This window comes from Streptomyces sp. AM8-1-1 (genome assembly GCF_032229325.1).
GTDB lineage: Bacteria > Actinomycetota > Actinomycetes > Streptomycetales > Streptomycetaceae > Streptomyces > Streptomyces achmelvichensis.
Genome location: NZ_CP135086.1, coordinates 4617825 through 4732039, shown reverse-complemented (window position 1 = coordinate 4732039; position 114215 = coordinate 4617825). Strand labels below are relative to the sequence as shown.

Below are 114215 nucleotides of genomic sequence, written 5' to 3'. Positions count from 1 at the left end.
CCGACTGTTCCGGTGAGACCGCCGACGTGTCCTCGAGGAGGTCGCCGAACTGCGTCTCGCCCGCGTCGTCCACCGCCATGTTGAGGCTGACCGGGTCGCGTGCCCAGTCGAGTACGTCGGAGACGCGCTCGGGCGTGGAGTCGAGCTCCTTCGCGATCTCCGTGGCCTCCGGCTCGCGGCCGTTCTCCCTGTTGAATTCGCGCTGCACCCTGCGGATGCGGCCGAGCTCCTCCACGAGGTGGACGGGGAGACGGATCGTGCGGGACTGGTCGGCTATGGAGCGGGTGATGGCCTGGCGGATCCACCACGTCGCGTACGTGGAGAACTTGAAGCCCTTCGCGTAGTCGAACTTCTCGACCGCGCGCACCAGGCCGGCGTTCCCCTCCTGGATCAGGTCGAGCAGGGGCAGTCCGCTGCGGGGGTAGCGACGGGCGACAGCCACGACGAGCCTGAGGTTGGAGCGGATGAAGACGTCCTTGGCGCGCTCGCCCTCGGCCACCAGTGCCTCGAGCTCCTCGCGCGTGGCTCCGTCGGCTTCGCTCTCCACCTCTTTCGCGAGGATCTGCTGGGCGTACACACCCGCCTCGATGGTCTGGGACAGCTCGACCTCCTTGGCGGCGTCGAGCAACGGCGTACGCGCGATCTCGTCGAGGTACATGCCGACCAGGTCGCGGTCGGCGATCTCCCCGCCTGCGCGAACGCTGCTTGCCCGGTCGGTCCCACTGGTCTCGGACTGACGGCGGGCGACGGCACGGGTTGCCATGCGAGCTCCCTTACTGAGTAGGTCGCGACACCCTCTCGGGTGCCCTGCATCCGAAGGAAACAACGACTGGAATCCGGACAGAATTCCCCGGGGCTGCGTCGATTTTGGTGATCTTGCAGTACCCTGTCCGGCCACCACCGGAGGACGAATGCCGCAGGGACGTACAGAAGTGCAGGTCAGGCCCGGGAGTGAGGCCGATCTCGTGGCCCTCACCGAGCTGTACAACCACTACATCCGTGAGACGGCCGTCACATTCGACACGGCCACGTTCACCCCCGAGCAGCGCCGCCCCTGGTTGCGCTCCCACCCTGAAGACGGCCCGCACCGTCTTCTGGTTGCTCGCGATGCCCCGAATGCGGGGACGTCACCCGGGGGAAGCCTGCTCGGTTACGCCACCAGTAGTCCCCTGCGCCCCAAGCCCGCGTACTCCACGTCGGTCGAGGTGAGCGTCTACTGCGCGCCCGAAGCCGCGGGCCGCGGCATCGGCACCCTGCTCTACACGGCCCTCTTCGAGGCGCTCGCCGGTGAGGATCTGCACCGGGCGTACGCCGGGATCGCCCTGCCGAACGAGGCCTCGGTCCGGCTGCACGACCGTTTCGGCTTCCGTCATCTCGGAACGTACGAGGAGGTGGGCCGGAAGTTCGACCGGTACTGGGATGTCGCCTGGTACGAGAAGAGGCTGGGGCCTGAGGACTAGGTCGCCGGACCGTTACGCCGCCGGAGCGCCGACCCTAGGGTCCCGTTCATGGACACCACGGGCGACACCACCGGCACCCCCGGAGACACCACCGGCACCCTCGACGAAGCACTGGAGCGGCTCCACTCGTCCGGCCCCGAGCGCGACGGCTGGCTGAGCAATCACGGTCCGATGGCCGTCGAGGCGCTGGTGCGGCACGGCAGATCGTCGTCCGTGCACCGCTGGCTCGACCACTACGGCAGCAAGCTGGAGGACATGCCGGAGCCGAGCACCCCGGTGACGGCGTCCGACTGGCGGGAGGCTCTCGGCGATCCGCGCCGCATCGCCGACTGGGCCGTGCACTTCGAGCGCGAGACCGCCGAACGCCCCTGGCGGGACGTACTCGCCGAGTGGTGGCCGCGGTTGCTGCCCGGCATCGCGGGCGGGGCCACGCATCCGGCGATCCGGGTGGGCCACGCCGTGCGCACCCTGCTCACCGGAGAGGAGACCGGTCCGCGGGTGACCGAGCTGGCACACGCGCTCGGCTACTGGGCCGCCCGGCATCTGCCGCTGCCCGAGCTGCGCACCCTGCCTCCGGAGGTGACCGCGGCGGCCGCGCTCGACGCCGTCCCGGCCGTGTCCGATCAAAGCGGCGGCATCCTGGACCGGCTCGGCCGGCTGACCGCTTTTCCCGCCTGGCCCGGCGCCACGGCCGACCCGGAAGCGGCCCGCGCGCAGCTTGTCGAGCTCGTCACCGCCGCCACCCATCGCTACGCGAGTCACGGGCACGGCGAGCCGGTCATGCTGGTGCACGCGGCGACCGCGCCCAATGCCGTGCTGCGCACCCTGCCGGCGCTCCCCCGCGAGCTGTGGGTGCCGAGTCTCGGGGCCGCGTGGGCCGCGAGTGCCGCGGTCACGGCCGCGTACACACCCGCCGAGGCCGCTCCGTACCGGCCCACGACGGCGAGCCCGGAGGAGATCTTCGAGCGGGCCGCCGCGCACGGCGACGATCACACGATCAAGTTCACCGACACCGCCCTGGACATCGGTGACCCGATCGCCCTGGCCGCGGCCGTCCGTTCGATCGAGCTCAACGAGCCCTTCCTCTGAGCGGCCCTCCGGGTGCCCGGCCTGCCGGTCAGCCGAACTGCACGGACCGCTTCGCCAGGCCCATCCAGAAGCCGTCGATCACGCTCTTCCCCGTCGCGAGATCGCCCTCGGACGCTCCGAGAGTGACGAAGAGCGGGGCGAAGTGCTCGGTGCGCGGATGGGCGAGCTTCCCGGCCGGGGACTTGTGCTCGAAGTCCAGCAGCGCGTCCACATCGGCGGCCGCCAGCGCCCGCTGGCCCCAGTCGTCGAACTCCGCCGACCAGCCAGGGATGCCGCCCTGCCGCAGCGCCGCCAGGTTGTGTGTGAAGAACCCGCTGCCGACGATCAGTACGCCCTCGTCCCGCAGCGGCGCCAGCCTGCGTCCGATCTCCATCAGCTTCTGGGGGTCGAGGGTGGGCATGGAGATCTGGAGAACGGGGATGTCGGCACCCGGGAACATCTCCACCAGCGGCACGTACGCGCCATGGTCGAGCCCGCGGTCCGGGATGTCCTGCACGGGCATCCCGGCGGTGCGGAGCATCTTGCGTACGGAGTCGGCGAGCGCGGGAGCGCCCGGCGCGTCGTACCGCACCCGGTAGTAGTGCTCGGGGAAGCCCCAGAAGTCGTACACCAGGGGCACGGACTCGGTCGCGCCCAGCGCGAGCGGGGCCTCCTCCCAGTGGGCGGAGACCATCAGGATCGCGCGCGGGCGCGGCAGACCGGCGGACCATGCGGCGAGCTCGCCGGGCCACACGGGGTCGTCGGCGAGCGGCGGAGCGCCGTGCGAGAGATAGAGGGCGGGCATCCGCTCCGTGACAGACGTGGCGTTCATGAGGCGACTCCCGATCTGCTTGAAGTTTCAAGCTACACCACAGCTTAGATCCACATTGTTCAAGTTTCAAGAACTGAGTCGTAGAGTGGAATAGTGGAATACATGAACACGGCATCCACCGGTGACGGCGAGAGCGGACCGCGCTGGCTCAGCGACGACGAACAGCGCGTCTGGCGCGCCTACTTGCACGCCACCATGCTGTTCGAGGACCACCTCGACCGCCAGTTGCAGCGGGACGCCGGCATGCCGCACGTCTACTACGGCCTGCTCGTCCAGCTCTCCCAGTCCCCGCACCGTCGCAAGCGGATGACGGAGCTGGCCATCGACGCCAAGATCACGCGCTCCCGGCTCTCGCACGCGATCGCGCGGCTGGAGAAGAACGGCTGGGTGCGCCGCGAGGACTGCCCCTCCGACAAGCGCGGCCAGAACGCCGTCCTGACGGAGGCCGGCTTCGACGTGCTGAAGGCAGCCGCACCCGCCCATGTCGAGGCGGTGCGCCAAGCCCTGTTCGACCGGCTCACCCCCGAACAGGTGGGCCAGCTGGGCGAGATCATGCGGATCATGTCCGACGCGCTCCAGCCGCAGGAGTCCGGCGCGGACCTCCCCTGGCTGCGCTGATCCGCGTACACATGGGGCTGCGCTGATCCGCGTACACGTGGGCGAAGGGCCCTGCCCGGGTTCACCCCGGGCAGGGCCCTTGTCGTACGACTTCTTCGCGTGGGTCAGTGCGCGACCACGGGGATCCTGACCTCGTCCTCGACACCGTCACCCGAGGCGGCGGTGAGCGAACCGGCGTCCGGACGCCCGGTGTTGATCAGCGTGAAGGCGATGGCCGCGGCCGCCACCAGGATGCCGACCGCCCACCAGATCGCGGACGAGAAGCCGTGCACCAGGCCCTGCATCTCCAGGAGCTTCGGGTTGGTCGCACCCGCCGCGTGCGAGGCGATGTACGAGCTGGTGGCCGAGGCGGCGATGGTGTTCAGCAGCGCCGTACCGATCGCGCCGCCGACCTGCTGCGAGGTGTTGACCATCGCGGAGGCGACACCGGCGTCGGCCGGGTTCACACCGTGCGTGGCCAGGGACATGGCCGGCATGAACGCCGTACCCATACCGAGGCCCAGCATCAGCTGCGCCGGCAGGATCAGACCGGCGTACGAGCTGTCGATCTCCAGCTGCGTCAGCAGCAGCATGCCGAGCGCGGCGAGGACGAAGCCGGGGCCCATCAGCAGCCGCGGAGCCACCCGGGTCATCAAACGGGCGCCGATCTGCGTCGAGCCCGCGATCATGCCCGCGATCATCGGCAGGAAAGCGAAGCCGGTCATGACCGGCGAGTAGCCCTTCACGACCTGGAGGTAGAAGGTCAGGAAGAGGAACAGGCCGAACATCGCGATGATGGCGAGACCGAGCGACAGATAGACACCGCCGCGGTTGCGCTCCGTCAGGACGCGCAGCGGCAGCAGCGGGGCCTTGACCTTGGCCTCGGTGACGACGAACGCGGCGAGCAGCACCGCGGAGGCCACGAACATGCCCACGGTCAGACCGTCGGACCAGCCGGCGGACTCGGCGCGGGTGAAGCCGTACACCAGGGCCACGAGGCCCAGCGTGGACAGGACGACACCGGGGATGTCGAGCGAGGAACGGTTGCGGGAGCCCGCGGGCTCACGGATCACGAAGTACGCGCCGACAGCGGCGACGATCGCGAACGGGATGTTGACGAAGAAGGTCCAGCGCCAGTTCAGGTACTCGGTGAGGAAGCCGCCGAGAATCAGGCCGACGGCACCGCCACCACCGGCGATCGCGCCGTAGATGCCGAACGCCTTGGCGCGCTCCTTGGCGTCGGTGAACATCACCGCCAGCAGGGAGAGCGCGGCCGGCGCGAGCAGTGCGCCGAAGGCACCCTGCAGTGCGCGGGAGCCGAGCAGCATCGCCTCGCCGGTGGCGGCGCCACCGAGCGCGGAGGCCGCGGCGAAACCGAGCAGGCCGACGACGAAGGTGCGCTTACGGCCCCACAGGTCGGCTATACGGCCGCCGAAGAGCAGCAGTCCGCCGAAAGCCAGGGCGTAGGCCGTGATGACCCACTGGCGGTTTCCGTCGGAGATTCCCAGGTCCTGCTGGGCGGTGGGCAGCGCGATGTTCACGATCGTCGCGTCGAGCACCACCATCAGCTGGGCGAGGGCGATGAAGACCAGAGCTTTCCAGCGCTTCGGGTCGGCAAGGGATATGTCGGGTGTTTTTGGCATGGGAAGGGCCACCTATGGGTGCGAAGAAGTCATAACGGACGTGGTCGATGCCCCCGTGCACGAGCCGTCGTGTACGAGTCGAAGCCGTCGTGTGTGTCAGTCGAAAGCCGGTCGGAGTCGTCGCGTGATCGTCTGATCGTCTTGGTCGTCCGTGAGACGTGAGGCGGGCAGGCGATTCATCGGTCTCGGGCGCCGGCTCGGACGCGGTCCGGGCGGTCTCCCCCGGCGCCGGACCCGACCTCGCTGTCGTGCCCCGCGTCCCTACTGCCTCACGAACTCCGGTGTGTCATTGCGTCATTGCGTCATTGCGTGGTTCGCAGGTCCTCCATGGTCGCCGCCTTGCCGGGCAGTTCGGAGCGAGCGGGTGCTTCGAGTCCGTCCAGAAAGAGCTGCAGATGGCGGTGGACGTAGCGGTCGATGCCCAGGCATCCGATGCCCGGCAGTGGCCGCGTGAGCTGGGAGAGGGCCACCATCAGATCGCCGACGGCGACATCGGTACGCATCCGGCCCGCCGACTGCGCCCGCTCGATGAGCCCCAGTACGGAGTCCTCGAGGCGTTCGCGACCGGCGCGCAGATCCGGGTGGTCCTGGTCGAACCCGCCGGCGAGCATCGGGCACAGGGCCCCGATGCGCTCGTCGGCTGCCGCGTGGACGAACCGGCGCACGGCGGCGAAGGGATCCTCCTCCTCCGCAACGGCCTGGTCGACGCGGTCGCACGTACGGGACATGACGGAGATGACGACCTCTCGGACGAGTCCGGAGCGGTCGGGGAAGTGTCGGTAGAGGGTGGCGTTGCCGACTCCCGCGCGGCGGGCGATGTCGTCGAGCGGGACATCGGCCCCGAACTCCACGAACATCTCGCGCGCTGCCGAGACGATCCGCTCCCGGTTCCGCAGGGCGTCCGCCCTCGGCCGGGGGGTGCGGCGCGTTTCGGTTTCCACGGCGGGGGTCACAACTCCACCTCTCAGGCGTCTGTCTCGTATCGAGCTCGGGTCCACCGGTCGTATCCGCCTCACAGCACTGCGTAAGCGGGGACCGCTTCCCCGTTTCGCGGGGACAGACATGCAAACGGGGAAACGATCCCCGCTTATTTCCCGACCTGGATGTGACCTGCGTCACTTCCGAGCAAAGGCTTCGGACGTCCCACGATCGGCTCACCCGGCGAGCGGGTGCGCACCGGCCGTCACAGGCTGATCGCACAGAGCGCAGCCAGGGCCCGGCCTGCTGCCGTGGGCCCGAAGGCGATTTGCATGCAGCACACGCGCCACCGGATACGCAGGACCGGCCGATCCCGCCGCCTCGGCGGACTCGCCGCCCTCGGGGCCCTCGCGCTCGCCGCCCTGACCACGGCCAGCGCCACGCTTCCCGCCCCCACCAAGGCGTCGGCGGGACCGGTGGCGACAGCCGACGAGACCGGGCTCGGACCGTGCCGCATCCCCACGACGCTCGGCATCCAGATGTCGGAGGGCATACCGACTCCGCCCGGCTACTCCCCCTCCACCGGCGAGATCCGCGCCCTCAATCTGATGATCGACTTCTCGGACGCCGTCGGTGAGGGGCGGGCCGTCGACCGGCTCGCCGAGTTCTTCCCGCAGACCTCCGACTGGTTCAGGACCAGCTCGTACGGCCGCCTCAGCTACACCCCGCACGCGCCGTTGGCCGAGTGGCTGCGGATGCCGATGCCGTTCGCCGCGTACGGGATAGAGCGCGGCTCGCCCTACGAGCCGGGCTATCGCAACCTCGTCGAGGACATCGTCTCGGTGGCCGACCCGAAGGTGGACTTCAGCGCATACGACCTGGTCAACATACTGGTCACGCCCAACGCCGGGCCCTCGGCACTGGACACCGTGCTCTCCGTGACCTTCTCCGGGAACCACGACGCTCCGGTCGCCGACGGCGTGCCGCTCGCCAACACGTCCTTCGTCTACAGCCGGCAGGACGACGGCTCCGGCTCGTACGCCGAGACCGGCTACCGGGTGCTCCCCCACGAGAACGGCCATGTCTTCGGGCTGCCCGACCTCTACACCTCCGAGGGCGGGGGCTCCGTCGGCCACTGGGACATCATGAGCGAGGACTGGGGGGCCAACAACGACCTGCTCGGCTGGCACAAATGGAAGCTGGGCTGGCTGGACCCGCACCAGATCGGGTGCGCCTCCACCCCGGGCACGACCGAGTACTCACTGACCCCGCTGGCCACCGCCGGCGGCGCGAAGATGGCGATCGTGCCGATCACCGAGGACGAGGGCTACGCCGTCGAGGTCCGTACGCGGGCCGGCAATGACGAGGCCGTGTGCGCACCGGGTGTACTGATCTACCGCGTGCACACCGGCGTGGACACCGGGCAGGGTCCGGTCACGGTCTCGGACAGCAGCCGGGACAGCGGGGGCTGCACCCGGCGCCCCAATGTGCACTCGGAGCTCTCCGACGCTCCGTACCAGCCCGGGGAGTCCTTCGTGGACAAGAAGAACGGCATCAGGATCTCGGTGATCCGCGCGGACAGCGGCGGTGTGCACAAGGTGCGCGTCACCCGCTCCTGAACCTGCCGCACGCCCCGAACCTGCCGCACGCCCCGAACCTGCCGCACGTCCCGAACCTGCCGCACGCCCCGGGCAGCTCAGGTGCCCCCGCGCACGTACTCCTCCACCGGACCGCGCAGTTCCCGCTTGAGGATCTTGCCCGTCGGATTGCGCGGGACTGGCTCCTCACGCAGCAGCACATGCGCCGGCACCTTGAACGCGGACAGCTCCTTGCCGACATGCTCCTTCAGCTCGTCGACGGTGACCGTCGCCCCGGGGCTCAGCTGGACGACAGCGGCGACCTCCTCACCGAGCACCGGATGCGGAACACCCAGGACGGCGGCGTCGGCGACACCCGGATGGGAGTGCAGGACCGCCTCCACCTCGACGCAGTACACGTTCTCGCCGCCGCGGATCACCATGTCCTTGATGCGGTCGACGATGCTGACCCGCCCGTCCCGCACGGTCGCGAGGTCCCCCGTCCGGAACCAGCCGTCGCGGAAGGCGGCGGCGGTCGCCTGCTCGTCGCGCCAGTACCCGCGCACGAGGGACTGGCCGCGAAGCCACAGTTCGCCGACCTCTCCATCGGGCAGCGCCTCACCGGCCGGCCCGGCGATCCGCACCTCGGTGGCGGGCGAGGGCCGGCCCACACTGCCCGGGTGCTCGCGGTAGGCGTCACCGAAGTTGGCGAGCACACCGCCGCTGGTCTCGGTCAGGCCGTAGCCGCTGCGCGGTTCGACGCGCCGCCCGTGGCGGGCGGTCAGCTGCGTGAGAAGATCGGGCGGCGCGGCGGCCCCGCCGGTGCTGAGATGGGCGAGTGTCTCCAGCGCCGCGCCCGTCCGCTCGGCGGCCTCCAGCAGCTGAAGTGCCGTGGTCGGCACGCCGGAATAGTGGGTGACCCGGTGCTCCTCGATGAGCGCGAGCGCCCGCTCGGCATCCCACTTCCGCATCAGCACGAGCGTGCCGCCGACGCCCATCGTGGAGTACAGCGTGGTGAACGCGGCGACATGGAAGAACGGAAAGGTCATCAGCGTGACCGGAGCCGGCGCCTGCCCGGGCATGGCGCCGCGCGCGAGGGCGGCGGCACTGGCATGAAACCGCGGATGCAGCGCGGCCCCGGCCTGCGCGAGCTGCGTGGCCACGGCACCCTTGGGCCGCCCGGTGGTCCCGGAGGTGTAGATGATGGTGGCGTCGTCCTCGGCCCGCACCTCGACGGCGGGCGGCGCGGTGAGAGGGTCGGGCGTCCCGAAGTCCTCGTACCGCTCGACACCTTGGGGCACCGGGTCCCCGTCACGGAACCCGCCGTGGAAGACGACGACACGCGCCCCGGCCCGCTCGCGCCAGGCATCCACACGGGGCAGCCGCTCACCGTCGACGAGGAGCACGCGCGGGGTGCAGTCGTCGAGCGCGTACGCCAACTCCTCCTCGGTCCACCAGGCGTTGAGGGGCACGGCGACGAGCCCGGCCAACTGCGTTGCCCAGAAGGCTATCTGCCACTCGGGGTGATTCCGCATGGCCACGGCGGCACGATCCCCGGGCCGCAGCCCGTACTCGCCGACGAACCGCCCGGCGAGGGCGGAGGCGCGGGCGAAGAACTCGCGGTAGGTATAGACGGCCCGCTCCCCGACGAGGAAGGGCCGATCCCCGTACGCCCAGGTCGCCTCGACGACCTCCCGCAGACTCCGCGGCCCATCGGCGTACAGCAGCCCGCCGTCCTCCCCCCGCACGACGGCAAAGGGCGCGCCGGGGGCGCTGAGGGTCTCTTCGGGCTGCGGCACGGTCGCACCTCTCTAAGCGCTCGCTCAGTACGAGCGCGACGCTATGCGCAGCGGGGAGGCAGGTCAAGACAACTGGGTGTACACCACACACAACACCGCATCAACCGCCTCGGCCGGGGATCAACCACCCGCTACACTGTCCCGCAGCGCCTTCGTAGCTCAGGGGATAGAGCACCGCTCTCCTAAAGCGGGTGTCGCAGGTTCGAATCCTGCCGGGGGCACCAGCCAAAAGGCCCCGGACCGACCATGGTCCGGGGCCTTTGACATCAGCATCTGACATCAACGGGGGCAGTCACTCGCGGCCGCCGCCTCTTGAGCAGCCGGTCCATGTGACTGATCGCCTCCCGCTGCGCGTCCTCTTACCTCCGCTTGCCTCCGCCCCGCTCCGGGCCCGGCTACGCCGGCCGCGCGGCTGTAGCGAGCACACCCGAGCGGTGGACGGTAGCCCGCGGTGGCTGGGCCCGGTCGGGCCCGTGTGCGATCGTCAGGCCTCCCAGGTACGTTGAGCCGTCAGCCGAGGGGGAATGCTCGCGAGGGAGCGCCCCGCAACGCGTGGCTGCGGGGCGCCCATCCACTTTCACAACGGGCCCTAGTGGGGTTTAGTCGACCGTCTGCCCGTTGTGCGCACCGCCTCTGCAGGTCGGGAGCGGGGCCGTCGACCTGTCGATCGTTCCGCCGCCGTCCGTGCACTCACCCGGCGTGACGCTGGCCGGGATGACGCTGACGGCGGTGGCGCTCGCGGCGGTCGCGGTGGCGGCGCCTGTGAAGCCGAGTCCGGCGAGGGCTGCCGTGGCGAAGACTGTGGCGAGTATTCGTCGAATGCGCATGTGGTTCGCCTTTCACAGATTGCCTCGGTTGGGGCACTAACCAGCCTGATCTTCACCCAAATGGGTGGCACGTCATGTTGGGCCATTCGGGTGACAGTGCTGTCGGGTGCGGGGTCGCTGACGCGACCTGTCAGAGCGGATGGAAGCCCGTGCCAGATCCGTGCCAGAAAGAGCGGATCCCAGCGGTCAAGAGCAGTCAAGCGCGACGCCTCGGTGACTGCGACTGTCCGCGAGTGGGACGACGAAGAAGGGTGGGGTGTTCTGGACTCACCCAGAGACCCCCGGCGGCTGCTTCGGCCACTACGCCGACATCCAGGCGACCGGTTTCCGCGACCTGTCGGCCGGCCAGCAGGTCGAACTCACACAGAAGTTCCTGGCTTCGCGCAGGACGGGTACGACTACCGCGCGGTGAGCATCGTGCCTCGGACAGCTTGACATTCCACAGCTGACCTCAACGACGGCGTACGTCGCCGGTCCCCAGCAGTCCGCAACGCCACCGCACGCTTCACCGCGACATGCAGTAGCTCCCGGTTGATCGAACACCTCAAAGCGGGTGTCGCAGGTTCGAATCCTGCCGGGGGCACCAGCGCAAAGAGCACCTACTGAATTCAGTAGGTGCTCTTTGTCAGCCAGGTCCGACATCAACAGCGACGGCCATTCACGGCCGAACCGCCTCGTCGAGGCCGATCGGGCCACCCCCGGTGCATGATCGGACCGGACCGCAACGGTCGGGTACCGCAGGGGCTCCGCCAGGCAGGGTTGACCTCGAAAGGAGGTCTCGTGATCTCGGCACTCAACCAGCTTGTCGATCTCGTCGAGGAGCACCTCGGCGATGAGTTCGACGTCCACGGACTGGCCGTGCGGCTCGGCACGACCGAATACCACCTGCGACGGATGTTCTCGTCGTTGGCCGGCATGCCGCTGTCGGAGTACGTGCGCCGACGCCGTATGACCCTCGCCGCCGCCGATGTCGTCCAGGGCGAAGGCGACTTGCTGAGCATCGCCGTCCGGTACGGGTACGGCTCGGCCGAGGCGTTCGGGCGTGCCTTCCGTGCCGTCCACGGCGTCGGCCCCGGTGACGTGCGCCGCGACGGAGGCCCCCTGCGCACACAACCACAGCTCAGGTTCCGCCTGACCGTCGAAGGGAGCACCCCCATGGACACCCGCCTCGTCGAACGCCCCGCGTTCCGCCTGGTCGGACACGCGGCCCGGGTCCCGCTCATCCACCAGGGCATCAACCCGCACATCCAGCAGCACATCACCGCACTGCCGCAGGAGGAGCACCTCCGGCTGAAGGCGCTCAGCGACACCGACCCGGGCGGCCTGCTTCAGGTCTGCGACGACCTCGACCCCGACAGCACGGAGGGGAGCGAACTGACCTACCTGCACGGGGTCGCCGTCTCACGGGACACGCCGGCCCCCGGCGACCTCGACGCCATCGAGGTACCGGCCGGCAAGTGGGCGGTCTTCCGTACCGCCGGACCGCATCCCCAGGCCCTGCAGACAACGTGGGCCGCGACCGCGACCGAGTGGTTCCCCTCCAACCCGTGGCGTCTCCGGCCGGGTCCCTCGCTCGTTGCGATCCTCGAGCGCGCGGACGACTTCAGCTCCGCGACCTGCGAACTGTGGCTGCCCGTGGAACCCGCGTGAGGTGACGCTCGCGAACTCCTCGCAGCGGGTGCCGCAGGTTCGGATCCTGCCGGCGGCGCACCGGTCAAAAGGGCCCCGGACCGATCATGGTCCGGGGCCTTTGACATCCACAGATGCCATCGGCGCGGGCGGCATCGAGCGAACGTCGAGGGCGATTCGCAGACGAGGTGACCAAGGGCGGGCCAACGCGAATCCACGGCGAGACGGCCACCTTGTGCCCGGCGAAGGAGAGGCGGCCGCCTCTGGGACCGGGAGAACAGCGCGTTGCCCAGAGCCACCTGGGCCGCGCCCTACTCAGAACGGTAGAGGAGTGGCATCCTGCTTGATCCTGCAACAGAAGGGACAGTGAGTGGCAAAGCGACCGGATCCCAAAGCCAAGGCCTTTGCTCGTTATGTGAGCAGCAGCGCGACCAGGGCGGGCTACGCCGTGAACTCCTCGTCTGGAGACGGCAAGGCCAAGCTCGCCCAAGCGGCACAGATGCCGGAGGCCGACATATCCAGAATCCTCGCGGGAGAGTACGAGGTCCCGATCGACCTGCTCAAACCCTTGGCGGCGGCCCTGGACATCCCGCAAAAGGATCTACTCCGGGCGGCCGGGATACTGGAGGACACACCCGCGCTAGCGAACCGCCCTCTGACCGTGCAGCTTGCCGCGCAGCGGCTCGGCATCAAGTCCCCGAAGAACGCGGCGGCCTTCGAGGTTCTCGTCACGGCTCTGGTGGAAGCGGAGAAGCGACACCGTTGACCTGGTGAGATCTCTGCCGCACCTGAAGTGCCCGACTCCTCGGGGTCGGGCGCTTCTTGACATGGCCGGTCGCGTGGCGAGGTGAGCCCGGCCGTCAGCCGGCCGCGGAGCCCGACGCAGTGCCGGAAGGCGTCGCCGAGTCGTCGTCCAGGAACTCCCGGATCGCGAAGCCCACCAGCACGATCACCGTCGTCCACACCACCACCATCGTGGTCGGGTAGCTCCAGGTGAACAGGACGATCACGGCGACCAGCAGGATCGCGGCCCCGATCCACCGCTTGAAGCGGTGCACGAACCTGCCGACCGCGCCCAGGCGCAGTCCCGCCGATGCCGCAACACCCCGGAGAGCACCGATGCTTCGGGTGCATCCCGCACGGATGAGGACGGCGATCCGGGACGGACCGCAGAGGAAGGCGCCCACGGCGGTGATGAGGGCGACGGCGCCCAGCGCCCGTACACCGGCGCGCAGGAACTTGATCAGAGCGTCGTACACCGTGCCGGCGGCAGCCTGGGACACCTCCGGGGGCAGATGGTCGAGGTACACATCGCGGAAGACGGTGAGCGCGATGCCGAGCAACAACATGGCCGCGAACACCGCCAGCCCGGCGCCGATCAGGGCGTGGCGCCGTTTGGTGGCGGTGTACACCCCCGCGGCGGCGACCAGCAGGGCGATGAAGGGCAACCAGGTGCCCATGATCTGCAGCACCCTCAGGTAGGTCTTCACCTTGCCGAGGTTGTCCGACTGGAACACCACGAAGTCGGTCTGGACGTCCGGGATCTTCGCGGCCACCCCGAGACCTGCGTCGATCAGTCGCTGCTTGACCTTCGCCACCAGCGGCCCCACGTCGATGGCCACCTGGTTGCCCTTCAGGGAGACCGCGCTGTCGCTGCTGCCCGTCAGAGCTTTGTCCAGAGCGCTGTGGACCGAGCGGTTCGCGTCGACCCAGAAGGTCTCGAAGGCGCTGCTGCTGACGACCCTCTCCGTGGTGCGGCTGACCAGTTGCTCCAGACCGTTCTTGATCGGCTTCTCCAGATTCCCGACCAGCTCGGCCGCCCTCGGCGGGACACCCCGCTCCGACACGGCGGTCTGGAGTTCCTTGACCAGCGCGTCCACGTTGATCCGTGCCAGCACCTCGTTGGTGACCCGGTTGGTGACCGCCTGCTGCACATCCGGATCGGAGGCCAGCGGCCCCACCGTGGCGACATAGCGGTTCGTGTCCCGCACGATGCTGTTCGCCCAGACCGCGACGACGGCGAGCACCGACAGCAGGGCCGCGAAGAGGATCAGCAGGACCGAGCCCGTGGTCCGCCACGGGTGCCCCGCCGTATGCGGGCGCGCACCACCCTCCAGGGCTCCCACCCGGTGCCGGAGCTCGTCGATGTCACTGCTTTCCCGGTTCGAGCCCGGCTCACCGCCTGGGTTGGTCATGGTTCCAGAAGATCCGCGCGGTGCCCGGCGCGCGACCCGGGTGGTCCCGACGGGTGAGTCGCGCGCTGGTGGGAAACGCAGCCGTCCGAGGCTGCAATGCGATGAGGGACGGGACTAAGCCCGGGGGTGACGCCGCGAATGACGAATTCAGAGAGAACGATGCATCAGGCGCAAGGGGCTCGCACGGACGTGAACCGAAAGGCCGGCATCAGCGGACACGGGGTGCACGAAAGTCAGAGGGCCATTCCCGGCTCGGCGGAGGAGCCGCCTTCCGGACGCGCCCCGTCACCAGCACCCCGTCACCAGCATCCATGATCGTGGTGATGCCCGTCCCGGTCGCGGTCCCTCCCGTCCCGGCAGTCGTCGTCGTCCCGCCAGTCGTCGTCGTCCCGCCACGTGTACTCCGGCCACGGCTGGATCGACACCCCCGACGTCGGGGTGCTGCTCACTGTCGGCTTCGGGGTCGTCGACTTCGTCGGGGTCGGGCGGGGCTCGCGGCGGCGTTCGGTCGCGGGGACCACCTCACGGGTGCGGTCCGGGGACGGGGCCCGGGAGGTGGCGCTCGGGGACGGGTCAGGCGGCGGGGCCGCCGGGGTGATGAGGTTCGGGCGGCCGCCCAGGTCGTTGTCCAGCGGGGTGTACTCGGGGTTGCCCTCGCCTCCGCCCGCCAGCGCCACGCTCGACACCAACGCGCCGAGGACCAGCGCGATGCCCGTCCCGAGCATCGCCGTTCTGACGCGCGTCAGAACGGTCGTCCGGGCGTGCGCGGGGCCTTCGGGAGTCCACTGCCCGTTCCAGTCGTACCGTGAGTCCGCCGGCGGCAGCGCCGCGGCATCGACGGCACAGTTGTCCGCCCACATTCCCGGGAGCGCACCCCTGTGATTGCGCCCACATCCCCTGCACGTCATGGCGACACTATGCAGCAAGGTCATTCCGGTGGGTAGGCGTTGCGAAACAACATTGCGAAATCCCCCAGGGTTACCGGGAGTTCGCTGTTCAGAGGGGTCCCGAAAGGAGGGAAATGCCGGGTGAAGGGCCCGTTCCGCCCGGTCGGCGGACCGGCCCCGCGGGCTCCGGAACCGCTTTGCGCCGCCGACCGAGAAGGCGAAAATTTGGTGCGCATACGGGGTTCCGAAAACGGGGTTCCGTCCTAAGGTCTGCGCATGAGTCAGTACGCCACGGCGATACAGGCCGCCGCGCAGGATCACGAACACTTCGGCCCGAGCGGTCATGACATCCGCCGGCCGGTCCGCGTGCACGCCGTCCAGTGGCCCGACCCCGACGGTGCGGAGTGGGTCGAGGCGCGGACGATGTGCGGGCAGCCGGCGTCGGACATGGAGCAGACCGCGCACACGGCGCCGGACCCCGCCACGTGGCATGCGCCGCGGTGGAGCGGTCTGACGTGCGACGGCTGCGACGAGGCCGTCCGTTCGGCGACAACCGGAGCCGCCTCGGCAACGGGCTGACGGCAGGAGCCCCTTCCGGCCGCTCGCAACGCGCCGCCGCATACGCTCGGTCGACCCGCCAACGCCTCCCCGCGCGGCGCGTGTCGACCGAGCAGTACCAGGGCCCTGCCGGGTCAGGTCGTGCAGTCCGCCCGCATCTGCGCCGCCGCGTGGTGGGCCCCCTCGCGGCCGGCGCCGAAGTCCACTCCCCTGTCCACGAGCCGGACCGTCAGCTGCTGGTCGCGGACCGGGATCTTCTGGATGATCGCGCCCTTGTCGCGCAGCGCCACTTGGTCGACCTGGAACGTCTTGATCAGGCTGTCGGGATCGGCCGGGTCCGCCAGCACCTTGTAGACCGTGGGGTCGCCCGCCACGTCCTCGTCCCGGCCGCCCTTCGGGACCACCACGGCCACCGAGCAGGTCGTGTAGCCGCTGCCCACGTACCAGGACCAGGTCGCCGTGCCGTCGGTGTCCTTCGTGGCGCTGCCCGACATGGGGATGGAGGTGAACCGGCCGTCGCAGCCGTCGCCCGTGTGGCCGCCGACGTTCACCGTGTACCAGCCCGCGAAGCCGTCGCGGAAGCGGCCGTCTTCCTCGTACCGGCCGCCGCCGTCGCAACCCGGTCCGGCCCAGGCGGAGTACGCGGGACGCTTGCCGCTCTGCGGTGGTTTCGGGGACTTCCGGCCGTCCTCCCCCTCTCCGGGTGACGGCTGGTCCGATGCCGAGCGGGACGGCTCGACCGAGGGCTCGATCCGCTGCGGGGCCCCGCCGACGGCGCCGGGGTCGAAGCGGGACCCGGAGTCGTCGGACGCGTCCGACGGTGAGTCACCCCCGTACATCGCGGCCGCCGAGACCGCCAGGGCCAGCGCTGTCAGCCCGACTCCGCCGATCAGCAGAATCCTTCCTCCACGGGAGAGGCGAGGCACCCGTCCCGTGACTGCCGTGCGTGCCATCCAGTCCCCGCCCCCGGCGTGCCCGTACGGCCCGCCTGTTCCGGTGTCGCCGCACTGCGGGCAGCGCCGACCCGACAGCGCGCCACCGCCGTTGCCGTCGCATCGTTCGCACGCCATGTCACACCCGCACCACTAGACCAACTGCTCGGTATGGAAAACGTGTCCACTATGCATCAGCAGGCCAGGGCCCTGTAGGTGTTAACGCGGGTAAGGGGGCTACCGAAGTTCATCCGGGCACGCGGTGCCCCGCGGAAGCCCGTACGGAGCCGCCAGCCGGTAGACGCCGGGACGGGGCGCGAGCAGTTCGGTCCACTCGTCGCCCTCCGTGTCCTGCTCCACCTTGATGAGGCAGCCGTTCGGATTGGTGAAGCTCTTCGGCCCGTCCTCGCGCAGCTTCGAGGCCTCCGTCTCCTGGGGGCCCTCCACCTTCTTGCCGTCCTCGTCGACGAGACTCAGCCAGGGCGAGTACGGCACCCGGATCAGCACCCGTCCCGCCGCCTTCACCTGGATGGTGAGGTCCCCCGCGCCGGCGTGGTCCACCGTGGCCGGCGGGTCGGCCAGCGGCATCGGATCCTTGACGGCGAACAGTTGCCAGTTGCCGTCGCCCCAGATGCGCGTGAGGTAGGGCTGCCCCTCGCGGACCAGCTCCGCCTCCTGACGGGCGCCGCTCTCGTCGGGCGACCCCTTGGGCAGGACGACGTAGTGCACCGCCCACCGGTCCAGCCAGGCCCGGTAGCCGGCGGAGGTGAGGGTCTTGTCGTCGTCGTAGAAGAGCGGGTTGCGCTTCATGTCGGCCTGGCGATTCCAGCCGCGGGCCAGATTGACGTACGGCGCGAGGGCGGACGCCTCGCGGTGGCTGCTTGCCGGGACCACCTCGACCCGGCCGCGTTCGGCGTTCACCTGCTGGAGCCGGTTGACGAGCGGGGCGAGCTCACGGTTCCAGGACGCCGTCGGCGCGGTGCGGACCATGTCGTCCACGGCCTTGAAGCCGATCCAGAAGTTCAGGCCTGCGAAGACGATGACGAGCGCGTACCACTTCCGCGAGCGCGGCCGGGTGAACGGGAGCGCCGCCAGCAGCACCACGCCCGCGAACAGCATCGGCAGCCGGGAGACGTTCGAGCCGATCTGGGAGTCGATCAGCCAGGTCAGCAGCGTGCCCAGCGCGTAGACGGCCGCCGCGGTGCGGACCGTTCGCCAGTCCTTCGGTACGAGGACGAGAACGAACACCCCGTACAGGAAGGGGAGGGACGTCGACCAGAACGACATCGGCTGGGTGCCGGAGAAGGGGAACAGCCAGGCGGACAGCGCGACGACGACGACCGGGGCGAGGCCCAGGGCGTACGCCCCCGGCCGGCGACCGTTCAGGAACAGCGCGGCCGCGATGACGCCGAGGAAGAGACCGGCGACCGGGCTGGCCGCGGTGGCGAGACCGGCGAGCGGGGCGGCCACGGACGCCTTGGCCCAGCGGTTCATCCGCCAGCGGTGCGGCCAGCAGAAGACCGCGGCGACGGCTCCGAGCGCGAACATCATGCCGAGGCCGAAGGTGACCCGCCCGGACAGGGCGTTGCACAGGAAGGCGAAGACCCCGGCGAGCGAGCAGGCCAGCGGATTGCGGACGGCACGGACGCGCACGAGGATCAGCGCGGTCAGCGCGGCCGAGACCGTGCCGGCGACCATCATCGTCGAGCGGACGCCGATCAGCGACATCAGATAGGGCGAGACGACGCTGTACGAGACCGGGTGCATCCCGCCGTACCAGGCGAGGTTGTACGCGGAGTCGGGATGGCGGCCGACGAACTCCGCCCAGGCGTCCTGGGCCGCGATGTCACCGCCGCTGTTGGCGAAGAAGAAGAACCAGATGAGGTGCACCAGCGCCGCGAGGGCGGTGGCGACGAGCACGGGGCGGCGGGAGAGGCGGTCCCGGAGTTCGGCGAGGGGTCCGCGGTCGGCCCCCGAGGATCCGCCCGGGGGTCCGTCCGAACCGTCGGAGGACCCGTCGGCGGGACCGCCGCCGAGGGCTTCGGAGTCGTTCCGGTCGCGGTCGGAGCCGGTCAGGGGCCCGCGTATTCGCGGCCCCGCGCCGGTGCTGCTGCCGTCCGCCTGGGCCGGCTCGGCAGTGGTCACTGCGGCTCTCCCCGTCTTCCCCGTCCGTGTGCCGTTGTCGTCGGGCCCGCCGTGCGCCGCGGGCCGTTGTCGTCCGGCCCGCCGTGCGCGGCGCGCGCCGTCGCCGGCGATTCCATCCTCAAGGACGCTGTCCCGGCGTCCTTGAGTTGCCCCGCGAGTTGCCCGGGACGCTAGCACGCGGGCGCCCCGGTACCGGGGCGCCCGCGTGGCAGGTGCGGGACCTCCGGTCCGGAGGTCCCGCACCTGCCGTACGACTCGGGGCCGTCCTGACCGACGCACGTCGGCCGTACGGCTCGGGCCGTCCTAGCCGATGCGCGTCAGCTTGTCGCCGAACCCAGGTTCCGCCAGGTCCTTCTGGAGCGCGACCGGTGCCGTCACCTTGCCGGTGCCGGAGCCGACGGAGACCTGGCCCACGATGTCGCCCGCCGAGGCGGTGTGCGGCAGGCTCTTGCCCGCGTCGTTGATCGCGATCTTGATCTCCAGACCGCCCCAGCCGACGGCCTTGAGGTCCTTGGTGGCGACCACGGCCGTGCGGCCGCCGAACCCGTCGTCCACGTACCCCACGACGGCGCCCTTCTTCACGACGGTCGCGGAGGTGACGCCGCTCTGGGCCGCCTCGATCACCTTGATGCTGTGGTCGATGGCCAGCTCGAGCTTGGAGTTGAGGATCTGCGCGTTCTGGACGCCCATGGTGATGCCGACGATGCGGCGGATCTTGCCGTCGACCCTGGTGTTGGCTGCCCAGAGCAGATTGCCGCCGGCGGGGGTGGACGAGCCGGTCTTGATGCCGCCGACACCGTCCTTCAGCAGGGCCTTGTCGTTGTTGTTCCTGATGGAGCCCTGGATGCCGGGGATGGTCGTCATGGGCGTGTCGACGATCTCGCGGAAGATGTCGTTCTGCATGACCGCCTTGGCCAGCTTCAGCTGGTCCAGCGGCGTGGACACGGTGGTGGCCTTGAGGCCGCTCGGGTCCGTGTAGGTGCTGTTGGTCATGCCGAGTTCCTTGGCGGCGTCGTTCATCTTCTTGACGAACTCGGCCTCGGTCTTGGCATCCCAGCGGGCGAGCAGACGCGCCGCGTTGTTCCCGGAGGGGATCATCAGCAGCTGGAGCATCTGACGCTCGGTGAACTGCTGCCCCTGCGTGACCTTCGCCGTCGACTCGTCCTCGTTGCGGCCCTCGTCCTCGGCCTGCTGGTCGACCGTGATCGTCGGCCCCACCTCCTCGCCGGTGATGGGGTGGTTCTTGAGGATCACGTACGCCGTCATCGTCTTGGCGACGCTCGCGATCGGCGCGGGCTTCTGCGCGCCGTACGTACCGATGGTCCCGACGCCCTCGACCTCGACGGCGCCCTGGCCCTCACCCGGGAACGGCAGGCTGAGCTTGCCGCCCTGGAAGGTGTAGGTGGGGTCGACGGAGAGCGCGAGCTCCGGCTCGGGGAGCGGACGCACAGCCTGTGCGATGGCGAAGACGATCAGGAGCAGGACGACGAGAGGCGTCCAGATCTTGAACCGCCTGAAGACCGTGCGCACGGCTGTCTGCGGCGGGGGCGGCGTGTTCGTCAGCTCGGCGAGCAGATCGAGCGGGGGCAGCGGCGGCATGGGCTGCTGCCGGGTGCGCTCGGCCTCGGTGAGCGATTCGGGTGCGGCGGCGGACGCGGGTGCGGCGGCCGCCGGCTTCGCGGGCGCCGCGGGCTTGTCCGGCGCGGCCGGGGACTTCGCGGGCGCGGCCGGGGCAATGGCCTCGGCCCTCTTGGCGGTCGGCGTCCGCACGCCGTCGTCGACACGCAGCGGCACGAAGGTGCTGGTCCGCTCGGCGGGCGCGGGGGCGGCCTCGGGCCGGGGCGCGGGCGGCATCTTGAGCGCGGTGGTGGGGTTGTCGACGGGAGGCTTCCGGGGCGCCTTGAAGACGGCGGTGGGCTGGTCGACGGCAGGCTCGGCGGGGGCGGCGTCTTCCTTTGCGGGGGCGGCGTCTTCCTTTGCAGGAGTGACGTCCGCCTTTGCGGCGGAGGATCCGTCGGATGCCGTGGAGCCGGCGGGGTCCTTGCCGGTGTCGGTGCCCTTGTCGGCCTCGGCGTCCTTGCCGGTGTCGCCATCGGTCCTGTCGGCGGGGGGCTCGGGTGTGGACGTTTCTGCAGCGGCGTCGGCCACTGCCGCACCGGACGAGCGAGGCTCGTCGGCGTCGGCGTCGGCGTCGGCGTCCGCATCGGCCTCGTCAACGGCATCCGCGTCAGCCTCGGCAACGCTGTCATCGGCCGTGGCCGGCTCGGCGTCCTGCGACGTCTCCGCCTCGGTCGGGTCCTCGACCGGGACCGCGTCCTCGGCAACCACCGCGTCGGGCGTGTCGGCCGGTTCGGGCTGGTCGGCCGGTTCAGGCTGGTCGGCGTCGGACGCGGGCTTCTCGTCCCGGGCAGCGGGCTCAGCCGCCTCCTCGGACCGGTCGTCCTCGGCCGTGTCCGGCTCGCTCGCGGCCGCGGGCGCGTCCTCGGGCTCCTCGTCCGCGGCGGGCCCCTCCGGCTCCACCTCGTCCGGCGTCACGGGGAGTTCCGCCGTCGCCGCCGGCTCGGGCAGTTCCGACGTCTGCGCCACCGACTCCGGCTCGTTATCCGACTCCGCCTCGGCGTCCGCCGAGGAGCCCGAAGCCGAGTCCCCACCGGATCCCGAGTCCGACTCCGCATCGGACTGCGCGCCGGACTTCGCCGGCTCCTCGTCCGTCGACGCCACCCACGCCGCCACCGCGGCCCGCAGCCTCGCGTCGTTCTCCGCCGAGCCCGACTCCGTGCCCGGTTCGGCGCGGACCGTCTCGGCGTGGACCGGATCGGGGCTCACCGGATCCGGCTCGGAAGCCTCCGGCATCTTGAAGACCGCCGTCGGCTGGTCCACGGCCGGAGCCGGGGCCGATGCCTGGCGGAACACGGCGAGCCGCGGGTCACGTTCACCCGAAGTCGTCTCCCCCGACGACTTCCGCTGCTCCGACTTGTCGGGGGACTCGCCCGCCACCGTGCCTCCTCCATGAGTCATGCGTCATCTGCCGTACGTACGCGCTGGGGCGCCGCCGCAGACGACAGCCCGTGTTGTCCGAACCATCTACCAGTGTCCTGTGTGAGAGTGCGCCCCTTGCGCCTAGACGAGAACGACATACGTGTCGGTTCCAGTACGAAGCACCCACGCGCTCTCGACAGACCAATGTGAGAGGGGTCACCCTGTCATTCATCCACGCGGGGAGGCATGGATGGGCAGGAGCCGCAGAACACTTCCGGAAGAGCTTCTGCTGCTCGCTCTGGACCCGACCACGGGTACCACAGCGCAGCCGCAGTCGCTCGACCTCGGCCTGGCCGGAGCTCAGCTAGTGGAGCTGGCTCTGGCAGGACGGATAGCCCCGGACGGGGATCGTATCGCCGTGGTGATGCCACGGCCGACAGGAGATCCGACACTGGACTCCGCACTGGAGCTGTTGCGCAGACGCGGCAGCCCGGTTCGCGCAGTTCACTGGATTGGCGGGCCCCGGCTGGGGCTCCGCCAGATTTACCTCTCCCATCTGGAGCGGTGCGGCATGGTGCATGCCGTGGCGGGCCAGATGTGCGGGGTGCTGCCGACGACTCGCTACCAGGCGACGGAGACGGCGATCAGCCGGGACATCAGAGCCCGGCTGGACAGTGCGATCCGCACCGGCGTACCGCCGGACCCGCGGACCGCGGCGCTCGCCGCGCTGGCCCACGCGGTCGGACTCGGCAAGCATCTGTACCCAGGGAATGAGGGGCGTTCCTCGCGATCCCGTCTGCGGGATCTCATCAGGCACGACCCCATGGGCGGTCTCGTGGCGCACGCCGTGATGGACGTCCAGAACGGTGTGGCCGCTCAGCCTCGCCGCAATCCCGCCGCAGCGACCGGCAGCCGTCAGGTGGCCGCCGCGTCGATGCAGCCGCACCGCGGGACCATGGCCCGCATCCCGGCGCACTGAGTTCAGCAGCACGATCCGCACCGAGAGCACGACAGCACCACCCGCACCACCGGTTTTTCGCCGCACCGACGTCCCCATGACCCGGTTCGGGAGCCGCACATGACGCGCGGGGCAGCCTCACGGCCGCCCCGCGCGTCCGCGCGTGTCCCACGCGCCCTCGCGTCGGGTGCCGCACGCCGTTCCGCCTGTGCTCCCGTTGTGACCACATGGTGGTGGACTCCGTACGGTGCGTGCCGCGCGTGTGGCTATTTCTCAGCGCGGCCATGACCATTGGTGGCAGTCTGCTGAGCGGTAGATACGCTCAGCAACGCAGCCGGAGGTGCAGTTTCCGTGGCGTCCAGTGTCAATCCCACCGTCAGGCGACGCCGATTGGGCCAGGAGCTGCGCCGGCTCCGTGAGCTGAAGGGCATGACGGCCGAAGAGGTCGCGGAGCGCCTCCTGGTGTCGCAGTCCAAGATCAGCCGCCTCGAGAACGGCCGCCGTTCCATCAGCCAGCGCGATGTCCGCGACCTGTGCGGCGTGTACGAGGTCGAGGACCACCGGATCGTCGACTCCCTGATGCAGATGGCCAAGGACTCCCGCCAGCAGGGCTGGTGGCACGCCTTCGGCGACATCCCGTACAGCGTCTACATCGGCCTGGAGACGGACGCGGCGAGTCTGCGGGTGTACGAACCGCAGGTCGTGCCCGGTCTGCTGCAGACCCGGCAGTACGCGGAGGCCCTCATCGCGGGCGCGTTGCCGGAGACCGGCACCACCGACATCGACAAGCGGGTCAGCGTCCGGCTGCGCCGCCAGGACCGGATCAAGGACTCCGACCATCCGCTGCGGCTGTGGGTCGTGATCGACGAGGCCGCCCTGCGCCGGCTCGTCGGCGGCAAGAACCTGATGCGCGAGCAGCTGGAGCATCTGGTGGAGCTGTCCCAGCTGCCGCATGTCACCGTGCAGGTGCTGCCCTTCGACATGGGCGCGCACCCGGGGATCAACGGCCAGTACGCGATCCTGGAGTTCCCGGACGCTTCGGACTCGAGCGTGGTCTACATCGAGGGCGTCACGAGCGACCTGTATCTGGAGAAGGCCAACGACGTCCAGAAGTACAGCGTCATGTACGAGCATCTGCGCGCCCAGGCGTTGAACGTGGACCAGACGCGGGCCTTCATCGCGGACATCGCAAAGGACTACGCGCGCTGAGGAGTTGGCCGAAAGGCCGTCAGGAACGCGTTCGCAACGATGAAAACCGTAAGGTACACCCCCGCCAGGTGCGGCGGAGGTGTCATCTGGAATATGCCATCCGGTCGAGTGAACGGCTGCCTCACCGGCCGATGGCGGCGAGTAGCGTCGATCACGCCAGCACAGACGTTGGCGCATCACATCACTCGCACAAGCGGAGCGAACATGGCAATCATTCAGGGCGCCACGGAGACCTGGACCAAGTCCTCGTACTCCACGGGCAACGGTGCTTGCGTAGAGGTCAAGTCCCCCGTCGAACAAGCCATCGCCGTCCGGGACTCCAAGGTCCCCGCGGGCCCGTCGATCAGCTTCGTCCCCGAATCGTGGAACGCGTTCGTGAACGAGGTCGGGCAGGGAGCCTTCGATCTCGGCTGAGCCGTACGCCGAGTACCGAAGAGCACCTGTTGTCCACGCACCACCTGACAGAGCCCTCTCGACTGGTCCGCCGTCCCGGCCGAGGGGGCTCGGCCACCTGCGGGGCCGGATCCGTCAGCGCAACCGGTCCACGTAGCGGTCCGTCCCCGGCACCGTCGGGATGAACGGCGCCACCAGCTCCACCCGCCCGAGACCCGACGCGGCGACCTCCCCGTCCAGACCCGCGAAGTCGGCGTCCCACCGCTCCCGCGGGTCCTGCTCCAGGAACCAGAGCAGTGTGAGGCGCGTGTCGACGCCCTCCACCTGCTTGACGTACGTCATCCGGTCGCCCGGCAGGGGCGTCGGCAGGAAGACGGTCACCATGGCCGTACCGGAGCCCGCGAGGCGCTTCGGGAGGTGGCGGGTGCGCAGCCAGTCCAGCAGTTCGGCCCGCTGCTCGGGGCCGTCCGTGTCGATGACCTCGACGACCATGCCGGCGTAGGGATGGTCGAGCGCGTGATGGTCACGCGGGCCCGCGGCTCCGTCGCGGTAGACCGTCGCCTCGTGGTCCTGGAAGGCCGTGAAGACATGCGTACGGTCCTGGTAGACGCGGCCGTCGCGGTTCAGGCGTTTGTTGATGCCGACCGTCCACTTCATGTGGTCGGCGTAGCGGCCGTCGGTGATCCAGTACGTGGAGATGTAGCAGCCCGCGGTGACCGGCTGGGCCACCGCCGACTTCTCCGGGTAGCGCAGCAGTTGGAGGTCCCTGGTGGCGACCCAGCGGCGGCCGGCGTAGATCCAGGGCATGGCCATCGCGCCGGCGTAGTAGTGGTCGTCCTCGTACCAGCGGTTGTACGCGTACTCGTGGCCCGGGTGCGGTTCGACCATCGTGATCAGGGCGTGGCCGGGGCGCACTCCGTACGGGCCCACACCGGCCAGTTCGGCGTACACCTCGCTGCGTGTGTCGCTCGTCGTACGGTCGCTCATTCCACCGTCTCCCTTCCCTCCGTCCGCGGACGCACCTACTCTGACGGGCCGTCAGATGTTTCGCCAGAGCCGGGAGCCGTCGAGATGCTGCTGCAGGGGAAGACCGTCATCGTGTCCGGCGTCGGCGCCGGGCTCGGCCATCAGATCGCCGCGACCGTCGTACGTGACGGGGGCCGCGCCGTCCTCGGGGCGCGCACCGAGGAGAACCTCGCGAAGTCGGCGGGCGAGATCGATCCGGAGGGCACCCGGACCGCCTTCCGGCCCACCGACATCACCGACGAGGCGCAGTGCGAGGCCCTGTCGGCGCTCGCCGTGGAGCGTTTCGGAGGGATCGACGCGGTCGTCCATGTCGCCGCCTGGGACAGCTACTTCGGCGGGCTCGCGGACGCCGACTTCGCGACCTGGCAGCAGGTCATCGATGTGAACCTGCTGGGCACCCTGCGGATGACCCGGGCCTGCCTGCCCGCCCTGAAGGAGCGCGGCGGCTCGGTCGTCATCATCGGCACGCAGTCGGCGGTCGCCGCGCCCTCACAGGTGTGGCAGGCGGCGTACGCGGCGTCCAAGGGGGCGCTGACCTCGGCGATGTACTCGCTGGCCCGGGAGCTGGGCCCGGACCGCATCCGGGTGAACACGGTGCTGCCGGGCTGGATGTGGGGCCCGCCGGTCCAGGCGTACGTCCAGTTCACCGCGCACACCGAGGGGGTGTCCGAGACCGAGGTGCTCGGCCGGCTCACCGAGCGGATGGCGCTGCCCGAGCTGGCGACGGACGGAGATGTCGCGGAGGCTGCCGTGTTCCTCGCCTCCGACCGGGCCCGGGCGATCACGGGTCAGTCGCTGCTGGTCAACGCCGGCGAGTTGATGCGGTAGCCGCCGTCGCGCGAACCGGCTTGTTCATGGGGCAGTTGGCCTCACCTTTCCTCGGCCGCACGGGACCCGCATCCCGTGCGGTCTTTCTCTGTGGCCGGAGCCTGACGAAGTGCCTGCTCATGGTGTGGCCGCCGTCACGTTCACGACAACGCCCCCGAAGGTCAAGAACAAGCAAAATCGTTCTGCTTTCTGATCTGCGTTCACATTCATGACCACGGAAGGCCTTGACCCGCCGCCCGAACAGGCGGTTCAATCCCGGAAGTCCCCGATCCCGCACGGGGGCGCCGCTGATCGGACGTACTGACGAAGTGCCATGGACGTTCACAAGGCGGACCCCAGGAGGGGGCACATGAACAGTCTCGACTGGACCGTGCTCATCGGATACTTCGGTGTGATGGTCGCGATCGGACTCTGGTCGCACAAGCGCGTGGACAACGTCAGCGACTTCTTCACCGCCGGCGGCAAGATGCCGTGGTGGCTGTCGGGCATCTCGCACCACATGTCCGGCTACAGCGCGGTGATGTTCACCGGCTACGCGGGCATCGCGTACACCTACGGCGTCACGTCCTTCGTGACGTGGTCCCTCCCGATCGCCATCGGCATCTTCATCGGCGCCAAGCTCTTCGCACCCCGGCTGAACCGGCTGCGCTCCAAGCTGCACGTCGCGTCCCCGCTGGAGTATCTGAAGACCCGCTACAACCTCAAGACCCAGCAGGCACTCGCCTGGTCGGGCCTGCTGCTGAAGATCGTGGACGTGGGCGCCAAGTGGGCCGCCATCGCCACCCTGCTCTCCGTGTTCACCGGCATCTCGCTCAACCAGGGCATCCTCATCACCGGTGTCATCACCGGTATCTACTGCACCATCGGCGGTCTGTGGGCCGACGCCCTCACCGAGCTGGGGCAGTTCATCATCCAGCTGTTCGCCGGCCTGGCGATGCTGTTCGCCGTCATGAGCGAACTCGACGGGTTCAGCACGCTGTGGACTGTGTGGGACGAGCCGAAGATGCAGGGCCACGCGGACGCGACCGCCGGCCCCTACACGGTGACCTTCCTGCTGGCGTTCCTCTTCATCAAGACCTTCGAGTACAACGGCGGCATGTGGAACCAGGCGCAGCGCTACATGGCGACCGCCAACGCCCGCGAGGCGACGCGCTCGGCGCGCCTCTCCGCGATCCTGTGGTTCGTCTGGCCGCTGGTGCTCTTCTTCCCGATGTGGTGCGCGCCGCTGCTGATCGAGGCGAAGAAGCCGGACGCCTCCGACTCGTACGCGCTGATGACCGAACAGCTGCTGCCGCACGGCCTCCTCGGCCTGGTCATCGTGGGCTTCTTCTCGCACACCATGGCCATGTGCTCGTCCGACGCCAACGCCATCGCCGCCGTCTTCACCCGGGACATCGCACCCGTGCTGTCGAAGAAGGCCCGGGGCTGGAGCGAGCGGTCGGGGCTCATCGCCGCCCGTCTGTCGACGATCGCCTTCCTCGCGCTGTCGATGGCGATCGCGACGCAGGTCAACTCGCCCACGTTCAAGGACATCATCACCGTCGTGATCAAGTGGGTGGCGGGACTGATGGGACCGATCGCGATCCCGTTCATGCTCGGCCTGCTGCGTCCGTTCCGCAGGTCCGGACCGACGGCGGCGCTCACGAGCTGGGCGGCCGGTCTCATCGCGTTCTTCTTCCTCAACTACGAGATCGACGGCACCGCCAGGACCGATGTGGCTCTGCAGTACCAGGTGTCCGTACCGCTCGCGATCTCGCTGGTGCTCTACATCGTGATCGGCTTCCTCAAGCCGGAGGACACTCCCGAACGCGACGCGGTCATCGCCCGGATCAACTCGGACGACGACGGCCCGGAGGCGGGTGCCGCGGCGGCCGCCGTGCCGGGACAGACGGCGCCCGCCGGGGAGAAGGTCCTCGGCCGCGAAGGGGCCGACGGCTGACGGCGCGCTGACGACACACCCTGACGCACCGGGGCCCGGCTTCCTGAGGATGGAGCCGGGCCCCGGCGCAGGTCCGTGCCGGTGCCGAAAGCGCGACCGGCCCCTTCAGCTGCGGGGGTAACGGGCCAGCCAGCCGGGGGAGTTGATCGTCGGTCCGTGCAGAGCCGGCCCCTGGGTCATCTCCATCGCGAAGTCGTCGGCGAGCTCCAGGATCGTGGGACGGCCCTCGATCTCGGACAGCCAGGCGGGCGGCAGCGCCGTCTCGCCGTGCAGCGCCCCGAGCAGCGAGCCGGTCACGATGCCCGTGGTCTCCGAGGGGCCGTCGTGGTTCACCGCGAGCCGCAGGCCGTGCCGGATGTCCTCGCCGACGAGCGCGCAGTAGACGGCGATGGCGAGCGCGTCCTCGGCGTGATGGCCCTCGCCGAGGGACGCGATGCGCGCCGGGCTCGGAATGCCCTGGCGTACGGCGCCCAGCGCGTGCTTGAGGGCGTCCGTGACGGGCTGGTGCCCCGGGCGGGCGGCCAGCAGGGCGAGCGCGCGCTGCACGGAGCCGTCGAGCGTCTCCCCGCGGGCCAGTCCGTGCACGATGACCGCGAAGGCACCCGCCGAGAGATACGCGGTCGGGTGCCCGTGCGTCTGGGCCGCGCACTCCACCGCCAGCTGGCACACCAGTTGCGGCTCCCAGCCGACGAGCAGCCCGAACGGGGCGGACCGGGCGAGCGCGCCGGCATCGCGCGCCGTCGGGTTCTTGGGCGCCTCCAGGGTGCCCATCGACTCGTCGCCGAGGCCGACCAGGGTCGACCGGGAGGGGTCGCGCCGGGTGTAGAGCCACTCCTCACGGGCGAGCCAGCCGTTGTCCTTGCGGCGCTCGTCGGGTCCCCAGTCGCGCTGGGTGGCGGCCCATCTGAGATACGCGCGGTGCACATCGGTGGGCGGATGCCAGGCACCGGTGTCGCGGCGGACCTGGGCGCGTATGAGCCCGTCGACGGTGAACAGGGTGAGCTGGGTGGCCGCGGTCACGGCGCCGCGGCGGCCGTGGGCGGGTACGAGATCGCCGATGCCGTCCTGCCCGTGTGTGGCGCGTATCTCGTCCAGGGTGAGGGACGCGACCCCGGCGCCCAGCGCGTCGCCGATGGCGCCGCCGAGCAGGGCGCCGCGCACCCGGGCACGGAAGTCCTGCTGCTCCGCACGCCCCCAGACGGCTGTGGCTGCTGCGCTCACCCCGCGTCCCTCCCTGGACGTCGAACGAATGCACCTGGCGGAGCACTTTAATCGACCGCGCGAGATCGGTTCAGGGCTGTAAGGGGGCGGATGCAGTATGTGATGGGTCGCACGTCGGGCCGGATTTGAGCGAGTCGCGCATCAGGGGCCCCAGGGACCCCAGCCTCAACCGGCTCCCCACCCCGCCGCGAGCCGGCCGCCCGCGCCCGCCGCCGCGCACCGGCCGTCCGTCGCCCGGCGCCCGTGGCTCACATCGTCGCCGTCACCCGCAGCACCGCCTTGCCCCGCACCGTGCGCCGGCGCAGGGCGTGGGCCGCGTCCGCGAACCTCTTCCACGGACCCTGCCAGCCGATCTCCACCGCGAGGCGGCCGTCAGCGGCGTAACCGACCAGGAGAGCGAGGTCGACGGCCGGCGCGGACAGGTCGTTGAGGAACGACGTGAGCGACTTGGCCGGCCCGATCGTCGAGTACGGCGGGAAGACGGCCGGCTCCCCCGACGTCCAGCCGACGCTCTGCAGGCTGCCGCCCGGCGCCAGTAGATCCCAGGCCGCGACCATCTGCGGGCCGCCGACGCTGTCGATGATCACGTCGACCGGCCGGTCCACACCCTCCAGGCCCACCACCACCTCGTCCGCGCCCGCCTTGACCAGGCCCTCGCGCCGGGCGGCCGAGCCCACCGAGGCGATCACATGGGCGTCCGCGGCCGCGGCGAGTTGCAGCGCGAACCGTCCGACCCCGCCCGATGCGCCGGTGACCAGTACCCGCTTGCCCGCGGCGATGCCCCCGGCCCGCAGGGACCGCAGCGCGGCGATCCCCGCGACCGGCAGCGCCGCCGCCTCCGCCAGGGAGACCCCCTCCGGGATCTCGGCCAGGGCGTCCGCGTCCACCGCGATCCGCTCCGCGAAGGCGCCGGCCGAGAGGGCGACGACCCGGGTGCCCACCGCGGGCCCCGCGCCCTCGGACCGCACCACCACCCCGGCGGCGTCCGAGCCCAGCACGGCCCCCTCGGGTACGCGTCCCGACCGGGCGTCGTTGAGGTCGCCATGGTTGAGCGAGACGTGGTGGACGTCCACGAGCACCTGTCCGGGCCCTGGTACGGGCTCACACACTTCGGTCAGACGAACGGCGTCGGTCGCGGACGGGTCCACGACGAGGGCTCTGACGGACATGTCGGCTCCTTGGTGACGGTGGTCGGTCCGCACGGCGTGCCGGATCGGTGCTGTGCGTGGTGCTGAACACGGTGCTGATCGCTGCATGCGTGGGGCGGCGGGCGTTCACGGCACCTGCCGTGCCGACCTTGCCGCTGTCGACGGCCCCTGCCACGGACGCTCGCCGAGATGTCGGCGGCCCGCGTCACGGGCCGCGTCACCCCGGCGCGGCTCCGTCCCGCAGCCGATCCCGCTGCGTCAGGGCCCACGCGTAGTCCGGGTCGAGCGCCAGGGCCCGCTCCAGGTCCGCCAGCGCCCTCTCGGGCCGCCCCAGCGCCGCGTACGCCATCGCCCGGCTGCCGAGCGCCCACGTGTACACCGGATTGAGCGCCAGAGCCCGGTCGAACTGCTCGACCGCCTCCTCGTTGCGGCCCATGAAGCGGTACACCTCACCGCGCTCCCCCACCGTCGCCGCGGTGTCCGGCGCCAGCCGGTCCGCCCGGTCGAGATCCTCCAGCGCACCCTCGAAGTCGTGCAGCCGCAGCCGTACATGCGCACGCCTCACCAGCGCCCACACATACGCGTCCCCCAGCTCCACCGCCCGGTCCAGATCCGTCAGCGCCTCCCGCAGACGGCCCTGCTGGTACCGGGTCTGACCCCGGCTGCCGTGCGCCAGCCAGTCCCCCGGCTCCAGCGCCAGTGCCCGGCCGAGCTCCGCGTCCGCCTCCGCGAGCCGTCCCGCCCGCCGGTAGGTCTCGCCGCGTTCGCGCACGGTCTCCGGCGAACCGGGCAGCAGCTCCTCGGCCTTGTCCAGATCCTCCAGCGCCTCGTCGAACCCACCCGCCGCCCGGTGCACCACCGCGCGCCCCCGGTACACCGACGGGTCGTCCGGTGCCAGCGCGATGCCCTGCCCGTAGTCGGCGAGCGCCTCCTCGTACGCGTCCAGGCGGAAGAACTGCCGCCCGCGGGCCGCGTACGCGAGCGCCCGTACGCCGTCGTCCGCATCGGAGCGGCCGATGAGCAGGCCCAGCACCCGTACCGCGCCCAGCCGTTCGTCCTCCAGCGCGGCGAGGCACTCCCGGCCCCAGCTGCCCAGCTCCTGCGCCCCGCCGTCCTCCCCGGCCTCGGCGACGGCCCGTGCCCAGCCGCGCGCGACGGCGATCCCCTCGCCGCAGGCGGCCACGCCGTCCTGGAGGACTGCCGGGAGCGCTGTCCGGGGCCGGGCGCACAGCAGGTGGTACACCTCCTCGACACGCGCCGCCCGCCAGGATTCGTCCGCCCACAGCGGGGCGGTGCCGCCGGCCTCGGCACACCGGGCCGCGTACACCGCAGCGAGCCGGCCGTGGCTCTCGCTCCACCGCTGCGGAGACCCGGTACGCCGCAGCCGCAGCATGGGGGCGCGGACGACATCGTGATAGCGGGCCCGGCCGCCGTGTTCACTGACGAACGGCAGCGAGCGCAACCAGCCGTACAGTCCCTCCTCCCGTCCCGCGCCGTCGCCCGCGACCGCGTGGAACAGGTCCTCGTCGAGGTGGCGGGGCAGCGCGCCTTCGAGCGCGGCGGCGCGGCGCACCGGCTCCGTCTCCCACTTCAGGAAACGCTCGACGGCCGTGGCGCTCGGGTCGCCGACGTCTCCCGGGTTCTCGGCGAGCGTGGAGACCAGCACCGGCAGCCGGCCGGAGAGATGGAGCACGTCCCGTACGACCGTCTCGTCCAGCACCCCTTTGGCGGCGAGGAGTTGGCGCGCCTCGGCGTCGGTGAACGGCCGGAGCGGGAGCTCGGTGACGAGGCCGACGCAGTCCCCCCAGCGGACCGGGTCGAGGGGGCGCTGCCCGGCGGTGGTGACGACGATGTTCGCGGGCAGAGCGCCGTACCGCTCGGTCGTCAGCAGGTCCCGCAGCCAGTCGTCGAGGAACGGCCCGGTGCGCTCGTACGTGTCGAAGAACAGCGCGATCCAGGGCGCCCGTTCGGCGACCCGCTCCAGTTCGGCGGCGAGCACGGGGGTCAGGGTGCGCAGGGGGTCCAGGACCAGCTGGACGTCGTCGTGGTTGCGGAAGCGGGCCGCGAGCGCGGCCCGCAGCTTCTCCGTTCCCTGGGCGAGCTGCGCAGGGTCGACCATCGCCGTGAACGGGCCGACCCCGGGGAGGAGTCCGAGCCCGGCGAGCCCCGCGCGGGTGACGGCCACGGATGCGCCGTTCGGCTCCTGCGCCTCGCGACCCGGTCCCGTGGCGCCCGGTCCCTCGGGGCCGGCCGGCTCGGGGGCGAGCGCCTCGGCCTCGTACCGCCGCTGCCGGTAGGTCGCCAGCATCCGGTCGAGCGCCTTCAGCGGGTGGCCCTGCCGCTCGAAGTGGCCGCACAGCGCGGTCATGGCCTCCGGAACGCTGTTGACGCTCTCGTCGACGTACGCCGTCAGAGCACCGCGCTCGCGGGCCGCGTCCTCGAGCCGGCGGACGAGAGCGCTCTTGCCCACGCCCGCGCTGCCGTGGACATGGAAGATAAAGCAGTGCCGCTCGTCCTCGGGCGGGATGTCGAAGTTCCCCCGGAACCGGGCCAGTTCCTCCCGTCGCCCGACGAAGTGCTGACGGCTCTTCAGGATCTGCTGCATCGACGGTCTCGACCCGGCCATGGTCCAAGTGTCCCCCAGACCCGGCCGCGGGCGAGGTCCCGGCGCGTGACCGTACGGCGTGGGTCAGTAGCCGCGCCGGATCGCGGCCCGGGCGGCGGCGCGGCGCATGCGGTCAGTCCACCAGGGGCAGCAGCTCCGGAAGATGTCCGTCGGACGCGGCGGCGGCCTGCTGCCGCTCCTCGGACACCTCGCCGTACAGCGTCGTCCGCGGCTTCGCCGGCCGGCCCGCCGCCTCGGCGATCGCGACCAGATCCTTCACCGAGCGGTACGAGCCGTAACTGGAGCCCGCCATACGGGAGATGGTCTCCTCCATCAGGGTGCCGCCGAGGTCGTTGGCGCCCGAGCGCAGCATCTCGGCCGCGCCCTCCGTGCCCAGTTTCACCCAGCTGGTCTGGATGTTGGTGATGTGCGGGTGCAGCAGAAGGCGGGCCATCGCCATCACGGCGCGGTTCTCGCGGGTGGTCGGCCCCGGCCGGGCGATACCGGCGAGATAGACGGGCGCGTTGGTGTGGATGAAGGGCAGGGTCACGAACTCCGTGAACCCGCCGGTCTCCTGCTGGATCCGCGCCAGCGTCCGGAAGTGGCCGAGCCAGTGCCGGGGCTGGTCCACATGCCCGTACATCATGGTCGAGCTGGACCGGATGCCGAGTTCGTGCGCCGTGGTGACGACCTCGATCCAGGTCGCGGTGGGCAGTTTGCCCTTCGTCAGCACCCAGCGGACCTCGTCGTCGAGGATCTCGGCCGCGGTGCCCGGGATCGAGTCGAGCCCGGCCTCCTTCGCGGCGGTCAGCCACTCGCGGATCGACAGACCGGTCCGGGAGGCGCCGTTGACGACCTCCATCGGGGAGAACGCGTGCACATGCATCCCCGGGACGCGCTCCTTCACCGCGCGCGCGATGTCGAAGTACGCCGTGCCCGGCAGGTCGGGGTGGATACCGCCCTGCATGCACACCTCCACCGCACCGACGTCCCACGCCTGCGCCGCCCGGTCGGCGACCTGGTCGAGGGAGAGGGTGTACGCGTCGGCGTCGGTGCGCCGCTGCGCGAAGGCGCAGAAACGGCAGCCGGTGTAACAGACGTTGGTGAAGTTGATGTTGCGCGTGACGATGTAGGTGACGTCGTCGCCCACGACATCGCGGCGCAGCTCGTCCGCGATCCTCGTCAGGGCGTCGAGGGCCGGCCCGTCGGCGTGCAGCAGGGCGAGTGCCTCGTCGTCGGTGAGCCGGGTGGGATCGTCGGCCGCGGTCTTCAGCGCACCGCGCACATCCGTGTCGATGCGCTGCGGCACCATCCCGGGCGCCGCGGCCTCGCGCAGCGACTCCCAGTCGCCGTACACCTCGTCGAAGTCGTCGCGGCGGTCGTGGGTGCGGCCGTCGGTGTCGATGGTGCGGTGCAGATCGGTGCGTCCGACGGCGGTGAAGCCCTCGTCGGGCTCCTGCCACGGGTGGCCCTGGACGGGGGCGTCGGGGTTGGCGAGCCCGGTCTCCGGATCGGCCAGTGCCCGTACGTGCGGCATGAGCCGCGGATCGAGCCACGGCTCACCGCGCCGGACGAACTCCGGGTACACACAGAGCCGTTCCTCCAGCCGGAAGCCCGCGGCGGCCGACTGCTCGGTGAGGACGTCGATCTGCGGCCAGGGCCGCTCCGGGTTCACATGGTCGATGGTCAGCGGCGAGACCCCGCCCCAGTCGTCGATGCCGGCGCCGATGAGCCGTCCGTACTCGCTGTCCACGAGGTTCGGCGGTGCCTGAAGACAGGCGGACGGGCCCATGATGTGCCGGGCGACGGCGACGGTGGCCACCAGCTCGTCCAGCTCGGCGTCCGGCATACCGCGCATCGCCGTGTCCGGCTTGGCGCGGAAGTTCTGCAGGATCAGTTCCTGGATGCCGTGGTACGCCCGGGAGATCCGGCGCAGCGCGAACAGCGAGTCCGCGCGCTCCTCGTACGTCTCCCCGATCCCGATCAGCAGCCCACTGGTGAACGGCACGGAGCTGCGCCCCGCGTCCTCCAGCACGCGCAGCCGCACGGCGGGTTCCTTGTCGGGCGACCCGTGGTGCGGCCCGCCGGGCTCGCTCCACAGCCGGGTCGCGGTGGTCTCCAGCATCATCCCCATGGACGGCGCCACGGGCTTGAGCCGCTGGAAGTCGGTCCAGGTCATGACCCCGGGGTTGAGGTGCGGCAGCAGCCCGGTCTCCTCCAGGATCCGGATTGCCATGGCCCGTACGTACGCGATGGTGTCGTCGTACCCCTCGGCCTCCAGCCACTCCCGCGCCTCGGGCCACCGGTCCTCGGGCTTGTCGCCGAGCGTGATGAGGGCTTCCTTGCACCCCATCTCGGCCCCGCGTCGGGCGATGGCGAGCACCTCGTCGGGCGACATGAACATCCCGTGCCCGGCGCGCCGGAGCTTGCCGGGGACGGTGGCGAAGGTGCAGTAGTGGCACTTGTCCCGGCACAGCCGGGTGAGCGGAATGAACACGCTCTTGGAGTACGTGATGACCCCGGCCCGCCCGGCAGCCTCCAGCCCGGCGTCCCGCACCCGCGCGGCGGACGCACAGAGATCGTCGAGATCCTCCCCCCGCGCCTGCAACAGCACGGCGGCCTCCCCGACATCGAGAGCCACCCCGTCCCGGGCGCGCTTGAGTGCGCGCCGCATGGCGTTCCGGGTGGGCCGCGCGGGGGGTTCGGGCTGGTGATCGGTCATGGGGTCGAGGATACGAGCTGGTGGTGTGGTGGGTAGGGGGCGCAGTCCGGGGGGCGGGGCTCGGCCGGGGGGGAGGGCTGATCGCGTACGTTTGTGGGTCCGCACCTCGAGGCCGCGAGGCGAGGGGGCGTGGAGCACGTGATGGGCGACTTCCCGTAGCCGCAGGAGCACGCTGATGACCCCGATGGCAGAGCAGTGGCCGGCAGCCTCTGAAGCGTCGGCGGCACGTACCGTTTTCGGACCGCTCGGCGGCATCGAGGACGTCTTCCGTATGTGGCGGGTCAGGTTCCTCGCGGAGGTGCTGATGCCTTCGTCGTCGTCACCGGAAGGGATGCGGGAGGGATTCCGGGTGTACGCGCATGCGCTGGAACGCACGTTGTCTCAGCCGTGGGGGCGCCGGTGAACACCGCGGCAGATTCGTCGAGCACACCATCGCGCGGCGAGCGAGCGAGGGAAGTCCTCAGTGCATACGGCTGCCTGGCATGGTTCAGGCACCCTGTTGAGAGGCACCCGACATACGGGTATCTCCAAGTTCCTTTTGTCGCGTGGCGATTCGAGACACCGCATGACGAACTTCGAGAGATCTTCGATTCGGCCGCGCGCACGGCTCCCACGAACGCGGAGTGGACGTTCACATCCAGGAGGAACTGGATGATCGCCCCGTCGCGCTTGATCGAGAAGGCGGGGCCGGATGGCTCGTTGTTCAACGAGGCAGCCCTTTCGATCACTACCAGCGATCAGGGGTTCTGCGCCGCAGCGACTGAGGACCTCGCAGCCATCCTCCGAGAACTGGCGGGGTAGCGGCCGGCGCGGACTACAGGCAACAACTGGACAAGAGGAAGAACCGCGCCCGAGATGAGGAGGCGCGCCGAACTGGAGACGTGGCCGTGACCGCCATTCAACTGATCGCCTCGTTCGTAGCGACGGGTCGGCTGCACGGGGTCGGCATCGGCTCGACCCTCAGCGAGGTCGACCGGGCCATTCCCTCCAGCCACGTGGACGTGGTGGACGAGAGCGGCCTCTCCCTGCGACGGGACTATGGCTTCCTGGAGTTCTACTTCAACCCGGGGCCGGACTGGGTGGTGAGCGGCGGGGCGCTCGAACTGCACAGGTTGGCGTCGGGATACGAGCGAGCCGAGAAGTGGCGTCAGGACATGCAGGTCGACCTCCCGCAGTACCTGCCATGGGCCGACTTGCGAGAGGAACTCGCTCGGACTCCCGACTCCCCCGCCCTCGCGGAGACGGATCAGGGCGACTTTCTCGAGTACCGGGCAGCGGCGACGAAGGTGTCGGTGATCGTGAGCAACGACCATGAAGAGCGCGACTCATGGGTGGGGCACGGCGATGTGTGGAGCGTCAGCTTGGGCTGATCCGGCGCTCGGGCCGCCCAGCGGACCGCACGGCGTCACACCACCCGGGGTACTCGCGCGGGAGGCCGAATGACCGGTCGAGCTGAGTCCTGCAGAACTGTCGTCCCACGCATCCGTGCAGGTGCCATCGGCGGTGGCCCGGGAGATCCTCTCCGAGATGCACATCCACGTGCCACGCACCGGCAACGGGGACGCACTTCCATGCCGGACAGTAGAAGGGAGGCGGCCATAACGTGGACATGATGGGAGAGCGATACCAACAGGTCGGCGACAAGCATCACATCTACCACAAAGAGCGATAGGACGTTCGGGCCATGGGTGAGGAATTGAGAGATAGGCTACTTCTCTCGACAGAGAAGAAGCGGAAGGTTCACATCGAGCAGAGCTTGCCGGCTGAAGTTTTTCTGGGATTCACGAACGACTTCGAAACCCCGGACTGGGTAAGCGAATCGTTGTCGACATTTCGACGCACGGATTCTCGACCTGCGCATTCGATCGTCACGGAAAACCTGGCGGAGCTGGGGTCCTGGATTGAATCCATGGCAAGGTGTACCGACTTGGGGGACGCATTGCTCACTCAGACCGGACTGCGAAACTTTCCATGGCTGAAATGCGCCTGCAAGTCGCCAGGTTGGGCCGAGGCGCTACTCACGGCAATCGGCCGAGATGTCACTCTCCTTTCCCTGGACCAGCACAAGATGATCGTCATCTTCGAGGAAGAGTACGAATACATCGCGTTTACGGCAACGAGCTCCCCATGACGGAGACCCCTGACACCATGGCCGAAATGAGCAGGATTCAGATCGAATCCCTGGAGGAGTCGAGCGACACCGGAGGGACCTGCATCGTCCGGTGCGTCGGGGGCGTGCCTCGCGTCGGCGATGTCTTCACCAGCGACGAGATTTCCGGCCGCGGGCACCCCCAGGTGCGACTCACTCTGGATCGAATCGAGCGATACGAAGGACGATTCGTGGAGTTCTTCGATCCTCCCCACGCGGCCAGAATTCATGTGTCGGGAGAAGGCGTTGGCCTGCTCACCAGAGGGTCGATCATCACCTCAGCAGCCGAGTCGGTCCCGCCGGACCCGTCATGAACGCGCCTGACACCGACGCGACATGGGCGTCCTTGACGGAGGCAACTCTCGCGAGCATCAAAGCAAGCGACGCACGACGATTGAGCGTCGAGCGCTCGCGAGTGGCGCCAGACGTCCGGGAAAAGATCACCGAGCCTGTCTACTCGCTCAAGAACAGGTTCTTGTTCTGGGAGCGATTGGTTCGGCGTATGGAGGCCGACTGGCAGGTCGAGGGTCAGTACCCCATCAGTGCCTACTCCAACGACCTCGACTCCAGGGACCAGCTGCAGGTTTCCCTCGGTGAACTCCCCGACACCGCCCAGGCGGCCCTGGCCGGCCTCCTGAGAGCTCTCGACGCGCGCTTCATGCACCGGACAGAGCCCGACGGGACCGGCGAACTCCGCCCCTGGCTGCGGCCGTCCTCCGGTACGACTTGGCACGGTTTCTGGCTGCGCAAACCCGTGGTCGTTCCCTGGTGAACCTCAGCGGATCGACCAGAGCTCCACCCCGCCCGTCCCTCAACGTGTACTGAAAGCCCCACCCGCCCGCACCCCCAGTACACGACCCATCCCCCCTCCGGGTACCACCCGCGCCCCCGCACGCGTGTCTCCCCGGCCCGCCCCCAAGATCGCGGCAGCCTCTGGGGGCGTGACCACCTCACGGCTCGTCCTCGTCGCTCTGCTCACCGTCGCCGCCGTACCCGCCGCCGCCCTCGTGCCCCTTCAGGGGCCCCGCAGCGGCGCTCCGACCGTTCAGGCCCCCGAGGTCTCCACGTACTGCCCGTACTCGTCCAGCACCCGCAGCACCTCGCTCTCACCCTCCGGCGGGAGTTGCAGCACGACCTCCTCCACACCCAGTTCCGCGTAGTGCGCCAGCTTGCCCGGTGAGGGCAGGACCGCGTACGGGACCACTTGCAGGGAGTTCTCGGAACGGCCCGCCGCCGACCAGGCCTCGCGCAGGACCGGGAGCGACTCCGACAGGCCGCGGCCGCCGATCGGGAGCCAGCCGTCCGCGTACTCCGCGATGTGGGAGAACAGCTTCGGGCCCGCCGCGCCGCCGATCAGGGTGCGGGGGCCGCTGATCGGCTTCGGGTAGGCGTCGGAGGCGCGGACCGAGCCGAACTCGCCCTTGTACGCCGTCGGTTCCGCCGTCCACAGCGCCCTCATCAGGCGCATCCGGTCGCGGCCCAGTTCGCGACGCGTCGTCCACTCGACGCCGTGGTCCGCCGCCTCCTCCTTGTTCCAGCCGAAGCCGAGACCCAGCGTGAAGCGGCCACCGGCCAGGAAGTCCAGCGTGGCGATCTGCTTCGCCAGGTCGATCGGGTCGTGCTGGGCGATCAGGGTGATGCCCGTGCCGAGGCCGAGCTCCGAGGTGACCGCCGCCGCCTGGCCGAGGGCCACGAAGGGATCCAGCGTGCGGCCGTACTCGGGCGGGAGGTCGCCGCCCGCGGGGTACGGCGTCACGCGCTCCACCGGGATGTGGGTGTGCTCGGGCAGATAGAGCCCGGCGAAGCCCCGCTCCTCCAGTTCGCGTGCGAGCCGTACCGGCGTGATCGTCTCGTCGGTGAGGAAGATCGTGGTCGAGATCCGCATACGGAACCCTCCGTCATCGTCTCTGGTGGCGGCCCAAACGTATGCCGTACGGTGCCAGATGCCGAGAGCCCGGCGACACCGGGCCAGAGCCTGTCTTCTGGATCAGGCCCTCGGCCACAACGGGGAGGTTCCGCTTCATGATGCGTGTACGTATCGCCACCACGGCCCTGGTGCTGTCCGGGGCACTGCTGGTGGGTGCGCCGGTCGCTTCGGCATCGCCCGCGCCGACCGCGGTGACGGCGGTGACGGCGGTTCAGAAGCCGGGCTCGGCGCCGCAGGCCGGCACCTCGTCGACCGTCGCCCAGGCGGACACCCAGGCCTCGACGGTCGACAAGGCCCGCAAGAGCAAGAAGAAAAAGAAGAAGAAGGGCGGCTTCGGGGCCGGGCTGATCATCGGCCTGGTCATCATCGTCGCGCTGATCGTCATCATCGCGCTCCTCGTACAGCGGCGGAAGAAGCAGACCGGCTGAGAACCGCCCCCGAAAGGCGGCCGCCATCCGCCGAACCCCTTCCCTTGCACGGCAGTTCACGGCTCAATACCAGGGTTTGAGTACACCACTCCTGTCCCACTCACCGCCCCTGGGGAGCCGACGCCATGTGCAAGGACGAACACGCGCTGGGTAGACGCGGTCTGCTCGTGACGGGAGCCGCAGCCGCCCTTACGTTGGGCACTGTGAGCTTCGCGAACGCCGCGCCTGCCGGCGCCGGGGACAACACCGGCGACCACACCGAGGTCGTCCGCGGCACCCTGCCGCCGGGCTCGCCCGACTTCGTGTACCTGCCCGTCGAGATTCCGCGGGGCGTACGGGAACTGCACGTGGCGTACAGCTACGAGCGGCCCGTCGTACCGGCGGGCACCCAGGGCAACGCCCTGGACATCGGCATCTTCGACGAGCGGGGCACGGCGCTCGGCGGCAAGGGGTTCCGCGGCTGGTCGGGCGGCGCCCGCACCGAGTTCTTCATCCGGGCCGACGAGGCGACGCCCGGGTACATCCCGGGGCCCGTGCGCGCCGGGACGTGGCACATCGCGCTCGGGCCGTACACCGTGGCGCCGCAGGGTCTCGCGTACGAGGTGACCATCACCCTGCGGTACGGCGCCCCCGGCCGGACGCCGAAGCCCGTCTATCCGCCGGAGCGGGCCAAGGGCCGTGGCCGGGCCTGGTACCGGGGCGACTGCCATGTGCACTCCGTGTACTCGGACGGCCGGCGCACCCTCGCCGAGATCGCCACACTGGCACGGGCAGCCGGGCTCGACTTCATCAACTCCTCCGAGCACAACACGCACTCCGCGCACGCGCACTGGGCGGACCTCGCGGGCGACGATCTGCTCATCCTGACGGGCGAGGAGGTCACGACCCGCAACGGGCACGTCCTGGCGCTCGGCACCGACCCGGGGACGTTCGTCGACTGGCGCTACCGCGCCAAGGACAACCGCTTCGGGCACTACGCGGGCGAGATCCGGCGGGCCGGCGGTCTGGTCGTGCCCGCGCACCCGCACGCCACCTGCATCGGCTGCAACTGGAAGTTCGGCTTCGGCGAGGCGGACGCGCTGGAGGTGTGGAACGGCCCCTACACGCCCGACGACGAGGTGTCGCTCGCGGACTGGGACAGCACGCTGGCCGTCGCCGCCCGTTCGCGCGGGCGCTGGACCCCGGCCATGGGCAACAGCGACGCGCACCGCGACCCGGACCCCATCGGCACCCCGCAGACCGTGGTGCTCGCCGACGACCTGACCCGGGAGGCGATCCTCGAGGGCATCAGGGCGGGCCGCAGCTATGTCGCCGAGTCGAAGGCGGTGTCGCTGTCGTTCTCGGCGACGGGAGGCCGCGGGAAGCAGGCCGGGATCGGTGAGCGCCTGCGCGTCGACGAGGACACCCCGGTGACGGTCCGCCTCGAGGTCACCGGCGCCCCGGGCTGCTCGGCGCGGTTCGTGACCGACCAGGGCGTGCTGCACACCGTGACCCTGCCGGCGTCGGGCACGGGGACGGTGGAGTGGCGTACGACTCCGCAGTACGCGACCTATGTACGCGCCGAGGTCCGGCACCCGGTTCTCGTGCCGGGGCTGCCGGGTCCGCTCGCCGCGTTCACCAACCCGGTGTTCCTCGGGAAGTAGGACGCGGAAGGGCTGCCGGGACCTCGCAGTACGCGGACGGGCTGCCGGGGACCCCCCGGGACCCCGGCAGCCCGTCCGGTCAGTCCGCCGTCACCAGCGACGGCGTGTCCTTCGTCAGTACCTCGCCGCGGAAGAACGCCGGGCTGCGGCGCTGCATCACCAGCATCAGCACCACGCCGAGCAGCAGCAGCCCGACGCCGATCACGAAGACCGAGCCGACACCGAAGACCGCCGAGCCGCTGCCGTACGCCGGGTCCCACATGTCGTACAGCGTCTTGCCGAACACCGCGGCCAGCAGGACACCGCCCAGCAGCGGGAAGAGGCCCTTGAAGACGAAGTCGCGTCCGGAGTTCAGGAGTTCGCGACGGAAGTACCAGGCGCAGGCGAAGGCCGTGAGGGCGTAGTAGAAGCAGATCATGAGGCCGAGGGCGTAGATGGTGTCGACCAGGACGTGCTCACTGACCAGGGTCATCACCGTGTAGAAGACGCCGGTGGCGACACCGGCCACCACGGTCGCGCGGCCCGGGGTCTTGAAGCGCGGGTGGACGCGGGCGTACGACGGCGGCAGGGCCTCGTACGCCGACATCGCGAGCACCGTGCGGGCGACGGGGATGAACGTCGTCTGGAGGCTGGCCGCCGCCGACGCGAGGACCGCGAGGAAGAGCAGGATGCCGAGGCCGGGGCCCATCACCGGGCCGGCGAGCGCCGCGAAGACGTTGTCGGAGGTCTCGGGGTTGGCGAGTCCGAGGCCCTTTTCACCGGAGCCGACGGCCATCTGGGCGGCGACGCCAGTGGCGAGGTAGGAGCCGACCAGGACGACCATCGCGATGAGGGCGGCGCGGCCGGGGGTCCTGTCGCTGCCGGTCGTCTCCTCGTTGGCGGTCAGGCAGGCGTCCCAGCCCCAGTACATGAAGATCGAGAGGGACAGTCCGGCGGTGAAGGCTGCGAAGGACTGCACGGCGAAGGGGTTCAGCCAGGAGAAGGAGAAGTCGAGACCGGTCGAGAACTCGCCGCTGCCCGCCTTCTGGAAGGCCATCGCGACGAAGACGGCCAGCACGAGCAGTTGCAGGCCCACGAGCGCGTACTGCACGCCCTTGGTCGCGGTCATGCCCCGGTAGCTGATCGCCGTGGCGATCGCGATGAGGACGAGGCAGGTGAGGATGTGCACGGGCTTGCTGTCGTCGAGCGCCGCCACCGACCCGCTGCCGGTGATCTCGCCCGCGAGGAGCCAGAAGTACGAGGTGGCCACGCCCGCCAGGTTCGAGAGCACGATGATCGTCGCGATCACCAGGCCCCAGCCGCACATCCAGCCGAGGCGCGGCCCGAAGGCCTTCACGGTCCAGGTGAAGGACGTGCCGCAGTCGGGCATCACCCGGTTCAGCTCGCGGTAGGCGAAGGCGACCAGCAGCATCGGCAGGAAGCCCGCCAGGAACACCGCGGGCATCTGCAGCCCGACCTCGCCGGCCGTGGAGCCGAGGGTGGAGGTCAGACAGTAGACGGGGGCGACGGTCGAGACGCCGATGACGGCGCTGCCCATCAGTCCGACGGAGTTGCCGCCGAGTCCCTTGGTGCGTACGCCCCCGTCGGAGGCGCCCCGTACCGTGTCTCCGGCCTGGGGCCGCGCATCCAGCTGAGTCATGAACAGGACGTTAAGGGCTGCGGTTTCCATATCCGGAGGTGTGAGATCCGGACACCGCTCCTTTCATTCCATGGCCCAGCGCGGGAAATGGGCACTGCATTAAAGGGCACGGCACATCATCGCCCGGTCTACCGCAGGCCGTGAGGGCATCCTTCCGGAATGCGGGAACCGCAGCAGTGTCCGTTTTGACCGGTTTCCAAATTTTCCCGCGCTGTTTTCAGCCCGGCCAGACGACCGCCTGCACCTCGCTGTACGCCTGCAGTGCGTAGGACCCCACGTCCCGGCCGACCCCGCTGCGCTTGAATCCGCCGAACGGCGCCTCCATGTTCCGGCCGATGGTGTTCACACCCACCCCGCCCGCCCGCAGCTCGCCCGCGATCCGGAAGGCCCGCGCGACGTCGCCCGACCACACGTAGTCGATCAGGCCGTAGTCGCTGTCGTTGGCGAGCGCGATGCCCTCCTCCTCCGTGTCGAAGGGGACGACCACCACCACCGGGCCGAAGATCTCCTCCCGCACGACGCGCATCCCGGCCGTGCAGTCCGCGAAGAGCGTGGGGGCGACGTAGAAGCCCTTCTCGAACTCCGGACGCTCGCCGCCCGCGACGAGCCGGGCGCCTTCCTTGCGGCCCAGTTCGATGTAGGACTCCACCCGGTCGCGGTGCGCGGCAGAGATCACCGGGCCGACCACCGTTCCCCGCTCGGCCGGATCGCCGGTCTTGAGGTGCCCGGCGTAGGCCGCCAGCTTCTCCACCAGCCGGTCATGGATCCCGCGCTGCGCGATCACCCGGGTCGGGGCCGTGCAGATCTGCCCGCTGTAGAAGGAGAACGTCGTCCCGATGCCCTGAACGGCCGAGTCGAGGTCGGCGTCGTCGAAGACGAGGGCCGCGCCCTTGCCGCCGAGTTCCATCAGCTGGCGCTTCATTCCGCGGCCGCAGACCTCGGCGATGCGCTGACCGACCTCCGTCGAACCGGTGAAGCTGACCATGTCGATGTCCCCGGAGTCGACCGCGGCCTCGCCGGCGGCGGGCGCGGACCCGGTCACCACGTTCACCACGCCCGGCGGTACGCCCGCCTCCGCCAGCGCCTCGGCCATCCGGTACACGGACAGCGGGTCCTGCGGGGCGGGCTTCACGACGACCGTGTTGCCCATGGCGAGCGCGGGTGCGACCTTGCCCGCCGGGTTGGCCCAGGGGTTGTTGTACGAGGTGATGCAGGTGACGACGCCGACCGGACGGCGCACCGCGAGCGCGCCGAACACTCCGGCCCGCCCCATCGGGCCCGCCGCGTTGATCTGCGGGGGCAGCGCCTGCTCGACGGGTTCCAGGGCGCCCCGCGCATAGCGACGGAAGCGCGCCGCACCGACCGCGACCTGCATCCCGCGCGCGGTGGCGGTGGTCGCCCCGCTCTCCGCGCGGGCGAGTTCGGCGTACGGCTCCGCCTCGCGCTGGATGACGTCGGCGGCCGCGTCCAGGATCCGGGCGCGCTCCTCGGGCTTTGTGCGCGACCAGCCGGCGAAGGCCTCGCGGGCCGCGGCGGCCGCCGCGTACACCTGCTCACGGCTCGCCTCGGGAGCGAGGCCGACGGTCTCCTCGGTCGCCGGGTCGACGACCTCGTAGTACCCGTCGTCGGGCTCGACCCACTCGCCGCCGATGAACAGCCGCTGGTTCACCGGGTGCTCACGGTCCTCGTGTCGCGGCCCGAACGCAGGATCGTGCCCGGGACCGCGCCGGTGACCCGGTCGTCCCGGATGGTCTCGACGCCGTTCACCCGCACCGAGACGATGCCGATCGCCTGGGCGTCCAGGCGCGGGCTGTCGCCGGGCAGGTCGTGCACCAGGGTCGCCGGGCCGGCCTCGATACGGTCCGGGTCGAACAGCACCAGGTCCGCGTGCCAGCCCTCGTGGATGCGGCCCCGCTCACGCAGGCCGAAGAGCTGCGCCGGGTCGTCGGTCAGCATCTTCACGGCCTCCTCCAGCGGCAGCAGCTTGCGGCCGCGCAGACAGTCGCCGAGGAAGCGGGTGGTGTAGGGCGCGCCGCACATCCGGTCCAGATGGGCGCCCGCGTCGGAGCCGCCGAGCATGACGTCCTCGTGCGCCCAGGTCTGCCGGCGCAGCTCCCAGGACGCGGGGTCGTTGTCGGTGGGCATCGGCCACAGGACCGTGCGCAGTTCGTCGTTGGCGCAGATCTCGACCAGGCAGGTGAAGGGGTCCTGGCCGCGTTCGGCGGCGATGTCGTTGACCACGCGGCCGCTGAGGCCGTCGTTCTCCTTGGCATAGGTGTCGCCGATGACGTAGCGGCCGAAGTTGGCGAGCCGGCGGAAGACACCGGCTTCCTTGGAGTCGGCGCGGCGCAGCATCTCCTCGCGCACGGCGGGGTCGCGGAGCTTCTCGATCCGCTCCGGGACCGGGAGGGCCAGGATCTCGCCCCAGCCGGGGATGAGGTTCAGCGCGCAGAACGTGCCGAGCGACATGTTCATGGGGGTGAGGATCGGCATGGTCAGCGCGACGATGCGGCCGCCTTCCCGGCGGGCGCGCTCGCTCGCCGTCAGCTGGCGCGGTACGCGTTCGGGCACGGACGCGTCGATGGTGAGCACGTTCCAGTTCAGCGGGCGTCCGGCGGCGGCGGACATCTGCACGAAGAGGTCGATCTCCTCGTCGCTGAACTGGTCCAAGCAGCCGGCGACGATCGCCTCCAGCTGGGTGCCCTCGTGGTCGGCGACCGCGCGGGAGAGCGCGAGGAGTTCGGCGGGCCCGGCGTGCCGGGAGGCGACCGGTTTGCCGTCGCCGTCCGAGTGCGTGGAGGACTGGGTGGTGGACAGGCCCCAGGCACCGGCGTCCATCGCCTCGTGGAAGAGGGCGAGCATCTGCTCCAGCTGCTCGGGGGTGGGCGTGCCGCCGACGGCGTCGGGGCCCATCACATGGCGGCGCAGGGCACAGTGGCCCACCATGAAACCGGCGTTGACGGCCGTCCTGCCCTCCAGCGCGTCCAGGTACTCGCCGAAGGTGTGCCAGTTCCAGGGCGCGCCCTCCTCCAGGGCGACCAGCGACATGCCTTCCACCTTGGACATCATCCGGCGGGTGTAGTCGGCGTCCTCGGGGCGTTCGGGGTTCAGCGGCGCGAGGGTGAATCCGCAGTTGCCGCCGGCGACGGTGGTGACGCCGTGGTTCATGGAGGGGGTGGCGTACGGGTCCCAGAACAGCTGGGCGTCGTAGTGCGTGTGCGGGTCGACGAACCCGGGGGTGAGGATCAGGCCGGTGGCGTCCTCACTCGTCCTGGCCTCCTCCTCGACGGTGCCGGGCGCGGCGATGACGGCGATGCGGCCGTCCCGTACGCCGACGTCGGCGACGAACGCGGGAGCGCCGGTCCCGTCCACGACGGTCGCCGATCGGATGAGGTGGTCGAGCATGGGAGTTCCTCTCTGTGAGCCGGGGGCGGCTTGGTGAGCCGGGGGCGGCTTGGTGAGCCGGGGCATCACCGTGGTGCGGGTCGGGTCGTCACCGTGGTGCGGGTCGGGTCGTCACCGTGGTGCGGGCCGGCGGAGGCACCGTGCGTACGGGCGGGGAGGTCGATGAGAGCGCCGGTGCCCGGAGGGCCATCCGCTCGGAGGGCCATGCGCTCGGAGGCCGGCCGGTCGTGGCACCGGCATCAGGGGGCTCAGGCACCGGGGCGCCCGTGGACCGGGCCCTCAGGAGCCCGGCGCCCCAGGGCGGGACCGCCGGGGCGCGGGCCTCGGCCCGGCCGGTGCGGCAGGCCGCTGCCGCACCACCCGGGCCGGGCCCTGATCCGAGGCTGCGGGCCGGGAAGCCGCTGCCCCCTCCGGCGCGGGCGACGTGCCCGCGCCGAAACCGGTCATGCTCCCGCGTTCCCGCGGAAGCGCGTGGTCCGGTGCACCGGATCCGTGTCGATCTGCGGGATCACATGCTCACCGATCAGCTTGATGGTGTTCATCGTGTCTTCGTAGGAGATCCCGATGGGCAGTCCGAACGACAGCTGGTCCGCCCCGGCCTGCTCCCAGCGCTTGCACTGCTGGAGCACCTCGCCCGGGTCGCCGCAGATCATGAGTTCCTCGGCGATGAGCAGCTCGATGATCTCCGCGCTGTACTCCGGCAGCAGCTCGGGCCATTCCGGGATGCCCTCGGGACGGGGGAAGGTGTCGTGGTAGCGGAACAGCAGCGACTGGAGGTAGTTGAGCCCGCCGCCGACGGCGATCTCGACCGCCTTCTCGTGCGTCTCCGCGCAGATGGCGGTGGACGTCACCATGACGTTGTCGTTGACGAAGTCGCCGATCGCGACGGCCTCCTTGACGGCCGTCTTGTACGACTCGACGACCCACTCCATGTCGGAGACCTTCTGCACGCTGAAGCCGAGGACGCCGAGCCCCTTCTTGCCGGCCATCGCGTACGAGGACGGGGAGCCGGCGGCGTACCACATGGCCGGGTGGGACGTTCCGTACGGCTTCGGCAGTATCTTCCGCGGAGGCAGGGACCAGTGCTTGCCCTGGAAGCCGACGTACTCGTCCTGGAGCCACATCTTGGGGAACTCCGCGATGGTCTCTTCCCAGATCTCCTTGGTGTGGTTCATGTCGGTGATGCCCGGCATGAACCCGAGGATCTCGTGGCTGCCCGCGCCGCGGCCGGTGCCGAACTCGAAGCGGCCCTCGGAGAGATGGTCGAGCATGGCGACCTTCTCAGCCACCTTCACGGGGTGGTTGACGGGTGCCAGTGGGTTGAAGATGCCCGAGCCCAGATGGATGCGGTCCGTCGCGTGCGCGAGGTAGCCGAGGTAGACGTCGTTGGCGGAGAGGTGCGAGTACTCCTCCAGGAAGTGGTGCTCGGAGGCCCAGGCGTACTTGAACCCGCTCCGGTCCGCCTGGATGACGTACTCGGTCTCCTCCATCAGCGCCTTGTGCTCGGCGAGCGGGTCGGTCTCGGCGCGCTTGCCGACATATCCCTGTACAAAGAGCCCGAATTCCAAGGGGGTTCACCGTCCCTATGTTTCTGACGGACCGTCAGATCGAATGCGTCGACTGTTCCACCGCGTGCTCCAAGCGTCAATAGCTGACGGAGCCTCAGAGAACGCTGACTCCGGCCAGCCAGCCGCCGTCGATCACGAACGGCTGCCCGGTGATGTACGAGGAGTCCTCGCAGGACAGGAACAGGGCGAGGCGCGCCACCTCGTCCGGCCGTCCCACCCGCCCCAGCGGCACCAGCTTCCGGTAGAGCTGGTCCAGCGCCCCGGGGTCCGTGCCCTCCGGATTGCTCATCGGGGTGTCCACCGCCCCCGGGCACACGGCATTGACCCGGATCCTCTTCGCCGCGAGTTCCAGGGCGGCGACCCGGGTGAGGCCGACGATCGCGTGCTTGCTCGCCGCGTACGCGCCGATGTAGGTCATCCCGGTCAGGCCCGCGTACGAGGCGGTGTTCACGATCGTGCCGCCGCCCGCGGCCTCGATCTCGGGCGCGACCGTCTTGATCCCCAGGAACACACCCACCTGGTTGACCTGGAGGACCTGCTGGAACTCCTCCAGGGGCGTGCTCACCAGCTCGTTGAAGCGCAGGATTCCCGCGTTGTTGACCAGCCCGTCGATCCTGCCGAACGCGCTCTTGGCCGCGGCGACCGCCGCGGTCCAGCCGTCCTCCTGGCTGACATCGAGATGCACGTACGCGGCCGTGTCCTCGCCCAGCTCCTTGGCGAGCGCCTCGCCCTGGTCGTCGAGCACGTCGGCGAGGACCACCTTGGCGCCCTCGGCCGCGAACAGCCGCGCCTCCTGCTCACCCTGTCCGCGCGCCGCGCCCGTGATGAGGACGACGCGTCCGTCGAGCTTTCCCATGGGTTTACTCCCTCGAGCCGTCACAAGCGGTCTCAGCTGTTGAGGTGCGGGGCGACCTCGGCGGCGAACGCCGCCATCTGGTCGGTCAGTTCGCCGCGGCTGCGGCTGCGGAAGCGCACCTGGATCTGCCGCACCCCCATGGCCGCGTATGCGCGCAGCGACTCGGCGATGGCGTCGGGCTTGCCGGTCAGGGTCCGCCGGCCGGTCTCCCAGTCCGGCTCCCCCACGTACAGGGGCTCGGTGATGGCCCCGATCTCGATGGGGTCGCCGATCCCGGCCTCCTCCCGCAGCTTCCGCAGCCGGGCTATCTGACCGGGGAGCTTTCCGCGCGGATCGCCCTGGGGCAACCAGCCGTCGCCGCGCAGGGCCGCCCGGCGCACGGCCGCCGGCGAGGAACCGCCCACCCAGACGGGGATCCGCGACTGGACGGGACGGGGCCGCTGGCCGAGCCCGGAGAACGAGAAGCGCTCCCCCGTGAACTCGGGGTACTCCTCCGGCCCGAGCGCGGCCCGCAGGGCGTCGATCGTCTCGTCGAGGACCGGCCCGCGCCCGGCGAAGTCGGCACCGAGCGCGTCGAACTCCTCCTGCACATGCCCGGCCCCGACCCCGAGGACGAGCCGCCCGCCGGAGAGATGGTCCAGGGTCGCGTACTGCTTGGCGCTGACCAGCGGGTGCCGCAGTCCGACCACGGCGACATGGCTGAGCAGCAGGACCCGTTCGGTGATGCCGGCGAGGAAGGCGAGCGTGGCCACCGGGTCGTACCAGACGGTGGACATGGCGTCGGCGAGCCGGCGCGGGATCGCGACATGGTCGCAGCTCGCGATGTACGCGAAGCCGGTCCTGTCCGCGGTCCTCGCTATCTCGGCGAGATCCTCCGCGCCCGCCACGGCCTCCCAGGACTCGGCGTAGATGGTGCTCTGCGACTGGACCGGGAGCTGCATCCCGTACGACAGCCGCCCTTCGGGCAGTACCTGCACATGCGCCATGCCGCTTCCTCCGCCTCGGACGCCGACGCGACCCGGTAGAACTGACGATCCGTCAATTACGAGTACCGGACCATCGTGATATCTGATGGCGCGTCAGACAAGGGGAGGGAGCGGGTCAGGTCACATCGAACCCCAGCGCGGCGGCGACGACCGCGGCCTGTTCCAGGTCGATCTTCGCCCCGGCGAGCTCCACGGTGAGGGGGTCCAGCGCGGACAGGTCACTGCCGCGCAGATCGGCACCGGACAGCTTCGCGCCGTGCAGCAGGGAGCCCGAGAGAGCGACACCGGTCACGGTCGCGCCCTCCAGTCGGGCCCCCGTGAGGTCGGCCTCCCGCATCCGGACACCCTCGAAGAGGGCGCTGCGCAGATCGGCGCCGGGCAGCGCGACGAAGGACCAGTCCCCGCCGCGGACCTGGAGGATGTTGAACGTGCACTGCTGGAAGACGCTGCCGACGGCCTTGCACTGCTCGAAGCGGGTGTCGAAGAAGGAGCACCGCTTGAAGGTGCAGTTGGTGAAGGCCGCGTTGGTGTGCCGCGAGGCGTTGAACTTCACCCCGGAGAAGGTGCACTCGTCGAAGATCCCGCCGTCGTTCTCCACCTCGGTCCAGTCGGTGTCGTAGAACGTGTGGCCGGTGTGGCGCTCGCCGGACAGATCTCTTCCGTACCAGTCCTCGTCCCGGACGACGGCTTTCCCGTCCGGGACCGGAGGACGGCCGGAAGAGGGGTGGATCGGGTCGCGTTCACGCCTGGGGGACATGCCTCCGATTGAACACCCCGCCACCGACAGCGGCCCGCTCGCGGCGCGGCGGACCGGCCGGCGCGGGCCCCGGCCGGCGGGCGCCGCGCCCGTGGGTCCCGGCGACGGGACCCCGCCACGGCATCACGGCTCCCGCGGGGTCACGGCCCCGCCCACAGGCCTTCCGCCGTCAGTCCCAGCAGCTCGATCGCGTTGCCCCGCACGATGCGGTCCACCACGTCCGGCGGCAGATGTCCCATCTGGGACTCGCCGACCTCACGGGACTTCGGCCAGGTCGAGTCCGAGTGCGGGTAGTCCGTCTCGTAGAGGACGTTGCCGACACCGATCGCGTCCAGGTTCTTCAGGCCGAAGGCGTCGTCGAAGAAGCAGCCGTAGACATGCTCGGCGAACAGCTCCGACGGCGGTCGCAGCACCTTGTCGGCGACGCCGCCCCAGCCGCGGTTCTCCTCCCAGACCACGTCCGCGCGCTCCAGGATGTACGGCATCCAGCCGATCTGGCCCTCCGCGTACATGATCCTGAGGTTCGGGAAGCGCTCGAACTTGCCGCTCATCAGCCAGTCGACCATCGAGAAGCAGCAGTTGGCGAAGGTGATCGTCGAGCCTACGGCCGGCGGGGCGTCCGCCGAGGTCGAGGGCATCTTCGAGGACGAGCCGATGTGCATGGCGATCACCGTCCCCGTCTCGTCGCACGCCCGCAGCAGCGGGTCCCAGTCGTCCGAGTGGACGGACGGCAGACCGAGGTAGGGGGGTATCTCGGAGAAGGCGACCGCGCGCACCCCGCGGGCGGCGTTGCGGCGGACCTCCTCGGCCGCGAGTTCCGCGTCCCAGAGCGGGATGAGGGTGAGCGGGATGAGCCGGCCCCGCGCCTCGGGGCCGCACCACTCCTCCACCATCCAGTCGTTGTAGGCCCGCACTCCGAGCAGGCCCAGTTCGCGGTCCTTCGCCTCGGTGAAGGTCTGCCCGCAGAAGCGGGGGAAGGTCGGGAAGCAGAGCGCCGACTGGACGTGGTTGACGTCCATGTCCGCGAGCCGTTCCGGGACGCTGAAGGAGCCCGGGCGCATCTGCTCGAAGGTGATGACCTCCAGCTTGATCTCGTCGCGGTCGTAGCCGACGGCGGTGTCGAGGCGGGTCAGCGGGCGGTGCAGGTCCTCGTAGACCCACCAGTCGCCGATGGGGCCGTCGTCACCCTTCGCGCCCATGACCGGGGCGAACTTGCCCCCCATGAAGGTCATTTCCTTCAGGGGCGCCCGGACGACGCGGGGGCCGATGTCCTGGTACTTCGACGGGAGCCGGTCCCGCCAGACGTTGGGGGGCTCCACCGTGTGGTCGTCCACCGAGATGATCTTCGGGAAGGTCTCCATGCGTCTTACCGTAGCGCCGATCTGACGGTTCGTCAGCTATCCGTGCACCGCGGAACCGCCCGGCGGCACACCGCGCCCCACACCCCCTCCCCAGCCCTTCCTCGACACCGCGGGACCCCGCAGGGGCCACTATACACGCGACGTATACACCGTATGTATAGTGCGATGGCGCTCGCCGCCGACCTGCGGCGAAGCGCTCGTCCCGTGTGCCCGCCTCCCGTCGATGGGGTTGTTCCGCCATGCCCGAGAACATGAAGAAGTCCAAGCTCACCGCTGTCGCCGCAGCGGTCGTCGCAGCCCTCGCGCTGAGCCTCGGGGGGTGCACCGTCGATGCGCAGTCACCCGCCGACGCCCGGGCCCGTGCGGCCTCCGACGCCGAGCCCGACGCCGCCGGACAGACAGCCGGAGCACCGGCCGGAGGGGCGGGCAAGGGGCGCGGAGCACCCGCCCGCACGGACTGCGCCACCGCGAAGTGCATCGCCCTGACCTTCGACGCGGGACCCGGCAAGTACACGGCCCAACTGCTCGACATCCTGCGGAAGAAGAACGTTCACGCGACGTTCTTCCTCCTCGGCAAGAACCACGTCGTCCCCCATCCCGACCTGGTGCGCCGGCTGTCCGACGAGGGGCACGAGGTGGCCAACCACACCTGGTCGCACCGCCGGCTCGACCAGCTCGGCCGGGACGAGATACGCGAGGAGCTCTCGCGTACGCAGGACGCCATAGCAAAGATCACGGGCAAGAAGCCCACTCTGATGCGCCCGCCCCAGGGACGGACGAACGACGACGTCACCGAGGTCAGCAAGGAGCTCGGGCTCGCCCAGATCCTGTGGAGCGCCACCGCCAAGGACTACTCGACGACCGACTCCGAGCTGATCAAGAGCCGGATACTCCACCAGGCCGGACGCGACGGCATCATCCTGCTGCACGACATCTACGACGGAACGGTGCCCGCGGTCCCCGGGATCATCGACGAACTGAAGAAGCGCGGCTACACCTTCGTCACCGTGCCCGAGCTCCTTGCGCCGGCAAAGGCCGAGCCGGGCGAGGTGTACCGGCCGTGAAGAGGATCTGGAGAGGCGCGGGAGAGACCTCGGGGAGGCAGTGAGAAGGCAGTGAGGAAGATCGCCGGGAGAGGTTAGCGTGAAGCCGGGCATGGGGAGGGGCGAGGAGTAGACGCCCCGCTGCTGACGCGGCCGCCATGCACAAGGCAGACTGTCGAGGGCGATCCGGCAGTTCGGGGGCAGGGGGCAGCTATGGACCGTGACCGCGGGGCACGCGTACCGGAGCAACGTCTACCGGCGCCCAGCGGCGTCGTCGATCTGCGCTTCAGTGTGCTCGGACCGGTGCGGGCCTGGCGCGGCGGCGAGGCCCTGCCGTCCGGATCACCCCAGCAACGCGCCCTGCTGGCCGCCCTCTTGCTGCGCGACGGACGTACCGCGACCGCCGCCGAGCTCATCGACGGCATGTGGGGCGAGGACCCGCCCTCACAGGCGCTCGCCGCCGTCCGCACGTACGCCTCACGGCTGCGCAAGATCCTCAGCGCCAACGCGCTCGTCAGCGAGTCCGGCGGCTATGCCATACGGATCAGGCCCGAGGCCCTCGACCTCTCCATCGCCCAGGAACTGTCCGCCGAGGCGGACAAGGCGCGTGCCGCCGGCGACCGTTGCCAGGCCCGGGTGCTGATCAACAAGTCCCTCGGACTGTGGGACGGCGAGCCGCTGGCCAACGTGCCGGGGCCGTACGCCGAGAACCAGCGCGCCCGCCTGGAGGAATGGCGGCTCCAACTGCTGGAGACCCGGCTCGACCTGGACCTGGAGGTGGGCAGTCATGCCGAGGCGGTCTCGGAGCTGACGGCGCTCACCGCGGCTCACCCGCTGCGGGAGCGGCTGCGCGAGCTGCTGATGCTGGCGCTGTACCGCAGCGGACGGCAGGCCGAGGCGCTGGCCGTGTACGCGGACACCCGCCGGCTGCTCGCCGAGGAGCTGGGCGTCGATCCGCGGCCCGAACTCTCCCAGCTCCAGCAGCGCATCCTCCAGGCCGACGCCGAACTGGCCCGGCCCAGCGAGGAGCAGGAACCGGCACCACAGGTGACGCTTCCGGCACAACTGCCCGCCACCGTCCCCGACTTCACCGGGCGGGCCGCCTTCGTCAGGGAGCTCGGCGACCGGCTCGCCACCGCCGAGGGCTCGGTCATGGCGGTCTCGGCGCTCGCGGGCATCGGCGGCGTCGGAAAGACGACGCTCGCGGTCCATGTCGCCCACGAGTCCCGCCCGCACTTCCCGGACGGCCAGCTCTACGTCGACCTCCAGGGCACCGGCAGTCGCGCGGCCGAACCGGACGCCGTCCTGGGCGCGTTCCTGCGGGCCCTCGGCACCCCGGACCCGGCGATCCCGGACTCGCTGGACGAACGCGCGGCGCTGTACCGCTCCACCCTGGCCGGCCGCCGCATCCTCGTCCTCCTGGACAACGCCCGCGACGCCGCCCAGATCCGTCCGCTGCTGCCCGGCACCGCGGGCTGCGCGGCCCTGGTCACCAGCCGGGTCCGGATGGTCGACCTCGCGGGCGCGCATCTCGTCGACCTCGATGTGATGTCGCCCGAGGAAGCACTCCAGCTGTTCACCCGGATCGTCGGCGACGAGCGGGTCACCTCCGAGCGGAAGGCAGCCCTCGACGTGGTCGCGGCCTGCGGCTTCCTGCCGCTCGCGATCCGTATCGCGGCCTCGCGGCTGGCGGCCCGGCGTACCTGGACGGTGTCCGTCCTCGCGGCGAAGCTGGCCGACGAACGGCGCCGCCTCGACGAACTCCAGGCCGGTGACCTGGCCGTGAAGGCCACCTTCGAGCTGGGCTACGGGCAGCTGGAGCCGGCCCAGGCCCGCGCGTTCCGGCTGCTCGGGCTCGCCGACGGCCCGGACATCTCGCTCGCCGCGGCGGCCGCGGTGCTCTCGCTGCCCCTCCAGGAGACCGAGGACCTGCTGGAAGCGCTGGTGGACACCTCGCTGCTGGAGTCCGCCGCTCCGGGACGGTACCGCTACCACGACCTCGTCCGGCTCTACGCGCGTGCGTGCTCCGAGCGGGACGAACAGCCGGCGGACGCCGAGGCGGCGCTGACGAAGCTGCTCGACTTCTATCTGGCGACGGCGGCCCGGGTGTTCGGGATCGAGCGTCCCGGCGACCGGCTCGTCCACCACGTCGGCCCCACCACCCACGGCGGCCTCGACTTCGCCGACCGGCACGACGCCCAGGACTGGCTGTACGCCGAGGCCAACAGCCTGCTCGCGAGCGCGCGTCAGGCCTCCGGAGGCGTACGGCTGCGTCTGGCCGCCGATCTGCTGTGGGCGGCGCAGAACCTCGCGGAGTCCGGCGCCAACTCCAAGCTCTACGAGGCCGCCGCCCAGGCCGTGCGCGACGCGGCCCGCGCTTCGGGGGACGTACGGGCCGAGGCGCGTGCCCGGACGTCGATGACCAACGTGCATCTGGTGGCGGGGCGTTACGAGGCCGCGGACGAGGAGTCCGAGCAGGCCGCCGCGCTCGCCCGGGCCGCCGACGACCCCGCCCCCGTCTACTGGTCCGACAACGACCGGGGCATCATCGCCTTCAACCAGGGCCGGTACGCCGAGGCCGAGGAGCATCTGCACCGGGCCCGGGAGGGCTCCCGCGCCGACGGCAACCGCCCGGGCGAGGCGAGCGCCCTGTGCAACCTCTCCCGTATCCAGCTCTCCATGGGCCGGGTCCCGCAGGCCATCTCCCTGGCGGAGCAGGGCGTCGAGATCTACGACCGCATAGGCCACACGCTGCGCCTGGCCAACGCCCGCTACGCACTGGGGATCGCGCTGACCGAGGCCGGCCGGCACGCGGACGCGCTGGAGCAGCTCCTGGAGGCGCTGGAGCGGTTCGAGGCGAACCGGCAGCGGCTGTGGGAGGGGACGACGTACTTCCGGATCGCCCAGGCCCATCTGTCCGCCCGGCGTCCGGCACGGGCCGCGCAGCACGCCGAGCAGGCACTCGCGATCGGCTGCATCGGAGGCGACCGCACCCGGGCGAACGTCCTGATCACGCTGGGGCGGGCGCTGTCCGCGCTGGGCCAGGCGGACCGGGCCCGGGCCTGCTGGCGCGAAGCACTGACGCTGCATGAGCAGACGGGTGCGGCGGAGGCCGAGGAGGTACGGCGGCTGCTCTCCCCGCTCAGTGCGGCGTGACAGCACGCTGCCAGGACGTTCATCGAATGTTTATGCCCGTCCGACATGATTCAAGCAGTCGATCCGTCGCGTCGGGGGGCAGGCGGATCACCTGGGCCCGTACCTCTCCGGGGGGCGAGTGCGAGTCCTTCGGCCTTCTGTCCGGCGACCCTCGGGGGAGTTGCCGGGCGGAAGGCCACCTGTAGTTCGTGCCGCGCAATCCCATGGGGGACAGAGACATGACTGAGAAGAACGCGGAAGAGATCGTCACGATGGGCGACCACCACAGTCCGGCCCCGCCCAAGGACGCCATCACGACGATGGGTGACCACCACAGTCCGGCCCCGCCGAAGGACGGCGGCGCCACGGTCCAGGGCGACCACCACACGCCGGCCCCGCCCAAGGACGCCATCACGACGATGGGTGACCACCACACCCCGGCTCCGCCCAAGGACGCCGGGCTGACGACGCAGGGTGACCACCACAGTCCGGTGCCGCCGAAGATCTGAGGAAGCGGGCCCCCGGCCACGCCCGGGGGCCCGGGGGCCCGGGGCCCGAAACGTACGCCAGGACCTGATCGACGGGGTGCGGCCGCGGCGGCGCGGAGGGGAGCCGCCGCGGCCGTGGCATGCCCGTGGTCCTCGGCGCGCGCTGTGCGACTCCCGCCGTCAGGACCTGCTCAGCGCCGGGCCCGCAGCTCCCGCTTGAGGACCTTCCCGCTCGCGTTCCGCGGCAGCTCTCCCACGAACTCCACCTCCCGCGGCACCTTGTAGTTCGCCATCTCCCGCCGTGACCAGGCGATCAGGTCGTCCGCCGTCACCGTCGAGCCCGCGCGCCGCACCGCATACGCCTTGCCCACCTCGCCGAGGCGCGCGTCCGGGACCCCGATGACCGCGATGTCCGCGATGTCGGGGTGCAGACCGAGCAGTTGCTCGATCTCCGCGGGATAGGCGTTGAAGCCGCCGACGATGAACATGTCCTTGATCCGGTCGGTGATACGGAGGTTGCCCTCCTCGTCCAGGACGCCGACGTCGCCCGTGTGCAGCCAGCCCTCCTCGTCGATGACCCTGGCCGTCTCGTCCGGGTCCTCGAAGTAGCCCTGCATCACATGGTGTCCGCGCACGAGCACCTCGCCCGGCCGGCCCGGTTCCGCCAGCACCTTCAGCTCGGTGCCGGGTATCGCGCGCCCGGAGGTGGAGGAGATCGTCTCGGGCGCGTCGCCGCGGCGGCACATGGTGACGATGCCGCTCGCCTCGGAGAGTCCGTACGCGGTGAGGACGGTGTCGATGTGCAGTTCGTTGCGCAGCCGTTCGACCAGTTGCAGGGGCACGACGGCCGCGCCGGTGACGACGAGCCGCAGCGGGGACAGATCGTGCTGGTCGCGGGTGGGGTGGTCGAGCAGCGACTGATGGAGGGTGGGCGGTCCGGGCAGGACGGAGATGCGCTCGGAGGCGATGTTGGCGAGGACCGTGTTCACGTTGAAGACCGGCTGCGGCACCATCGTCGCGCCGCGGGTGAGGCAGGCGATGATGCCGGCCTTGTAGCCGAAGGTGTGGAAGAACGGGTTCACGATCAGATAGCGGTCGCCTTCGCGCAGTCCGGCGAGCTCGCTCCACACGTCGTAGCAGCGCAGGGTCTGGGCGTGGGTGATCACGGCGCCCTTGGGGCTGCCGGTGGTGCCGGAGGTGAAGATGATGTCCGAGGGCGCCGACGGCTCCACCGAGTCGGCGCGGGTGCGGACCTGTTCCGCCGTGACGCTGTCACCGCCCGCCAGGAAGTCCTTCCAGGTCCGGTAGTCCTGGGGTGCGCTGTCCGCGAGGACGACCACCTGCTCCAGCTGCGGGAGTTCGACCTCCGCGCGGCGCAGGGAGGCGACATAGGAGGTACCGAGGAAGGTGCCGGTCACGAAGAGCAGCCGGGCGCCGCTGCGACGCAGCACCCAGGCCGCCTCGGTGCCCTTGAAGCGGGTGTTGAGCGGTACGAGGACCGCGCCGGCCGTGACCGCTCCCAGGGCGGAAACGATCCAGTCGAGGGTGTTGGGTGCCCAGACGGCGACGCGGTCGCCCTTCTCGACGCCGGCGGCGATGCACGCGGCGGCGGCTCGTTCGACGCGCTCGCCGAGTTCGGCGTAGCTGACGCGGGTACGGCCCTCGACGACCGCCTCGCGCTCCGCGTACCTCTCGGCCGCGTCCCGCACCAGCTTCGGGACGGTGCCCCATTCCAGGTCGCCGCGCATGGAAAGCCTCCCGTCGCAGTAGCTGACTAGCCGTCAGATTAGCTGTAGCCTGACGCGCTGTCAGCAGTGGGGACGAACGGTGGAGGTACCCGTGGCCGGTCTCGGAACTGTCTCCCTCAAGGACGCGACGGCGATAGCCGGCATAGGCCAGACGGCCTTCGCCCGGCAACTGCCCGAGTCCGAGAAGACCTTGGCGTGCCGGGCGATCCTCGCGGCGCTCGACGACGCCGGCATCGACGCCTCGGAGGTCGACGCCTTCGCCTCGTACACGATGGAGGAGACGGACGAGGTCGAGGTCGCCAAGTCGATCGGCGCAGGCGACGTCACCTTCTTCTCCAAGGTCGGTTACGGCGGCGGCGGTTCCTGCGCCACGCTCGCCCATCTCGCCGCCGCCGTCGCGACCGGCCAGGCGAGTGTGGGCGTCGCCTGGCGCTCCCGCAAACGCGGATCGGGGCCGAGACCGTGGAAGAACACGGCCGTGCAGCTCCCCACGCCCGCCCAGTGGACCAGGCCCTTCGGACTGCTACGGCCCGCCGACGAGATCGGCCTGCTGGCCCGGCGCTACATGCACGAGTACGGCGCCACCCGCGACCATCTCTTCAACGTCGCGCTGGCCTGCCGCAACCGCGCCAACCAGAACCCGGCGGCGATCATGTACGAACGCCCGCTGACCCGCGAGATGTACATGACCTCCCGCTGGATCAGCGAACCGCTCTGCCTGTTCGACAACTGCCTGGAGACCGACGGAGCGCTGGCCTGCGTCATCGTCTCCGCCGAGCGGGCCCGCGACTGCCGCCGGCGCCCCGTGTACATCCACTCCGCGGCCCAGGGCCTGCCCGCACAGCACCACGGCATGGTCAACTACTGGAACGACGACCCCCTCACCGGCCCCGCCTGGACGGCCGCCCGGCAGCTGTGGAAGACCGCGGACTTCGGACCGCAGGACGTCGACGTGGCCCAGATCTACGACGCGTTCACCCCGCTCGTCCCGCTCTCCCTGGAGGGCTACGGCTTCTGCGGACGCGGCGAGGGCGGGGCCTTCACCGAGGGCGGCGCCCTGGAGATCGGCGGCCGGCTGCCGCTGAACACCGGGGGCGGCGGACTCAGCGAGGCGTACGTCCACGGCTTCAACCTCATCAACGAAGGCGTGAAGCAACTGCGCGGCATCTCCACCGCCCAGGTCCCGGACGCCGCCACCTGCCTGGTCACCGCGGGCGAGGGAGTGCCCACATCCGCCGTACTGCTGAGGAGTTGAGATGCCCGACGCCCTGCTGCCGCCCGTCGTCGACGACGACGGCGCGCCGTTCTGGGAGTACGCCGCGAGGGGCGAACTCCGGGTGCAGGCCTGCGCCGACTGCGGCGAACTGCGCTTCCCGCCGCGGCCCTGCTGCCCTCACTGCCGGTCCTTCGGCAGCGAGTGGCGCCTGATGAGCGGGCGCGGCCGGATCTGGTCATACGTGATCCCGCATCCGCCGCTGCTGCCCGCCTACGCCGAACAGGCCCCGTACAACGCGGTCGTCGTCGAGCTCCTGGACGCCCCCCGCATCCGGCTGGTCGGCAATGTGGTCTCCGCGCCGGACGCACCGCTGAACTCCGTGGACCCGGGGCGGCTGCGGATCGGGGCGGGCGTCCGCGTCGCGTTCGCTCCCGCGGTGGGTGCGGGCGTACGGATGCCACGCTGGCTGCTGGAGCGGTCATGAGCGTCCGCATCGAGCCGGACAAGAGCACCGGCGTCGCGCTCGTCACCCTGGACCGGCCCGGGAAGCACAACGCGATCGACCTGGCCACGGCGGATCGACTGGCCGATGTCTGGCAGGAGTTCCGCTACGACGACTCGGTACGGGCGGCGGTGGTGACGGGCGCGGGCACCAGGGCGTTCTGCACCGGCATCGACCGGTCGGTCGAGGTGCCGCAGCCGTCGTCGCCGTACTCGGTCGACGATCCGCTGATCAGGATCGGGCCCAAGGCGAACGACCTGTGGAAACCGGTCGTCGCGGCGGTGGAGGGCATGGCGTGCGGCGGCGCGTTCTATCTGCTGGGCGAGAGCGAGTTCGTGGTGGCCTCACGGGAGGCGACCTTCTTCGACCCGCACACCACGTACGGCATGGTCAGCGCCTACGAGACGATCCTGCTGGCGCAGCGGATGCCGGTCGGCGAGGTGGCCCGGATGGCGCTGATGGGCACGGCGGAGCGGGTGTCGGCCGTCCGGGCCTACGAGACGGGTCTGGTCTCCGAGCTCACCGCTCCGGGCGAGGCGGTCGCAGCGGCGCTGCGGGCGGCGGAAGTGGTCGCCTCGTACCCGACGGCCGCGGTCCAGGGCACGGTCCGTGCGGTGTGGGCCGCCCGGGAGGCGGCGCGGACCCAGGCACTGGCGCTCGCCCCGCACCTGGTGTCCCTGGGGAATCTCGCGCCGGGGGAACAGGCGGAGCTGTTCCGCGCCCGGGGCGGACCGCACCGGCTGCGGTAGGCCCTGTCCGGGCCCAGGACGCAGAAGCCCCCGGACCTCGCTCGGCGGTCCGGGGGCGTTTCGCGTGGATCAGCTCGCCGTACGGCGGGCTTTCGCGTGGGTCAGCTCGCCGTACGGCTCGCGCTCACCACTTCGCACTTCTTGTACTCGGAGCCGTTCCCGCTGCCGGGGTAGGCGGTCGTCGCCTCGCCCTTCGCCGACGAACCGGCCGCGACCTGGAGGTCGTCGATCCGCGCGGTGGCCTTGGTGACGGTGGTGTCCCCGAGGTCGCCCTTGAACTCCAGGCTCACGTCGTAGGCGTAGGCGAGCGAGTCACTGTTGTTGACGGTGATCTTCGCGGTGAGCTTCTTGCCGCTCGCGTCCAGGCCGCACGAGTCGATGGTCACGTCGCGCAGGGCCTTGTTGGCGCTGGAGCCGCCCGTCACCGAACCGGTCGAACCGCCGGACGTCGTGGTGTCGCTGTCGTTGTCGTGGCTACCGCCGGAGCTGCTGCTGTTGCTTCCGCTGCTGCTGCTGCCACCACAGCTGCCACCGCCGGAACCCCGGGCTCCGGTGAGCGCGACCAGGACGATGCCGAACACGGCGACGGCTCGGACATGACGAATCTTCACTTCTCAACCCCCGTTGAAAGCGCGGTACTTGCGGCTCGCTTTGACGAGCGCACGTCACCATAGCAGTCGGAATCGTCACGACATGCGTGACGGCCGTCGTACGCAACACGGAAGGGGCGTCATACGGCGGCCGTCCTGACCTGACGCTACGCCCGCGGGGTGCGCCGCGCCATTCGGTCCCGCGGGCCCGGGGTCAGCGGCCCCCGCGGCCCGTCGCGGTGCCCTTGATCGCGTCCAGGGCGTAGACGCAGCGGTCCTTGCTGCAGGCGTAGACGACGCCGCCGCGCGCCACCGGTGAACCCGTGATCTCGCCGCCCGTGGCAAGCTTCCAGCGCAACTGGCCGCCGCTCGCGTCCAGGGTGTAGAGCACATGGTCCGCCGAGCCGAAGTGGACACGGCCGTCGGCGACGACGGGGGCGCCGATGACCTCGCCGCCCGCCGCGAAGCGCCACATCGGTGTGCCGGTCACCGCGTCCAGGGTGTAGAGCGCGCTGCCGCTGCCGACGTGCACATTGCCGCCCGCCACCAGCACCGGCTCGATGGACTGGCGCGACTCGGTGGCGATGCGCCAGCGGTCCTTGCCGGTGATCGCGTCCAGGGCGTACACCGTGCCGAGATAGTCGGCGAGATACACACCGCCACCGGTCACCGCGGGCCCCGGCGCGAACGCCGGCGCCGACAGGAAGACCGCCGGCGACTCGAAGTGCCAGCGCACCAGACCGCTCGCGATGTCGATGGCCAGGACGCGGGTGCCGGCGGCGACATAGACGTGCCCGTCCGGCGCGGGCTGCACCCGGACGGGCACATTGCCGCACGAGGCCGCGTCCCCGACGGGGTAGGACCAGCGCTCCACGCCGGTACGGGTCTCCACCGCCCGCAGACGGGCGTCCTTCCACACGTACACGGTGTCGTCGAAGATCGCGGGCCCGGCCTCGGGCGTCTCGAAGTCCGTCTGGGCGCCGGTCAGCTCCCACAGCTTCTCGCCGTTGGACGCCTCCCACGCCTGAACCCCGCCGCCGCGCGTCCCGGTGAGGACGGTGCCGCGGTCGACCTTGAGGGAGTACACCCAGGCATCGGTCTGAAGACGCCAGCGCTCCTGGCCGGTCGTCGAGTCGAGCGCGTACAGCGTGGGGCCGTCGGACGCGTGGATGCGGCCGCCCGCGACGGCCATCGCCCAGGCCACGTCACGGGTCTTGAACTGGCGGCGGCCGCTGGCCACGTCCAGCGCGTGCACCTCGAAGGAGGTCACGTAGAGCAGATCGCCGTCGACCACCGGGGTGCCCCAGACGTCGTTCGACATCCGGAAACGCCACGGCCGCCAGTGCGCGGGGCCGTCCGGGGGCGAGGAGGGCGGGGGCACGGGCGGCGCGGTCGGGACGGCACTGGTCGCGGCCTCGGAACCGTTCAGGCCCGCAGGCGGGCGGACCCAGCCGGTGGCGGGACCCGCGTCGGCGACGGGACCGCGGCCCGCCTCGGCGACCCGGGGCCCGGGGCCGATCGGCACCTTGGCGCCCGGCAGCCTGATCGCCCCGGCCGATGCGGCGGCGCCGACCGGCGCATGGTCGGTCCGCGGGTCGCCGCCGCCGTGGCGCGGCGGGTCCCAGTCGGCGTTCGGCCTTCTCGGCGGTGCCTGCGGCTGCGGCGGGGGCGGGGTGGGCTCCTGGCGCTGGGCGGGGGCGGTCCGGCCGCCGCCGCGGCGCAGCTCGATCATCGCGGTGGCGCGCGTCGGCAGCCAGGCCGACGCGGTGCCGCTGTCGTCGCTGCCGGAGGAGAACAGATGCGGTGCGAGCTGGGCCTGCAGATCCTCGGGCGTCGGCCGCCGCGTGGCCTCCATCTGCATGCAGGACTCGATGAGCGGCCGCAGCTCGTCCGGCAGCCCCTCCAGATCGGGACCCTCGCGCAGCAGCATGAAGACGGTCTCGACCGGGTTGGCGCCATGGAAAGGGGCATGGCCGGTCGCAGCGAAGACGAGGGTGGACCCGAGCGAGAAGACATCGCTGGCCCCGGTCACGCTGCGTGAGTCACGGGCCTGCTCGGGCGACATGTACGCGGGGGTGCCCACGGCGACGTTGGTCATCGTCAGCCGGGTGTTGGAGACGCCGGACGCGATACCGAAGTCGATCACCCTCGGGCCGTCCTCCACGACGAGCACGTTCGAGGGCTTGAGGTCGCGGTGGACGAGCCCCGCGCCGTGGATCGACTGGAGCGCCTCGGCGATGCCCGCCGCGAGCCAGCGGACGGCCTGGGCCGGCATCGGCCCGCACTCATTCACTATTTCCTCGAGAGAGGGGGCGGGCACATAGGCGGTGGCCAGCCACGGCACCGCGGCGCGCGGGTCGGCGTCCACGACGGCGGCGGTGTAGAACCCGCTCACCGCACGGGCGGCCTCCACCTCGCGGGTGAAGCGGACACGGAACAGCTGGTCCTCGGCGAGCTCGGTGCGCACGGTCTTGATCGCCACCCGGCGGCCGGACGCCGACCGTGCGAGATAGACCAGTCCCATGCCGCCGGCTCCGAGCCGCCCCAGCACCTCGAACGGACCGATCCGTCTCGGGTCATGCTGCGTCAGCTGCTCCATACCTGCCTGCCACCTCCCCGTACGGGCCCCAGATCGAAATGGGCCCGTTCCATACAGCCCCGTGCAGCGTCTCACCACCGAGACCCTCAGCGGTGCGCACCCTGATTCTTCCTGTCGGAGGCGGCGGTTGCGAACCCGGGGGCGGATCGGGGTGTCTCACCCGGATTCGGGCACGGGAGCCGGGGTCGCATCGGTACCTTCTGCCCCCTCTTCGGGGGTGTTCTCGTCCGCGGGTTCGGCCAGTACGGCGAAAGTGGCGCCCTGATTGTCGGTGAGTACGGCGATTCGCCCGTAGGGAATGTCGAACGGAGGCGCCTGGACGCGGCCGCCGAGAGCGGTGACCGTCTCGGCCGCGGCGTCACAGTCCTCGACACAGAAATAGATGAGGAAATGGTCCGGCATCTCGGCGGGAAATGCGCCGGTGATCACACTGCGGCCACCGATGGCGGTGTCCGGGCCCGGCTCCGCGCCCCGCGGTGACCACAGCCGGAAGTCGACCGAGCCGTCCTCGAGGTCCGTCCCGGAGAAGCCGAAGACCGTCTCGTAGAAGGCGTCGGCACGTTCCTTGTCGCGGGCGTAGACCTCGGTCCAGCAGTACGAGCCGGGCGTGCCCTGTTCCTCGAATCCCGCCCGTTCGGCCGCCTGCCAGAGGCCGAAGACGGCGCCGCCCGGGTCCGCGGCGACCGCCACGATGCCGGTGGTCCCCATCTGCTGCGGGGGCACGATCACGTGGCCGCCCGCGTCGGTGATGCGTCCGGCGAGCAGATAGGCGTCGGGGGTGGCGAAGTAGACGCCCCAGACGGTGGGCATCCGGCCGTCGCCCTTGGGCGTGAGGGCGGCGACGAGCTTTCCGTCGCTGAAGGCGTCGGTCTGCGTGCCCTCCCCGGGCGCGAAGGTCCAGCCGAACAGTTCGCCGTAGAAGCGCTTGCCTGCCTCGACGTCGGGAAGCGCTGCGTCCGCCCAGCACGGTGTGCCCTCGGGGAATGCGGCCATGGACGTCGTTCCTTCCGTGTGATGCCCATCACCTTCAAGCTAACGTCGCAGCAGAGCGGGCGACAGCGGGCACACAGGGACTCACCCGAACATATGACCTAATACGGTCATTGGGCTTCGTAAAGGACCCGGAATTGTTGAGTTGTCCACGAAAGTTGTCCACAGGCTGTTGATAAGACTATTGCCGCACCCCATTTGCAGTCGGCCGAATCGCGCGCCGATCACCCCTCGGTAAGCTGACGGCATGACAGGACAAGTACGCACCGTCGACGGCCGAGTGGCCGGACGACGCGGACAGGCGACGCGGCAGAAGCTGCTCGACTGCCTCAGCGAGATGCTCAGCTCCTCGCCGTACCGGGACGTCAAAGTCATCGACGTGGCCCGGAAGGCGGGCACTTCCCCCGCGACCTTCTACCAGTACTTCCCCGACGTCGAGGGCGCCGTCCTCGAACTCGCCGAGGAAATGGCCAAGGAGGGCACCGGGTTGACCGAACTGGTCTCCGGCCGCACCTGGGTCGGAAAGGCCGCCTGGCAGGCGTCGGAGGAACTCGTCGAGGGATTCCTCGACTTCTGGCGACGCCATGACGCGATCCTCCGGGTGGTCGACCTCGGCGCCGCGGAGGGCGACAAGCGGTTCTACAAGATCCGCATGAAGATCCTCAACTCGGTGACCAACTCCCTTACGGACGCGGTGAAGGACCTGCAGTCCAAGGGCAAGGTCGACAAGGACGTGAGCCCCGCCGCAGTGGCGGGCTCCCTGGTGGCGATGCTGGCGGCGGTGGCCTCGCACCAGAAGGGGTTCACCACCTGGGGTGTGAAGCAGTCCGAACTGAAGCCGAATCTGTCGCTGTTGGTGCACCTGGGCATCACGGGCAAGAAGCCGACGCGGTAGGCGTTCACGTCCCATCCCACAGGTCCTGTCACGCCGACGGCGGTCCCTTCCCGGGTGACCGCCGTCGGCGCTCTTGTCCCTCGTGACCGCAACTACCGGGCTCTCAGGGCCCTATGGCATGCATCGATTGCGTCGCACGGCGAGTTTCGTCAGCGCCGCGTGAGGCGGAACAGCCGGATCCGACGCGTGATCCTCGACTGGTAGGTGGCATACGGCGGCCAGAACCGCAGCGCCTCCTTCCACACCCGCTCCCGCTCCTCGCCCTCCAGCAGGCTCGCGCGTACGGCGATGTCCTCGCCCTTCCAGCTCACCTCTGCCTCGGGATGCTTCAGCAGGTTCGCCGTCCAGGCCGGATGCCCCTCACGGCCGAAGTTGGAGCCGATCAGAATCCAGTCGCCCGACTCCTCCGGCATGCACGCCAGCGGCGTCACCCGCGGCCGGCCCGTCCGCGCTCCCCGGGCCGTGAGAATCACTCCGGGCAGCATCTGGGCGCTGAGCAGCACTTTTCCCCGCGTCAGCCGGTGCACCGCACGGTCCATCGCCGGGATGACATGCGGCGCGACCTTGGCGAAGAGCCGGGTCGACGACACCTTCCGGACCAGCCGCACACCTGCCGGGGTCTTCGCCATCAGACCGCCACCGCCGTCCGTGCCGTGCGGCCCGCGAACAGGCCCGCGGTCTCGGCGGCGTGGGCCCGCAGCCGGTGCACCGGGCCGAAGAGCAGTTCGTCGGACGCGGCCCGCTTGAAGTAGAGGTGCGCCTCGTGTTCCCAGGTGAACCCGATACCGCCGTGCAGTTGGACGGCCTCGGCCGTGACCTCGCGCAGGGCTTCCAGGCACTGGGCGAGCGCCAGCCCGCCCTCGGCCGGGTGCCGGGCCGCGTAGTAGGCCGCCGAGCGGGCCGCCTGCACCCGTACGTACTGATCGGCCAGCCGGTGTTTCACCGCCTGGAAGGAGCCGATCGGCCGGCCGAACTGCTCCCGGCCGCGCACGTACTCCACAGTGCGGTCGAGCGCACTCGCCGCCGCGCCCACCGCCTCCGCGGCGAGCAGCGCCGCCGCCCCCTCACCGACTGCGGCGAGGGCTCCGGTCACGTCGGCCGTGTCGTCGTCCCCCAGCAGCTCGGCCGGGCAGTCGCGCAGTTCGACGCGGGCCTGCGGCCGGGTCTCGTCGAGCGAGGTCTGCCGTACCCGCGTCAGCCCTTCGGCGTCCGCCCGGACCAGGAAGAGCAGGGTCCGGCTGCGCGGGAAGCCTCCCGTGTGGGCGGCCACGAGCAGCAGGGGGGCGCTGTGCCCGTCGAGCACCTGGCGGGCCTCCCCGTAGAGGAGCGGGCCGCCGTCCGCCGTGGACCGCGCCTGCACCCCGCCGGCCCGGCCGCCGCCCGCCCACTCCCCCGTCGCGTTGTCCCCGACGAGTCCGAGTGCGACGGCGAGGGTCCCACCGGACACGGCGAGGGCACAGGTCAGCGAACCGTCGGCGATCCGCGGAAGGAGTTCGTCCCGCTGCGCGGGCGTGCCGAGCGCGGCGATCAGGGGGGCGGCGAGGCCCGAGGTGGCCAGCAGCGGCGAGGGCAGCAGGGCCCGTCCGGTCTCCTCGAAGGCGACGGCGAGTTCGGCGAGGCCGCAGCCCACGCCTCCGTACGAAGCCGGCAGCGCGAGACCCGGCAGTCCGAGCTGCTGGGAGAGCCGCGACCACAGCGCCGGGTCGTGCCCGTCCGCGGTCCCGACGGCGGCCCTGACCTCGTCGGGGCCGGCGCGTTCGGCGAGCAGCTCGCGCAGGGTACGGCGGATGTCGTCCTGCTCCGCGGTGGCGGCGGTGTCCATGGCAGCCCTCCCTGTCTGACGGGTCGTCATGTTAGGGGTGGGCCCGCCAGATGCACAGTCCCGTGCGCGACGAGCACATGCCTCCACGAGAGGAATCTGATGTACCGTCAGATTCATGCCTTCCTCATCGCGCGCCGCACGCAAGGTCGCCATCGTCGGCATATCCCTCTCGGACTGCGGCCGCGTCGACGGCCCCACGCCCTACGCCCTCCACGCCCAGGCGGCCCGCCGGGCGCTCGCCGACTCGGGCCTCGCACGCGAGAGCATCGACGGCTTCGCCTCGGCCGGCCTCGGCACACTCGCCCCCATCGAGGTCGCCGAGTATCTGGGCCTGCGGCCGCGCTGGGTGGACTCGACGTCCGTGGGCGGCGCCACCTGGGAGGTCATGGCGGCCCATGCCGCCGACGCGATCGCCGCCGGGCACGCCGACGCCGTGCTGCTGGTCTACGGTTCGACCGCCCGGGCCGACATCAGAGCCGGCCGGCGCACCGCCGGGCTGTCCTTCGGCGGCCGGGGCCCGCTCCAGTTCGAAGTCCCGTACGGACACACGCTCATAGCCAAGTACGCGATGGCCGCCCGCCGCCACATGCACGAGTACGGCACGACCCTGGAGCAGCTGGCCTCGGTGGCGGTCCAGGCGCGGGCGAACGCCGCCGCCAATCCGGAGGCCATGTTCCGCGACCCGATCACCGTGGACGAGGTGCTCGACGGCCCGCTGATCGCCGACCCGTTCACCAAACTGCACTGCTGCATCCGCAGCGACGGCGGCTGCGCGGTGCTGCTGGCGGCCGAGGAGTACGTGGCGGACACCGCGAGCACCCCGGTGTGGATCCTCGGCACCGGCGAACACGTCTCGCACGCCACGATGTCGGAGTGGGACGACTTCACCGTCTCCCCCGCCGCCGTCTCGGGCCGGCTCGCCTTCGAGCGCGCGGGGCTCACCCCGGCCGAGATGGACATCGCCGAGATCTACGACGCCTTCACGTACATGACGCTCGTGACCCTGGAGGACCTCGGCTTCTGCGCCAAGGGCGAGGGCGGCCCGTTCGTCGAGAAGGGCCGCATCAGCCGCACCGGCGAACTCCCGGTGAACACCGACGGTGGCGGCCTCTCGGCCTGCCATCCGGGGATGCGCGGGCTGTTCCTGCTGGTGGAGGCCGTACGGCAACTGCGCGGCGAGGCCGGCGGACACCAGGTCCACCTGCCGGACGGCGGCCCGCCGCGGCTGGCCGTGGCCTCGGGGACGGGCGGCTGGTTCTGCTCGTCGGGAACGGTGGTGCTCGGCCGGGACTGACCCGGCGCGCACCCACGACCGGCCTGTGCGGGTCAGGCCGCGTCCGGCGGGAGCAGCCGCTCGACGAGCTGCGTGATCAGATCGCCCGCCTGCTTCTCGGGAAACACGTCGGGCAGCGTGAGCCGCTCCACCACCAGCCAGTTGGTGGCGAGATAGATCATCCTGACGGCGTCGGCGTCGCCGGGCAGGCCCGAGGCGAGGTGGTGCTGGACATTGGCCTCGACGTCCTCGCTGACCCGTGCGGTCAGCACCGCGCGCAACTCCGGCCTGCGGGTGGCCTCCAGACGCAGTTCCAGCAGGGCGAGGTAGCCGGTACGGAAGGCGGCGACCCGCTCCACGACCTCGCGCACCAGTTCCGCCGTACGGTCGCGGGTGGTGGGGCCGGTGAGCATGGCCTCCATCGTGGCGTCGTCGGGACGCATGCGCTCGTAGATGCGGCCGCCGGCCTGGTTGAGGAGGTCGTCGCGGTTGCCGAAGTAGTTGGACGCGGTGCCCTTGGGCACGTCCGCCTCGGCGTCCACGGCCCGGAAGGTCAGTCCCCGTGCGCCGTCCCGGGCCAGCACCTCGATGGCGGCGTCCACCAGCGCCGCGCGCCGGGCCAGGTTCTGCCTCATCCGCGATCCTTCCGCTCACCCCGTCCGCCAGCGATACCACTGCGAGTGTAGTACTTTGCCGCCATGGGCAACGACCAGCAGGCGACCTTCCGCGCTCTCCTCCATGCGCAGCGGGTCTGGGACATCACCCTTCCGGCCTTCGACGCCGCGGACGCGCCCGCGGCGCCCCTCCCGCTCTTCCACCGGTGGTTCGGCGAGGCGGTGGCGGCCGGACAGACCGAGCCGCACACCATGTCGCTGGCCACGGTGGACGACGAGGGCCGCCCGGACGTACGCACGCTGATGCTGCACGACGCGGACGAACGGGGCTGGCACTTCGCCTCGCACGCCACCAGCGCGAAGGGGAGGCAGCTGGCCGCGCACCCCGACGCGGCGCTCGGCTTCTACTGGGCCGCGCAGGGCCGGCAGGTCCGGGTCCGCGGCCGGGTCTCCGCGGCCGGTTCGGCGGAGAGCCAGGCCTCTTTGCACGCGCGCTCGACCGGCGCGCTGGCGGCGGCGCTCACCGGGCGGCAGAGCGAAGTCCTCGCCTCGCGCGAGGAGTTGGCGGACGCATCGCGGGCCGCGTGGGAACGTGCGCAGGCGGAGCCGGAAACGCCCGTGCCGACGTGGACGCGCTATGTGCTCGCCCCCGAGGAGGTCGAGTTCTTCCAGGGCGACGGAGAGCGGCAGCACGTACGGCTGCGCTACCGCCGGACCCAGGAGGGATGGCGGACCGAACTGCTCTGGCCCTGACCGGGATGGTTCGGACTGATCGGATGGTTCGGACGGTTCGGACGGTTCGTGACGGAGGCGCCGGCGGCGATCAGAGGGAAGGCGCCGGCGCCTCCGGACGGAACACGGGGACGGCGATCCCGCCGTCGGCCCGGAAGGCGGCCCGCAATGGCATGCCGATGCGCAGCGACTCCTGCGGGCAGCCGACGACTTCGGTCATCATGCGCGGCCCCTCGGCCAGGTCGACGACGGCCGCGGTGTACGGCACCCGGTCGCCGAAGGGCGGCAGATCGTTGCGGTGCACGACCGACCAGGTGTAGAGCGTGGCGCGGCCGGACGCCCGCTCCCACACGACATCCTCGCTCCAGCAGAACGGGCAGAACTCCCGCGGGTAGTGATGCGCCCGGCCGCAGGCACCGCACCGGCGGATCAGCAGCCGGCCCTCGGCGGCCGCCTCCCAGAACGGACGGGTGAAGTCGTCGGCCTCCGGGGTCGCGGTCATCGGAAGAGCCCGATCGCGCTGTCGAGGGACCAGGTCTGCCAGGACATGGCGAACAGGGCGACCAGGGAGATGAGCGCCATCATGGCGTTCTGCCCCTGCTCGGCCCAGTCGTGGATCATCAGCACCAGGTAGAGCAGGTTGAGCAGCAGTCCGCCGACGAGGGCGACCGGGGTCAGGAAGCCGACGACCAGTCCGAGGCCGAGGGCGAGTTCGGCGTAGACGACGAGGTAGGCCATCGCCCGCGGGCGGGGCTCGACCACCGCACGGAAGCCCTTTGTCACGAAGGGCCAGCGGTGCCGGCCGGCCACGTCCGCCGCCCACGCGATGCCGGTGCCGCGCTCGAACCAGCCCTTCTTGTCCTTGTGACGCCAGCTCTCCAGCCACCACAGGCCGAGGCCGATGCGCAGAACGGCGAGCCATTCTGCGCCGGTGAGCCAGACGGTCTCCATCCGGACCTCCTTCTCCCCGGGCGGTCCCCAGGCCTCCCGCACAGAATTTCTGACGGTACGTCAGTTCAGCGGATGTCACTGCCTGTGCGCAAGAGGTCTGCGGGCGTGATCAATTCGCAACCGATTCCCGTCTTGACTGAGACCCATCAAGTGAACGCGCGATTACGCTCAGGCGATATGGCCGACGAAAAGGACATCGACCGCACGGACGACAGACCCGCCTACATCATCGGCGGCGGTCCGGGCGGTCTCGCCGCTGCCGCCGCGCTGCGCGAGCGGGGCGTACGGGCCGTGGTGCTGGAGAAGTCCGACGCGGTCGGGGCCTCGTGGCGCCGCCACTACGACCGGCTCCATCTGCACACCACCCGCAAGCTGTCCGGGCTGCCGGGGCTCGCCATGCCGCGCTCGTTCGGCCGCTGGGTCTCCCGCGACAACGTGGTCCGCTATCTGGAGAAGTACGCGGAGTTCCACGAGCTGGAGATCGTGACCGGGGTCGAGGTCTCCCGGATCGAGGCGTCGGGCTCAGACTGGGTGCTGCACGCCACGGGCGGCCGCCGGCTCACCGGACGCGCGGTGGTCGTGGCCACCGGCTTCAACCACACCCCGCGGCGGCCGGACTGGCCGGGCCACGAGGCGTACACCGGTGAACTGCTGCACGCGAGCGACTACCGCAACGCCGAGCCCTACCGCGGCAAGGACGTCCTCGTCGTAGGCGTCGGCAATACGGGTGCGGAGATCGCGGTCGACCTGGTGGAGGGCGGCGCCGCCCGGGTGCGCCTCGCCGTCCGCACGGTCCCGCACATCGTCCGCCGCTCCACCGCCGGCTGGCCGGCCCAGCGCACCGGCATCCTCGTGCGCAGGCTGCCCGTGGGTCTGGTGGACAGGGCGGGCAGGGTGATGTCCCGTATCGCCGTCCCCGACCTCGAAGCCCAGGGTCTCCCCCGCCCGGACACCGGCCTGTACTCACGGGTCAAGGAGGGCGCGATCCCGGTCCAGGACGTGGGCCTGATCGACGCGGTACGCAAGGGCACGGTCGAACCGGTCGCCGCCGTCGACTCGTTCGAGGCGGAGAAGGTGGTCCTCGCGGACGGCACCCGCATCTCCCCGGACGCGGTGATCACCGCCACCGGCTACCGCCGCGCACTGGAGGACCTCGTCGGACATCTCGGCGTCCTGGACGAGCGCGGCAGACCGCTCACCCATGGCGGCCGGACACTGCCGCAGGCGCCGGGGCTCTACTTCACCGGGTTCACGAACCCGATCAGCGGGATGTTCCGGGAGATGGCGATCGACGCGCAGAAGATCGCGCGGTCGCTGGCGAAGAGCTAGGCCCTGTCCGGGGCTGGTGCCGCGACCGGCGATATCTGCCCGCCAGGTCGCCGCCCTTCGGGTCGGGCAGGGCGCGGGGCACGCCGGACCGGGTGACGACGGCCGCATCCCGCCCGGCCGATCGCCCGGGGACATCGCCCTGAGCGCGATCACCTCCGCTGCTCCCACTCACCGGCCCGGCCCGGTCCGATCCGGGCTCCGGGCTCCGGGCTCCGGGCTCCGGGCTCCGGGCTCCGGGCTCCGGGATGACGCCGCGGTCCTGCTCCGTGAGAGCGCGACAGCCACCGAGGAGGGACCCGCCTCGCGGGCCGGCGAGCAGGGGCCCGCGGGGTGCGGCGGACCCGTTCCGTGGGGCGTCCCCTCACCCTTTGCCTGCACGACTGTTCCTGACAGGTAGTCAGTTCTGTAATCTGACTATGCGTCAGTTAACGTGGCAACGAGCAGAGCGGGGCTCAGCGATGCTTGGATCAACTCACGGCACCCTCACCTCCGACCTCCGCGCACGAGTGGTGGCCTGCGGCGAACAGCCCCGGCAGGCCGTCCATGACACCGCCTCGATCACCGCGGCCGACGGCGCCATGGACGTCAGCGGACGGCCCTTGTACGCACCCGTGCCGGATCTCGACCGGTTCTTCCGGCCGTCGTCCGTCGCCGTCGTCGGCGCGTCCGACAGCGAGGGACGGCCCAACACCGGCATCACCCGGCAGCTCGTCGACTGGGCCGAGCGGGTCGGCGCACGGCTCTATCCCGTGCATCCGACCCGGGAACACGTCTTCGGCCTGCGCTGCTCCCCCTCCGTCGCCGACCTCCCCGAGGAGGTCGACCTCGCGGTGCTGCTCGTCGGCGATCCGCTGCCGGTGATCGAGGAACTGGCCGAGGCCAAGGTCAAGTTCGCGGTCGCCTTCGCCTCCGGATACGCGGAGACCGGCGACGCCGGCGCGGTGGCGCAGACGAGGCTGGCGGCGGCCGTGGAACGGGCCGGGCTGCGGCTGCTCGGACCCAACACCAACCTCAACGCCTTCGAACGGTTCCGCGACGACCTGACGGGCCCCGCGATCGCCCTGATCACCCAGTCGGGACATCAGGGGCGGCCCGTGTTCACCCTCCAGGAGCTGGGCGTACGGCTCTCCCACTGGGCGCCCACCGGCAACGAGGCGGACCTGGAGACCGCCGACTTCATCTCCTACTTCGCCGAGCGCCCCGAGGTCGGCGCCATCGCCTGTTACGTCGAAGGGCTCAAGGACGGACGGTCCTTTCTGCTCGCCGCCGACCGGGCGGCGCGGCGCGGGGTACCCGTCGTCGCGGTCAAGGTCGGCCGCACCGAGACCGGGGCGCGGACCGCCGCCTCCCACACCGGCAAACTGACCGGCGCGGACCGGGTGGTGGACGCGGCGATGCGGCAGTTCGGGGTGATCCGCGTCGACGGTCTCGACGAACTCCAGGACACCGCCGCCCTGTTGGCGCGCGCCCGTCGTCCCGCCGCCGACGGCGTGGTCGTCTACTCGATCTCCGGCGGCACGGGCGCGCACTTCTCCGACCTCGCCTGCGCGGCGGGGCTGCGGCTGCCGCGGCTGTCCGAGACCAAGCAGGCCGAGCTGCACACCTGGATACCCGAGTACCTGAACGTCGCCAACCCGGTCGACAACGGCGGTCATCCGGTGGGTGACTGGCGCGGCCGGAAGATCATCGACGCGATCCTGGCCGACCCCTCCGTGGGGGTGCTGATCTGCCCGATCACCGGACCGTTCCCGCCGATGAGCGACCGGCTCGCCCAGGACCTGGTGGACGCGGCCGAGGCTACCGACAAGCTGGTGTGCGTGGTGTGGGGGTCACCGGTGGGTACGGAGGCGGCGTACCGCGAGACGCTGCTCGGGTCCTCGCGGGTGGCCACCTTCCGTACGTTCGGGAACTGCATCACCGCGGTCCGCGCCTTCCTGGACCACCAGCGCTTCACCACGGGCTACCGCTCCCCCTTCGACGACGCGCCCCGCACCCCGTCCCCGTCGTTCCGCAAGGCCCAGGCACTGATGCGGCCGGGCAAGCAGCTGAGCGAGCACGCGGCGAAGCAGCTGCTGCGGGCGTACGGCATCCGCGTGCCGCGTGAGCAGCTGGTGACGAGCGCGGCCGCGGCGGTCCGGGCGGCCGGGCTGGTGGGTTATCCCGTCGTCATGAAGGCATCCGGCACACAGCTGGCCCACAAGACCGAACTGGGCCTGGTCAAGGTCGGACTGACGTCCGCCAGCCAGGTCCGGGACACGTATCGCGAGCTGACCGACATCGCCCGCTACGAGGGCGTCGACCTGGACGGCATCCTGGTGTGCCAGATGGTCGAGCGCGGCGTGGAGATGGTCGTCGGCGTCACCCAGGACGCGCTGTTCGGGCCGACGGTGACGGTGGGGCTCGGCGGCGTACTGGTGGAGGTCCTCCAGGACGTCGCGGTCCGCGTACCGCCCTTCGGCGAGGACCAGGCGCGCGCCATGCTCGGCGAACTGCGCGGCCGCGCCCTGCTGGAAGGCATCCGCGGCGGCCCGCCGGTCGACGTGGACGCCCTGGTGGAGGTCGTCCTGCGGGTCCAGCGGATGGCGCTGGAACTGGGCGACGAACTCTCCGAGCTCGACATCAACCCCCTGATGGTGCTGCCCCGTGGCCAGGGCGCGGTGGCGCTGGACGCGCTGGCGGTGTGCCGGTGAACGCCTCCGTGCTGCACTCCGTCGACAACGGCGTCTCATGGATCACGCTGAACCGTCCCGAGGCCATGAACGCCGTCACCTGGGCCCAGCGGGAGCGGATCATCGAGCTGCTCGGCGCCGCGTCCGAGGACCCCGCGGTCCGCGCGGTCGTCCTCACCGGCACCGGCAAGGGCTTCTGCGCGGGCGCGGACCTGCGCGGCACCCCGTCGACGGGCCGGGACCGGATCGCCGGGGACGTGACACGGACGATACGGCTGGGGGCACAGCGTCTGATCGCGGCCGTGCTGGACTGCGAGAAGCCGGTGATCGCCGCGGTCAACGGCACGGCCGCGGGCCTCGGCGCCCACCTCGCGCTCGCCTGCGATCTGGTGCTGGCGGCCGAAGGGGCCACGTTCATCGAGGTGTTCGTCCGCCGGGGCCTGGTCCCGGACGGCGGCGGGGCCTATCTGCTGCCGAGGCTGATCGGCCCGCAGCGGGCGAAGGAGCTGATGTTCTTCGGCGACGCGCTTGCGGCGCAGGAGGCCGAACGCCTGGGCCTGGTCAACCGGGTGGTCGCCGCCGACGACCTGACGAAGACGGCCCGCGCCTGGTCCGAGCGCCTCGCCCAGGGCCCGACGCGGGCGCTCGCGCTCACCAAGCAGCTGGTGAACGCGTCGCTGGACGCCGACCGGGCGACGGCGTTCGCGGCGGAGGCGGCGGCGCAGGAGATCAACATGACGACGCGGGACGCGAACGAAGGGGTGGCGAGCTTCGTGGAGCGGCGGGGGGCGGAGTACCGGGGGTACTGACCCGGCACCCCCGCGCGGGGGTGTCCCCCCGCGCGGTACTCCCGCCCCGCGCCGCCGCGGATTCGTCGGTGCGGCTCGTCGCTACGGCGCCATCTCGTACGACCCCGCCAGGGCCTCCACGCGCTCCCAGACACGCGCCGAGCGGGCCTCGTCCACCACCGGACGCCGGACCGCGCCGATCGCCCACTGCTGCTGCTCGTGCGTCGCGGAGTCCTTGCCGTGCAGCTCGACGGCGTGCGCGGAGAAGTCCCGTACGAGCACGGAGAACAGCTCGTCCAGCACGTCCTCGTCCACGTCCGTCAGACGCGCCTGCTCCAGGATCAGCTGTCCGTGCACGACCAGCGCGAACAACTGGCCGACCGCGAGCAGGAAGTCGAGGTCGCGGCTCTGCTCCCCGCCGGGGCCGGCGGTCGCGACGAACTCGCACAGCGCGTCGGCCTGTTCGCGGAAGCGCGCGACGTTCGGCACGGCGGCGTAGGCGTCGTAGGCGGTGCGCCAGTCATGGAAGCGGACGGAGCCGAGCCCTCGGGCCGGTCCCTGCCGGAAGAGGAACGCGTCGTCGGCCGCGTCGAGGCGGGTCGGGACGGGCTCGTACGCGGCCGGGTCCAGCAGGTGGTTGCGCATGAACTTGAGGATCAGCGCGAGGTTGACATGGACCGTGCCCTCCAGCTTGGGCAGCCCGCGGATCTCGACGGCGGCCTGGGCGAAGTACGTGTCCTTCTCGAAGCCCTTGGCGGCGATGACGTCCCACATCAGGTCGATGACCTTCTCGCCCTCCGTGGTCACCTTCATCTTCGTCATCGGGTTGAACAGCAGGTAGCGGCGGTCGTCGGGGCCGGCGGAGCGGAAGTAGTCGACGGCGCGGTCGCTGAACAGCTTCATGCCCACGAGCCGGACGTACGCGTCTGCCAGCTCGCGGCGCACGTGCGGGAAGGCGGTGACGGGACGGCCGTAGAGGATGCGGTTGTGCGCGTGGGTGACGGCCTCGTACATCGCGTGCTCACAGATGCCGATGGAGGCGGTGCACAGGTTGAACTTGCCGACGTTGACGGTGTTGAGCGCGGCGTCGAACGCGGCACGTCCGGTGTGCAGGACGTCGTCCGGGCCGACCGGGTAGTCCTCCAGCCGGAACTCGCTGACGTACTTGGAGGAGTCGACGACGTTCTGGACGAGCCGGTACGCCGGGTGGCGGCTGTCGGCGGCGAAGAAGACGTACCCGTCGGGGCCCTCGACGTCGGTGCGGCGGCCGAAGACGGAGACGAGCCCGGCGGCGTTGCCGTTGCCGATGTAGTACTTGGAGCCACTGGCCCGGAAGCCGCCGTCGCCCTCGGGCGTCAGCAGCATGTCGGTGGAGTAGATGTCGGCGCCGTGGGACCGCTCGGACAGGCCGAAGGCGAATACCTCGCCCTGGGAGAGCAGCTCGGCGGCGCGGGTGCGGGCGGCGGCGTTGTCGCTCTGCCAGACCGGGCCGAGACCGAGGATGGTCACCTGCCACGCGTACCAGTAGTCGAGCCCGTAGAACCCGAAGATCTCGTTGAGCGCGGCGATCCGGGCGGTGTCCCAGCGCTGGTCCTGCTGCCCGGGCCCGGCGGCGGACTCCGGCGTGAGGAAGGTGGCGAACAGCCCTTCCTTGGCGGAGAAGGCGAGGAAGTCGGCGAGCCAGGCGCGGGACCGGTAGTCCTCGATCAACCGCCGCTTCCCACGGTCCTCGAACCAGTCGACGGTGGCGCGCAGGAGCCTGCGGGTCTCGGGGTCGAAGTGCGCGGGGTCGTAGGTGCGCGGGTTGAACAGCAGGGCGTCGGCCATGGGGTTCGCCTTCCGGGACAGGGACTGAGGGTGTCCCGATCCTTCTATGCAACTCGTTGCACAGACAAGCGGGGGCGCGGGGGTGAGAGGCGGCTCACGCGGGTCCCTGGGGCGGGTGCGGTGTGGTGCGGGGCTTGGGGCGCGGGTTCTTGTGTGGTGCGGGTCCCTGGGGCGGGGCGGGGCGCTTGGGGTGCGGGTTCTTGTGCGGCGTCGGGTCCGGGGGCGGGGGTGCGGGGCGCGGGTTCTTGTCCGGCGTCGGGTCCGGGGGCCCTCCGGGCTCGACTCCTCGGGGTCGGCGGCCTACAGCTGTGTTGTGTTGATCACCCGGGTTTTGCCGCCGATCCCCTGCGGGGACGACCCTGCACGCCCCCTCCCAGGTGGTCGAGGACGCCACCCGTTGCGGTGCGGGCACACGCGAACCCGAGCCGGTTCGGGGCGCGGATGGATGCGGCGCGAAGCTGGCGCCCCGGGTCGGCTCACCGCGAGCCGTGGCGGACGAGGATCCGCAGGTCGGCCTCGCCGAGGAAGCGGCTCAGCTCGGGCCTGTCCCGCGTACCGCCCAGCATCCAGGACGCGTTCACGTCGGAGCAGTCGCCCATGCCGATGTCGACGGACTGGCGTGCGGAGCCCGAGTGCAGGGCCCAGCTGCCGCTTCCGTCGCAGGGTCCGGGGACGCGTGCCTCGTTGCCGTCATGAGGGAGGCGGATGAACGAGGCCCGCCCGTTCGCATCGAGCCGCAGCACCGCACCGGCGGCTTCACCTGTGCCCTCCCAGGTGCCGGTGAGCTCCTCCCGGGTGAGCCGCGGCGGCTCGTACGGCGCCACGAAACCTCGCTCGACGGCCACGACGAATGTGACGGATGCGACCGCCGCCAGCAGCACCCAGATCCCGGAAGCTCGCAGCCAGATGGCCGAGCGGGTGAAGGATTTCCCGCGGAGCCCCTCACGGCGGCGGAAGTAGGCCACCACCAGAGCGGGGAAGACCCCGCTCGCCGCGATCCCGGCCCAGGACACCAGGTATCCGGCGCCGAGCACGGCACAGGGGATGGCGAGGAGCGCGCCCATGACGACGACGGCGGCCAGGTGCCATCGCCACTCGGGACCACCGGCGCGACGGGACGCCCACCAGGCGGCCGTCATGGCGGGAAGCGTCAGCGCCACTGAGTGCACCAGTCCGGCGGTGGCCGCCAGGAGCGGTCCGAACAGGAGGAGGCAGAGCAGTCCGAGCGCTTCGGGAGTGGCGCCGTAGTCGTCCCGGGTGAACCAGTCGAGGGTCAGCAGCACCGGGGCCACGACGGCGAGTTGGACCGTGGAGGCTGCGGCGGCGGCGGTGACGTTCCTCGGTCCCCACCGCGGGATCCGTCTCTCGGGCTCAGTGCTCACGCTGCCCCCTTTTTGAACGCGTTCAGTTGCGCTGACCGTACAGCACGGGGTGTGCCCATGGGCCTCGGGCCCTTGTCCGGCGTCGGGTCCGGGGGCCGGGCCTGGGCGCTTGAGGCGCGGGTTCTTGTCCGGCGTCGGGTCCGGGGGCCCTCCGGGCTCGACTCCTCGGGGTCGGCGGCGTACAGCTGTGTTGTGTTGGTCACCCGGGTGTTGCCGCCGATCCCCTGCGGGGACGACCCTGCACGCCCCCTGCAGGGGGGCGAGGACGCGGCCTGCTGGCGGTTGCAGGCACACGCGTACCCGAGCCTGTTCGGGGCGCCCGATGGGATGCGGAGTGCTCGAACCCGGTGACAGGGTTCCCATCTGACGGAGCGTCAGGTTCAATGGAGGCGTGATGGGACACGCAGCCATGGCCGCCACCGCCGTCCGCTTTCTCCGGTCCGTCGGCGCGCCCACAGCCACCGAGCCGTACGAGGCCCTCCCGCGGCCCGATCTGCGCGCCGTGCGGGACGACGAGCGGCTCGCCGTCGAGCCCGGGGAGTTCCGGCGGGTGCTCGGGCACTTCGCGACCGGGGTCACCGTCGTCACCACGCGGGACGAGGACGGGCCCGCCGGGTTCGCCTGTCAGTCGTTCGCCTCGCTGTCGCTCGATCCGCCGCTCGTCGTCTTCATGGTCGGGCGGACGTCGACCACCTGGCCGCGTATCGCCCGGGCCGGGGCCTTCTGCGTCAACATCCTCGGCGAGGAGCAGGGGCTTCTGTGCCGCGGGTTCGCCGTGAGCGGGGCGGACAAGTTCGCCGGGGTCGCGCACCGGCCCGCTCCCGTGACCGGGTCGCCGCTGCTGGACGGGGTGCCGGCCTGGGTCGACTGCACCGTGCAGAGCGTGCACACCGGCGGCGACCACCTGATCGTGGTGGGACGGATCGCGGCGCTCGGCGCGGCCGAGGACGGCGCGCCGCTGTTGTTCCACCGCGGGAGGTTCGGCCGGTTCAGCCCGTGACCTGGTCCGTCGCCGGCTTCTCCGCCGGTACGGACACCGCGGTGAGCACCGGCAGCGGCTTGCGCCGGATCACCAGCGCCATCAGCGCGGCCGCCGCGCACAGCGCCCCCGAGGCGTACCAGACCACGTCGTAGGAGCCGAAGACGTCCCGCGCCACACCACCGGCGAAGGCGACGACCGCCGCGCCCACCTGGTGCGAGGCGAGCACCCAGCCGAACACGATGGCGCTGTCCTCGCCGTAGTGCTCGCGGCACAGCGCGATCGTCGGCGGGACCGTCGCCACCCAGTCCAGGCCGTAGAAGATGATGAAGAACAGCATGGGCGGCTGGACCGAGGGCGCGAGCAGCATCGGGAGGAAGAGCAGGCTCACGCCCCGCAGCGCGTAGTACACCGCGAGCAGTCGGCGTGCCTCGAAGCGGTCCGTGAACCAGCCCGAGGCGATCGTGCCGACCACGTCGAAGACCCCGATCACCGCGAGCAGGGACGCGGCGGCCGTGATCGGCATGCCGTGGTCGTGGGCCGCGGGCACGAAGTGGGTTTTCACCAGGCCGTTCGTGGACGCGCCGCAGATCGCGAAGGTCCCCGCCAGCAGCCAGAACGGCCCCGTGCGGGCCGCCTTGAACAGCACCGTGACCGCCCGGCGGGCCGCCCCCGGTACCGGCTCCGGCTTGGGCGTGAAGCCCTCCGCGCCGTACGCCGAGGTCCCCACGTCCGCCGGGTGGTCCCGCAGCAGCAGCCAGACGAACGGCACCACGGCGAGCGCCGAGAGCGCGACGGTGACCGAGGCCGGGCGCCAGCCGTGGTGCTCCACCAGCCAGGACAGCAGCGGAAGGAAGACGAGCTGGCCGGAGGCGCCGGCCGCGGTGAGGATGCCGGTGACCAGGCCCCGGCGCTTCACGAACCAGCGGTTGGTGACCGTCGCGGCGAACGCCAGCGCCATCGAGCCGCTGCCGAGGCCGACGAGGACGCCCCAGAAGAGGATGAGCTGCCACGACGTCGTCATGAAGACCGTGAGTCCGGAGCCGACCGCGATCACCGTGAGGGCGACCGCGACCACCCGGCGGATGCCGAACCGGTCCATCAGCGCGGCGGCGAACGGCGCGGTCAGCCCGTAGAGGGCGAGGTTGACGGAGACGGCGAAGCCGATCGTGCCGCGCGACCAGTCGAACTCCTCGTGCAGCGGGTCGATGAGCAGACCCGGCAGGGAGGCGAAGGCCGCGGCGCCGATGATCGTCACAAAGGTGACGGCCGCCACGAACCATGCGCGGTGGATGCGGGGCCGGAGCAGCCGGGGGCCGGCGGGCGGAGGGGAGGTCTCGGTCGTCACGCGGTACAGCATCCGACGGCCACCCCGGCACAACGAGTGGCCCGAAGGACAGGCTTCGATAGGATCGGGCCATGGACATGGCAGCAGCGCACCCCCGGCACCGTGTGGTCGTCCTCGCCCTCACCGGGCTGCTCCCCTTCGAGCTGGGCATTCCGCACCGGATCTTCGGCCGCGCCAAGGACCCGCAGGGCCGCCATCTGTACGAGATCGTCACCTGCTCGGTCCGGCCGGGCCCCGTCCGAACCGACGCCGACTTCGACATCCACGTCGAGCACGGCCCCGAGGCGCTGGCCACCGCCGACACCGTGGTGATCCCCGCCTCGTACGAGCTGGGCCCGGTGTACGAGGAGGGCCGGCTCACCGGGGAACTCGCCGCCGCCCTCGCGCACATCCGGCCCGGCACCCGCCTCGTGTCCATCTGCACCGGCGGCTACGTCCTCGCCGCGGCCGGCTTCCTCGACAACCGGCCGGCCACCACCCACTGGTCCTCCGCCCGGCACTTCCAGCGGCTCTTCCCGTCCGTCCGCGTCGACGCGAACGTCCTGTTCATCGACGACGGCGACGTCCTCACCTCGGCGGGCGTGGCCGCCGGCATCGACCTGTGTCTGCACATCGTGCGACGGGACCACGGCACCGCCGTCGCCAATGACGTGGCCCGCCGGACCGTCGTGCCCCCGCACCGGGACGGCGGACAGGCCCAGTACATCGAACGCCCCCTCCCCGAGGCCCAGTCGGCGACGACGACCACCGCCCGGGGTTGGGCGCTCGGCCGGCTGCACGAGCCGATCCAGCTGCGGGACATGGCCGAGCGGGAGTCGATGAGCGTGCGGACCTTCACCCGCCGGTTCCGCGAGGAGGTCGGTGTCAGTCCGGGCCAGTGGCTCACGCAGCAACGCGTGGAGCGGGCCCGGCATCTGCTGGAGTCCACGGACCTCTCGGTCGACCAGGTGGCCCGGGACGCCGGGTTCCGTACGGCACAGTCGATGCGCCAGCATCTGCAGACGGTGCTCGGCGTCGCGCCGACCGTCTACCGGCGGACGTTCCGCGCCGGGGCGGCCGCGGGCTGAGAGCCGGCGGACGTTCCCGGCGGCGGGCGTGGACCGAGGGACGGCGGACGCGGACCGAGGGACGGCGGACGGCCGGGAGGAGACCGCCCGCCGCGGCTCAGAAGGTGAGCACCCCGCGCGCCACCCGCCCGTGGTGCGCGTCGTCCGCGGCCTTCGCGAAGTCCTCCACCGGATAGGTCTCGGTGACCAGTTCGTCCAGCAGCAGGCGGCCCTGGCGGTACAGATCGGCGTACAGGGCGATGTCGTGCTGCGGACGGGACGAGCCGTAGCGGCAGCCCAGGATGGACTTGTCCAGGAACATCGCCGCCGGGACGAACGACGCCTCCGCCGTCGCCGCCGGCATGCCGAGCAGGATCGCCTGCCCGTGCCGGTCCAGCAGGTCGATCGCCTGCCGGATCAGCGCGGTGCTGCCGACGCACTCGAAGACATGGTCGGCGCCGGTCGGCAGGATCTCGCGTACGCCCGCGGCCGAGGCGAGGAAGTGCGTCGCCCCGAACTGCCGTGCCACCTCCTCCTTCGCCGGGTTGGAGTCCACCGCGACGACCGTGGACGCTCCCGCGATCCGCGCGCCCTGGAGGACGTTGAGCCCGATGCCGCCGGTGCCGATGACGACGACGCTCTCGCCGCGGTCGACCCTCGCCCGGTTCAGTACGGCTCCGACGCCCGTCAGGACGCCGCAGCCGATCAGCGCGGCGGAGGTCAGGGGGATGTCGGACGGGATCTTCACCGCCTGGACGGCCTTGACGACGGTGCGTTCCGCGAAAGCGGAGTTGGAGGCGAACTGGAACAGCGGGGCGCCGCCGCGGCTGAAGGGCCGGCCGGGCCGGCCGATCGCCGTGCGGCACATCGTGGGGCGGCCGCGGTCGCAGTCCGTGCAGGCACCGCAGTTGGCGAGCGTGGACAGCGCGACATGGTCCCCCGGCCCGACGTGGACGACGCCCGCGCCGACCGCCTCGACGACGCCCGCGCCCTCGTGGCCGAGCACCACCGGCGTGGGGAAGGGGATGGTGCCGTCGATCACCGACAGATCGCTGTGGCACAGCCCGGCGGCGGCTATCGCCACCAAGACCTCTCCGGGACCCGGGTCCCGTACCTCCAGATCGTCGACCACCTGGGGCTGTGTGCCGTCGAAGACGACGCCTCTCATCTCGGCTCCCTGGGTTCCCTCGGCAGGCCGAGCACACGCTCGGCGATGATGTTGCGCTGGATCTCGTCCGAGCCGCCGTAGATGGTGTCGGCCCGGCTGAAGAGGAACATCCGTTGGTACGCGTCGAGTTCGTAGGGGTTCTCGGCGCTCCAGTCCCCCGGCCCGACGGCAGCGCCCGCACCCCGTACCGCCATCGCCAGCTCCCCGAGACGCTGGTGCCAGCCGCCCCACAGCAGCTTGGCGACGCTGGGGGCGCCGACGGCCGCGGGGGCTCCGGGGCGGTCCTGCGGCGCTCCGAGCGTGCGCAGGGCGTTCCATCGCATGGTGCGCAGCTCGGCCCACTGGCGGACGAGACGGTCCCGGACGACGGGGTCGTCGACGGCGCCGTTCGCCACGGCGGTCCGGATCACCTGTCCCAGCTCCTCCTCGAACCCGATCTGCTGGACGAGCGTCGACACCCCCCGCTCCACGGCGAGCAGCCCCATGGCGACGCGCCAGCCGTTGCCCTCGCCGCCGACGAGATGCTCGGCGCGGGCGCTCGCGCCGTCGAAGAAGACCTCGTTGAACTCGCTCGTGCCGGTCATCTGGCGGATGGGCCGCACCTCGATGCGGCCCGGCTGGTCCATCGGGACGAGGAGGAAGGACAGGCCGTGGTGCCGGGCGGAGCCGGGTTCGGTCCGCGCCAGGACGAAGCACCAGTCGGCGTCCTGGGCGAGGGAGGTCCAGATCTTCTGGCCGCTGATCCGGTACGTGCCGCCCTCACGGACCGCGCGTGTCCGGACCCCCGCGAGGTCGGACCCGGCACCGGGCTCGCTGTATCCCTGGCACCACAGCTCCTCGCCCCGGGCGACCGCGGGCAGGAAGCGGTCCTTCTGCTCCTGGGTGCCGAAGGCGATGAGGGTGGGTCCGAGGAGGTTCTCGCCGATGTGGCCGACGCGGGAGGGGGCGCGGGAGCGGGCGTACTCCTCGGCCCAGACGACCTGTTGGGTGAGATCTGCGCGGTGGTTGCCGTATCCGTCCTCGGTCCAGCCGAGCCCGACCCAGCCGTCCCGTCCGAGCTCGCGCTCCCACGCCCGGCCCTCGGGGTGGCCCGCGCCGAGGTGCTTCTCCAGCCAGGTGCGGGCCTTCTCCCGGAACGCCTGGTCGTCCATGCGGACCTCCCGTTGTGGCGACGACGTGCCGGGCGCCGGCGGGGCGCCCGGCTCTCTCACGCGTTGGGCCGCTTCCCCTCGGCCGCGGCCCGCGCCTGCTCCTCCAGCAGCGCCAGCATCGGCAGCGGGTCCACGCCCACCGTCCCCGGCAGGAAGTCCGCGATCCGCTCCGGCGTCCACGGCCCGTCGGCGTAGGCGGCGCGCAGCTCCCTCGGCTGCGCCCACACGGCGATCTTGGGGCCGGCGACCGTGTAGACCTGGCCGGTGATCCGCTCCTCGCGGGCACGCTCCGAGAGCAGATAGACCACGAGTGCCGCGACGTCCTCCGGCTCGCCGATCTCCTTGAGTTCCATGGGCACGTTCGCGGACATCCGGGTGCGGGCGACCGGCGCGACCGCGTTGGCCGTGACTCCGTACTTGTGCATCCCGAGGGCCGCGCTGCGGACGAGCGAGATGATCCCGCCCTTGGCCGCCGAGTAGTTCGCCTGCGCCACCGATCCCTGGTGGTTCCCGCTGGTGAAGCCGATCAGCGTGCCCGACCCCTGTTTCCGCATCACGGCGGATGCCGCGCGGAAGACGGTGAAGGTGCCTTTCAGGTGGGTCGCGACGACCGGGTCCCACTCCTCCTCGGACATGTTGAAGAGCATCCGTTCACGCAGGATGCCCGCCACGCACACGACGCCGTCGATCCGTCCGTACTCGGCGAGCGCCACGTCCACGAGCCGCTGCCCGCCGGCCATCGTGGCGATGTCGTCGGCGACGGCGACGGCCGAACCGCCCGCCGCCTCGATCTCCTTGACCACCGACGCCGCGACCTCGGACTCCGGCTCACCGCCCCCGACCGGGACGCCGTAGTCGTTGACGACGACCCGCGCTCCCTCCGCGGCGGCGGCCAGCGCGACGGCGCGTCCGATGCCCCGTCCGGCGCCTGTCACGGCGACGACCCTGCCTGCCAAGAAGTTCCCCACGCCGGCCCCTTCCCGCGGTTTCTGACGGACCGTTAGATTCTACGGTCAGCCGGACGGTCGAGCACAAGCCCCAGGAGGCGCGATGTCCCTGCCAGCGGAGTTCCACGAGATCGCCAAACGCGTCAACAACTGGGGCCGTTGGGGTGAGGACGACGAGATCGGCACGCTCAACCTGATCACCGACGAGGTCGTCAGGTCCGCGGCCGCGACCGTCCGCACCGGCCGACGCGTCCCGCTGGCCCTGCCCCTCCACCAGGACGGCATCCAGACCGGTCTCATCCCGGGCCGGGTGAACCCGCTGCATGCGATGGTCCAGATCAACCAGGAGCTGTTCGGCCCGGGCACGGTCGCGACCAGCGACGACATCGTGACGATGGGGCTCCAGGCGGCGACCCATTGGGACGCCCTGACCCACGCCTCCCACTCGGGGCGGATCTACAACGGCCGGCCCGCCGACACCGTGACGGCACACACCCGCGCCCGGTTCAGCGGCATCGACAAGGTCCCGTACGTCGTCTCCCGGGGTGTGCTGCTCGACGTCGCCCGCGCCAAGGGGCTGGACCGGTTGCCCGGCGACCACGCCGTGACACCCGAGGACCTGGAGGAGGCCGCGGACTTCGGCGGCGTCACCGTCGGGGCGGGCGACATCGTGCTCGTACGGACGGGTCAGATCCAGCTCGCCCTCGGCGGCGACAAGCACGGCTACGGGTATCCGTCACCGGGGCTGTCCGTGCGCACGCCCGAGTGGTTCCACGCCCACGATGTCGCGGCCGTCGCCAACGACACCCTCACCTTCGAGATCTTCCCGCCCGAGATCGAGGATCTGTGGCTGGCGGTGCACGCCCTCGATCTGGTCGAGATGGGCATGCTTCAGGGCCAGAACTGGAATCTGGAAAGTTTGTCCACAGCCTGTGCACAAGAAATGCGCTACGCGTTCCTGCTCTCCGCGATGCCCGAGCCGTTCGTCGGCGGTACGGGGACGCCCGTCGCACCGGTCGCCGTCCTGTGACCCGGACTGCGCCCGGGACCGTGTCCGTGTCCGTGTCCGCGTCCGTGCGGAGGGCCGCATCCGCCCGGAAACCGAGCCTGTGCCGGGACTTCGCCCGTGCCGGTGTCGTGGTCATGCCGCAGCGGGCATCGGAAAAGGGAGCTGTGTGAACCGGGCCCCTTGAGCGGAGACCCGTGAATCGATCTACGGCCGAGGGGCCGCTACTGCTGCGCGGTCGCGAAGCCTCGCGTCTCCCGCTCGAACCGGACGACCGGTGCCGCCGGTGCCGCGCACCGGTCGACCTCGCACCAGATGGACTTGCCGGTGCCCTCGCGCTGCCAGCCCCACCGGTCGGCGAGACCGTCGACGAGTTCGAGCCCGCGGCCGCCCGTGTCCTCGCCCTCGGCGTGCCGCGGCTGCGGCGGCCTGGCGCTGATGTCGGCGACCTCCACCCGCACCGTGCCGGCCTCGGCGGCACCCGCGCCGAAGAGCATGCGCAGGACGGCCGGACAGCCGGTGTGCACCACGGCGTTGGTGACCAGCTCGGAGATCAGCAGGATCAAGGTGTCGGCGAGCGGTTCATCGTCCCCTATGCCCGATCCGACGAGTCGCGAGCGAGCCCATCTACGGGCCCGGCTCACCTCCGCGGGATCGGGCCCGACCTCCAACTGAACCTGAAGCACCTGCACCGCTCACACCATCCGAACCGGCGGACACATCGCCTCGCGCCTCGACAGGGTCCTCGTCCAGGTCACCGAACGTGACTCTCTTACGAGACAGCATGGTTGACGTACAGTCACCGCAACAAGCGCTTCGGGCATATTCCAGCGCGAAGGAGTACCCGTGGTGCATACTGTGCGACGCACGCTGCGGGGAGTCGAACAGAGGCTCGCGACCCGTCCCCCAGGGGGACGAGCGGCGCACATTCCCGGGCTCGGAGCCACCGCACCGGCAACACCGTGACCGCCCCGCCTCGGAACCACTCGCATCTGACGGAGCGTACCGGAGGCCGGGCCTCGCAACGGCCCGTGACGAGACCCCCGAAGGACACAACCCGGTATCGACGCTGGGTGACGCATCACGGCAGCGCGGCGAGCGCCTCCGCCTGGATGTCCGCCGCTTCCCCGGCGGTCGGCCACAACTGCGCCCGGACCCACGCCCGCTTGAGATGCAGATGGACACCGGCCTCCCAGGTGAAGCCCATGCCGCCGTGGACCTGGACGCAGTCACGGGCGTTGCGCACGGCGGCGTCGTCCGCGAGGAGTTTGGCCCCGGCGATCTCCGTCCGGTCCCCGGTGACGGCGGCCGCGTAGACGGCACTGCGCGCGAGTTCCGTACGTACGAGCATCTGGGCACACAGATGCTTGACCGCCTGGAAGCCCCCGACCGGCCGGCCGAACTGCTCGCGCTGCGTGGCGTGTCGCACGGCACGGTCGGTGGCGCACGCGGCGCTGCCGAGCTGTTCGGCGGCCGTGAGGAGCGCGGCCACGCCGTCGTGCGTGCCCTCGGCGGCGGAGGCGGGCCGGGGAACGCGGTGCAGCGGCGTGAGCGGATCGACCGACCGCAGCGGTACGGCCCCGGTGGCGTCCCCGAGCACCTGGTCGGCCGCGTCCAGCCACGGGACGAGGACCCCGTCCACCCGGGTCACGACCGTCTCGCCGGCCGCGGCGCCCTCCACGCTTCCGGCGGCGAGGTGGGTGGCGACGAGCGGGCCGGGCAACAGGACCCGGCCGGCCTCCTCGAAGACGAGGACCGCCTCGGGAAGTCCGCCGCCGGCGCCGCCCTCCTTCTCGTCCAGCCGCAGCGAGAAGAACCCGGCCCGCCCGAGCTCCCGCCACAGCGCGCGGTCCAGCCGGGGTGCGGGCACCGGGTCACCGGGCCCGGGGCCGCCGGGCACCGGGTCCTCGGGCAGCAGGCGGGACAGCACCTCCCGTACGCCTGCCCGCAACGCCCGCTGTTCGGAGGTGAGTCGGAAGTCCACCGTCACGGACCCTTCGGCAGGCCGAGGATGCGCTCGGCGATGATGTTCTGCTGGATCTGGGAGGTGCCCGCGGCGATCGTGTAGGACAACGACGAGAGCCGCTCCGGCGTCCACGCACGGGACAGGTCCAGGCTGTCCGGCCCGAGCACGTCGGCCGCCGCCTCGTAGAGCTCCTGACGCGCGTGCGAGTAGCGCAGCTTGAAGACGGACCCGCCGACGCCCGGGACTCCGCCCGTCGCCTGGGACTCGCTCACGTTCCACTGGATCAGCCGCCACAGCGCGCCGAACTCGGCGTGCAGGCGGCCCAGCCGGCGGCGCAGGGCCGGGTCGTCCCAGCGGCTGTTCCCGCGGGCCGCCGCGGCCAGTTCGCCCAGTGTGCGGCGGCAGGCCACGACCTCGCCGACGAAGGCGGTGCCGCGTTCGAAGGACAGCGTGACCATCGTGACGCGCCAGCCGTCGTTCTCCTCGCCGATCCGGTTCGCGACGGGCACCCTGACCTCGTCGAGGAACACCTCGGCGAACTCGGCCGACCCGGCGAGGGTGCGCAGCGGCCGTACGGTGATTCCGGGCGCGTCCATGGGCATGGCGAGCCAGGAGATCCCCCGGTGCTTGGGGGTGCCGGGGCCGGTGCGGACGAGGAGCTCGCACCAGTCGGCGACCTCGGCGTGCGAGGTCCAGATCTTGGAGCCGGTGACGATGTAACTGTCGCCGTCCCGGACGGCCTTCGTCCGCAGGGACGCGAGGTCCGACCCGGCGTCCGGCTCGCTGAAGCCCTGGCACCAGATCTCGTCGCCGCGCAGGATGGGCGGCAGCCAGCGCTGCCGTTGCTCGGCCGTGCCCTCCGCAGCGATCGTCGGTCCCGCGTGCAGCAGACCCACGAAGTTCGCGCCCACGTAGGGCGCCCCGGCGCGTTCCGTCTCCTCCAGGAAGATCAGCCGCCGCGTCGGGGCCGCGTCCCAGTGCACCTCGCCGTAACCCGCGTCGTACAGCATCCGCTGCCAGGCGGTGTCGTACGCCCGCCGTCCCGGCCAGTCGTCCGGGGACGGTGCGGGCGGCAGGGTGGGCAGCGAGGCGGCGAGCCAGTCGCGCAGCCGGGTCCGGAACGCCTCCTCCTCCGCCGTGTACGTGAGGTCCATCAGTCGAGGTCCAGGCCCAGCATCCGGATCGCGTTGCCCCGCATCAGCTTGTGGATCGTCTCGTCGTCGAGGCCCTTGACGTGGTCGAGCGCGACCTCCTTGGTGTGCGGGAAGGTCGAGTCGACGTGCGGATAGTCGGTCTCGAAGGTGGCGTTGTCCCGTCCGACGACGTCGAGCGAGGCGATGCCGTGCTTGTCGCGGAAGAAGCAGCAGAACATCTGCCGGTAGTAGTACGTCGAGGGCGGCTCGGGGATCAGATCGCGCACCCCGCCCCATGCCCGGTGCTCCTCCCACACGTCGTCCGCGCGCTCCAGCGCGTAGGGGATCCAGCCCATCTGGCCCTCGCTGTACGCCAGTTTCAGCCGGGGGAACTTCACCAGCACGCCGCTGAAGAGGAAGTCCATCATCGAGGCCATGGCGTTGTTGAAGCTGAGCGAGGCCTGCACGGCGGGCGGTGCGTCGGGGGACGCGGCCGGCATCTGCGAGGACGAGCCGATGTGCATGTTCACGACCGTCCCGGTCTCCTGGCAGACCGCGAAGAACGGGTCCCAGTAGCCGGAGTGGATCGAGGGCAGCCCGAGATAGGTCGGGATCTCCGAGAACGTCACGGCCCGTACGCCCCGCGCCGCGTTGCGCCTGATCTCGGCGACGGCGAGCTCGATGTCCCACAGCGGGATGATGCACAGCGGGATCAGCCGGCCGCCGCTGTCGCCGCACCACTCCTCCACCATCCAGTCGTTGTAGGCGCGCACGCAGGCGAGGGCCACCTCCTTGTCGTGCGCCTCGGCGAACGTCTGCCCGCAGAACCGGGGGAAGGTGGGGAAGCAGAGCGAGGCCTCGACATGGTTGAGATCCATGTCCTTCAGGCGTTCCTTGGGGTCCCAGCAGCCGGGGCGCATCTCGGCGCGGGTGATGCCTTCGAGGGTCATCTCGTCGCGGTCGAAACCGACCGCCGCGATGTTGCGCTTGTACGGGAACTTCAGGTCCTCGTAGATCCACCAGTCGGTCGGCGGGCCGTCCGGGTCCATGGTGATCCGGTACTTGCCGGCGACGTAGGCCAGTTCGCCGATGCCCGCGGTGAGCGGCTTGGGACCCCTGTCGCGGTACTTCGCGGGGAGCCAGGTCTCGAAGAGGTGTGCCGGTTCGATCACATGGTCGTCGACGCTGACGATCCGAGGAAGTTCAGCCATGGTGTCCCCTCCGCCGTGCCCGGGAGAAAGCCGTATCCGATGCCGTATCCGATGCCGTATCCCGTGCCGTATCTGATGACCCGTCAGAAAGCAGGCTAGCCCCGCACCCCTGGACCGACAAGGCGGAGAGCTCTACGCTCTCGCCACTGTCTGACTACCCGTCAGGTCTGGAGGCTGTACGGCCATGAACGAGACCGCGCACGCTCTCGCCGCATCCCGCACGCTGTGGGAGCTCCTGCGGCGAAGGGCCGCACTCACCCCCGACCGGCCGGTGCTGATCCAGGGCGACCGCACCCTGACCTTCGGCGAACTGCGCGACCGGGCCGAGCGGGTCGCGGCCGGACTGTTCGGGCGCGGGGTGCGGCCCGGCACCGTGGTCGCCTGGCAGCTCCCCACCCGGATCGAGACGGTGCTGCTCTCCATGGCGCTGGCCCGGCTCGGCGCCGTGCAGTCGCCCGTGATCCCGTTCTACCGGGACCGCGAGGTCGCCTTCGCGCTGCACGCGGCCGAGGCGGAGCACTTCGCCGTACCGGGCTCGTGGCGGGGGTTCGACCACACCGCGATGGCGGAACGGATCGGCGCCCGGGGGGTCTTCGAGGCCTACGGCACCCTGCCCGACGGCGACCCCTCCGTGCTGCCGCCGCCCCCGGCCGAGGGCGGTGACGTGCGCTGGATCTACTGGACCTCCGGGACCACGTCCGACCCCAAGGGCGTGCTGCACACGGACCGTTCACTGATCGCGGGCGGCTCCTGCCTCGCCCACGCGCTGCATCTGAGCGAGGACGACGTCGGCTCGATCGCCTTCCCCTTCGCGCACATCGGCGGCGCGGACTACCTGGTGATGCTGCTGCTGTACGGCTTCCCCGCGGTGCTCTTCGAGACGTTCGCCCTGCCCGACGCCCTGGACGACTACCGCAAGCACGGTGTGACGACGGCGGGCGGCTCGACGGCGTTCTACTCGATGTTCCTCGCCGAACAGCGCAAGCAGCCGGGCGAGAAGCTGATCCCCACCCTGCGGCTGCTGGCCGGCGGCGGTGCGCCGAAACCGCCCGAGCTGTACCACGCGGTCGTCCGCGAGATGGGCTGCCGGCTCACCCACGGCTACGGCATGACCGAGGTGCCGATGATCACCATGGGCTCGCCCGACGACACCGACGAGAACCTCGCCACCACCGAGGGCCGGCCGCCGGAGGGCATGGAGATCCGCATCGTCGACGGCGAGGTGCGGCTGCGCGGCGAGGCGGTCTGTCAGGGATATCTGGACCCGGAGCAGACCGCGCAGGTCTTCGACGCCGACGGTTTCCTGATCACCGGGGACCTCGGCCGGCTGACCGGGAGCGGCCATCTGGTGCTCACCGGGCGGCTGAAGGACGTCATCATCCGCAAGGGCGAGAACATCTCCGCCCAGGAGATCGAGGACCTGCTGCACGGGCATCCCGGGGTGGCCGACGCGGCGGTGATCGGGCTGCCGGACGCGGACCGCGGCGAGCGGGTGTGCGCGGTCGTGGAACAGGCTGCGGGCGCACCGGAGCTGACGCTGGACGCGGTGACGTCGTATCTGCGGGGGGAGGGCCTGTCCACGTACAAACTGCCCGAGCAGCTGGAGGTGGTGAGCGCCCTCCCCCGGAACGAGACCCTGCGCAAGGTGCTCAAGTACAAGCTCAGGGAACGGTACGCGTGAGGAGACCGGTGCGTGTCCGGGGTGCGGAGATCCCCTAGGGGTGCTCCGGCGTGACGTAGTACGCCGCGAACGCCGTGAGGATCTCCTCCTCGCTGATCCGCCCGTCCGTGTCCGCGTCCAGCGCGGCCGCCGCCTGCGACGCGCGCGACTCGTCCACACCGAGTACCCGCATCACCCGCTCCGCCGCGGACGGGGTGACCCCTTGGCCGTCCTCGTCGGCGATGGCGATCACGGCGTGCAGGAACGGGCGGGCGATCTCCGCGAACCGCTGCGGATTGTCACGCAGTCTCTTCACCGCTCCGGTGATGAACTCCTGGCGGGTGACCCGCTGGTCCCCGTCCACATCGGCAATTCCCGCCATTCCCTGCCAGAACGCCTCGGCACCGCTGTACAAGGCCTGACCCTTGTCCGAGCGTGCCTTGGTGGAGAACTCGGCGAGCAGCCGTGCGGCCGCCCCGCTGAAGTCCTCACGGTCGATATAGCCGTTGCCGTCCTGGTCGAAGGCGGCGAAGCGAGACGCGATCTTGCGCTCGTACTCTGCGCTGTCCATGCGGGGAGAGTACGGCCCCGACGGCTGCCGCGTGCACGTACTGAGCCAATTACGTGGAAGCGACATGCGGAAGGACCCCGGGTGAAGCCGCCGGCAAAGGCTCAGGCGGACAGGGGTGCGGCCTTCTCGTCGGTGGCCGCGGCGGTGTCCTCGTACACATCGAAGAGCCGGCGCACGCCGAGAGCGGCCAGCACGCGGTTGACGTGCGAACCCTCCTCGGCGCCGCGGGCGGGCAGTATCAGCCGCAGCCGGCCGCGACAGGAGTGCAGCAGCCGGCGGGAGGCGATCAGTACGCCCACGCCGCTGGAGTCGCAGAACTGCACGCCCGAGAGATCCAGCACCACGTCCCGGTGCCCCTCGGCCACCGCCTCGTGCACATGCTGACGGACCACTGGTGAGGACACGAGATCGAGCTCCCCGCTGACGTGCAGCACGGTCCACGCGCCCTGCCGGTCCTCGTCCACCTTCAGCATCACCATCGGAGCCTCTCCTGGTGTCCTTGCGTCTGTACCGCCGGTACCGGAATCTGAGCTTCCTGTCCGCCTTCCCAACGGCCCTGGCCCGAAACACCGAGGTTGCGGCAGTTCCACGATGGTGTCAGTCCCTACCATCCGGGAACCCCTTCGGGGGCGCACTTGACGCAAAGGGGCGTGCGTCCTCGTGCAGGCGCATTACATTCGAAGAGGCGACAGGCACAGGGGCAGTGCGCAGGGGCGAGGCTTGGGGGCCGCATGGCAAAGGACACACCGCCGCGCTGGGACCGCAGGATGCAGCAGCGGCTGGCGCGGGGCGAGGCCGCCGCGCTCGGTGAGCTCTACGACAGGTTCGCCTCGCTCGTGCACATGCTCGCCCACCGGGTGCTGGACGACGACACCGCCGCCGACCAGGTGACCCGCGAGGTCTTCGGCTACATCTGGGAGAACCCGGAGGCCTACGACCCCAAGCAGGGCTCCCTGCGCTCCTGGGTGGCGAAGCTCACCAACAGCCAGGCCGTCCACCGGCTGCGCCGGACCGAGGCGGCCGCGCTGGCGAACGCCGGCGAGGGCTCCACCGAGGAACTGGAGCAGAAGGTGCGCCGTGCGGCCGTGGCGGCCCGCGCGGACTACATCGTCACCTCCATGCCCGCGCCGCTGCGCGCGGCGCTGGAGCTGGCGTATTTCCAGCGCAGGGACTACCGGCAGACGGCCGCCGACCTCGGGGTCAGCGAGGACGAGGCCCGGCGCCGGCTGCGGCTCGGCCTGCAACTGCTCTCCACCGCCCACACCCGCCCTCTGGAGGGCTCGTCACCGCCCGGATACGGACGCTCCCTGTGAGCGGGCCCCTGGACGGCGGCCGCGGCGATGACGACGAAGCACGCGACGAGGTGCGGGGCGCTCCCCGCATACCCGGGCCCCGGGCGGCCGCGGACAACCTCGAAGCGCGGGATCTGACCGTGCCGCCACCCCAGGAGGACGCCAGGCCCGCGCCTCCCGCGCAGACCGGCGACTCCGGGCACACGACGCAGGAGCGGCTGTCCCACAGCGTGCTCAAGTCCCTGCTCGGCGCCTGGGCACTGTCCGCCTGTTCCCCGGAGGAGACCACGGCCGTCGAGGAGCACCTCGGCGACTGCGCCCCCTGCGCGGAGGAGGCGCTGCGGCTGCGGGACGCCGTCGGGCTGCTGCACACCGACCGCGATCTCGATCTCGACCCGCTGCTGCGGTTCCGGGTGCTGGAGAACTGCCTGGGCCGCAGGCCGGCCCGTATCCCCGTGCCCGTGTGGGCCAACCCGTACGACGCCGAGACCGCCCGGCTGGACGCGCTGCTCCGGGACATCGGCGAGTCCGAGTGGCATGCGCCGGTCCGGCTCAAATGGTTCGAGGGCGAGAGCGCGGCGAGCCGGCGGACGACCGTCGCCGGGGTCATCGGGCATCTGATGACGGTCGACGGCCTGGTTGCGGGCGCCCTCGGTCTGGACGATCCGCTCGGGCGGACACCGGCGGGCGGGCCGACCGAGCGCACGGAGGCGTTCTGGGGCGCGGACGAACCGGCCACCCGCGCCGTCCACGAGCCGTGGCGCGACCAGAGCCACACCCTGATCCGCACGGTGTCCTTCGCGGGCCGCGGGGTGGCCGAACTGTCCGTGTCGTACGGGGACTTCGCGCTGCCGCTGCGGGACTCCCTCCTCGACCGCGCCTTCGAGTGCTGGATACACGCCGACGACATCGCGGACGCGGTGGACTATCCGTACGACCCGCCGAGCGGATCCCATCTGAACCGGATGATCGACCTCGCGGCCCGGATGCTGCCCGCGGCGCTCGCCGGCCGCAGACGTGCCGGTCTCGCCGGACCGGCCAGGCATCTGGTCGCGGCGGGCGCCCCGGGACGTTCCCTGCATCTGGAGGTCGAGGGCGCCGGCGGCGGCAACTGGTACATCGCCCTGGACTCCCCCGCCGCCGTCGGCTCACCCGACCAGGCGGTGGCGCAAGTCGCGCTCGACGGAGTCGAGTTCTGCAGACTGGTGGCCGGTCATGTACCACCGGAGGAGGCCGCCGCGGGTCAGGACGGCGACCGCGAGGCGATCAGGGACGTCCTGTTCGCCGCCGCCTCGCTGAGCAGACTCTGAGGCCGGGGCGGACCCCGAGGTGCGGACGGGCGGGGAGGAGTCCTACTCCCCGCCCACCATCAGGTTCGGGTTGCCGCCCCTGCCCTGCGGCTTGAGCTCGATCTGGATCGTGTGCGTGGTGTCGCGCGCCGCCGATCCGCCGCCGCCCGCGGTGAGCACGCCGATCCTCAGCTCCGCGCGGCCACTGCCCTCGCGCCGCACCTGCACCGCGAACTCCAGATTCACCTTCTCCACACTGAACTTGAGATCGCGGCCCTCGCCCGCGAGCTGCGCCTGCTCCAGCTCGTCCCGGACTTGGCCGATCACCTCGGCGAGCCCCACCACCGCGCCTTCGTCACGCTCAGCCATCGCGCCCCCCGTTCCCTGTAGTTATCGTTGAGCAGTATGAGGGAGCCGTTGCGTACGTCCAACTCATCGTCGCAAGAGGAAAGTTGGCGGGTCTGCCTGTTCCGTACGCAGAACCGTTCCGGACGTCCGCTGGGTGCGGGGGTGCTGCTCCCCGGGGGACTGGTGCTGACCTGCGCCCACACCGTGCTGTCCCGGCCCGGCCTGGACGGCGGTCGCATCCCCTTCGACACGGTGTACGTCGACGTGCCGGCCGCCCCGGGACCGGAGCCCGAACCGCTGCGGGCCCGGGTGCTCCAGGAGTATCTGGTCGAGCCCACCACCGAGTTCGCCGGCGATCTGGCACTGCTCAAGCTCGACCACGAGCCGGCCGTGCCGCATGCCGTGCTGCACCGCCAGGTGCCGGGGCCCGGCAACCCCGTCCATCTGACCGGCTATCCGGAGGACCTGCCGGGCGGCGAGCATCTGACCGCACGGCTGATGGGGCGCGGCGGCCCCGGCCACCGGGCGGAGTGGGTGCAGCTCGACCCCGACGGCGCGCCCTACACCGTCCGCCACGGCTACAGCGGCAGCGGTGTCGTCCACAGCGGCTCACGGCGCCTCCTCGGCATCCTGGCCCACCAGTTCGGCACCCCGGAGGCCCCGGTCCGCCGCGAGCACGCGTACATGATCCCGACCGAGACGGTGCTCAAGCATCTGCCGCTGGAGCGGCTGGGGATCACCGTCACCGGGCCCAAGGCCGTCTCGGCCGGTGTCGCCGTGGCGCCCGAACGGACCGCGTCCGGCCGGGTGCCGGGGCTGCACCGCCGGATGACGCACTGGCTGGACGGCGCTCCGGACACGGACCCGGTCGAGGTGCTGTTCGCGGGCGAGGGCGAGCAGGCGCTGCTGTTCACCATCCGCAGCGCCCTCACCCTCGCCGACCGGGAGCAGAGCCCGCCGTCCGCCTCCGGGAGCACGGCGGGTGAACCGCAGATCGGCGGCATCGACATCGCCGTGGACGCCACCAACCGCACGGCCGACGAGCTCGCCGGGCTGACGGCCGAACGCATCGGTCTCGACAGGGCGCCGTCCTCGGGCGGCCCCCGTACCGCGCTGCTGGAGCGCATCGCCGCGGAGACCCCGCCGCTGAGCACCGCGTTCCTGGCCGTCGACCGCTCGGCGTCGCCGGACGAGGAGATCGTGGCGCTGCTGCGCGCCGTGCTCGCCCGGGACGACAGCCGGCTGCTCCTCGTCTTCAGCGATCCGCAGTCCCCACTGCTGGAGCGGGTGCGCGACGAGCTGCTGGAGGCGGGCTGGCCCGGCACCCGCGTCGAACGGCTGGCGGTCCGGCTGACCCGCCTGGCCGAGACCGAGCAGCGCTTACGGCACCTGCCGCCGTCCGCCGCGCTGCCCCGCCCGCGGCCTCCCGAGGAACAGTCACGCCGGCTGCGGGACGAACTGCGGAGGCTGCGTGAAGGCGGCCCGCTGCACGGCACGAAGGCCCTTCCGCAGGCACTGTTCCAGCTCACCGTCGCCGTCGAGGCCGCGCTGCTGGAGGCGGAGAACGCCGAGGCGGCACTCGCCGGGCCGCAGGGGCCGCGGGACTTCGCCGTGGAGCTCCCCGGCGACGGGCTGACCGATCTGCCGTCCGTGGCCGTGCGCGACCCGGACGCGCTCGTCATCGGCTCCACCGGACACCATCTGACGGGCGGTGACCGGCTGCACCAGCAGTACGAGGTCGTGGGCCCGCTCGGGCAGGGCAGCCACGGCCAGGTCTATCTGGCCCGCGATCTGCTGCTGGACAACCGCCCGGTGGCGCTGAAGGGCATCCTCGACCCGGGCAATCCCGTCGCGGTGCTCCAGGCGCACCGCGAGCGGCTACGGCTGGTCAGCCTCAACCATCCGTCGGTCATCCGGGTGGTCAACTACGCCCGGCATCCGTCGACCTCGGCGGAGTTCATCGTGATGGAGTTCGCCGACGGCGCTCCGCTGGAGTGGGTCGCGGCGCGGATCGCCCAGCACGATCCGCCGTTCTCCGGGCCCCGGCTGCGGGAGTTCATCGTCGTCTACGGACTTCAGATCCTGGACGCGCTCAGCTACCTCCACGACCAGGAGGGCCTCGTCTACGGGGACCTCTCGCTCACGAACGTGCTTCACTGCGGCTGCGGCATCAAGCTCATCGACGTCGCGGGCGTCCGCAGGCCGGGCGATCCGGGTCCGGTCAGCCACCGGCCGCCGGAGACCGGACCGGGCGGGGAGATGACCACCGCGGGCGATCTGTACGGGGTCGGCGCCGTGCTCGGCGACCTGCTCGCGAAGGCTCCGGCGCCGCCCGCAGACCTCGGCACGGAGTCGCTGGAGCGGGCCCTGCGCCGCGCGGTGGCACCCGATCCCAAGCGCCGCTACGCCTCCGCCGACGAGATGTCCCTCCAACTGCGCGGAGTCCTGCGTGAGTTGCGGTCGCTGCGGCTCGGCGAGGAGACCTTCGAGCCCTCACCGCTGTTCGACCCGGCGGCCTCGGCACTGGACGGCCAGCTCGGCAAGGCCCCGCCGCTCGTGCGCTGGCGCTCCGGCAGCGGACTCGCCCTGCCGCTCGGCGCGGGCGTGCCGGGCCCCGCCGAGGTCGCGGTCGCGCTCCCGGTACCGAAGGCGGACCGCGAGGACCCCAACTGGAAGGAGCTCCAGCGCACCTCGTACGCCGACCCGGCCGGTCTGCTCCAGCTCAGCGACGAATGGCTGGGCTCGCCCGAACTGCATCTGCTGCGCTGCCGGCTGCATCTGGAGCTCGCCCGCGACCAGGTGCGGCAGCCCGACAAGCATCTGGTCGCCGCCGGGATGGAGCTGGAGCGGGCGCGCCGGCTGCTCGGCGACCGCGCCCGGTTCGACTGGCGCCTGGACTGGCACCAGGGCCTGAACGAACTCGCGCACGGCAGGCTGCGCCAGGCCCTGAACTGCTTCGACGAGGTCTACAGCGCGATCCCCGGCGAGTACGCGCCCAAACTCGCGCTCGGCTACTGCCACGAGAAACTCGCCGACCTGTGGCGGTCCGGCGAACCGCACACCGCCGAGCACGAGGAGCAGCGCGACCACCACGAGGAGCAGGCCATGCGGTTCTACGACGCGGTCTGGCGGCGCAACCACGCGCTCGGCAGCGCCGCGTTCGGACTCGCCCGCATCCATCTCGCGCGCCGCAGCCCCGACCGGGCCCTGGCCTCGCTGGACGGCGTGCCCCCGGACTCCCGGCACCGCACCGCGGCCCGTACCGCGATGGTCCGCATCCACGCGAGCCTGCCCGCGGACGGCTCCGCGCCGAGCACCGCCTCAGCGGTGCGGGCGTACGCCGCCCTGCGCCGCCTGGTCAGTCACGAAGGACTCACCGACCGGCAGGCCTACGAACGGCTCACCGCGGAACTGCTGGAGCTGCTGCTCGAACTCGTCCGCGGCGCACGGGAGAAGGGCACGGCCGCGGACCCGCTGGCGGAGCTGCGGTCCGCGCTGCCCGCCGCGGCGTCGGTCCCGGCGGGCGAACGGGAGCTGCGCGAGCAACTGTCCGCCTGCTACCGCCGGCTCGCCAAACAGGTGCCCCGCACCGACGACCCGGAGGACGCGGCACTCGCCGAGGCGCTGCTGGACAACGCGTACCGCACCCGGCCGCTGGGCGTGCGCCACCAGCGGGACCGGCGCACCCGCGAACGCGCCCGCCGGACCGCCGGTGACTGGCTCCCCCAGATCGTGCGGCGGCCCCGGACGTCCGGGGAGGAGGCATGACCGCGCTGCGCCCGCCCGAAACCGCCGAGGAGGCGCCGGCCCGGTCGCTGCCGGGCAGTTGGGCCGTGGTGCGGCTGCGCGCGGCACGGACCCGGCTGCGGCCCGCTGCGGTGCGTGGTCTGCACGCGCTGCGGCGGCTGTTCCCCGAGCTGTGGCTGCGGGCGTCGGGACGGGCCGGCGGCGGCACCCCCACCGCCGGGTTCCTGCGCCGGCGGATGGTGGTGCTGCCCGCGCTCGCCGTGATCGCCCTCGCGCTCTCGGGAGCCGCGTACACCGACATCCACGACCGTACGGAACGGCTGCGGGACCGGTGCGCACCGGCGCTGGTGGACCTGGCCCGCGCCCGCACCTCGCTCGAACTGGCCCAGGCGCAGGCCAGTACCCGGCTGAACACCGGTGACCGGCCCGGCATGGTCGCACTCGGCGAGACCTACCGCTCCCGGCTCACGGAAGCCACCCAGAGCCTCGGCCGGGTCGCGCAGTCCGGCGCCCTGCGCAAGGCGCAGGAGCAGGAGCTGCGCGTGGTGTCGGGCCTGGTCGTCGGGTACGGCGACAAGATCGCCTGGGCCGAGCGGCACCGCGCGACGCCCGTGCTGCGCAAGGCCGGTGTCGCCTACGCCGACGACATGCTCCGCGGACGCGTGGGCACGGTGTCCGACAGTGACGAGATGCCGCCGACCTCCATCCTCGACCGCATCGCCGGACTGGAGAGGGAACTGCACCGCGAGAACGACGAGCTGGCGGCCTGGAGCCCGCTGACCCTCACGGCCGCGGCCGCGGCGGCCCTCGCCACCGCCCTTTTCGCCTTCGTCCTCGTCGGCACCTCGGTCTTCCTGCGCGACCGGCTGCGGCTGGTGAGCGTGCAGCTCGCGGCGGCCGCGGTGCCCGTCCTGGTCACTCCGGTCCTGCTCGCCGTGGCCGGGGCGGAGGAGCACGGCGCGCAGGACCAGGTGCGCAGGGACCTCGGCGTACTGGAACGGGTCACGGCCGACCGCGAGGCGCCGCGCCTGATCGAGGCCACCGCACGCCGGACGGACACGGTGATGCGCGGCGCCACCCCCGACACCTGGTCGCTGACGGCGGGCATCGCGTCCGCCGCCGCCGGGACCGGGGCGCTGGCCTGCGGTGTGACGCTCTACCTCTACGTCCGCCCCTATCCGCCCGCCCGCCCCCGACGGAAGTACCCGGACGCATGAAGCGCTTGAGGGCCCTGTTCGCCTGCATCCTTCTGACCGCGGCGGCGCTGACCGCGGGCGGCTGCTCCGACCCGGCCGAGAAACGCACCCTCGTCATCCTCGGCTCGTGGACCGACGGCGAGGAGAAGCCGTTCGTGGACGTCCTGCGCAGCATCGGGAAGCGGACGGGTCTCACCTACGTCTACAAGGGCACCCGCTCGCTGCGCGAGACGCTCGTCGCCCAGCTCCAGGCGGGCGCGCCGCCGGACATGGCGATCCTCAACAGCCCGGGGGACGCCGCCGAGTTCGCCCTCGCCGGGGACGCGTACCCGCTGCCGGAGAAGGTGTCGGGCGCCGCGGTCCCGCCGTGGGCACCGACGGTCACCGTCGAGAACGAGCAGGGCGAGGCCCGTACCCGCGCCTACTGGGCGCCCGTCAGGGTCGATCTCAAGTCCCTGGTGTGGAGCCGCGGGAAGCCGGCCGGCCAGGCGACCAGGGAGCGCCCCTGGTGCCTGGGCCTCGGCTCCGGGGCGACGTCGGGCTGGCCGGGCACCGACTGGATCGAGGACCTGCTGCTCCAGCAGCTGGGCGACACGGAGTACGAGCGGTGGGCGACCGGCGGGATGCCGTGGAAGGAGACCGCGCCGGCCTGGCGGAAGTGGGCCGAGCTGATCGCGGACGGCAAGGGGGACCTCGGCGCGGAGGGGCTCAACTCCTCCTTCGAGCGGCTTCCGGACGGCCGCCGCGGGCTGCTGAAGAGCGGCCGCTGCGACTACGAGCACCAGGGGTCGTTCATCCGCCGCCACTACGACGACGAGGTGCCGCCGGTGCTGCCCACCCCGACCGCCCGCTTCCTCGGCATGAAGTCGGCCGCGGCGGACGGCGCGTACGAGGTCTCGGGCGACATGGCGGCCGTCTTCAGGCCCAGCGCGGCCGCCTGGGACCTGCTCGGCCGGCTCACCTCCCGCCAGGCCCGCGAGGACTGGGTGAAGGCGGCGCCGGCGGGCGAGCGTCCGTTCTTTCCCGGGACCCCGGTCGGCGGCACCCCGCAGTCCGGAAGCACCCTGGCGGTCCAGAAGCTGATCGACGGCTCGCGCCAGATCTGCATGGACGCCTCGGACGCCATGCCCCCGACGCTGCGGGACGCGTTCTACCGCGCCGTCCTGGAGTTCCTGGGCGCCGGGGACAAGGAGAAGGTCCTGCCGGGGCTGCTGGACCAGCTGGAGGCGGAGCGGAAGCTCCAGGAGGCGGAGAACGCCTTCGTCCTGGACGACCTCTGCGACAGCCCGGCGGCGGCACCGTAGCGCCCTGGGTCGGGCGTCGGGCGTCGGGCGTCAGCCGTCAGCCGTCAGGCGTCAGGCGAAGACGACGGTACGGCGGCCGTTGAGCAGGATGCGGTGTTCGGCGTGCCACTTCACCGCGCGGGCCAGCGCCTGGCACTCCACGTCGCGTCCGACCGCCACCAGCTGCTCCGGGGTGACCTCGTGGCCGACCCGCTCGACCTCCTGCTCGATGATCGGGCCCTCGTCGAGGTCGGCCGTCACGTAGTGCGCGGTCGCACCGATCAGCTTCACACCGCGCGCATGCGCCTGGTGGTAGGGCTTGGCGCCCTTGAAGCTCGGCAGGAAGGAGTGGTGGATGTTGATGATCCGGCCGCTGAGCTGCTTGCACAGATCGTCCGAGAGCACCTGCATGTAGCGGGCGAGCACGACCAGCTCGACGTTCTCGGCGTGCACCAGGCTGAGCAGCTGCGCCTCGGCGGCGGCCTTGTTGTCCTTGGTGACCGGAATGTGATGGAACGGCACGTCGTAGGAGGCGACGAGTTCGGCGAAGTCCGTGTGGTTGGAGACGACCGCCGCGATCTCCACCGGCAGCGCGCCGATCCGGGAGCGGAAGAGAAGATCGTTGAGGCAGTGGCCGAACTTGCTGACCATCAGGACGATCCGCATGCGCTCCTCGGCGAGATGGATCTCCCAGTCCATCTGGAAGGCGTCACCGACGGCGGCGAAACTGGCGCGCAGCTTCTCCACGGTCACCGGCGCCTCGGCCGAGAAGTGGACCCTCATGAAGAACAGACCCGTGTCCCGGTCCCCGAACTGCTGACTGTCCTCGATGTTGCAGCCCGTGATGAACAGATAGCTCGACACGGCGTGCACGATGCCCTGTTTGTCGGGGCAGGAGAGCGTCAGGACGTACTGGTCGGTCATCCTCGTAGGGTGCCATATCCGCCACACCGCACCGGACGCCGTCCGTCAGACGGACCGGCCGCAGCGAGCGGGACGGCTCAGGCCGACCGGGTCATGATGCGCAGCACGTCCAGCGAGCGCGGCGGTGCGTCCGGGTCCTCGCCGTCGTTGGCGGCCAGCCGTACGTGCGCGTCACGGGCGGCACGGACCGCCTCCGGCCAGCCGTGGTGCTGCATGTAGGCGGCGACGGCGGCGTCCGCACCCACCTGGTGCATGATGCGCAGCACCCGCAGGACGGCGACGTCGACGAGGGCCGCCTCGTTGGAGTCGCGGAAGATCGTGCCGACGTATTTCTCGGCGGACCAGTTGTCCAGCCAGGTGTCCTCGACCAGCCGGTAGACGGCGTCGGTGACATCGCCGTACCCCTCCCGGCCGGCCAGCCAGGTCTCCTGATGGAAGACGGGGTCGGAGAGCATGTGCAGCGCCGAGCGCACATTGCTGCGCCAACGCCACCAGGGCATGTCAGTAGGGGGCATGTCGCCCATGGTGGAGGAGCGACGCCCGCGACGGGAAGAGGGGACAGGACCTTGCTGCACGCCTTCGATCGTACGTTCCTTTCTCCGCTCCGCCGACAGGCCCCCGCAATTCACCTCCCGGTCACCCGCCGTTGAGCAGTGCACACTGCTCCGTTACCCGGGAGACGGAAATGTGACGCGGCATGACCGGTTGGCGACGTTCCTCCTCCCCCCGCCCCTCATGGACCTCACGGGTTCGCGCCGTACGCATACCTGCGGTGGCAGTGGTGGCCGGAACGTTGCTGGTCACCGGGTGCGGCGTGCTCCCTGGAAGCACGGGGGGCTCCAGGGAGCCCGTCACGGTGATGACCTTCGCGCCGCAGGACACCAAGGCCACCAACATGCCCGGCATGCCCGCCATGGCGAAGGCGTACGCCCGCTGGGTCAACTCCCAGGGCGGCATCGACGGCCACGAGCTGCGCATCATCTCCTGCAACGAGCAGAACACTCCCACCGGCGCGGCCACCTGCGCCCGGCGCGCGGCCAAGGAGGGCGTGGACGCCGTCGTCGGCTCCTACAGCCAGCACGGCGACGCGTTCATGGCCCCGCTGGAGGCCGCCCGCATCCCCTTCATCGGCGGCTTCGGGATATCGGAGGAGGAGTTCACCAGCTACCTCTCCTACCCCGTCAACGGCGGTCAGGCCGCTCTGCTGGCCGGCCAGGGTCTTCAGCTCGCGGACGTGTGCCGCCGGGTCGCCCTGGTACGGCCCAACTCGCTGGCCGGCGACGAACTGCCCGAGCTCCTGAACGCCGGCCTCGCCGGGGCCAGCCGCCGCGCCTCGACCGACATCCTGGCGGCGGAGGACGCGACCGACTACACCCCGCAGGCCGAACAGGCCCGCACAAAGGCGGGTGCCGGAGCGGCGACGGACGACGACGACCGCCCCGGCTGCGTCACGGCGGCACTCGGCGACCGCACCGAGACCTTCATCGACTCGTTCCGCCGACTGCCCGAGGACGACCGCAAGATCAGGGTCTCCTCGGTGCTGAGCAGCGTCAGCCAGTCGCTCATCGACCGCACCGGCGGACGCAACGGCCCACTGGAGGGCGCCTTCCTCACGGGCTGGTACCCGGACGCCGCCGACGCGCGCTGGGAGGAGATGAAGAAGGTAATCAGCACCCACGCCTTCGGCGACAACCGGATCGACCCCGCCGACGCCGGCGTGCAGACCACGTGGATCGCCTACACCGTGCTGAAGACGGTCGTCCAGTCGCTCGACTCGGACGAGATCTCGCCGGGGAAGATCTCCCGCGCCCTCGACACCGGAGTGCAGGTGTCCACGGACGGGCTCACTCCGCCGCTGCGCTGGGAGTACGAGGACATGCTGGGCGTCTCCGGCTTCCCGCGGCTCGTGAACCGGGGCGTGACCTTCCAGGTCGTGCGCGACGGACGGCTGGTGGCGCAGCGAGACAACTTCGTGGATGTCTCGAAGACGCTGACGGCGTCGGTGACCGGATCGGACTGACGCGGCTCAGCCGTCCGAGCTGACCGAAATGCCTGAACTGTGCGGATCCGGCCGACTTCCCTGTCCGGATCCGGCCCGACTTTTCCTTCCGGATCCGGCTGACAGCTTGCCTGTCCGGGTCCGCCCGACGGCTCCCGCGTCCTGATCATCCGTACCGTCCGGACCGGACCGCCCGGACAGGCCGGCTCCTCCCGGTCGTCCGGATCCGGCCGACGCCGGCCTTCGCCGCCGCCCGCCGGACCGTCCGTCCGCGGCCGCCGTTCGCCTACAGCTGGTCGCTGCGGCGCTCGGTGAGCTCGTACTTGGTCGCGATGGAGTTCCAGAGGCCGGACGCCTCCCGCTTGGCCTTGGTGGCCTCACCACTGGCCCGGTTGCCCTGGGCCGACTGTCCCGTGTTGCGGGCCTGCCCGTCCTTGCAGCCCTTCTTGCTCTTCACCTGCGTCGCCCAGACCGCGTAGTGGTCGTCCGCCGAGGCCGACGACTTCCAGGCCTCGTTGAGCGCGGCCGTCAGCTCGGAGTGACGGGGCAGCTTGTCGACGCTCAGCCCCTCCAGCCGGGTCACCAGGCTGCGGCGCTGGTCCGCCGCCCCGCGCAGATCGGTGGACGCCTGGTCGAGGTCCTTGCACTGCTTGATGTTCTCCACCGAACGGATCACCGCCGCCCGGCTGTTGTTGCTGTCGGCGAGGAGCTTGTCGAGCGCCTCGGCCTGCGGCTTCGCCGGATCGTCCGCGGCCTTCGGGGAGTCGTCGTCGGGGACGGACGAGGACGCGGCCACGTTCTCGCCGGCGCCCGGGTCCTCCTTCTTGTCGTCACCGCCGAACACCACCGCGCTGACGCCGAGTCCGAGCACGGCGCAGCCGACGACCACGGCCGCGGCGACGGGCACCCGCGAGGACTTGCGCCGCCGCGACTCCGGCTCCTGCGGCTCGTAGGACGCCGCCCGGCGCTGCCGCGGGGCCTGCTGCTGGTACGCGGGCTGCTGCGGGTCGCTCTCGATACGGGGCAAGTGCTGTGTGGCGTCCGCCATAGGGGCACCCGGGGCGTCCGACCGGAACAGGCTGTCGAACTCCGCCGGGGGCTGCCGCTCGCCGGGCGTCCCGGGCCGGATCCCCAGCGGCGCCCCGCTGGGCGCCGCCGGTACCGGCGGCAGGAACTGAGTGGCCGCCTCGTCCGCGCCGCCCTGCCCGGGCTGCGCTCCCGTGCCGGGCAGCGACCGGGTACCGAGGAAGGTGGTGGACTCGGCCGACGTCTCGGGCGGCAGCGCGCCCGCCGTCACGGGCGGGATGAACTGCGTCGCGTCCGTGGCACTCACGCCCGGGGACGACGCCGGAAGGGCCTGTGGGGGCACCGCGTCCGGCAGGGGCTGCGCCGGGGGCAGCGGCTGCGCCTGGACGCCGTAGGCGGCCTCCGGGGCCTCGCCCCAGCCGCCCTGGGTCCCCTGGGACGGCTGGGGGTCGTAGGACTGCGGAGCCGGCTGCGCGTACGGGTCGGGCCGGTACGGGCCCTGCACGTGCTGCTGACCGCCGTGCTGCTGACCGCCGTGCTGATCCTGTCCGTACCGGCCCTGCCCGTACTGGTCCTGCCCGAACTGCCGGCCCTGGCCGTACTGCTGGTCCTGGCCGTACTGCTGGTCCTGCTGGGCTCCGTAGGCGTCCTGACCCTGCGGCTCCTGTCCGTACCGCTGCGCTCCGTACGGGTCCTCGCCCTGCTGCCCGAAGGCCGGCCCGGGTCTGTGGTCCTGTCTGTGGTCCTGCTGTCCGTACGCGTCGCTCTGCGCCTGCTGCTGCCCCTGCGACGGGCCCCAGGGCTCGCCCCACGGCTGCCCGCCGGCCGGAGCCGCCTGGGCGCCGGAGGCACCTGGTATGAAAGGCTCTGACCCGTCGGCGGGCAGCACGACGCCTTCGTGCGCGGGCCGGGCAGCGGTGTGCCGCTGCTCGTCACCCTGTCCGCTGTGCGTCACCGGGACTCCTACGTGTGGACCTACGGAATCGTCGGTTTACGCTACCGGGTCCGTCAGGCAGCCCGCACACACGTGTGGAAGCAGTAACAAGAAGCGACCGCCCGACGCTGATAACGGCCTGATCCCGGTTCTCAGGCGGCCTGGAGCTCCAGCCGCGCACCGAATTCACGGACCGCCGGCTCGTCCGCGTACGGCTCCAGACGCTGCTGGAGATCGTCCAGATACTCCGCGCCCCTGCTGGAGCGCAGCCCGCCCAGCAGCTCCACCGCGCGCGTCCCCGTGTGGCAGGCCTGTTCGACCTCACGCTGCTGGACCTGCGCCGTCGCGAGCAGAACCAGCCCGATGGCCCGTCGCCTCGCCCGTGACTCGGGATGGCCGTCCAGCGCGTCCGTGGCATGGTGCGCGGCCGCCTCGGGTTGGCCCAGATCGCGGTAGCAGTGCGCCAGTTCGTCCGCGAGATAGGCGTGGTCGAAGTGGGCGATCCACGCCGGGTCGTCGCCGGTCCGCGGTTCGGCGCGCTCCAGCGCCGCCTGCGCCCTGCCGGCCACCGTCCGACAGGTGTGGGCGTCCCCGAGGAGGGCGTGTCCGCGTGCCTCGGCCGCGAGGAACATCGCCTCGGCCCGCGGGGTGACGTGTCCCCGGGCGCCTTCCTGCGCGGCCCTTGCGAGCTGGGCGATCTCCCGGGGGTTGCCCAGCTGGGCGGCGAGATGGCTCATGGAGGCGGCCAGTACATAGCCGCCGTAGGCGCGGTCACCGGCCGCCTGGGCGAGCCGCAGCGCCTGGATGTAGTAGCGCTGGGCGAGCCCGGGCTGTCCGGTGTCGACGGCCATGTACCCGGCGAGCTCGGTCAACCGCGCGACGGCCGCGAACAGTTCGCGGCCGACCGATTCGCGGTAGGACCCCGACAGCAGCCCGGACACCACGGAGTTGAGGTAGTGCACGACGACCGGACGGACATGGCCGCTGCCGAACCGGTGGTCCAGGTCGGTGAGGGCGGCCGTCATCGCCCGTACCGCCTCGACGTCCGAGACGCCCACCCGGGAGCCGGCGGTGCGCGCCACCTGGGTGTCCGCGCCGGTGATCAGCCAGTCACGGCTCGGTTCGACGAGCGCGGAGGCCGCGACGGCGGAACCGGACAGGAAGTCGCGCCGACCGACGTCGCTGCGCCACAGCTCGCAGACCTGCTCGATGGCGCCCAGCACGGTCGGCGAGAACTGGAGCCCGACGCCCGAGGCCAGGTTCTTGCCGTTGGCCATGCCGATCTCGTCGATCGTGACCGTCCGTCCCAGTTTCCGCCCCAGCGCCTCGGCGATGATCCCGGGCGCCCGGCCGCGCGGCTGCTGGCCCCGCAGCCAGCGCGCCACCGATGTCTTGTCGTAGCGCAGGTCCAACCCGCGCTCCGTGCCGACCATGTTGACGCGTCGTGCCAGCCCCGCATTCGAGCACCCGGCTTCCTGGATGAGTGCCTGCAAGCGTTCGTTCGGCTGTCGTGCGACGAGAGGCCTGGCTGCCATGACTACCCCCTGAGGCCTGCGGTGATCCACGCAGTGATCACTGCCCGGCTGATATACGGAGAATGCAGACTTGAGCGACTTGGTCTCTTTTTTCCGGAAGCCACGCGAGGCGCGCGCTCCCCCCGGCCGACGGCGCGTCCCCCTGCCGACGGCCCCTGCGAGTGGCTACCCGCTCCTCGTGGCCCGGCCGCGTGCGCGCCCCCGTCCATGCACCGATGCGCCCCGCATGCAGGATCGATGCTGCGCGGGCCGGCGCGGGACGCCCGTAACCCGTGGTGACGGCGGGAGTTGAGAGTGACGTGGAAGAGACCATGGGAGTCACCGAAGCCGCCCCGATCCCGCAGCAGCGCGGTGAGCAGCTGCTGGACCATGCCGTGCGGTACGCGGAAGAGCGGCACTGGGACGTGTTTCCCGGCACCTGGCTGGAGGCGGTTGAGGGCCGCGAGCTGTGCTCGTGCGGCGACACCGGCTGCCCGTTCCCCGGCGCGCACCCGGCGCGGCCGGACTGGGCGAACCAGGCCACCGGCAGCGCGGTCGCCGCCCGCCGCCTGTGGTCGAAGACGCCGAGGGCATCGATCCTGCTGCCGACGGGCCGTACCTTCGACGCCCTGGACGTCTCCGAGTCGGCTGGCTTCCTGGCCCTCGCCCGGCTGGAGCGGATGGATCTGCCCCTCGGTCCGGTGACCTGCACCCCCGACCGCCGCATGCTCTTCTTCGTCCTGCCGGGCGCGGCCCCCAAGATCCCCGAGCTGGTCCGCACGCTGGGCTGGGCGCCGTCCTCCATCGATCTGGTCGCCCGCGGCGAGGGCCACTACGTCGCCGCCCCGCCCACCAGGGTCGGCGGCCACGGCACGGTGCAGTGGGTCCGCCGCCCCACCCCGGCGAACCGCTGGCTGCCGGACGTGGACGAACTGCTGAGCCCGCTGGCGTACGCCTGCGGCCGCGAGGCGGCGGCGGAGCGCGCCCGACGCGGCTAGGTCCGCCGCCGGGGTGTCGGCGGGTGCGTCACCTCGGCCGCTGCGCGGCTGCCGCTCCCCCGCCCGCCGTACATATGGTGGACCTCGTACGTACGGGGAACACCGAAAGGCGGGGATCATGCCGGACGAGCAGGTGGCGACAGGCGCCGACGGGGCGGCGCCCGCCGTCCGGGTCGAGGGTCTGTGGAAGCGGTTCGGCGAGCAGATCGCCGTCGCCGGCATCGACCTCACCCTCCCCGCCGGGAAATTTATCGGCCTGGTCGGACCGAACGGCGCCGGCAAGACGACCACCCTGTCGATGGTCACCGGGCTGCTCCGCCCCGATCAGGGCCGGATCGAGGTCGCCGGCAGCGACGTCTGGCGCGACCCCGTCGAGGTCAAGGCGCGGATCGGGGTGCTGCCGGAGGGCCTGCGGCTGTTCGAGCGTCTCTCCGGGCGTGAACTGCTCGCCTACAGCGGGCGGTTGCGGGGACTGCCGGGCGAGGAGGTCGACAAGCGCGCCGCCCAGCTGCTCGACGTCCTGGATCTCGCCGGCTCGCAGCACAAGCTGGTCGTCGACTACTCGACCGGTATGCGCAAGAAGATCGGGCTGGCATCCGCTCTGCTGCACAACCCCGAAGTGCTGTTCCTGGACGAGCCGTTCGAGGGCGTCGACCCGGTCTCGGCGCAGACGATCCGCGGGGTGCTCGAGCGGTACACCGCCTCGGGGGCGACGGTCGTCTTCTCCAGCCATGTGATGGAGCTCGTGGAGTCGCTGTGCGACTGGGTCGCGGTCATGGCCGCCGGCCGTATCGTCGCCCAGGGACCGCTCGCGCAGGTACGCGGTGACGCACCCTCCCTCCAGAGCGCGTTCCTGGAGCTGGTCGGGGCGAACGGCCGCGACACCGCGCAGTCGCTGGACTGGCTCGGCGGCGGTGCCCGGTGAGCACCGCGCACCTCTCGCGGATCTTCGTCCGGCTGAAGCTGGCGCTGCTGCGCAACGGCCTGCGCCAGTCCTCCACCCGGACCGCCGCCTTCGTCGCCTCCCTCGTGGTGACGCTGCTCCTCGCAGCCGGGCAGCTGCTCGGACTGATCCTGCTGCGCGGCACCGACCACGCGGCCTCGCTGGTCGTCCTGCTGACGGCCGTCCTGGCGCTCGGCTGGGCCGTGATGCCGCTGTTCTTCCCGAGCGGCGACGAGACGCTCGACCCGACGCGGCTGGTGATGCTGCCGCTGCGGCCGCAGCCGCTGGTCTTCGCACTGCTGGCGGCCTCGCTGGTCGGCATCGGTCCGCTGTTCACCGTCTGTCTGGTGGTGGGGTCGGCGATCGCGCTCGCCCACGGCGCCTTCGCCGTGCTGGTCGCCGTCGTCGCCGTCCCGCTCGCACTCCTGGTGTGCGTGGCCCTGGCCCGTACGGTCGCGGCGGGCAACATCCGGCTGCTGACCTCGCGCAAGGGCCGCGACCTGGCGTTGCTGAGCGGACTGGTGATCGCGGTCGGCATCCAGGTCGTCAATTTCGGCGCCCAGCGGCTGGGCGAGTCGGGCGGCCTCTCGGCGCTCGACCCCGCGGCGGGGATCGTCGGGTGGATCCCGCCCGCCTCGGCCATTGCCGCGATCGGCTCCGCGAGCGACGGTTCGTACGCGGTGGCACTGGAACAGCTCGCCCTGTCGGTGGTGGCCCTGTTCGTCCTGCTGTGGTCCTGGCAGCGCAGTCTGACCAAGCTGATGACGGCGCCGGACGGTTCGACCCTCGCGGCGGCCTCGGAGCCGACGCGCAAGGAGTCGTCGACCGGTCTGCACCGGCTGCTGCCCGAGGGCCGTACGAGCACGGTGATGCAGCGCAGTCTGCGCTATGTGTGGCGGGACCCGAAGACCAAGGCGGCCTGGGTGACGGCGCTGGCGATCGGTCTGATCGTGCCGGTGTTCAACGCCCTCCAGGGCACCGGCTCCCTGTACTTCGCCTGTTTCGCGGCGGGGATGCTCGGCATCCAGATGTACAACCAGTTCGGCCAGGACACCTCCGCGTTCTGGATGGTGGCGCAGACGATCTCGTCCACGAAGGACGCGTACGCCGAACTCCGCGCCCGGGCCCTGGCGTTGCTGCTGGTCACCCTCCCGTACACGGTTCTGGTCACCGTCCTCACCGCCGCTCTGCTCGGCAACTGGCGGGCGCTGCCCGAGGTCATGGGCCTGTCCTTCGCGCTGCTGGGCGCCATGCTGGCGACCGGCGCCGTGTCGTCGGCCCGCTTCCCGTACTCGATCCCGCAGGACAGCGCGTACAAGAACGTGGCGCCCGGACAGGCCGGGCTGGCCTGGATCTCGATCTTCGGCGGCATGATCTCCGCGGCCGTGCTGTGTGCACCTGTGATCGTTCTGACGGTCTGGATGCACGCGGCGAACGAGGAGTCGAGCCTGTGGGTGCTGCTCCCCGCCGGGGCGGCGTACGGACTGCTGATCGGCTGGGCAGGCGTGCGTGTCGCGGCCCCGCAGACGGCGAACCGGCTGCCGGAGATCCTGGCCGCTGTCAGCAAGGGGTGACCGGGGGTGACGGCGGCGGCTTCGCACCCGTGACGTAGGTTGACCGCCATGTCGACGCCGCCGCATCAGCCGCCACAGCAGGGGGGTTACGGAACCCCGAACCCCTACGGGGCGCAAAGCCCGTACGGACAGCCGCAGTTCCCGCAGCAGGCTCCGTACCCGCAGCACCCCCAGCAGGGGCACCCCCAGCCGGGCTACGGAGGGCAGCCGCCGCATCCTCAGCCACCGTACGCCCAGCAGCCGTACCCGGGGCCGGGCGGACCCGGGGGCTGGGGCGCGCCGCCCCAGCCGAAGAAGAAGAACAACGCGGGCCTGATCGTCGGCATCACCCTCGCCGTCATCGCGGCGGTGCTGGGCCTCTCGTGGTTCGGGAACAACGTCGTCGGAGGTGGCGAGAGCTTCCCGGCCGCGGAGTACCGCCTCACCGTGCCGCCGACGCTGCTCGACGGGAAGTACAAGCTGGCCGACGACCGTTCCGCCGCGACGCAGGATCAGCTGGCGGGCACGAGCGAGAAGACCATCAAGGACGCCAAGTCGACGGTGGCGCAGTACACATCGGCCTCGGGCACCGGGGTGCTGGTCATCTCCGGCCTGCACGGCCGCATCGCCGACCCGGACGCGGCCCGCGACAAGCTGCTCTCGGGCGCCGAGGACGCCGACGGCACCACCGTCGCCGTCCCGGCGAAGGACGTCACTCCGGCGGGGTCGGAGGTGCCGGTGAGCTGCCAGGTCCTGGTGACCGAGCAGGCGGGCGGCGGCGGCAAGGCCACGCTTCCCATGTGCGCGTGGGCGGACGACAACACCAG

The 114215-nt window shown here is 71.2% G+C and carries 97 protein-coding genes, 1 tRNA gene and 1 pseudogene (2 of these 99 cut by a window edge); 48 read left to right on the top strand and 51 right to left on the bottom strand.

The features are described 5' to 3' along the window. Positions 1-763: the 5' portion of an RNA polymerase sigma factor RpoD/SigA gene (locus tag RPQ07_RS21405; protein ID WP_313945787.1), read on the bottom strand. The gene continues 233 nt to the left of window position 1, outside the view; 763 of the gene's 996 nt are visible here — the first part of the coding sequence; its start codon is at positions 761-763; its stop codon lies off the left edge, out of view. A gap of 148 nt (positions 764-911) precedes the next feature. On the opposite strand from RPQ07_RS21405, the gene RPQ07_RS21400 reads away from it, so the two are divergent. Continuing rightward, positions 912-1460 (top strand): GNAT family N-acetyltransferase, encoded by a 549-nt coding sequence (locus tag RPQ07_RS21400; protein ID WP_313945786.1) that lies wholly within the window; start codon positions 912-914, stop codon positions 1458-1460. 48 nt (positions 1461-1508) lie between these two features. Beyond that, positions 1509-2549, top strand: a complete 1041-nt coding sequence (locus RPQ07_RS21395; protein ID WP_313945785.1) for a questin oxidase family protein — start codon at positions 1509-1511, stop codon at positions 2547-2549. Between the two features lie 28 nt (positions 2550-2577). Here the strand turns inward: RPQ07_RS21395 and RPQ07_RS21390 are convergent, their stop codons facing one another. Further along, positions 2578-3360: a class III extradiol ring-cleavage dioxygenase gene (locus RPQ07_RS21390; RefSeq protein ID WP_313945784.1), complete on the bottom strand. Its 783-nt coding sequence runs from the start codon at positions 3358-3360 to the stop codon at positions 2578-2580. Between the two features lie 93 nt (positions 3361-3453). Here RPQ07_RS21390 and RPQ07_RS21385 point away from each other — a divergent pair, with 93 nt between their 5' ends. Then, on the top strand, positions 3454-3978 hold the full coding sequence (locus RPQ07_RS21385; protein WP_313945783.1) for a MarR family winged helix-turn-helix transcriptional regulator: 525 nt from the start codon (positions 3454-3456) through the stop codon (positions 3976-3978). A gap of 104 nt (positions 3979-4082) precedes the next feature. Here RPQ07_RS21385 and RPQ07_RS21380 read toward each other — a convergent pair whose 3' ends face one another. Both RPQ07_RS21380 and RPQ07_RS21375 read right to left on the bottom strand, forming a co-directional pair. Further along, the gene (locus tag RPQ07_RS21380) at positions 4083-5600 is read right to left on the bottom strand and encodes an MFS transporter (protein WP_313945782.1); all 1518 of its coding nucleotides are present in this window, start codon (positions 5598-5600) and stop codon (positions 4083-4085) included. Positions 5601-5902: 302 nt separating this feature from the next. After that, positions 5903-6553 (bottom strand): TetR/AcrR family transcriptional regulator, encoded by a 651-nt coding sequence (locus RPQ07_RS21375; RefSeq protein ID WP_313945781.1) that lies wholly within the window; start codon positions 6551-6553, stop codon positions 5903-5905. Positions 6554-6850: 297 nt separating this feature from the next. Between RPQ07_RS21375 and RPQ07_RS21370 the strand changes: the two genes are divergently transcribed. Beyond that, positions 6851-8137, top strand: coding sequence for a M6 family metalloprotease domain-containing protein (locus RPQ07_RS21370; RefSeq protein ID WP_313945780.1), 1287 nt, complete (start codon positions 6851-6853; stop codon positions 8135-8137). Positions 8138-8214: 77 nt separating this feature from the next. On the opposite strand, the gene RPQ07_RS21365 is transcribed toward RPQ07_RS21370, so the two are convergent. Further along, positions 8215-9894 carry a class I adenylate-forming enzyme family protein gene (locus RPQ07_RS21365; protein ID WP_313945779.1) on the bottom strand — a complete coding sequence of 560 codons (1680 nt, stop codon included), beginning with the start codon at positions 9892-9894 and terminating at the stop codon, positions 8215-8217. Positions 9895-10042: 148 nt separating this feature from the next. On the opposite strand from RPQ07_RS21365, the gene RPQ07_RS21360 reads away from it, so the two are divergent. Continuing rightward, a tRNA-Arg gene (locus tag RPQ07_RS21360) sits at positions 10043-10118 on the top strand. Between the two features lie 375 nt (positions 10119-10493). On the opposite strand, the gene RPQ07_RS21355 is transcribed toward RPQ07_RS21360, so the two are convergent. Then, positions 10494-10721, bottom strand: coding sequence for a hypothetical protein (locus RPQ07_RS21355; RefSeq protein WP_313945778.1), 228 nt, complete (start codon positions 10719-10721; stop codon positions 10494-10496). 213 nt (positions 10722-10934) lie between these two features. On the opposite strand from RPQ07_RS21355, the pseudogene RPQ07_RS21350 reads away from it, so the two are divergent. The 3 genes and pseudogenes from RPQ07_RS21350 to RPQ07_RS21340 all read left to right on the top strand — a co-directional run bounded on the left by RPQ07_RS21350 (position 10935) and on the right by RPQ07_RS21340 (position 13116). Then, a pseudogene (locus RPQ07_RS21350) lies at positions 10935-11156 on the top strand (cold shock domain-containing protein). 345 nt (positions 11157-11501) lie between these two features. Further along, complete coding sequence (locus RPQ07_RS21345) at positions 11502-12371, top strand: AraC family transcriptional regulator (protein WP_313945777.1); 870 nt, start codon at positions 11502-11504, stop codon at positions 12369-12371. Positions 12372-12720: 349 nt separating this feature from the next. Continuing rightward, entirely contained in the window at positions 12721-13116 is a 396-nt protein-coding gene (locus RPQ07_RS21340; RefSeq protein WP_313945776.1) for a hypothetical protein, read from the top strand. Positions 13117-13210: 94 nt separating this feature from the next. On the opposite strand, the gene RPQ07_RS21335 is transcribed toward RPQ07_RS21340, so the two are convergent. Both RPQ07_RS21335 and RPQ07_RS21330 read right to left on the bottom strand, forming a co-directional pair. Continuing rightward, positions 13211-14545, bottom strand: coding sequence for a hypothetical protein (locus tag RPQ07_RS21335; RefSeq protein ID WP_313945775.1), 1335 nt, complete (start codon positions 14543-14545; stop codon positions 13211-13213). A gap of 299 nt (positions 14546-14844) precedes the next feature. Continuing rightward, a complete protein-coding gene (locus RPQ07_RS21330) occupies positions 14845-15405 on the bottom strand; it encodes a hypothetical protein (RefSeq protein ID WP_313945774.1) in 561 nt (186 codons plus the stop codon). Between the two features lie 303 nt (positions 15406-15708). Here RPQ07_RS21330 and RPQ07_RS21325 point away from each other — a divergent pair, with 303 nt between their 5' ends. Further along, positions 15709-16011 (top strand): hypothetical protein, encoded by a 303-nt coding sequence (locus RPQ07_RS21325; RefSeq protein ID WP_313945773.1) that lies wholly within the window; start codon positions 15709-15711, stop codon positions 16009-16011. A 113-nt stretch (positions 16012-16124) separates the two neighbouring features. Here RPQ07_RS21325 and RPQ07_RS21320 read toward each other — a convergent pair whose 3' ends face one another. The 3 genes from RPQ07_RS21320 to RPQ07_RS21310 all read right to left on the bottom strand — a co-directional run bounded on the left by RPQ07_RS21320 (position 16125) and on the right by RPQ07_RS21310 (position 22064). Further along, positions 16125-16943 carry an adhesin gene (locus RPQ07_RS21320; RefSeq protein ID WP_313945772.1) on the bottom strand — a complete coding sequence of 273 codons (819 nt, stop codon included), beginning with the start codon at positions 16941-16943 and terminating at the stop codon, positions 16125-16127. A 216-nt stretch (positions 16944-17159) separates the two neighbouring features. Next, positions 17160-19067, bottom strand: coding sequence for an MFS transporter (locus tag RPQ07_RS21315; protein WP_313945771.1), 1908 nt, complete (start codon positions 19065-19067; stop codon positions 17160-17162). Positions 19068-19370: 303 nt separating this feature from the next. Further along, positions 19371-22064, bottom strand: a complete 2694-nt coding sequence (locus RPQ07_RS21310; RefSeq protein WP_313945770.1) for a serine hydrolase — start codon at positions 22062-22064, stop codon at positions 19371-19373. Between the two features lie 232 nt (positions 22065-22296). Between RPQ07_RS21310 and RPQ07_RS21305 the strand changes: the two genes are divergently transcribed. The 3 genes from RPQ07_RS21305 to RPQ07_RS21295 all read left to right on the top strand — a co-directional run bounded on the left by RPQ07_RS21305 (position 22297) and on the right by RPQ07_RS21295 (position 24627). Beyond that, a complete protein-coding gene (locus RPQ07_RS21305) occupies positions 22297-23025 on the top strand; it encodes a GOLPH3/VPS74 family protein (protein WP_313945769.1) in 729 nt (242 codons plus the stop codon). Positions 23026-23355: 330 nt separating this feature from the next. Further along, positions 23356-24213, top strand: coding sequence for a helix-turn-helix transcriptional regulator (locus RPQ07_RS21300; protein WP_313945768.1), 858 nt, complete (start codon positions 23356-23358; stop codon positions 24211-24213). A 204-nt stretch (positions 24214-24417) separates the two neighbouring features. Next, entirely contained in the window at positions 24418-24627 is a 210-nt protein-coding gene (locus RPQ07_RS21295; RefSeq protein ID WP_313945767.1) for a DUF397 domain-containing protein, read from the top strand. A gap of 114 nt (positions 24628-24741) precedes the next feature. Here the strand turns inward: RPQ07_RS21295 and RPQ07_RS21290 are convergent, their stop codons facing one another. Then, positions 24742-25593, bottom strand: a complete 852-nt coding sequence (locus RPQ07_RS21290) for a hypothetical protein (RefSeq protein ID WP_313945766.1) — start codon at positions 25591-25593, stop codon at positions 24742-24744. 84 nt (positions 25594-25677) lie between these two features. Here RPQ07_RS21290 and RPQ07_RS21285 point away from each other — a divergent pair, with 84 nt between their 5' ends. Both RPQ07_RS21285 and RPQ07_RS21280 read left to right on the top strand, forming a co-directional pair. Beyond that, entirely contained in the window at positions 25678-26460 is a 783-nt protein-coding gene (locus RPQ07_RS21285) for an SDR family oxidoreductase (protein WP_313945765.1), read from the top strand. A gap of 349 nt (positions 26461-26809) precedes the next feature. Then, entirely contained in the window at positions 26810-28399 is a 1590-nt protein-coding gene (locus tag RPQ07_RS21280) for a sodium:solute symporter family protein (RefSeq protein WP_313945764.1), read from the top strand. A gap of 105 nt (positions 28400-28504) precedes the next feature. Here RPQ07_RS21280 and RPQ07_RS21275 read toward each other — a convergent pair whose 3' ends face one another. The 4 genes from RPQ07_RS21275 to RPQ07_RS21260 all read right to left on the bottom strand — a co-directional run bounded on the left by RPQ07_RS21275 (position 28505) and on the right by RPQ07_RS21260 (position 36095). Continuing rightward, complete coding sequence (locus RPQ07_RS21275; RefSeq protein WP_313945763.1) at positions 28505-29620, bottom strand: ADP-ribosylglycohydrolase family protein; 1116 nt, start codon at positions 29618-29620, stop codon at positions 28505-28507. Between the two features lie 248 nt (positions 29621-29868). Further along, positions 29869-30789 (bottom strand): zinc-binding dehydrogenase, encoded by a 921-nt coding sequence (locus tag RPQ07_RS21270; RefSeq protein WP_313945762.1) that lies wholly within the window; start codon positions 30787-30789, stop codon positions 29869-29871. A 196-nt stretch (positions 30790-30985) separates the two neighbouring features. Continuing rightward, positions 30986-33394, bottom strand: coding sequence for a tetratricopeptide repeat protein (locus tag RPQ07_RS21265; RefSeq protein ID WP_313945761.1), 2409 nt, complete (start codon positions 33392-33394; stop codon positions 30986-30988). 112 nt (positions 33395-33506) lie between these two features. Next, a complete protein-coding gene (locus RPQ07_RS21260; protein WP_313945760.1) occupies positions 33507-36095 on the bottom strand; it encodes a bifunctional FO biosynthesis protein CofGH in 2589 nt (862 codons plus the stop codon). Positions 36096-36270: 175 nt separating this feature from the next. Between RPQ07_RS21260 and RPQ07_RS21255 the strand changes: the two genes are divergently transcribed. The 5 genes from RPQ07_RS21255 to RPQ07_RS21235 all read left to right on the top strand — a co-directional run bounded on the left by RPQ07_RS21255 (position 36271) and on the right by RPQ07_RS21235 (position 39016). Then, positions 36271-36498 carry a hypothetical protein gene (locus RPQ07_RS21255; protein ID WP_313945759.1) on the top strand — a complete coding sequence of 76 codons (228 nt, stop codon included), beginning with the start codon at positions 36271-36273 and terminating at the stop codon, positions 36496-36498. Positions 36499-36982: 484 nt separating this feature from the next. After that, a complete protein-coding gene (locus RPQ07_RS21250; protein WP_313945758.1) occupies positions 36983-37465 on the top strand; it encodes a hypothetical protein in 483 nt (160 codons plus the stop codon). A 314-nt stretch (positions 37466-37779) separates the two neighbouring features. Continuing rightward, positions 37780-38226: a hypothetical protein gene (locus RPQ07_RS21245; protein ID WP_313945757.1), complete on the top strand. Its 447-nt coding sequence runs from the start codon at positions 37780-37782 to the stop codon at positions 38224-38226. After that, positions 38223-38558 carry a hypothetical protein gene (locus RPQ07_RS21240; RefSeq protein ID WP_313945756.1) on the top strand — a complete coding sequence of 112 codons (336 nt, stop codon included), beginning with the start codon at positions 38223-38225 and terminating at the stop codon, positions 38556-38558. Before RPQ07_RS21245 ends, RPQ07_RS21240 begins: the two co-directional genes overlap by 4 nt. A 188-nt stretch (positions 38559-38746) precedes the next feature. Next, positions 38747-39016, top strand: a complete 270-nt coding sequence (locus tag RPQ07_RS21235) for a hypothetical protein (RefSeq protein WP_313945755.1) — start codon at positions 38747-38749, stop codon at positions 39014-39016. Between the two features lie 273 nt (positions 39017-39289). Here the strand turns inward: RPQ07_RS21235 and RPQ07_RS21230 are convergent, their stop codons facing one another. After that, positions 39290-40129 (bottom strand): LLM class F420-dependent oxidoreductase, encoded by an 840-nt coding sequence (locus RPQ07_RS21230; RefSeq protein ID WP_313945754.1) that lies wholly within the window; start codon positions 40127-40129, stop codon positions 39290-39292. 137 nt (positions 40130-40266) lie between these two features. Here RPQ07_RS21230 and RPQ07_RS21225 point away from each other — a divergent pair, with 137 nt between their 5' ends. Both RPQ07_RS21225 and RPQ07_RS21220 read left to right on the top strand, forming a co-directional pair. Continuing rightward, positions 40267-40599: a hypothetical protein gene (locus tag RPQ07_RS21225; RefSeq protein WP_313945753.1), complete on the top strand. Its 333-nt coding sequence runs from the start codon at positions 40267-40269 to the stop codon at positions 40597-40599. Positions 40600-40724: 125 nt separating this feature from the next. Continuing rightward, on the top strand, positions 40725-42242 hold the full coding sequence (locus RPQ07_RS21220) for a CehA/McbA family metallohydrolase (RefSeq protein ID WP_313945752.1): 1518 nt from the start codon (positions 40725-40727) through the stop codon (positions 42240-42242). 79 nt (positions 42243-42321) lie between these two features. On the opposite strand, the gene RPQ07_RS21215 is transcribed toward RPQ07_RS21220, so the two are convergent. The 8 genes from RPQ07_RS21215 to RPQ07_RS21180 form a co-directional block, all read right to left on the bottom strand. Continuing rightward, complete coding sequence (locus RPQ07_RS21215; RefSeq protein WP_313945751.1) at positions 42322-43881, bottom strand: APC family permease; 1560 nt, start codon at positions 43879-43881, stop codon at positions 42322-42324. A gap of 217 nt (positions 43882-44098) precedes the next feature. Further along, positions 44099-45550 carry an aldehyde dehydrogenase family protein gene (locus RPQ07_RS21210; RefSeq protein ID WP_313945750.1) on the bottom strand — a complete coding sequence of 484 codons (1452 nt, stop codon included), beginning with the start codon at positions 45548-45550 and terminating at the stop codon, positions 44099-44101. Next, positions 45547-47286: a D-aminoacylase gene (locus RPQ07_RS21205; protein WP_313945749.1), complete on the bottom strand. Its 1740-nt coding sequence runs from the start codon at positions 47284-47286 to the stop codon at positions 45547-45549. The genes RPQ07_RS21210 and RPQ07_RS21205 overlap by 4 nt, the downstream gene beginning before the upstream one ends. A gap of 443 nt (positions 47287-47729) precedes the next feature. Next, a complete protein-coding gene (locus RPQ07_RS21200) occupies positions 47730-48854 on the bottom strand; it encodes an LLM class flavin-dependent oxidoreductase (RefSeq protein WP_313945748.1) in 1125 nt (374 codons plus the stop codon). Positions 48855-48948: 94 nt separating this feature from the next. Then, on the bottom strand, positions 48949-49710 hold the full coding sequence (locus RPQ07_RS21195) for a glucose 1-dehydrogenase (protein ID WP_313945747.1): 762 nt from the start codon (positions 49708-49710) through the stop codon (positions 48949-48951). A gap of 32 nt (positions 49711-49742) precedes the next feature. After that, positions 49743-50696 (bottom strand): LLM class F420-dependent oxidoreductase, encoded by a 954-nt coding sequence (locus tag RPQ07_RS21190; protein ID WP_313945746.1) that lies wholly within the window; start codon positions 50694-50696, stop codon positions 49743-49745. A gap of 115 nt (positions 50697-50811) precedes the next feature. Beyond that, entirely contained in the window at positions 50812-51453 is a 642-nt protein-coding gene (locus tag RPQ07_RS21185; RefSeq protein WP_313945745.1) for a pentapeptide repeat-containing protein, read from the bottom strand. A 140-nt stretch (positions 51454-51593) separates the two neighbouring features. Beyond that, positions 51594-52814, bottom strand: a complete 1221-nt coding sequence (locus RPQ07_RS21180; protein ID WP_313945744.1) for an amidohydrolase family protein — start codon at positions 52812-52814, stop codon at positions 51594-51596. A 239-nt stretch (positions 52815-53053) separates the two neighbouring features. On the opposite strand from RPQ07_RS21180, the gene RPQ07_RS21175 reads away from it, so the two are divergent. The 3 genes from RPQ07_RS21175 to RPQ07_RS21165 all read left to right on the top strand — a co-directional run bounded on the left by RPQ07_RS21175 (position 53054) and on the right by RPQ07_RS21165 (position 57501). Next, complete coding sequence (locus RPQ07_RS21175; RefSeq protein ID WP_313945743.1) at positions 53054-53878, top strand: polysaccharide deacetylase family protein; 825 nt, start codon at positions 53054-53056, stop codon at positions 53876-53878. A gap of 192 nt (positions 53879-54070) precedes the next feature. Next, complete coding sequence (locus tag RPQ07_RS21170) at positions 54071-57013, top strand: AfsR/SARP family transcriptional regulator (protein WP_313945742.1); 2943 nt, start codon at positions 54071-54073, stop codon at positions 57011-57013. Positions 57014-57231: 218 nt separating this feature from the next. Next, entirely contained in the window at positions 57232-57501 is a 270-nt protein-coding gene (locus RPQ07_RS21165; protein WP_313945741.1) for a hypothetical protein, read from the top strand. Between the two features lie 170 nt (positions 57502-57671). Here the strand turns inward: RPQ07_RS21165 and RPQ07_RS21160 are convergent, their stop codons facing one another. Then, positions 57672-59228 carry a FadD3 family acyl-CoA ligase gene (locus tag RPQ07_RS21160; protein WP_313945740.1) on the bottom strand — a complete coding sequence of 519 codons (1557 nt, stop codon included), beginning with the start codon at positions 59226-59228 and terminating at the stop codon, positions 57672-57674. A 91-nt stretch (positions 59229-59319) separates the two neighbouring features. Here RPQ07_RS21160 and RPQ07_RS21155 point away from each other — a divergent pair, with 91 nt between their 5' ends. Genes RPQ07_RS21155 through RPQ07_RS21145 form a run of 3 tightly spaced genes read left to right on the top strand, consistent with a single transcriptional unit; the run spans position 59320 to position 61695 of the window. Next, entirely contained in the window at positions 59320-60483 is a 1164-nt protein-coding gene (locus RPQ07_RS21155; protein ID WP_313945739.1) for a lipid-transfer protein, read from the top strand. A gap of 1 nt (position 60484) precedes the next feature. Continuing rightward, complete coding sequence (locus RPQ07_RS21150) at positions 60485-60928, top strand: Zn-ribbon domain-containing OB-fold protein (protein ID WP_313945738.1); 444 nt, start codon at positions 60485-60487, stop codon at positions 60926-60928. Further along, positions 60925-61695: an enoyl-CoA hydratase/isomerase family protein gene (locus tag RPQ07_RS21145; RefSeq protein ID WP_313945737.1), complete on the top strand. Its 771-nt coding sequence runs from the start codon at positions 60925-60927 to the stop codon at positions 61693-61695. The genes RPQ07_RS21150 and RPQ07_RS21145 overlap by 4 nt, the downstream gene beginning before the upstream one ends. Before the next feature lie 101 nt (positions 61696-61796). Here the strand turns inward: RPQ07_RS21145 and RPQ07_RS21140 are convergent, their stop codons facing one another. The 3 genes from RPQ07_RS21140 to RPQ07_RS21130 all read right to left on the bottom strand — a co-directional run bounded on the left by RPQ07_RS21140 (position 61797) and on the right by RPQ07_RS21130 (position 65877). Then, on the bottom strand, positions 61797-62306 hold the full coding sequence (locus RPQ07_RS21140; RefSeq protein ID WP_313945736.1) for a hypothetical protein: 510 nt from the start codon (positions 62304-62306) through the stop codon (positions 61797-61799). Positions 62307-62499: 193 nt separating this feature from the next. Next, a complete protein-coding gene (locus tag RPQ07_RS21135; RefSeq protein WP_313945735.1) occupies positions 62500-64884 on the bottom strand; it encodes a PQQ-binding-like beta-propeller repeat protein in 2385 nt (794 codons plus the stop codon). Positions 64885-65040: 156 nt separating this feature from the next. Continuing rightward, on the bottom strand, positions 65041-65877 hold the full coding sequence (locus RPQ07_RS21130; protein ID WP_313945734.1) for a VOC family protein: 837 nt from the start codon (positions 65875-65877) through the stop codon (positions 65041-65043). A 244-nt stretch (positions 65878-66121) separates the two neighbouring features. Between RPQ07_RS21130 and RPQ07_RS21125 the strand changes: the two genes are divergently transcribed. Then, positions 66122-66769 carry a TetR family transcriptional regulator gene (locus RPQ07_RS21125; RefSeq protein ID WP_313945733.1) on the top strand — a complete coding sequence of 216 codons (648 nt, stop codon included), beginning with the start codon at positions 66122-66124 and terminating at the stop codon, positions 66767-66769. 149 nt (positions 66770-66918) lie between these two features. On the opposite strand, the gene RPQ07_RS21120 is transcribed toward RPQ07_RS21125, so the two are convergent. Next, positions 66919-67398 carry a nitroreductase family deazaflavin-dependent oxidoreductase gene (locus RPQ07_RS21120; protein ID WP_313945732.1) on the bottom strand — a complete coding sequence of 160 codons (480 nt, stop codon included), beginning with the start codon at positions 67396-67398 and terminating at the stop codon, positions 66919-66921. Beyond that, positions 67398-68591: an acyl-CoA dehydrogenase family protein gene (locus RPQ07_RS21115; RefSeq protein ID WP_313945731.1), complete on the bottom strand. Its 1194-nt coding sequence runs from the start codon at positions 68589-68591 to the stop codon at positions 67398-67400. Before RPQ07_RS21115 ends, RPQ07_RS21120 begins: the two co-directional genes overlap by 1 nt. Positions 68592-68706: 115 nt before the next feature. Between RPQ07_RS21115 and RPQ07_RS21110 the strand changes: the two genes are divergently transcribed. Beyond that, positions 68707-69885: a thiolase C-terminal domain-containing protein gene (locus RPQ07_RS21110; RefSeq protein WP_313945730.1), complete on the top strand. Its 1179-nt coding sequence runs from the start codon at positions 68707-68709 to the stop codon at positions 69883-69885. 32 nt (positions 69886-69917) lie between these two features. On the opposite strand, the gene RPQ07_RS21105 is transcribed toward RPQ07_RS21110, so the two are convergent. Further along, the gene (locus tag RPQ07_RS21105) at positions 69918-70499 is read right to left on the bottom strand and encodes a TetR/AcrR family transcriptional regulator (RefSeq protein WP_313945729.1); all 582 of its coding nucleotides are present in this window, start codon (positions 70497-70499) and stop codon (positions 69918-69920) included. 63 nt (positions 70500-70562) lie between these two features. On the opposite strand from RPQ07_RS21105, the gene RPQ07_RS21100 reads away from it, so the two are divergent. After that, entirely contained in the window at positions 70563-71231 is a 669-nt protein-coding gene (locus tag RPQ07_RS21100; RefSeq protein WP_313945728.1) for a pyridoxal 5'-phosphate synthase, read from the top strand. 70 nt (positions 71232-71301) lie between these two features. On the opposite strand, the gene RPQ07_RS21095 is transcribed toward RPQ07_RS21100, so the two are convergent. Then, positions 71302-71712 carry a Zn-ribbon domain-containing OB-fold protein gene (locus RPQ07_RS21095; protein ID WP_313945727.1) on the bottom strand — a complete coding sequence of 137 codons (411 nt, stop codon included), beginning with the start codon at positions 71710-71712 and terminating at the stop codon, positions 71302-71304. Then, the gene (locus tag RPQ07_RS21090) at positions 71709-72161 is read right to left on the bottom strand and encodes a DoxX family protein (protein ID WP_313945726.1); all 453 of its coding nucleotides are present in this window, start codon (positions 72159-72161) and stop codon (positions 71709-71711) included. The genes RPQ07_RS21095 and RPQ07_RS21090 overlap by 4 nt, the downstream gene beginning before the upstream one ends. A 177-nt stretch (positions 72162-72338) precedes the next feature. On the opposite strand from RPQ07_RS21090, the gene RPQ07_RS21085 reads away from it, so the two are divergent. The 3 genes from RPQ07_RS21085 to RPQ07_RS21075 all read left to right on the top strand — a co-directional run bounded on the left by RPQ07_RS21085 (position 72339) and on the right by RPQ07_RS21075 (position 76968). Continuing rightward, positions 72339-73490: a flavin-containing monooxygenase gene (locus RPQ07_RS21085; protein WP_313945725.1), complete on the top strand. Its 1152-nt coding sequence runs from the start codon at positions 72339-72341 to the stop codon at positions 73488-73490. Positions 73491-73948: 458 nt separating this feature from the next. Then, complete coding sequence (locus RPQ07_RS21080) at positions 73949-76180, top strand: acetate--CoA ligase family protein (protein ID WP_313945724.1); 2232 nt, start codon at positions 73949-73951, stop codon at positions 76178-76180. 65 nt (positions 76181-76245) lie between these two features. Next, positions 76246-76968 carry an enoyl-CoA hydratase/isomerase family protein gene (locus tag RPQ07_RS21075; RefSeq protein ID WP_313948967.1) on the top strand — a complete coding sequence of 241 codons (723 nt, stop codon included), beginning with the start codon at positions 76246-76248 and terminating at the stop codon, positions 76966-76968. Between the two features lie 81 nt (positions 76969-77049). Here the strand turns inward: RPQ07_RS21075 and RPQ07_RS21070 are convergent, their stop codons facing one another. Together RPQ07_RS21070 and RPQ07_RS21065 are read right to left on the bottom strand one after the other, a co-directional pair. Further along, entirely contained in the window at positions 77050-78774 is a 1725-nt protein-coding gene (locus RPQ07_RS21070; protein ID WP_313945723.1) for an acyl-CoA dehydrogenase family protein, read from the bottom strand. A 476-nt stretch (positions 78775-79250) separates the two neighbouring features. Continuing rightward, positions 79251-80156 carry a hypothetical protein gene (locus RPQ07_RS21065; RefSeq protein ID WP_313945722.1) on the bottom strand — a complete coding sequence of 302 codons (906 nt, stop codon included), beginning with the start codon at positions 80154-80156 and terminating at the stop codon, positions 79251-79253. A 409-nt stretch (positions 80157-80565) separates the two neighbouring features. On the opposite strand from RPQ07_RS21065, the gene RPQ07_RS21060 reads away from it, so the two are divergent. Further along, positions 80566-81156 carry a flavin reductase family protein gene (locus tag RPQ07_RS21060; RefSeq protein WP_313948966.1) on the top strand — a complete coding sequence of 197 codons (591 nt, stop codon included), beginning with the start codon at positions 80566-80568 and terminating at the stop codon, positions 81154-81156. Here the strand turns inward: RPQ07_RS21060 and RPQ07_RS21055 are convergent. Further along, a complete protein-coding gene (locus tag RPQ07_RS21055; RefSeq protein WP_413777761.1) occupies positions 81146-82495 on the bottom strand; it encodes an MFS transporter in 1350 nt (449 codons plus the stop codon). The two genes, RPQ07_RS21060 and RPQ07_RS21055, sit on opposite strands and share 11 nt — an antisense overlap. Positions 82496-82554: 59 nt before the next feature. On the opposite strand from RPQ07_RS21055, the gene RPQ07_RS21050 reads away from it, so the two are divergent. Next, a complete protein-coding gene (locus RPQ07_RS21050; RefSeq protein ID WP_413777760.1) occupies positions 82555-83550 on the top strand; it encodes a GlxA family transcriptional regulator in 996 nt (331 codons plus the stop codon). Positions 83551-83647: 97 nt separating this feature from the next. Here the strand turns inward: RPQ07_RS21050 and RPQ07_RS21045 are convergent, their stop codons facing one another. The 3 genes from RPQ07_RS21045 to RPQ07_RS21035 are packed head-to-tail and all read right to left on the bottom strand — an operon-like array spanning position 83648 to position 86816. Next, on the bottom strand, positions 83648-84697 hold the full coding sequence (locus tag RPQ07_RS21045; protein WP_313945720.1) for a Zn-dependent alcohol dehydrogenase: 1050 nt from the start codon (positions 84695-84697) through the stop codon (positions 83648-83650). After that, positions 84694-85848, bottom strand: coding sequence for an acyl-CoA dehydrogenase family protein (locus RPQ07_RS21040; RefSeq protein WP_313945719.1), 1155 nt, complete (start codon positions 85846-85848; stop codon positions 84694-84696). Before RPQ07_RS21040 ends, RPQ07_RS21045 begins: the two co-directional genes overlap by 4 nt. Before the next feature lie 56 nt (positions 85849-85904). Beyond that, a complete protein-coding gene (locus RPQ07_RS21035) occupies positions 85905-86816 on the bottom strand; it encodes an SDR family oxidoreductase (RefSeq protein ID WP_313945718.1) in 912 nt (303 codons plus the stop codon). Positions 86817-86898: 82 nt separating this feature from the next. Here RPQ07_RS21035 and RPQ07_RS21030 point away from each other — a divergent pair, with 82 nt between their 5' ends. After that, positions 86899-87825 (top strand): cyclase family protein, encoded by a 927-nt coding sequence (locus RPQ07_RS21030; protein ID WP_313945717.1) that lies wholly within the window; start codon positions 86899-86901, stop codon positions 87823-87825. Positions 87826-88025: 200 nt separating this feature from the next. On the opposite strand, the gene RPQ07_RS21025 is transcribed toward RPQ07_RS21030, so the two are convergent. From RPQ07_RS21025 to RPQ07_RS21010, 4 genes are all read right to left on the bottom strand, one after another. Continuing rightward, complete coding sequence (locus RPQ07_RS21025; protein ID WP_313945716.1) at positions 88026-88493, bottom strand: ATP-binding protein; 468 nt, start codon at positions 88491-88493, stop codon at positions 88026-88028. A 389-nt stretch (positions 88494-88882) separates the two neighbouring features. Beyond that, a complete protein-coding gene (locus RPQ07_RS21020; protein ID WP_313945715.1) occupies positions 88883-89785 on the bottom strand; it encodes an acyl-CoA dehydrogenase in 903 nt (300 codons plus the stop codon). 2 nt (positions 89786-89787) lie between these two features. Continuing rightward, positions 89788-90921 (bottom strand): acyl-CoA dehydrogenase family protein, encoded by a 1134-nt coding sequence (locus RPQ07_RS21015; RefSeq protein WP_313945714.1) that lies wholly within the window; start codon positions 90919-90921, stop codon positions 89788-89790. Beyond that, positions 90921-92111 (bottom strand): amidohydrolase family protein, encoded by a 1191-nt coding sequence (locus RPQ07_RS21010; protein WP_313945713.1) that lies wholly within the window; start codon positions 92109-92111, stop codon positions 90921-90923. The genes RPQ07_RS21015 and RPQ07_RS21010 overlap by 1 nt, the downstream gene beginning before the upstream one ends. 184 nt (positions 92112-92295) lie before the next feature. On the opposite strand from RPQ07_RS21010, the gene RPQ07_RS21005 reads away from it, so the two are divergent. After that, the gene (locus RPQ07_RS21005; protein ID WP_313945712.1) at positions 92296-93792 is read left to right on the top strand and encodes a class I adenylate-forming enzyme family protein; all 1497 of its coding nucleotides are present in this window, start codon (positions 92296-92298) and stop codon (positions 93790-93792) included. Positions 93793-93826: 34 nt separating this feature from the next. On the opposite strand, the gene RPQ07_RS21000 is transcribed toward RPQ07_RS21005, so the two are convergent. Then, on the bottom strand, positions 93827-94342 hold the full coding sequence (locus tag RPQ07_RS21000) for an EF-hand domain-containing protein (protein WP_313945711.1): 516 nt from the start codon (positions 94340-94342) through the stop codon (positions 93827-93829). Positions 94343-94443: 101 nt separating this feature from the next. Then, positions 94444-94818, bottom strand: coding sequence for an STAS domain-containing protein (locus RPQ07_RS20995; RefSeq protein ID WP_313948964.1), 375 nt, complete (start codon positions 94816-94818; stop codon positions 94444-94446). 255 nt (positions 94819-95073) lie between these two features. On the opposite strand from RPQ07_RS20995, the gene RPQ07_RS20990 reads away from it, so the two are divergent. Together RPQ07_RS20990 and RPQ07_RS20985 are read left to right on the top strand one after the other, a co-directional pair. Continuing rightward, on the top strand, positions 95074-95655 hold the full coding sequence (locus tag RPQ07_RS20990) for a sigma-70 family RNA polymerase sigma factor (RefSeq protein ID WP_313945710.1): 582 nt from the start codon (positions 95074-95076) through the stop codon (positions 95653-95655). Continuing rightward, a complete protein-coding gene (locus tag RPQ07_RS20985) occupies positions 95652-96944 on the top strand; it encodes a zf-HC2 domain-containing protein (protein WP_313945709.1) in 1293 nt (430 codons plus the stop codon). The genes RPQ07_RS20990 and RPQ07_RS20985 overlap by 4 nt, the downstream gene beginning before the upstream one ends. A gap of 42 nt (positions 96945-96986) precedes the next feature. Here the strand turns inward: RPQ07_RS20985 and RPQ07_RS20980 are convergent, their stop codons facing one another. After that, positions 96987-97292 carry a trypco2 family protein gene (locus RPQ07_RS20980; RefSeq protein ID WP_313945708.1) on the bottom strand — a complete coding sequence of 102 codons (306 nt, stop codon included), beginning with the start codon at positions 97290-97292 and terminating at the stop codon, positions 96987-96989. Positions 97293-97433: 141 nt separating this feature from the next. On the opposite strand from RPQ07_RS20980, the gene RPQ07_RS20975 reads away from it, so the two are divergent. The 3 genes from RPQ07_RS20975 to RPQ07_RS20965 are packed head-to-tail and all read left to right on the top strand — an operon-like array spanning position 97434 to position 103518. Beyond that, the gene (locus RPQ07_RS20975) at positions 97434-101039 is read left to right on the top strand and encodes a tetratricopeptide repeat protein (protein ID WP_313945707.1); all 3606 of its coding nucleotides are present in this window, start codon (positions 97434-97436) and stop codon (positions 101037-101039) included. Further along, entirely contained in the window at positions 101036-102235 is a 1200-nt protein-coding gene (locus RPQ07_RS20970; protein ID WP_313945706.1) for a hypothetical protein, read from the top strand. Before RPQ07_RS20975 ends, RPQ07_RS20970 begins: the two co-directional genes overlap by 4 nt. Next, complete coding sequence (locus RPQ07_RS20965) at positions 102232-103518, top strand: extracellular solute-binding protein (protein WP_313945705.1); 1287 nt, start codon at positions 102232-102234, stop codon at positions 103516-103518. The genes RPQ07_RS20970 and RPQ07_RS20965 overlap by 4 nt, the downstream gene beginning before the upstream one ends. Before the next feature lie 51 nt (positions 103519-103569). Here RPQ07_RS20965 and purU read toward each other — a convergent pair whose 3' ends face one another. Beyond that, positions 103570-104421, bottom strand: coding sequence for a formyltetrahydrofolate deformylase (purU, locus tag RPQ07_RS20960; RefSeq protein ID WP_313945704.1), 852 nt, complete (start codon positions 104419-104421; stop codon positions 103570-103572). Between the two features lie 77 nt (positions 104422-104498). After that, positions 104499-104945, bottom strand: coding sequence for an SCO4402 family protein (locus RPQ07_RS20955; RefSeq protein WP_313948963.1), 447 nt, complete (start codon positions 104943-104945; stop codon positions 104499-104501). Between the two features lie 173 nt (positions 104946-105118). Here RPQ07_RS20955 and RPQ07_RS20950 point away from each other — a divergent pair, with 173 nt between their 5' ends. Beyond that, entirely contained in the window at positions 105119-106441 is a 1323-nt protein-coding gene (locus RPQ07_RS20950; protein WP_313945703.1) for an ABC transporter substrate-binding protein, read from the top strand. 265 nt (positions 106442-106706) lie between these two features. Here RPQ07_RS20950 and RPQ07_RS20945 read toward each other — a convergent pair whose 3' ends face one another. Continuing rightward, positions 106707-107951 (bottom strand): hypothetical protein, encoded by a 1245-nt coding sequence (locus RPQ07_RS20945; protein WP_313945702.1) that lies wholly within the window; start codon positions 107949-107951, stop codon positions 106707-106709. Between RPQ07_RS20945 and RPQ07_RS20940 the strand changes: the two genes are divergently transcribed. Next, a complete protein-coding gene (locus RPQ07_RS20940) occupies positions 107952-108317 on the top strand; it encodes a hypothetical protein (RefSeq protein WP_313945701.1) in 366 nt (121 codons plus the stop codon). It abuts the gene before it with no gap. Between the two features lie 215 nt (positions 108318-108532). On the opposite strand, the gene RPQ07_RS20935 is transcribed toward RPQ07_RS20940, so the two are convergent. Next, positions 108533-109915 (bottom strand): transcriptional regulator, encoded by a 1383-nt coding sequence (locus tag RPQ07_RS20935; RefSeq protein ID WP_313945700.1) that lies wholly within the window; start codon positions 109913-109915, stop codon positions 108533-108535. Between the two features lie 311 nt (positions 109916-110226). Here RPQ07_RS20935 and RPQ07_RS20930 point away from each other — a divergent pair, with 311 nt between their 5' ends. The 4 genes from RPQ07_RS20930 to RPQ07_RS20915 form a co-directional block, all read left to right on the top strand. After that, a complete protein-coding gene (locus RPQ07_RS20930) occupies positions 110227-110892 on the top strand; it encodes a bifunctional DNA primase/polymerase (RefSeq protein WP_313945699.1) in 666 nt (221 codons plus the stop codon). A gap of 118 nt (positions 110893-111010) precedes the next feature. Continuing rightward, positions 111011-111817 (top strand): ABC transporter ATP-binding protein, encoded by an 807-nt coding sequence (locus RPQ07_RS20925; RefSeq protein ID WP_313945698.1) that lies wholly within the window; start codon positions 111011-111013, stop codon positions 111815-111817. Beyond that, positions 111814-113409, top strand: coding sequence for a transporter (locus tag RPQ07_RS20920; protein WP_313945697.1), 1596 nt, complete (start codon positions 111814-111816; stop codon positions 113407-113409). The genes RPQ07_RS20925 and RPQ07_RS20920 overlap by 4 nt, the downstream gene beginning before the upstream one ends. Positions 113410-113457: 48 nt before the next feature. Then, positions 113458-114215, top strand: partial view of a hypothetical protein gene (locus tag RPQ07_RS20915; protein WP_313945696.1) — the 5' portion only. The gene runs 121 nt beyond the window's last position; only the first 758 of its 879 coding nucleotides appear in the window; it begins with the start codon at positions 113458-113460; the stop codon falls past the right edge of the window.

Excerpts from the sequence above, each read along its gene's own strand:
- RPQ07_RS21400 (WP_313945786.1), top strand. The coding sequence starts at position 912 with ATGCCGCAGGGACGTACAGAAGTGCAGGTCAGGCCCGGGAGTGAGGCC.
- RPQ07_RS21395 (WP_313945785.1), top strand. The coding sequence starts at position 1,509 with ATGGACACCACGGGCGACACCACCGGCACCCCCGGAGACACCACCGGC.
- RPQ07_RS21390 (WP_313945784.1), bottom strand. The coding sequence starts at position 3,360 with ATGAACGCCACGTCTGTCACGGAGCGGATGCCCGCCCTCTATCTCTCG.
- RPQ07_RS21380 (WP_313945782.1), bottom strand. The coding sequence starts at position 5,600 with ATGCCAAAAACACCCGACATATCCCTTGCCGACCCGAAGCGCTGGAAA.
- RPQ07_RS21370 (WP_313945780.1), top strand. The coding sequence starts at position 6,851 with ATGCAGCACACGCGCCACCGGATACGCAGGACCGGCCGATCCCGCCGC.
- RPQ07_RS21355 (WP_313945778.1), bottom strand. The coding sequence starts at position 10,721 with ATGCGCATTCGACGAATACTCGCCACAGTCTTCGCCACGGCAGCCCTC.
- RPQ07_RS21335 (WP_313945775.1), bottom strand. The coding sequence starts at position 14,545 with ATGACCAACCCAGGCGGTGAGCCGGGCTCGAACCGGGAAAGCAGTGAC.
- RPQ07_RS21330 (WP_313945774.1), bottom strand. The coding sequence starts at position 15,405 with ATGTGGGCGGACAACTGTGCCGTCGATGCCGCGGCGCTGCCGCCGGCG.
- RPQ07_RS21325 (WP_313945773.1), top strand. The coding sequence starts at position 15,709 with ATGAGTCAGTACGCCACGGCGATACAGGCCGCCGCGCAGGATCACGAA.
- RPQ07_RS21320 (WP_313945772.1), bottom strand. The coding sequence starts at position 16,943 with ATGGCACGCACGGCAGTCACGGGACGGGTGCCTCGCCTCTCCCGTGGA.
- RPQ07_RS21305 (WP_313945769.1), top strand. The coding sequence starts at position 22,297 with ATGGGCAGGAGCCGCAGAACACTTCCGGAAGAGCTTCTGCTGCTCGCT.
- RPQ07_RS21295 (WP_313945767.1), top strand. The coding sequence starts at position 24,418 with ATGGCAATCATTCAGGGCGCCACGGAGACCTGGACCAAGTCCTCGTAC.
- RPQ07_RS21290 (WP_313945766.1), bottom strand. The coding sequence starts at position 25,593 with ATGAGCGACCGTACGACGAGCGACACACGCAGCGAGGTGTACGCCGAA.
- RPQ07_RS21285 (WP_313945765.1), top strand. The coding sequence starts at position 25,678 with ATGCTGCTGCAGGGGAAGACCGTCATCGTGTCCGGCGTCGGCGCCGGG.
- RPQ07_RS21280 (WP_313945764.1), top strand. The coding sequence starts at position 26,810 with ATGAACAGTCTCGACTGGACCGTGCTCATCGGATACTTCGGTGTGATG.
- RPQ07_RS21270 (WP_313945762.1), bottom strand. The coding sequence starts at position 30,789 with ATGTCCGTCAGAGCCCTCGTCGTGGACCCGTCCGCGACCGACGCCGTT.
- RPQ07_RS21265 (WP_313945761.1), bottom strand. The coding sequence starts at position 33,394 with ATGGCCGGGTCGAGACCGTCGATGCAGCAGATCCTGAAGAGCCGTCAG.
- RPQ07_RS21260 (WP_313945760.1), bottom strand. The coding sequence starts at position 36,095 with ATGACCGATCACCAGCCCGAACCCCCCGCGCGGCCCACCCGGAACGCC.
- RPQ07_RS21255 (WP_313945759.1), top strand. The coding sequence starts at position 36,271 with ATGACCCCGATGGCAGAGCAGTGGCCGGCAGCCTCTGAAGCGTCGGCG.
- RPQ07_RS21245 (WP_313945757.1), top strand. The coding sequence starts at position 37,780 with ATGGGTGAGGAATTGAGAGATAGGCTACTTCTCTCGACAGAGAAGAAG.
- RPQ07_RS21240 (WP_313945756.1), top strand. The coding sequence starts at position 38,223 with ATGACGGAGACCCCTGACACCATGGCCGAAATGAGCAGGATTCAGATC.
- RPQ07_RS21235 (WP_313945755.1), top strand. The coding sequence starts at position 38,747 with ATGGAGGCCGACTGGCAGGTCGAGGGTCAGTACCCCATCAGTGCCTAC.
- RPQ07_RS21230 (WP_313945754.1), bottom strand. The coding sequence starts at position 40,129 with ATGCGGATCTCGACCACGATCTTCCTCACCGACGAGACGATCACGCCG.
- RPQ07_RS21225 (WP_313945753.1), top strand. The coding sequence starts at position 40,267 with ATGATGCGTGTACGTATCGCCACCACGGCCCTGGTGCTGTCCGGGGCA.
- RPQ07_RS21220 (WP_313945752.1), top strand. The coding sequence starts at position 40,725 with ATGTGCAAGGACGAACACGCGCTGGGTAGACGCGGTCTGCTCGTGACG.
- RPQ07_RS21215 (WP_313945751.1), bottom strand. The coding sequence starts at position 43,881 with ATGACTCAGCTGGATGCGCGGCCCCAGGCCGGAGACACGGTACGGGGC.
- RPQ07_RS21205 (WP_313945749.1), bottom strand. The coding sequence starts at position 47,286 with ATGCTCGACCACCTCATCCGATCGGCGACCGTCGTGGACGGGACCGGC.
- RPQ07_RS21195 (WP_313945747.1), bottom strand. The coding sequence starts at position 49,710 with ATGGGAAAGCTCGACGGACGCGTCGTCCTCATCACGGGCGCGGCGCGC.
- RPQ07_RS21190 (WP_313945746.1), bottom strand. The coding sequence starts at position 50,696 with ATGGCGCATGTGCAGGTACTGCCCGAAGGGCGGCTGTCGTACGGGATG.
- RPQ07_RS21185 (WP_313945745.1), bottom strand. The coding sequence starts at position 51,453 with ATGTCCCCCAGGCGTGAACGCGACCCGATCCACCCCTCTTCCGGCCGT.
- RPQ07_RS21180 (WP_313945744.1), bottom strand. The coding sequence starts at position 52,814 with ATGGAGACCTTCCCGAAGATCATCTCGGTGGACGACCACACGGTGGAG.
- RPQ07_RS21175 (WP_313945743.1), top strand. The coding sequence starts at position 53,054 with ATGCCCGAGAACATGAAGAAGTCCAAGCTCACCGCTGTCGCCGCAGCG.
- RPQ07_RS21170 (WP_313945742.1), top strand. The coding sequence starts at position 54,071 with ATGGACCGTGACCGCGGGGCACGCGTACCGGAGCAACGTCTACCGGCG.
- RPQ07_RS21165 (WP_313945741.1), top strand. The coding sequence starts at position 57,232 with ATGACTGAGAAGAACGCGGAAGAGATCGTCACGATGGGCGACCACCAC.
- RPQ07_RS21160 (WP_313945740.1), bottom strand. The coding sequence starts at position 59,228 with ATGCGCGGCGACCTGGAATGGGGCACCGTCCCGAAGCTGGTGCGGGAC.
- RPQ07_RS21150 (WP_313945738.1), top strand. The coding sequence starts at position 60,485 with ATGCCCGACGCCCTGCTGCCGCCCGTCGTCGACGACGACGGCGCGCCG.
- RPQ07_RS21145 (WP_313945737.1), top strand. The coding sequence starts at position 60,925 with ATGAGCGTCCGCATCGAGCCGGACAAGAGCACCGGCGTCGCGCTCGTC.
- RPQ07_RS21135 (WP_313945735.1), bottom strand. The coding sequence starts at position 64,884 with ATGGAGCAGCTGACGCAGCATGACCCGAGACGGATCGGTCCGTTCGAG.
- RPQ07_RS21130 (WP_313945734.1), bottom strand. The coding sequence starts at position 65,877 with ATGGCCGCATTCCCCGAGGGCACACCGTGCTGGGCGGACGCAGCGCTT.
- RPQ07_RS21125 (WP_313945733.1), top strand. The coding sequence starts at position 66,122 with ATGACAGGACAAGTACGCACCGTCGACGGCCGAGTGGCCGGACGACGC.
- RPQ07_RS21120 (WP_313945732.1), bottom strand. The coding sequence starts at position 67,398 with ATGGCGAAGACCCCGGCAGGTGTGCGGCTGGTCCGGAAGGTGTCGTCG.
- RPQ07_RS21115 (WP_313945731.1), bottom strand. The coding sequence starts at position 68,591 with ATGGACACCGCCGCCACCGCGGAGCAGGACGACATCCGCCGTACCCTG.
- RPQ07_RS21110 (WP_313945730.1), top strand. The coding sequence starts at position 68,707 with ATGCCTTCCTCATCGCGCGCCGCACGCAAGGTCGCCATCGTCGGCATA.
- RPQ07_RS21105 (WP_313945729.1), bottom strand. The coding sequence starts at position 70,499 with ATGAGGCAGAACCTGGCCCGGCGCGCGGCGCTGGTGGACGCCGCCATC.
- RPQ07_RS21100 (WP_313945728.1), top strand. The coding sequence starts at position 70,563 with ATGGGCAACGACCAGCAGGCGACCTTCCGCGCTCTCCTCCATGCGCAG.
- RPQ07_RS21095 (WP_313945727.1), bottom strand. The coding sequence starts at position 71,712 with ATGACCGCGACCCCGGAGGCCGACGACTTCACCCGTCCGTTCTGGGAG.
- RPQ07_RS21090 (WP_313945726.1), bottom strand. The coding sequence starts at position 72,161 with ATGGAGACCGTCTGGCTCACCGGCGCAGAATGGCTCGCCGTTCTGCGC.
- RPQ07_RS21085 (WP_313945725.1), top strand. The coding sequence starts at position 72,339 with ATGGCCGACGAAAAGGACATCGACCGCACGGACGACAGACCCGCCTAC.
- RPQ07_RS21080 (WP_313945724.1), top strand. The coding sequence starts at position 73,949 with ATGCTTGGATCAACTCACGGCACCCTCACCTCCGACCTCCGCGCACGA.
- RPQ07_RS21075 (WP_313948967.1), top strand. The coding sequence starts at position 76,246 with ATGAACGCCGTCACCTGGGCCCAGCGGGAGCGGATCATCGAGCTGCTC.
- RPQ07_RS21070 (WP_313945723.1), bottom strand. The coding sequence starts at position 78,774 with ATGGCCGACGCCCTGCTGTTCAACCCGCGCACCTACGACCCCGCGCAC.
- RPQ07_RS21060 (WP_313948966.1), top strand. The coding sequence starts at position 80,566 with ATGGCCGCCACCGCCGTCCGCTTTCTCCGGTCCGTCGGCGCGCCCACA.
- RPQ07_RS21055 (WP_413777761.1), bottom strand. The coding sequence starts at position 82,495 with ATGCTGTACCGCGTGACGACCGAGACCTCCCCTCCGCCCGCCGGCCCC.
- RPQ07_RS21050 (WP_413777760.1), top strand. The coding sequence starts at position 82,555 with ATGGACATGGCAGCAGCGCACCCCCGGCACCGTGTGGTCGTCCTCGCC.
- RPQ07_RS21045 (WP_313945720.1), bottom strand. The coding sequence starts at position 84,697 with ATGAGAGGCGTCGTCTTCGACGGCACACAGCCCCAGGTGGTCGACGAT.
- RPQ07_RS21040 (WP_313945719.1), bottom strand. The coding sequence starts at position 85,848 with ATGGACGACCAGGCGTTCCGGGAGAAGGCCCGCACCTGGCTGGAGAAG.
- RPQ07_RS21030 (WP_313945717.1), top strand. The coding sequence starts at position 86,899 with ATGTCCCTGCCAGCGGAGTTCCACGAGATCGCCAAACGCGTCAACAAC.
- RPQ07_RS21015 (WP_313945714.1), bottom strand. The coding sequence starts at position 90,921 with ATGGACCTCACGTACACGGCGGAGGAGGAGGCGTTCCGGACCCGGCTG.
- RPQ07_RS21010 (WP_313945713.1), bottom strand. The coding sequence starts at position 92,111 with ATGGCTGAACTTCCTCGGATCGTCAGCGTCGACGACCATGTGATCGAA.
- RPQ07_RS21005 (WP_313945712.1), top strand. The coding sequence starts at position 92,296 with ATGAACGAGACCGCGCACGCTCTCGCCGCATCCCGCACGCTGTGGGAG.
- RPQ07_RS21000 (WP_313945711.1), bottom strand. The coding sequence starts at position 94,342 with ATGGACAGCGCAGAGTACGAGCGCAAGATCGCGTCTCGCTTCGCCGCC.
- RPQ07_RS20990 (WP_313945710.1), top strand. The coding sequence starts at position 95,074 with ATGGCAAAGGACACACCGCCGCGCTGGGACCGCAGGATGCAGCAGCGG.
- RPQ07_RS20980 (WP_313945708.1), bottom strand. The coding sequence starts at position 97,292 with ATGGCTGAGCGTGACGAAGGCGCGGTGGTGGGGCTCGCCGAGGTGATC.
- RPQ07_RS20970 (WP_313945706.1), top strand. The coding sequence starts at position 101,036 with ATGACCGCGCTGCGCCCGCCCGAAACCGCCGAGGAGGCGCCGGCCCGG.
- RPQ07_RS20965 (WP_313945705.1), top strand. The coding sequence starts at position 102,232 with ATGAAGCGCTTGAGGGCCCTGTTCGCCTGCATCCTTCTGACCGCGGCG.
- purU (WP_313945704.1), bottom strand. The coding sequence starts at position 104,421 with ATGACCGACCAGTACGTCCTGACGCTCTCCTGCCCCGACAAACAGGGC.
- RPQ07_RS20955 (WP_313948963.1), bottom strand. The coding sequence starts at position 104,945 with ATGGGCGACATGCCCCCTACTGACATGCCCTGGTGGCGTTGGCGCAGC.
- RPQ07_RS20950 (WP_313945703.1), top strand. The coding sequence starts at position 105,119 with ATGACCGGTTGGCGACGTTCCTCCTCCCCCCGCCCCTCATGGACCTCA.
- RPQ07_RS20935 (WP_313945700.1), bottom strand. The coding sequence starts at position 109,915 with ATGGCAGCCAGGCCTCTCGTCGCACGACAGCCGAACGAACGCTTGCAG.
- RPQ07_RS20930 (WP_313945699.1), top strand. The coding sequence starts at position 110,227 with ATGGGAGTCACCGAAGCCGCCCCGATCCCGCAGCAGCGCGGTGAGCAG.
- RPQ07_RS20925 (WP_313945698.1), top strand. The coding sequence starts at position 111,011 with ATGCCGGACGAGCAGGTGGCGACAGGCGCCGACGGGGCGGCGCCCGCC.